The sequence below is a fragment of the Rhodobacter sp. JA431 genome (assembly GCF_900217725.1).
GTDB classification, from domain to species: domain Bacteria; phylum Pseudomonadota; class Alphaproteobacteria; order Rhodobacterales; family Rhodobacteraceae; genus Rhodobacter; species Rhodobacter aestuarii.
Map to the genome: position 1 here is coordinate 1 of NZ_OBMP01000008.1, position 112151 is coordinate 112151.

Consider the following 112151-nt stretch of genomic DNA (forward strand, 5'->3'; position numbering starts at 1 on the left):
CCGGAAGGCACTGAAATGGTGATGCCGGGCGACAACCTGAAGTTCGAAGTCGAACTGATTGCGCCGATCGCGATGGAAGAAAAACTGCGCTTCGCCATCCGTGAAGGCGGCCGTACCGTCGGCGCCGGCGTCGTCTCGAAAATCATCGAATAATCTTTCCCATCGGGAAAGAAGAAAGGGCCGCCTTCGGGCGGCCCTTTTGCTTTTGCGTACCTTCCACAAGCCGGGCTTGGCAAAACAAAAAGCCCGCCTCATTCCTGAGGCGGGCTTTTGAATTCAGAGCGTAACGGCGCTTAGACGGCGCGTTTGAGGCTTTCTTCCAAGTAGATCTCGCGCAGGCGCTTGGCCACGCGGCCCACTTTGCCATCCGCCACGGCGACGCCATCCACTTCCACCACCGGCATCACAAAGGCCGAGGCAGAGGTGAAGAACGCTTCATCGGCTTCTTGCGCTTCGGCGATGGTGAAGGGACGCTCTTCGATTTCCATCTGCGCTTCCGCCGCATAGGTCAGCAGCGAGGCGCGGGTGATGCCGTGCAAGATATCGGTAGACAGTTGCCGGGTGATGATCTTGTTGCCTTTGACGATATAGACGTTGTTGGACGACCCTTCGGTCACCGCGCCATCTTCCACAAACCACGCATCGTTCTTGCCCGCGGCTTCGGCGGCCATTTTCGCCATCGACGGGTAAAGCAGTTGCACGGTTTTGATATCGCGGCGATGCCAGCGCAAATCGGGCAACGAGATCACTTTGATCCCGACCTCGGCTTTCGGGTCATTGGCGAGGTTCGGCTTGGCTTGGGTGTAAAGCACCACAGTCGGCGGCGTGCCTTCCGGCGGGTAGTGGAAATCCCGGTCGCCCGCATTGCCACGGCTGACTTGAAGATAGACCAGCCCTTCGTCGATATTGTTGCGTGCCACCAATTCGTGGTGGATGGCGAGCCATTCTTCGCGGGTCAGCGCACAGGTCATTTCCAGCTCGCGCATCGAGCGCTCCAGCCGGGTCATGAGGCCTTCAAATTCCAAGATCTTGCCGCCCAGAACCGAGGTCACTTCATAAACCGCGTCGCCCATCACGAACCCACGGTCGAAGATCGAAATCTTCGCCTCTTCCTCCGGCATATACTCGCCATTCAGGTAAACGATCCGGCTCATCGCGCTCTCCTTTTAGCCCCAAAGTTCGGCTTCGGGGGGGTAAACCATGCCGTCCGCATATTTCAGCGGGCTTTCGCGGTCTTGCGCCAGCAAAAGCGGCCCGTCAAGGTCGGTATAGGCCGCGCCTTGCGCCACCAGCGTCGCAGGGGCCATCGCAAGGCTTGAGCCCACCATGCAGCCGACCATCACGCCGTAGCCCTCAGCCAGTGCCTGCTGGCGCAACGCGAACGCTTCGGTCAGGCCGCCGGTCTTGTCTAGCTTGATGTTCACAAGATCGTATTTGCCTTTCAGACCGGGCAAGCTTTTGCGGTCATGGCAGCTTTCATCGGCACAGACCGGCACCGGGCGATTGAGGCCCAAAAGCGCCTCGTCTTCGCTTGCGGGCAGCGGTTGTTCCACCATCGCCACACCAAGGCGCAAAAGATGCGGCGCCAGATCCGAATAGACCTCGGCGCTCCAGCCCTCGTTCGCATCGACGACGATCTTGGCCTTGGGCGCGCCCGCGCGCACCGCTTCCAGGCGCGGCATATCATCGGGCGTGCCGAGTTTGATTTTGAGAATCGGACGATGCGCATTTTTCGCGGCAGAGGCTTGCATCGCGGCCGGTTCGGCAAGCGAAAGCGTGTAGCAGGTGACTTCCGGCCCCGGCGCGGTCAGCCCCGCCAGCTCCCAAACCCGTTTGCCTGCGGCTTTCGCCTCCAGATCCCAAAGCGCGCAATCCACCGCGTTGCGTGCAGCCCCCGGCGGCAGCGCATATTGCAAATCTTCGCGCGAGATATTGGCGGGCAGCCCCTCAATCTGCGCGGTCACGCTTTCAAGGCTTTCGCCATAGCGCGCATAAGGCACGCATTCGCCCCAACCTGCCACAGCACCGCGAAGCACACGCACTGTCAGCACCTTGGCCTCGGTGCGGCTACCGCGGGAAATGGTGAAAACTTCGGCCAGCCGGAATGTATCCGCCGTTACGGAGATCATGCCCTGCCCTTTCTTTTATTCGTCATCGGCGTGCCAAAGCCTTGGCCTTGGCACGCGGTGCAGGGTTTCAGATCGCGGCGAGCGCGTCCACCAGCTTTGCGGCCCCAAAGCGGAACGGGTCGGTGGTGGGCAGGCCCATCTCTGCCTCGACCTTGGCGATATAGGCCCGCGCTTCAGCTTCGGGCATGTTTTGCGTGTTGATCGAGATCCCAACCACTTGGCAGGCCGGGTTGCCCACCTTGGCAATTTGCAGCGCCAGATCGCGCAGCGCATCCAGCACCGGCAGGCTGTAGCCCGGCAGGCCACGCATATGCGCACGGGTAGGTTCATGGCACAGCACCAGCGCATCGGGCTGACCGCCGTGAATGAGCGCCATCGTCACCCCGGAATAGCTAACGTGGAAGAGGCTGCCTTGCCCTTCGATCAGATCCCAGTGATCCGCGTCATTGTCAGGCGTCAGCCATTCGATCGAGCCCGCCATGAAATCGGCCACCACCGCATCAAGCGGCACGCCATCGCCGGTGATCAAGATACCGGTCTGACCGGTGGCGCGAAAATCGGCGTTCATACCGCGCTCGCGCATCTCACGCTCCATGCAAAGCGCGGTATACATTTTGCCGACCGAGCAATCGGTCCCCACGGCCAGAAGCCGCTTGCCGCTGCGCTTCACGCCATTGGCGATCGGGTAATCCACTTCGGGCACGCGCACATCATGCAAAGACCGACCGCAAGCTTCGGCAACGGCCACCAGATCGGGCTCGTCACGCAGAAGGTTGTGCAGGCCAGAAGCCAGGTCAAAACCTTCTTCCAGCGCCGCGACCAATTCCTTTTTCCACGCTTGCGAGATAACCCCACCGCGGTTCGCCACGCCGATCACCAGCGTTTTGCAGCCCGCGGCCTTTGCCTCTTCCAGCGTCATATCGGGCAGGCCCAGATCGGCCTTGCAGCCCTCCATCCGGAACTGGCCTACGGCGAATTCAGGCCGCCAATCTTTGATGCCCTGCGCCACCTTAGCGGCGAGTTGGTCCGGCGCATCGCCAAGGAAAAGCAGATAGGGGGTCTCGATCAGCGACATAGGAGGCTCCGCAGGTTCGGGGAAAGGATTTCGCCGAAAATCGCGAGTTTCTCGGCAAATTTCCTTAGTATCTTGCGGCCATTTGGCGCTTTTAGATCACACTTCTTCCGGCAATTGCCGATTTGCTCGAAGATTCTTGCGCCTTTTCAAGCTGCTGCAAAATTCATCACCGTTTCGGCGCATAGTTTCTGCGACTGCAAAATAACCTTGCATATGGCCGCGCAACATTATACCGAAAACACAACAAATCACGAAACATACTTGCCGAGGGAATTCATGAGCTTCCGCGTCCAGCCCGCCGCCCCTGCCCGTCCCAACCGCTGCCAATTGTTTGGCCCCGGCTCGCGCCCGGCGATCTTTGAGAAAATGGCGGCTTCGGCAGCGGATGTGATCAACCTCGACCTTGAGGATTCGGTCGCCCCCGATGATAAGGCGCAAGCGCGCCGCAATATCATCGAAGCCTCCCACAACGTCGATTGGAACACCAAGTATCTTTCGGTGCGGATCAACGGGCTTGATACGCCCTATTGGTATCGTGACGTTGTGGAGCTTCTTGAAGAAGGTTCTGAGCGGATCGACCAGATCATGATCCCGAAAGTGGGCTGCGCGGCCGATGTTTATGCCGTGGATGCGCTGGTGAGCGCGATTGAAGCCGCCAAGGGCCGCAAGAAACGCATCAGCCTTGAGGTGATCATCGAATCAGCCGCTGGCATTGCTCATGTGGAAGAAATCGCAGCCTCCAGCCCCCGCCTGCAGGCGATGAGCCTTGGCGCGGCGGATTTTGCCGCCTCGATGGGGATGGCGACCACCGGCATCGGTGGCACGCAAGAAAACTATTACATGCTGCGCGAAGGGGCTAAATACTGGTCCGACCCGTGGCATTGGGCGCAGGCCGCGATTGTGGCCGCTTGCCGGACGCATGGCATCTTGCCCGTCGATGGCCCGTTTGGCGATTTCTCGGATGATGAAGGCTTCCGCGCGCAAGCGCTGCGCTCGGCCACTTTGGGCATGGTCGGCAAATGGGCGATCCACCCGAAACAGGTCACTTTGGCCAATGATGTCTTCACGCCGTCGGATGAAGCGGTGGCCGAAGCACGCGAAATTTTGGCCGCGATGGAGAAGGCCAAAGCCGAAGGCGCCGGGGCAACCGTTTACAAGGGCCGTTTGGTCGATATTGCTTCCATTCGGCAGGCAGAAGTTATTGTCAGACAGTCGGAAATGATTAAAGCTTGAGCGTGATGTAAACGATTCGTGACACGAATCGTTTCGAATCCCGGAGCGGCAGGGAGGGGAGGCCCGGCTGCATGAGGGAACAGGAACGCCCCGGTCCGTCGGCCGGGGCGTTTCGGTTGACACCGATTGCCGCAGGCATCCGTCAGAACCCTTCGCTTCCCCCCGCGTCAGTTGCAAATCCCCTTTCGCGCGGTCATATAAGCGCAGACTGCGTCACGGAGGGGCTGATGACCACCTATCTCGAGTTCGAAAAACCGCTCGCCGAAATTGAAGGCAAGGCGGAGGAATTGCGCGCAATGGCGCGGGCGAACCCGGGCATGGATGTCGAAAAGGAAGCCGCTGCGCTGGATAAAAAAGCGGCGCAGATGCTGACGGACCTCTACAAAGACCTCACGCCTTGGCGCAAATGCCAAGTCGCCCGGCACCCGGACCGCCCGCATTGCCGCGATTATATCGACGCGCTCTTCACCGAATACACGCCGCTTGCGGGCGACCGGAACTTTGCCGATGACCATGCGGTGATGGGCGGGCTTGCGCGCTTTGACGACCGCCCGGTGATGGTGATCGGCCATGAGAAGGGCCACGACACCGCGAGCCGCATCACCCACAACTTTGGCATGGCGCGGCCCGAGGGCTACCGCAAAGCGATCCGCTTGATGGATATGGCCGATCGGTTCAATCTGCCCGTCATCACGCTCGTTGACACCCCCGGTGCCTATCCGGGCAAAGGCGCGGAAGAGCGCGGCCAAGCCGAAGCGATTGCACGCTCAACCGAGCAATGCCTCAAGCTCGGCGTGCCGCTGATTTCGGTGATCATTGGCGAAGGCGGTTCTGGTGGCGCGGTGGCTTTTGCCACGGCGAACCGGATCGCGATGCTCGAACATTCGGTCTATTCGGTGATCTCGCCCGAGGGCTGCGCCTCGATCTTGTGGAAAGACGCCGAAAAAATGCGTGAAGCAGCCGAAGCGCTGCGGCTCACCGCGCAAGACCTCAAAAAATTGGGTGTGATTGACCGGATCATTCCGGAACCGAAAGGTGGCGCGCAACGTGACCGTCTGGCCACCATCACCGCAGTTGGCCATGAAATCGGCAAGATGCTGGACGAGCTTTCGGGCAAGAAACGTGCAGGCCTGATTTCGGACCGCCGCAAGAAATTCATCGAAATGGGCTCGAAAGGGTTGGCGGCCTAAACCGCCCTCCCCGACCTCAAGCGACTTTGAATCCCGCCTCGGCCATCAAACGGTCCGAGGCGGTTTCAATTTCAGCCTCGATCTTTTTCATGTAATCGCCGATCTGAAGCCCCGGCTCGATCTCGGGCAGAAACTCCACAATCGCCACACCCGGCTTGCGCAAAATGCCGTGGCGCGGCCAAAACACGCCCACATTGGTCGCCGCAGGCACGCAGGTCAGGCCAAGGTCGGTGTAAAGCGCGCCCGCACCAATTTTATAGGGCTTCTTCGCCCCCGCCGCGACGCGGGTGCCTTGCGCGAAAATCACCAACTGCCCGCCCGCGAAACGCGCATTTTTCGCTTGTGCCAGCATCGCCTTGATCGCCGCGCCGCGCTTGCCCCGATCCACCGGGATGCAGCCAATCAGGTAAGCATACCAGCCGACAAACGGGGTCCAGACCAGCTCCTTTTTCATGATGAACTTGCCACGCGGAATGGCAGCGTAAATCATCAGAATATCCAGAAAGCTCTGGTGTTTGGCGGCAATCAACACATCGCCTTTCGGGATCGGACCACGGACTTCGGTTTTCAGCCCCACGGCCCAGCCCGCCGACCAGCAGACCCATTTGCAATAGCCCCGGCACACATGAATGGCGGCGCGGCGTCCACCGATCAGCGCATAGGGCAGCCCGCCCACCGCAAAGACGGCAAGCATCACATACATCTGCACGATGAAGAAGATGGAGCGGAGGTATTGCACGACGATCATCAGCGAATTCCCTTGAGCATGCGCAAAGCGGCGGCGCGGGTGGCACCGTAGGCCACTACCGCGGCCAGCACCGGAAGCGCAAGCGGCCAAAGCCAGCCGGTGCCGGTAAAGCCCAGCCCGGTCAAAAAGCCGCCAGCGGCATCGGCCGCAGGCAAAAGCGCCACCGCGCCCATGCCAAGCCCCGTGCCCAAAGCCGCGCCAACAAAGCCACGTTGCGTAAAGCGGCGCACGAAGGCGCGGGCAATAAAGGCATCCTGCGCCCCCACCAAGCGGAGGGTGCGAATCACCTGCCCGTTCGCGGCCAAAGCGGCCTGCGCGGCGAGCGTGATCATCCCCGCCATCGCGCCGCCAATCAGCACGAGCGACAACCAACCAAGCCAGCGCAGCTTATCGGCCGCAGCCACCAACGGGCGGCGCCAACGGGTGTGATCATCCAACACGGCGCCCGGGGCTTCTGCCGCAAGCCGCAACCGCAGCCCCTCGACATCAATGCCTTGCGCCGTTTCGACCAATTCCACCAATTGCGGCAGTGGCAAATCCTCGACCGGAAGATCGGGGCCAAACCACGGGTCCAAAAGATCGCGCATCTCGTCATCTTCCAAGGGGCGATAGCTTTTCACCCCCGGCGTCGTGGCCAGCGCATCCAATACGGCGCGCGTCTGCACCTCCATCTGCTCGGGCGGGGCCGAGATGCGGATGGTGGCAGAGCGCGCCAAAGCATCGGCCCAACGGTCCGCCAGACGCCCAGATGCCAAGGAAAGCGCCAGCGCAAAGACAGCCAAAAACGCCATCGCAGCAGCGGTCAGAACCGTCAGATTGGCCGTAAAGCCTGTGGGCGGCACCACCCGATCGGCCGAGGACAATTCACGAGAAAACGGGTTCAACCGCATCACAAATCCGCCCCAGCCAGTTGCAACCGCCGATTGGCAATGCGCAAAACCCGAGCGGAAACCTGCGCCTTCGCCTGCCGGATCAGGTTCAGATCGTGTGTGGCGATCACCACCGTTTTGCCCATTTTGTTCAGCTCAACCAAAAGGTTAAGCAGCCGCAAAGACATTTCCCAATCAAGGTTGCCGGTGGGTTCATCGGCGACGATCACCTCGGGCGACATGATGATGGCACGCGCAAGTGCCGCGCGCTGGCGTTCCCCGCCCGAAAGCTGCGGCGGCAGCGCGTTCATCTGCGCCTTCAGCCCAACCCACGACAGAAGCTCCACCAATTCGCGCCCATCAATCGGCTTGCCTGCAACGGTGAGCGGCAGCGCCACATTTTCCGCAACCGAGAGGTGATCAAGGAACTGACAATCTTGGTGCACGACCCCAATGCGCTGGCGCATCTGGGCAATGTCATCGCGGCTCATGGTGCGCGCATCTTGGCCGTAAAGCCCAAGAAAACCAGACGATGGCAGGAGTTCTGCATAGCAAAGTTTTAGGAAGGTGGTTTTGCCCGCGCCCGAAGGCCCGGTCAGAAAATGGAACGACCCCGGCACGAGTTTGAGCGACATCTCTGCCAGCAACTCGGTTCCGCCATATCCTACAGCGACATCTTGCAGCTCGATCACTGCCGGCCCCTTCTTGTGGCACCTGTTGCCAGATGCGTGCAAATATACGCAAACGCTTGGAGTTTTTCACCGGGCTTGCTACAACATATATATAGAAAAGGCCAGAATGGCCAAGGCAGGACGAGGCTAGGAACGCATGCGGCTCATCTGTCCGAGATGCGGTGCACAATATGAGGTAGATGACTCCGTCATCCCTGAAGCCGGGCGCGATGTGCAGTGCTCTGGTTGTGGTCAGACGTGGTTCCAGCCCAGTGCAAAAATGATTGCTGCCGAAGAGGCTCGACGCGAGGACGCGCAGGGCGCCCCCGAAGGCTGGGACGTGGCTGAAGAACCGGTTCCCCAGCCCGTTATCGAGGCGCCGCCAGAGCCCGCACCAAGCGCAGTTCCAGAACCCGCGCCAAGCCCGGAACCGTCCCCGCCTGAGCCTGTGCCCGAGGAAGCCTCGATCTTTGAGGCTGCCGAAAGCCCCGAAGAAGAGGAAGACGCGGTCGACTGGAGCGAGCCGTTCGACATGGAAGAAGATGTCGAACCTGAGCCCTCCGAATTGCCGCCAGTGACCACACCCGTCATTCCGCGAGCGCCAACGCCCGAAGTTCAGGCAGAGGCTGAGGAAAACATCGGGGAAGATTCGGCAGAGGCAGCGATTGCAGCGCTGATGCAAGCGGAGCAGGCCCCGCAAGAAGAGCCAATCGCAGAGGTGACCGCTGCGCCAGAGCCGCCCCCTGCGCCCGAGGAAGACTATCTCGAACCGGACGCTTCAGAACCGCTCCTCAGCGCCGAGCGCAGCGAGGTTGGGCCTGCGCCACGCGTGGGTGTCGTGCCACGTCGCGCGCTGGACGAGAACCTTCTAGCGATCTTGCGCGAAGAGGCCGAGCGCGAAGCCGCGGCGCGTCAGGCGGAGGGCCAAAGCCTCGAAACGCAAGAAGAAATGAACCTTGCACCACGTGCAGAAAAGCCTGCCGCACAGCCCGCGCGCACGGCCGACGTGATGCCCCGGCGCGTGGCCCCGACGACGCCTGCGCCCAAACCAAAGCCGAAATTTGAGCCGGTGGTCGAAATGCCGAAACCACCGCCGCGACCCACAGCGCCTGCGGCGCGTCAGACGCTCGATTTCAGCGATCTGTCGAGCGCGGACTCTGACGAGGAAGAACGCGCCGCCGATCTGACGGAAGGCCCGGTGCAAGAACCCGGTGCCCGCGCCGCCAAGCGCCTCCCCGATATTGACGAGATCAATTCTACTTTACGCGCCAGCGCGGATCGCACTGGCGACCTCGCCGCCAAAGGCACCCCGCAGATGCGCGCCGAAACCCGCTCCGGTTTCCGAACCGGGTTCTTGTCGGTGGTCATTGTGGTCGCCGCACTGGTTGCGCTTTATATCTTTGCACCGCGTATTGGGGCGGCCGTTCCCGCACTTTTGCCCGTACTCGAAACCTATGTCGCCATGGCCGATACCGCGCGGCTGTTGTTGGACGGGCTCTTGCGGATGCTGATCGTGAAACTGCAAGCTGCTGGGGGCTAAGCCTCCGCCCCTCAATCATTATCTCGCTAACGCCTGCGGCGTGTCTTAACGCGGCCCGAAAGTGTCGAGCAGGCGGCGCAGGTAATCGCGCTCGGCTTCGGGGCGCTGACGTTCCGCAGTGCGACGACGAATTTCATCCAGCAAATCGCGCGCCCGGCGATACACATCTTCGCCCTGCAACAGGTTACTATCCGAGCCAATCCGGCTGCCTTCGCCCACCGCCCGTCCAAGCGGGTCACGCGGCAATTCACGCGTGCCTTGACCGCCCATCGGGTCACCGCCGCGCTGCTCGCCCAGATTGCCTTCCCCGCGCGATCGTTCGCCGCGCTCCTCCGCAAAGGCCTCGCCCAACCGCCGCATACCTTCGCGCAAGGCTTCAATCGCGTCGGCCTGCCCATCCAGCGCGCGGCCCAGTTGGCCATCGCGCAAGGCCTCTTCGGCCTCTTCCATCGCGCGGCCTGCTTCATCCAGCGCTTGCCGCCCCGCCTCCGCCGCGTCGCCGCCAAGGCGCGGCATCAGACCTTTTTGCCGCTCCAACTCACGACGAAGCGCGCGTTGACGCGCCGCCAAATCTTCCCCTGCCTCGTCACCCGGTTGCGCCTCGCCGTTTGGCGACATGTCTTGCCCGCCTTGACCACCCTGCCCCGCCTCAGGCGGGCGCTGCATTTGCCGGAAGGCCTCGTCTGACAGGTCTTGCTGTTCGCGCAGCGTCTCGCCCAAGTCCTTCATCGTCTGCCCACCGGGCATATCGCCTGCCCCACCTTGGCCTTGGGTAACGCGCATGTTCTCCATCATCCGCGCCAGTTGATCGAGAAGTTCTTGCGCCTCGGCCATCCGGCCTTCCTCCATCAGTTTTTGGATCTCATCCATCAACTGTTGGATCTGGTCGCCGGTGATCTGCTGGCTTGGCTGTTGCTGGCCAAATTGCGGCCCTTCGTCTTGCTGGCTACGTTCCGCCAACATTTGCAGGTAGCGATCCGTCGCCTCTTTCAACTCCTGCATCAGCTTGTCGATTTCGTCTTTCGAGGCGCCATTGCGGATCGCCTCGCTCAGCCGTTCTTGGGCCTGCTGCATCGCCGCCAAAGCATCCGCCAAGCCACCATCTTCCAGGAGCTCCGCCATATCCCACAAGAGCTTGGCCACAGCATCGCGCGCCTCTGGCGTGAGCGAGGCCGCTTCGATCTGCTCCACCACGCCTTGCAGAATTTCCACCATTTCCGGTGCCGGGAACAGATCGTCTGAACGGTTGAGCACGGCGCGCAACACTTGGGCAGAGCGCACCGCATTCTCGCGCGACCACAACAAATCGCGGCGCAATTCAATCAGCGCGGCGGCGCGCGGGTCAAAGAACCGCCGCCCCGGCAGTTCAAACGACTGTTCGCCGCTGCTGCCCATCTGGCCGCGCCCATCTTCGACCTCTAGCGTCAGTTTGACGGGCAGGTTCGCCCAAGGATGCTCCGACACATCCTCGATCAGCATTTCAGAGAAATCGGCGCGCGAGCCGCTGATCGGTAGCGGCAGGTCAAACACCAAATCATCGCGTGGCTCGGGGTCTATCGCGAGCCCGTAGCGGCGATCCATCGCGCCCAGATCGAGGCTGATCCGCGCCTGCCCGTGCACGACGCCATAATCGTCAAAGGCATGGAAAGGTTGCGCCATCTTGCCATCGGCCCGGCGCTCGGCAAGCGCGGGCAATTCCACCTCCGGCGCGTTATCCGAGAGAACGATCACCTGAAAGAGCCGCCCCATCGGCCCACCAACATCAATCACCCCCGAACGTTCGGCGATAAAGTCATGGCTTTGCACAGCCGGGTTTTCGTCCCTTTCCGGCGTGGCAGCAGGGCTCGACACGGTCTCCGAAAATGGCACCGATCCGGGCGGACCATAAAAGCGAAACGCGAGTTTCGTGCCCTCGGGCAAATAAAGGTCGTCGCCCTCAAACCCGTTGAGATAAAGCCCGGGGCGGCCTGTGTAGCGTGGCGGCTCGGCCCAGCCTTCCCATGTGGGACCCATCGCAGCAATCGCCGCACCGGGGCCGCCAAGGCGCTGCTGAGGCGAGAAGATGCCCGCCGGATTGCCAAAAACGAGCGCCATCACCAACGCCGTGAGTGCCGAAAGCCGCAAGGCAAAGGGGTCGCGGGGCGAAAGGTCTGGGTCTGGCGTTGGCGCGCGCGCGGCAGCGGCAGCCGCGGCCATGCGGCCCCGGTGCGCCGCCCAAAGCGCACGGCTTGCCGGATCGGCCGCGCCAAGCGCCAAATCATCGGTCAATGCAGCCAGCGGGCGACCGGGCAGCGTGGCATCAAGCCGTGCCACGGCCTCATCCCGGCTTGGCCAACGAAATCCGCGTAACCCCGGCGCACCCAATACAATCAGCACAAAGATCACCACACCCGTGGCAATCGCCAAATCATCGGGTGTCAGATACCGCAGCGCACCAAAAGACAGCGCCGCAAAAGCGAAGGCCAAGAAGGTCAGCACCGGCCAGAAGGCGCGCGCCAACCGCTCCAACACCAAACCGACCCGTGTCCACAAAAGCGGACGGGCCAGCGGGGCGAGCGGGTCGCCCGGAAGGGGCGGCGGCTTCGTCATGCAACCTTTCCGGGCCCTGCGGTTAGATTAGAGCCACACCGGAATGCTATCGCGGGCGAGCATTTCCTCAAAGCTCGGTCTTTGCCGAATGACCGCAAAGTGATCCCCTTCGACCAAAACTTCGGGAATCAGCGGGCGGGAATTGTATTCCGACGCCATCACCGCGCCATAAGCGCCCGCCGAACGGAAGGCGACCAAGTCCCCCTCGCCCATCGGCGTCAGGTTACGGCCTTTGGCAAAGGTATCGCCCGTTTCGCAAACGGGGCCCACAACATCAAAGGCGGCGGGTTCGGTGCCCGGTTCCGCCTCGATCACCGGCACAATGTCATGATGCGCGCCATACATCGAAGGGCGCACCAAATCATTCATCGCGGCATCAAGGATCAGGAAGTTCCGCCCCTCCCCTTCTTTGACATAAATGACCGACGAGACCATCAGCCCCGCATTGCCCGAAATCAGCCGCCCCGGCTCGATCTCGATCTCGCAGCCCAAATCGCCAAGAACGCGTTTGATCATCGCACCATATTCGACGGGCAACGGCGGCGCTTCGTTTGAGCGGGTATAGGGAATGCCCAAGCCACCGCCCAGATCAAGGCGGCGAATGTCATGCCCATCTTCGCGCAAAGCAAGGGTCAGTTCTCGCACTTTGGTGAAGGCGGCTTCAAAAGGCTCCAACTCGGTCAGCTGGCTGCCGATATGCACATCGACGCCCACCACCGCGATGCCCGGCAGTTTTGCCGCTTCGGAATAAACCGCGCGAGCCTTGGCAATCGGAATGCCGAATTTGTTTTCCGATTTGCCGGTGGCGATTTTTTCATGCGTTTTCGCATCAACATCGGGGTTCACGCGCAAAGCGATCGGCGCGACCACGCCCAAAGCGCTTGCCACCTCGGAAATCGCGCGCAGTTCCGGCTCGCTTTCGACGTTGAACTGACGAATGCCGCCCGTCAGCGCAAGCGTGATTTCTTCGCGGGTTTTGCCAACGCCGGAAAAGACGATCCGCTCGCCCGGCACGCCAGCAGCTTTGGCACGGCGATATTCGCCGCCCGAAACCACATCCATCCCCGCGCCCAGATTGCCGAGCAGTTTCAACACCGCGAGGTTGGAGTTCGATTTGATCGCGAAGCACACCAGATGGTCGGTGCACTCAAGCGCGGCATCAAACAGTTGGAAATGCCGCGTCAGCGTGGCGGCGGAATAGACATAGAAAGGCGTGCCCACGGCGGCGGCAATCTCGGGGATTGCCACATCTTCGGCATGCAGCACGCCATCTTTGTATAGAAAATGATCCATCGCGCCCTCGGTTCTGTTTCGCGCTTCCTAGCGCTTCACAGCCTGCAAGGAAAGCGGCGCGGAAGGTGGAGGGCCAGAATCCGACAGATCAAAATCCAGCGGCGATACCAAGCCAACCGATCTTGGTGCCGACATAGCCGCCGCCCGAACTGTTCACGCCGACCCGCACAGGCCCCACCCCGGTAGAGGCCGAGGTGGTCACCTCGCCCGAAGGGTCGGCATAAACATTGGCGCGCGGGCTCGAACAGGCACCGAGCGCCAGCACCATAAGCCCAATCAGCCCCGCGCCCTTCACAGGCTGCCCGTCACGCCAAAGCTGACCTCGCCCGAAACCGGGGAAACGGGGGCTTCGGTCACGGCACTTGGCGGCTGCGGCGGGCCGCCCACACCGCAGGCGGCCAAACTGGCCAAGGCAAGGCTCAGCAAAATCAGACGCATCTTTCCCTCCGGCCTCAGCCCAGAAGTTCCTTCCAGCGGGCCACTTGCGCGCGCACTTGGTCGGGCGCGGTGCCGCCATAAGATTGGCGCGAGGCGACCGAGTTGTGAACCCCAAGCACGTCATAAACGCTATCATTAAGCGCCGGATGCACCGATTGCATGTCTTCGAGCGTCAAATCGGGCAAATCACAGCCTTTGCCTTCGGCCATTGCCACCAGCGTGCCGGTCACGTGGTGGGCATCGCGGAACGGCAGCCCCGCTTCGCGCACCAGCCAATCGGCCAAATCGGTCGCGGTGGAAAAGCCATTTGCGGCGGCGGCTTCCAGCTTATCGGTGTTCACCGTCAGATCGGCGATCATGCCCGTCATCGCGGCAAGCGCCAGCATCAGCGTATCGGCAGCATCAAAGACCTGCTCTTTGTCTTCTTGCATGTCTTTGGAATAGGCGAGCGGCAGGCCCTTCATCACGGTGAACAGCGCCACCGTCGCCCCCATGATGCGCCCGATTTTCGCGCGGATCAGTTCGGCGGCATCAGGGTTGCGCTTTTGCGGCATGATCGACGAGCCCGTCGACCATTTGTCCGACATCGCCACGAAACGGAATTGGGCCGAGGACCAGATCACCAATTCTTCCGCCAAACGGCTCAGGTGCACGGCGCAGATCGCCGAGGCCGAAAGGAATTCGAGCGCGAAATCACGGTCTGACACCGCATCAAGGCTGTTCGCGGTCGGGCGATCAAAGCCCAAAGCCTCTGCCGTCATATGACGGTCAATGGCAAAACCGGTGCCTGCAAGCGCCGCAGAGCCCAAGGGGCATTCGTTCATCCGCTTGCGCGCATCTTCAAAACGCGATCGGTCACGGGCGAACATTTCGACATAAGCCATCATGTGATGGCCCCATGTCACCGGCTGCGCGGTTTGCAGGTGCGTAAAGCCCGGCATCACCCAATCGGCGCCTTGTTCGGCCTGCGCGACCATGACCTTCATCAACGCCGTCAGCGAGGCAATCGCCGCATCAGCCTGATCACGCACCCAAAGCCGGAAATCGGTCGCCACTTGGTCATTGCGCGAGCGCGCCGTGTGTAGCCGCCCAGCTGGTTCGCCGATAATCTCTTTCAGCCGCGCCTCCACATTCATGTGAATATCTTCCAGCGCGGTCGAAAACGGGAAATCGCCGCCCTCGATCTCTGACAAGACCGTGAGCAGGCCTTCCCCGATCGCTTCAGCGTCTTTATTGCTGAGGATGCCCGTCGCCGCCAACATGGCCGCATGGGCCCGGCTGCCGCGAATATCCTGCGCGTAAAGTCGCTTGTCGAACGAGATCGAGGCGTTGATCGCCTCCATGATCGCGTCCGGGCCAGCGGCAAAGCGCCCGCCCCACATGGCGTTGGAGGATTTCGTGTCGTCGGTCATCGTCTGGCCCTTTGTCGGAGGCAACATGCTGCGGTTGATCGTCCTTTATACGGCACTGGCGCTTTGCGCAAATGGCGCGGCTGCCGCAGACTTGGCCAGCCTGCGCGAGGGCGAGATGAAAAAGGTGGTTGTGTTCAGCCAAAGGCTCGCCCCACCCGAGATCCCATTTGTGAATGAATTGGGCGAAAGCCGCACCTTGGCGGATTACCGCGGCAAGGTGGTGCTGTTGAACCTTTGGGCGACATGGTGTGCGCCGTGCCGCAAAGAAATGCCCGATCTCGAGGCTTTGGCAGCCGCCGAGTCGGGCGATGATTTTGAGGTTTTGACGGTGGCGGCCAGTTCGCGCGACACACAGCGCAAAGTGGCGAGCTTTTTTGAGCGCGCCGAGGTCACGCACCTGCCCCGCTTCATCGACGAGACAGAACGGCTCAGCCGCGCGCTTGGCCTGCCCGGCCTGCCAGCGACACTGTTGATCGACCGCGAAGGGCAGATTGTGGCGCAATTGCTGGGGCCGGCCGATTGGTCCAGCCCCGAAGCGAAAGCGATGATCAACGCTTTGCGGAGCGAATAGGGGCGAAGCGACTAAGCTTCGCGCACCGCGCGTTACGGCTCGCTGCGCAAGAACAGGTTCATCGCCGAACCAATTTCTTCCGACAGGCGCATGATCGATTCGAGACGTTTTTTGATGTCATCGTGGAAGATGTCGAGTTGGTCGATCGTCGAGGAAAGCCCCCCGCTGGTTTCACGCATCCGCCCGCACTCAACGCGACCCAAAACCCGAATCGTATCAAGACCCAGCATCTGACGGCGAATCTCGGCACTCGAACGGCTTAGCCCCTCGGCATGGCCCACAGCCTGCTCCATCGCATCGCGCGTGGACCGACGGGTATCCATTTCAAGCTGACGCAGCATCGCGCGCTCTTGATCCCAGTCGATCCCTTCAACCGGATCCGCATCTGCGAAGTTCTCGTTCATCTCGGCAAGAACCCGGTTCGACCCCATCAGGAACAAGGCGCGCGCCGCCTGACGCGAGACCCGATCGCAGAGGTTGTCACGCCCCGCCACGAAGCTACGAAGGCGTTCGGAAATCACCATCGAAGACGCTTTGTAATTTTCCGAAATTGCCGAAACAGGCCCGCCCGAGGGCTCCAACCGCGAGGCAACAATGCGCATGTTGTTCGGAATAGATTGCAATGCTTCGAAGCTGCGCAAGAGTTTCATCTGTTCTTGCGTCACGCGTTCGAGCGATTTGTTCATGTCGATCAGGCGCGTGGTGCGCGGGTCCGCCGGGCGGCCCAGCTTTTTGTCGCGCGCCGCAAGTTCTTGCCCCAAGGCAAAAGCCATGTAGCTGGTATAGCTCGAAAAACCCTCATCCGCCGCGACTTTGCGCAGCAAATCTGCGCTCACTTCCGGATCGAGGTTTTCTGCCCGCTCGCGCGTCGAGATGCGGGTGTAGGTATCGCGGATACGATCAAACAGCGGGGTCGAAGGCTTGAGCCGCACCGAAAGAAACCCGTCTTCAACCGGCATCAGCACCGCAAAGACCCAGTAATGCTCTCCGTCACGGGTGCGGTTCTTCACATAGGCGCCCATCGGGTGGCCCGCGCCCAAGGCGCTCCACAAAATACGAAACACACCGCGCGGCGTATCGGGGTGGCGCACAATTTTGTGCGGCGCGCCCAAAAGCTTCTCCCACGAAAAGCCAGAGACGCGATGAAACACTTGGTTGCCTGCGCGAATGATGCCGCGGCTATCTGTCCGCGAATAGAAGAGTTCATCAAACCCAAAGTGGGTTTCACCTTCTTGCACGCGGGAAAGGTCGGTCTGCTCGGTCATGATCATCCTGAAGGCAAATAGGTCACGCGGGAAACACGGGGTGTGCGCCCTCTGTTTACCCTGACAGCGTTACCGAGCGGTTTACCCGCCCCGGAAATGCGACCTGTTCGCTAAAATCTTCATGATTAACCAAACATGACAAAGCTGGCCGAGCTTAATCTGTTCTTAGCCCAAATTGCCGATCCTGTGTCGGACCTGCAAGGAGTGGATAATGCCTAAGCGCCCAGTTTCGCTGCGAGACCCGATTGCGACCGCCGATAGCAATCCGCTGGCTTTCGCTGTTTCCCAACGGGACCGCGAAACCCTTTCTATGGTTGCCCGCGCGATCGAGCGGCGCGATGTGGTGCTCGCCTTCCAACCCGTGGTGCAGACCTCGCGCCCAGACAAACCGGCCTTCTACGAAGGGCTGATCCGGGTGCTGGATGACACGGGGCGCGTGATTCCCGCCAAGGATTTCATCGAAACCATCGAAACCACCGAACTGGGCCGGAAGATCGACTGTCTCACCTTGGAAATGGGGCTGATGTCGCTGGCCGAAGATCATGAACTGCGGCTTTCGGTGAACATGTCGGCGCGCTCGATCGGCTGGCCGGAATGGACGAAAACCCTGCAGCGTGGTTTGGCCGCCGACGAGACTGTGGCAGAGCGGCTGATTCTAGAAATCACCGAAAGCTCGGCCATGGCGATGCCGGAACTTGTTTCGGTCTTCATGCAAGACATGCAGTTGAAGGGCGTTTCCTTTGCGCTGGATGATTTCGGCGCGGGCTACACCTCGTTTCGCTACCTGCGCGAGTTCTACTTCGACATTCTCAAGATTGATGGCCAATTCATCACCGGCATTGCCCGCAATCGCGACAATCAGGTGCTGACGCAGGCGCTCATGTCGATTGCGCAGCATTTTGAGATGTTCACCGTTGCCGAAGCGGTCGAAAGCGCCGAAGATGCGGCATGGCTCGCCCATGCAGGGATCGATTGCATGCAGGGCTATTACTTCGGCGCGCCAACGATCATGCCGCCGTGGAAAGCCCCGGCGACAAAGCAGGCGCAAGGTTAAGCGCCGGCGGAAGTAGCTTTCGCCGCGCGCAATAAAATTGCGCGATCGAGCAAAAATATTCCCAAATCTGCTTGACCTGACCTTTCCTTCGGGCATGCTGCACAGCGGCAATGGGCGCAGAGCGCCCGTAATCCTGTGAGGAGGGGAATTTTCATGACCAATGTCGTCATCGTGTCGGCGGCGCGTACCGCCGTGGGCAGCTTCAACGGCGCTTTCGCCAATACGCCGGCGCATGATCTGGGCGCTGCGGTGATCGAAGCGGTGGTCGCACGCGCCGGAATCGACAAAGCCGAGGTGTCGGAAACGATTCTGGGCCAAGTGCTTTCGGCCGGTCAGGGGCAAAACCCGGCACGCCAAGCGCATATCAAAGCGGGCCTGCCGATCGAATCGGCCGCTTGGGGCATCAACCAAGTCTGTGGCTCGGGCCTGCGCACCGTCGCGCTTGGCGCGCAGCACATCATGCTCGGCGACGCCAATATCGTGATCGCGGGCGGGCAAGAGAACATGTCGCTTAGCCCCCATGTCGCGCATCTGCGCGCGGGCACGAAAATGGGCGACATGAAGATGATCGATTCGATGATCAAAGACGGCTTGTGGGATGCGTTTAACGGCTACCACATGGGCCAAACCGCCGAGAACGTGGCCGCCCAATGGGAAATCACCCGTGAGATGCAGGACGAATTCGCACTGGCCTCGCAAAACAAAGCGGAAGCCGCTCAAAAAGCTGGCAAATTTGTCGATGAAATCGCACCCTTCACGGTGAAAACCCGCAAAGGCGATATCGTCGTCGATGCCGATGAATACATCCGCCACGGCGCCACCATCGAATCGATGCAAAAACTCCGCCCCGCCTTCATCAAAGAAGGCACCGTCACCGCGGGCAATGCCTCGGGCATCAACGATGGCGCCGCGATGGTGCTTTTGATGACCGAAGAAGAAGCCGCCAAACGCGGCCTGACCCCGATGGCGCGGATTGCCTCTTACGCCACCGCCGGGCTTGACCCGTCGATCATGGGCTGTGGCCCGATCCCGTCGTCGCGCAAGGCGCTGGAAAAAGCCGGTTGGAACGCCGCTGATCTTGACCTGATCGAAGCGAACGAAGCCTTTGCCGCGCAGGCCTGCGCCGTCAACAAAGACATGGGCTGGGATACGTCGAAGGTGAACGTCAACGGCGGCGCCATCGCCATCGGTCACCCGATCGGCGCTTCGGGCTGCCGGATCCTGAACACGCTTGTCTTTGAGATGAAACGTTCGGGTGCTAAAAAGGGCTTGGCCACTTTGTGCATCGGCGGCGGCATGGGCGTTGCCATGTGTCTTGAAGGGCTCTGATTTCGCCCCTGCGACATCTTTTTTTCTGCAAATGCGAAAAACAGGCGCGCAACATTGTTGCGCGCTTTGTTTATTTTCGGTAACAGCATTTCAACGGGAGATTTTGATTAGGAGGAATCATGTCCAGGGTTGCACTTGTCACCGGTGGCACGCGGGGGATTGGCGCTGCGATTTCGATGGCGCTGAAAGAGGCGGGCTACACCGTCGTGGCCAACTACGCTGGCAATGACGAGGCCGCGCGCGAGTTTTCGCATGTCACCGGCATCAAGACCTACAAATGGTCGGTGGCCGATTACACCGCTTGCGAAGATGGCATCCGCCAGATCGAAGAAGAGGTCGGCCCGATTGACGTGCTTGTGAACAATGCGGGCATCACCCGCGATGCGCCGTTCCACAAAATGAGCCGCGAGCAATGGGACCAAGTGATCGGCACCAACCTGAGCGGCATTTTCAACATGACCCACCCGCTGTGGCCGGGCATGCGCGAGCGTAAATTTGGCCGGATCATCAACATCTCGTCGATCAACGGGCAAAAAGGTCAGTTCGGTCAGGTGAACTATTCGGCGGCGAAAGCGGGCGACATCGGCTTCACCAAAGCGCTGGCGCAAGAAGGTGCGCGCTCAGGCATCACCGTGAACGCGATCTGCCCGGGCTATATCGCCACGGAAATGGTGATGGCTGTGCCGGAAAAGGTCCGCGAATCGATCATCTCGACGATCCCGGTGGGCCGTCTGGGTGAGCCGGATGAAATCGCGCGTACCGTGGTCTTCTTGGCCTCGGATCAAGCGGGCTTCATCACCGGCGCGACGATGACGGTGAACGGCGGCCAATATCTGACCTGATCGGAATTGCCCTTGGCAAATCATGCAGAGGTCCGCATTTTGCGGGCCTCTTTGCATGTGAGGGCAGATGTCGCGCAATCAGGCCAGTTTGATCGGCTTTTCCGCTGTGGCGCTTTGGGCGCTTTTGGCGCTGTTCACCGTGGGTTCGGCCCCGGTGCCTCCATTGCAGCTCAATGCGATCTGCTTTGCTCTTGGCGGGGCAATTGGCGTGGTCTGGGTCGGTGCAACTGATGGCTTTGGCGTGCTGCGGCGTATTTCGTGGAAGGTCTATGCTTTCGGCACGGTCGGGCTCTTTGGCTATCACTTCCTCTATTTCTCGGCGCTGCGCCTTGCGCCCCCGGCTGAGGCGAGCCTGATTGCCTATCTTTGGCCGCTCTTGATCGTGGTCTTTTCTGGCCTGTTGCCCGGGGAACGGTTGCGCGCCTTGCATGTGATCGGCGCGGTTGTCTCGTTCGCCGGTGCGGCACTGATTGTGGCGCGGGGCGGCATCTCTGCCTCAAGCGCGGCACTGCCGGGTTACGGCATCGCGCTGCTTTGCGCGCTGACATGGTCGAGCTATTCGCTGATTTCGCGTCGTTTGGGCGCGGTGCCCACAGCGGCGGTCGCCGTTTACTGTTTGGCCACGGCGGTGCTGTCAGGCTTTGCCCATCTGGCCTTTGAAACCACCGTTTGGCCGGAAACCACACTTGGCTGGGGGTCTGTTATCGCGCTCGGCCTCGGCCCGGTTGGGCTTGCCTTCTACACATGGGATATTGGCGTGAAGCGCGGCGATATTCAGATGCTGGGCACCACCTCTTATGCGGCCCCGCTTCTGTCCACCCTGATCATGATCGCGGCAAAAAAAGCGGCGGCAAGCCCGGTATTGGTGCTTGCCGCCGCGATGATTGCCGCTGGCGCTTTTCTGGCTGCTTTGGGAAGCCGTAAGCGCTAGAGCCCGTTCAGATCGGTGGTCACACCGCTGTGGCTTCAAGCCGGGCGATCTCCTCCTTGAGACGCAATTTCTGCTTCTTCATCTCGGAAATCTGCAGATCGTCGAAACTAGGCGTTCGCAACGCCACTTCGACCTCCTCCGACAGAGCCTCATGTTTCTTGCGAAGTTCAGCGATATGTGAACCCACGGACATGGCGATCTCCTCTTTTGTCTCGGTAAGAGAATTGCACCACGATTCTGACGAATTGTCACGTCCTTGTCGTGATCACAGGCAATATTGTGCGATCAAGGTGTCGAATTTATTGCTGCGGGCTCAAGGCACCAGCGGCAGGGGCGCCCCATGGCGCAAAACAGCCTGCGCGGCTTCGGTCAAATCTTCCACATCTGCGCCATGTGCCGCTTTTGCATGCAGCACGAAGGGCGCCAATAAGCGCAGCGGCCCCTTGCCAAGCTTTCGCGCAGAAACCACGACTCGCCCCGCCGGGCGGCCCGCGCGTGGAGCAATCGGCAAAACCGAGATCGACCCGCCACCTTGCGACAGCGCGGCCAGCATATCCGCCAGCCGGTCGGCGTTCTGAATCAGCGTCAGCCAACCGCCCGGATGCAGCCGTTTGTAGCCCGCGCGCACCCAATCGGCCAAAGGCGTGGCCTCGCGCTGCGCGCGCTCGCGCCCCGCATCGGCGGCCGCGGTGCCTGATTGCGGCGCGAAATAGGGTGGGTTCGCAATAACGTGATCAAAGCTCATGCCCCGCAAGGGGCCCGGCATATGCGCCAAATCGCCCTCAAACACCTCCAACGCGATCCCGTTTGCCGTCGCATTGCGCCGCGCCAGATCGGCGTATTCCGGTTGCAACTCCAACCCGACTTGGCGCAACCCCGTAATGCGCTGCCCAAGGCACAGGCTCGCCACCCCCGCCCCACAGCCCAATTCGAGCACGCTTTGCCCCGGCGCAGCGCCACAAGCCGCCGCCAAAAGCACCGGGTCCATCGCCGCGCGGTAGCCGTTGCGTGGTTGCGCCACCAACAACCGCCCATCAAGGAAACGGTCCTGCGTGCACTCCTCAGCCGCGAACATCATTCATCCAGCAGATCATTGTCGCGCAAAACGGCTTGCGCCATAAACAAATCTGCATCCGCCACCATCAACCTGCGCGGCAAAATGCCGAGGCTGCCATCAAGAATGCTCATGTGGACGTCCAGTTCAAAGACCGTTATATCCTCGCCCTCAAGAAGGGCCGTCGCCATGGCGATTTTCACTGGATCTGTGGTGCGCAGAAGCTCTTTCATGCAGTCGACTTAAGGGCACCACGCGCCCCTTGTCGAGCCGTAGTATTGGGAAGGAAGACCGATGAGCCTCGACAGCAAGGCCACCAAGCCGCATGATCGCCTTGCGCAGGCGCTTTCAGAGGACATGGCGGCGGTGAATGCCCTCATTCGTGAACGGATGAGCTCGGAACACGCCCCGCGCATTCCCGAAGTGACCGCCCACCTGATCGAGGCAGGCGGCAAACGTCTGCGCCCGATGCTGACTTTGGCCGCCGCGCGGGTGATGGGCTATGAGGGCCCCTACCATGTGCATCTGGCCGCGACGGTCGAATTCATCCACACGGCAACGCTTCTGCATGACGATGTGGTTGATGAAAGCGGCCAACGCCGGGGCCGCCCGACCGCGAACCTGCTGTGGGATAACAAATCCTCGGTTCTGGTCGGCGACTATCTCTTTGCCCGCTCATTCCAGTTGATGACCGAAACCGGCAAAATGCGGGTTTTGGAAATTCTTGCCAATGCCTCGGCGGTGATCGCCGAGGGGGAAGTGCTGCAACTGACCGCCGCGCAAAACTTGGCCACCACCGAAGATATCTATCTGCGCGTCATTCGCGGCAAAACGGCAGCCCTTTTCTCTGCCGCGACCGAAGTTGGCGGCGTGATCGCCGAAGCCGGTGCCGAAGAGGTGAAAGCGCTTTATGATTATGGTGATGCGCTTGGGATCGCCTTCCAGATGGTCGATGATCTTCTCGATTACGGTGGTTCGGCGGCGGAAACTGGCAAAAACGTCGGGGACGATTTCCGCGAGCGTAAGCTGACCATGCCGGTGATCAAAGCCATCGCGCAAGCGACCGAAGAGGAACATGCCTTCTGGAAGCGCGTCATCGAAAAGGGCGACCAGCGCGAGGGTGATCTCGACCACGCGATGGAGCTGATGCGCAAATACGGCACGCTTGAAGCGACCCGGAAAGACGCGATCGGCTGGACCGATACCGCCCGCGCCGCGCTTGCCAAACTGCCCGCGCACCCGCTGCGCGACATGCTGGACGACCTCGCCGATTACGTCGTCGCGCGGGTCCGTTAAGGGGCCTCTGGTTTTAACAGCACAAAGGTGGGGGTGCGCAGCTCCTCCACCAATGTCCAGCCACCTTCATTGATGGCGGAAAGCATCTGTGCCCGAGTGACCTTGTTGCTCGGGCAGAGCGGCACCAGCAAATGGTCTGCATGGCTTAACCCGGGTGCCCCACCATAATACCAAGGTGCCGCCCCTTTGACGGGAGCTATGGGGCCATAGAGCCAGAGCGCGGTGAACAGATCGGCAGAAAGAATCGACTGCCCTGCATACCCCGCCGCTACAAGCTCCGACACTTCTTGCTCAAAAAGCGCGTTGAAGGATGCCATCTCGCAATCTGGCAAAATCTCTCCGTTCAGCACCGCGTCCTTTTGCGGCTTTTCACCCTCAACCGCCCCTTTGCCGAGTTCGGCAAAACGTTCAAAGGGCTGCCCCGCTCCATCCATCCGCACCGTCTGCTTCGCAGCATAGAGCCGCGGGCTGAGGATCTGCACATCGTCGTCGTGGGGGCGCGCAGAAAGTAGAGGCACCCGCCCCTCGGCTTCGGAAAATACATGCCGAACCGGGCTAATCACCAGATTGATCGCCGAACCCGCACCCAAAATTAGCGCGCCCGCGCCTGCCACCAAAACCGCATCGCGCAGCCGCCAGCCAAGACCGTTGGTCATCATTCCGTCCGGCCGCAAGGCCAGCGCGACAAGGCCAAGGAACACCAGCCATTGCGGATCATTGCCAAAGTTTTGGTAGGTGACATAGGCGAAGGCTGGGGTCAAAAGCAGCAATAGCAGCCCCGCCGACATCTCTCCCGCCTGCCGCAAAAAGATCACTGTCGCGAGCAACAGGAGTGTTCCGGCAATATGCGCCGGCGCCCCCAAAATTTCGCCGAAACTATCGCCCGGTGCCGAGCGGATTTCTGACCCCGCGACAAGGATCAGATCCTTCGCATAGGCGAGCCAAAACGGAACCCCAAGGATCAGAGTCAATACGACGACCACGGCCAGCCCCGCCAGCACTGCCACCCCGAGCGCCTTGAAATCACGCCGCACCAAAAGCGCAACGACAATCACCGGCGCAAAGGCCAAGAAGTAGGTCACTTTGATCAGCGCCATACCGGACAGCATCAACCCGATCAGCCCCCCATCAAGCCAGGGGCGGCGACGGACATCCAAGGGTTCGAGCATCGCCAAGGGCAGCGCAATGTAAGCCAGCGCCCAAGCCCAACGGTTATAATGCATCGAAAGCGAAGTACCGGTGCGCGCCTCGCCATGCACCAGCGCAAGGCAAAGCCCCAAAACATAGGCCACGAAAAGCCATGCCAGCGCACCGGGAAACCGCGACTGACCTGCCCGCAAGGCGGGGTAGAAGAGCAGCGCGGCCACCAGCGCCTGTCCTGCCATGAAAGCATGACCAAAGCCCAAGCCTGCCTTCACGAAAATCGCAATCGGCCAAAGCCCGCCAATGCCGAGAGGGGTCAAAAAATCCAGATGCGGCAACTGCCCATGTTCGCCCATACGCAGCACCAAATCGGCCAGATGCAGCGCGTCGCCCTCATGCTGGGCCAACCGCAACGCCCCGGCCCAAAACGGCGCCAGCGCCTGCACGAGACCATAGATCAGCGCCACAATCGCCAACGGCCAAAATGCCGTCGCCTGCCCCCTGCCCGTCATCTTTGCCTCTCCGCATCTTTTCCCATTTTTGGCCACAATAGCGGGCCAGTGTAACACTGTGAATCCCGTTGAGGTGCGAAGAGCAATCCCGATGAACATGATCGCCCAAAATGTGCTGGCCCCGCCAACACCCCGCTCGCTTGCCGAGACGGGGCTGTCGACCGTGCTGATGCGCGACATTCTGCTAAAAACCATGTTCCGAACGAATATGGATTCTGTCTCGGGGCTTTCAAAGCTGATCGCGCTACCGCTGACGCTGACCCAAGAACTGATCGACATGGGCCGCAGCCAACGGCTGATCGAGGCGATGGGTACGCTGCACGCCAATTCCGGCGGGGAGATGGGCTATCAACTCACCGATGGCGGCAAAGCGCGCGCCCTCGATGCGCTCAGCCAGTCTGAATATTACGGCGCGATGCCGATCCCGCTGGATGATTACGCCGCGCAAATGAAGCGCCAATCTATCCGCAACATCCAGCTGACCCGCCCGCAGTTGACGGGCGCGATGGGGCATCTGGTTCTGCCGCCGGACCTCATCAACCAATTGGGGCCCGCGGTGTCTTCGGGCCGCTCGATCCTGATGTATGGCCCACCGGGCAACGGGAAATCCTCGATCTCGAACGGGATTCGCGACGCGATTGGCGACCGGATTTATATTCCCCGTGCGGTGGAATATGCGGGCCAAGTGATCACGGTTTTCGACCCGATCGTGCACACCGCCGCGCCCGATACGCAAGATGATCCAAACAGCCTGCGTAAAACCGGCAATAAGTTTGACCAGCGCTATGTCTATTGCGACCGCCCGACGGTGATCACCGGGGGGGAGTTGTCGCTGGACATGCTTGACCTCACCTACAACCCCACCGCACGCACCTATACCGCGCCGTTGCAGATGAAATCGTCGGGCGGGGTGTTCATCGTGGACGACCTTGGCCGCCAAGCCGAACCGCCGCAAAAGCTCGTCAACCGCTGGATCGTGCCGCTAGAAGAAAGCCGCGATATTTTGGCCCTGCAATCGGGCGAAAAGTTCGAGGTGCCATTCGACACGCTGGTGATTTTCTCCACCAACTTCCACCCGAACCAAATCTTCGACAAAGCGGCACTGCGGCGGATCTTCTTCAAGATCAAGATCGACGGGCCGAGCCAATCGGACTACCTGAAGATCTTCTCGATCATGGCGAAAAAGCGCGGCATGCCGCTCAATGAAAAGGCGCTCGTACATTTGCTGAAGGTGAAATATCCCACCATCGACAATGTCTATGCGAACTATCAACCGATCTTCCTGATCGACCAGATGATCGCGATTTGTGAGTTTGAGGGCATTCCCTATCAGATGACGCCCGAACTGATTGATCGCGCTTGGGCGAACATGTTCGTGCGCGAGGAAGAAATTCAGCACTAAGCGGGCTCACGCCTCCGAGGTCGCGTCCAAATCGCACTCGGGTAGGCCAAGCTCCAGCACCACGGGCATCTGGCTGCGGGACACCGGGACTTGCGTGCCGTCTCGCAACACCAATGTGCATTTACCGCGCTCTCTCCGCACCGCCGTCATGGCTTTGCGGGCGACCCAATGCGAGCGGTGCACCTGCAGCCCTTCTATGCCCTCAGTCTCTGCAATCGCATCCGCAAGACGCAAAAGAAGGCTGGTCTTTCCCGCCTCGGTCACCACATCCACGTAATGGTCGTTGACCTCCAGCCGCAAAAGCGGGGCCCGCAACTCTGGCTCCAGCCGCTCGAAAATCCGCGCTTTGATGGGGCGTGGCTTTGCGACCAACACGGGCGCGGGCGGCGGCGTGGGTTTCGTCTCTATTGATGAAATCACCGGGGTCGGATGGGAGGACAGAATGTGCCGAAAGGTTGAAATCACCAAAGAGACCACGAAGGCGTATCCAAAAAGGGCAAACAGGTTGGGGATCATTTGCGTCGTCTCGGACAAAGCCACCGCCAACCATTTGTAGCCAGGAGCCAGCAAACAGGCGGCAAAAAACGCGATCAGGGGCGCTTCGGGCCAAAAGCTGCGAAAACCCATATATTCGCGCACCAAGACCCGTAAAGCCGCGCCACATAAGATCGACAGACCGATGACCACCGGCCAGAACAAGAAGAGATTGAGCAAGCCCAAATGGCCAGACCCAAAAGGCGCGCCGATCACACCGATGATCGAAAGCATCGCCCAGACGACGGGCACGATGGGCAGAAACACCGCCCGCTTATAGGCCTTTAGAAACTTGATCATGGAAAAACGCTTCGGGAAGCCTCCGCGCCGCTAGAAAAATGCCTCTATAAACTAAACGCTTACGTCCGACAAAACAATGCGGCGGAGAGGCTGCCAAAACGGCAGCCTCCTATGACAAAGGTTTACGCCGTCAGACCTTCGGGCTCGGGAAGGCCATGTGCGCGGCAGCAAGCCGTCAGCGTATTTGCCAGGAGGCAAGCAATCGTCATAGGCCCAACGCCGCCCGGAACCGGGGTGATGGCGCCCGCCACTTCGGCCGCAGAGCCATATTCTACGTCGCCTACGAGCTTTTTCTTGCCGTCACGCTCAATGCGGTTGATGCCCACATCAATCACCGTCGCGCCCGGTTTCACCCAATCGCCGGGGATCATTTCGGGCCGCCCAACCGCCGCCACCAGAATATCTGCGCCCCGGCAAACTGCGGCTAAGTCCTTGGTGCGGCTGTGCGCAATGGTCACAGTGCAGCTATCAGCCAAAAGCAGTTGCGCCATCGGTTTCCCGACGATGTTCGAGCGCCCCACGACAACAGCGTTCAGCCCCGAAAGGCTGCCATGATGGTCGCGCAGCATCATCAAGCAGCCAAGCGGTGTGCAGGGCACCATCGACTTTTGCCCGGTGCCCAAAAGCCCGACATTCGAGATATGGAACCCGTCCACATCCTTCGCTGGGTTGATCGAATTGATCACCAAATCGCTATCCAAATGCCCCGGCAGCGGCAGTTGCACCAAAATCCCATGCACCGCCGGATCGGCATTGAGCTTGGCAATCAGCGCCAGCAGGTCTTCTTCTGAGGTGTCCGCAGGCAGCTTGTGCTCATAGGAGTTCATGCCGACCTCAACGGTCTGCTTGCCCTTGTTGCGCACATAAACTTCGCTTGCCGGATCTTCGCCCACCAGCACCACAGCAAGGCCCGGCGTCAACCCGTTGACCTCTTTCAGCCGCGTCACATGCGTGGCCACTTGCGCGCGCACATTGGCCGCAAAGGCCTTGCCGTCGATCACTTTCGCCGTCATCGCTTTCTCCCTCAGACTGCGGCCGCAAAGGCGGCTTGGTAATGTTCCATCTGCAAGCGCGTGGCCCGGACCGCATTCTTCATCAGAATCGAGACCGTCACCGGGCCCACGCCGCCCGGCACCGGGGTGATCCAGCCCGCCACCTCGGCACAGCTGTCAAAATCGGCGTCGCCTACGGTGCGCCCGTCCACCCGATTGATGCCAATATCAATCAGCGCCGCGCCGGGTTTGAGCATATCGCCATGCACCAGCCCGGGCTTGCCCACCGCCACAAAAACCGCATCCGCCGCGCGCGAATGCACCGCAACTTGGCGCGTCATATGATGGCACACCGTGACCGTCGCCCCGAGCCCCATCATCAAAAACGCAATCGGCTTGCCGACAATCTCGGAATGCCCAATCACGCAGACATTGAGCCCTTCCATTTGCAAAGGCAGAGATTTCAAAATCTCCACCGCCGCCACCGCCGTGCAGGGGCCGAGCTCAAGGTCGTTATAGACGATATTGCCGATCGAGGCCGGGTGCATCCCTTCCACATCTTTAAGGGGATGCACCGCCTTTTGCAGCGCCTTGACCGGGATATGCGCGGGCAAGGGGCGCTGGATGATGATGCCATTGATCCGTGGATCGGCATTCAATCCCGCCAGCACACCATGCAATTGTTCTAGGCTGATCGAGGCCGGATAGTTGCGCGCCTCAAAGCCCACGCCCGCCGCTTCGGCGCGCTTTTGCTGGTTGCGCACATAAAGTTCGGCAGCCGCCACATCACCAACGGAAATGGACACAAGCCGGGGCGCCCATCCGGCGGCGCTGAGCGCCTGTGCCTCGGCGCGCGTTTGCGCAAGCGTCTGTTCTGCGAAAGACTTCCCGTCGATGATCGTGGCGTTCAATCCGCCTCTCCCTTGCCTAATACGGCTTCTTCGCGGGCAATGGACCATTCGACCATCATCCGCCAGATCGCCTCGACCAATGCGGGGTCTAACCCGCGCGCCTCGGCCGCTGCTTTCGCATTGGCCACCACTTCCTCCACCCGCGCGGTGATCCGCGCAGGCATGCCCTCGCCGGGCTTGAGTTGGGCAGCACGGTCGATAAACCGCGCACGATCGGCAAGAAGGGCCACGAGACGGAGGTCGAGCGCGTCAATTTCGGCACGCAGTTCGGCCATCGAAGGAATTTCGGAGGGCTCTCTCATCGGCAATATTTCCGCTGTTGTACCCTGCCCCTATCGCACCTTGACCGCTTCTTCTCAACCCCGGCTCGATTATCCCCTGTCTTGCAGCCACCCCAAACGGCTGATCTGCCCTGAACAGACCTGCCGAACTGACCGCAGATTAGCGAAGGCGCGCGGGGCGGGTGGCGTGATTGCGACCCTTTGGCGCTGACTCACGCACTCTCGGGTCGCACCAGAACAAAGAACATCCGCATCAGCGGCATCACCACCGAACCATCGGAAGCGCAGGGGTACGCGTCGGCCAAGGCCGCATCATAGGCACGTTCGAAGGCTGTGACCTCTAGCTCGGTCAACTCCTGCAAGAACGGCTGCATCGCCGTGTTTTGGGTGAAGCGGCGCACCGGATGGGCGACCGGTTCGGCAGGCAAGCAGCAATAATAAGAGCTTCGCCACAGGTTCAGTTGCCCTAAGGGGGACAGCATCTTCCAATAATGCTCAGGCGTTAGGATTGTTGCGGTAAGGGTTTCGGGCGCGAAGCGGGTCGGAAACATCCGCGCCGCCAATTCGCGCAACAGCACATGCGAGGACGCATGGCACTGCATCGGCATTTGCACCGCCAAACTGCCCCCCGGCGCGAGCATATTGAAAAGCCGCGGCAAAAGCACCGCGTGATCTGGCACATGATGCAAAGCGGTGCTCGAAAAAATAAGAGCCGGAGGTTTCCCCGGCTCCCATTCAGAAAGATCCACCAAGTCGCAGCGCTTATAAACGCCTGTCGCGGTGGCCTTTTTCAAAAGCGGCTTGGCGCTTTCAATCCCCACCAGCTTACGGGTTTTGAACCTTTCAGAAAGCGCGACGCCCGCCTCTCCGGCCCCGCAGCCAAAATCGACCACAGCGCCTTCGGGCAAGGGCCCAACCTGCGCGAGCAAATCGCATGCTGCGCGCAGGTTCAATTCAGCAAACCTGTCGCAAGGCTTTTGCCCTCGCATGTCTGCCTTCTTGCTGGCCATTTTTACACGTTTGGCTCGGGCGTGGGTTTGGAGGCTGGCTTGGTGCGCGGCATTGCCGTCACCGTGGGCAGGCTGCCCGTGGGCGTGGCATCGTCGTCATCGGCATCCAGCGCCTCGCCCGCCATCACTTTGCGAATTTCGTCACCGGTCAGGGTTTCGTATTCCAAGAGACCTTGGGCCAAACGCTCCCATTCCTCGCGGTTTTCTTCAATGATCCGCCGCGCATCTTGGTAGCCTTGCTCAATCAGGCCGCGCACCTCGTCTTCGATCAATTCTTTCGTCTTGGTCGAAACCGAGAAGCCGCCGGTGTTGCCCTGATAGCCTTCGTGGGCTTCGGAATAGTCGATATTGCCGACTTTGTCCGACATGCCCCAGCGCATCACCATCGCCCGCGCAATCGCCGAAGCTTGCTGAATATCGCCCGCCGGGCCGTTCGAGACATGCTCTTCGCCCCATTTCAGAATCTCGGCCGCTTTGCCCGCCATGGTCATGGCGATCTTCTGCTTGGCTTCGTCCTTATGGTAGTTGAGCTTGTCCATCTCCGGCAGGCTCACCACCATGCCGAGCGCCTGACCGCGCGGGATGATCGTTGCCTTGTAGACCGGGTCGCATTTGGGCAGCTTGAGGCCAACCACCGCGTGACCAGCTTCGTGATAGGCGGTCATTTCCTTTTGTTCGGGCGTCAGCACCATCGAGCGGCGCTCGACCCCCATCATCACCTTGTCTTTGGCGTTTTCAAAATCTTCCATCGTCACAAAACGACGGCCCACCCGCGCCGCCATCAGCGCCGCTTCGTTGACAAGGTTGGCAAGGTCCGCGCCCGAGAAGCCCGGCGTGCCGCGCGCGATCACGCGCAGATCGACATCGGGGCCAGCGGGTACTTTGCGCGCATGCACCGACAGAATTTTTTCACGGCCTTTGATATCGGGGTTCGGCACGTGGATCTGACGGTCGAAACGACCGGGGCGCAAAAGCGCCGGGTCCAGCACGTCTTTGCGGTTCGTGGCCGCAATGATGATGATGCCTTCGTTGGCCTCAAACCCGTCCATCTCAACCAGCAACTGGTTCAGCGTCTGTTCACGCTCGTCATTGCCACCGCCGATGCCAACCCCACGGGCGCGGCCCACAGCGTCGATCTCGTCGATGAACAGAATGCAGGGCGCGTTTTTCTTGGCTTGGTCGAACATGTCACGCACGCGGCTGGCGCCCACGCCGACGAACATTTCCACAAAGTCAGACCCCGAGATGGTGAAGAAGGGCACGCCCGCCTCGCCCGCGATGGCGCGCGCAAGCAGCGTTTTACCCGTGCCGGGCGGGCCAACCAGCAGCGCGCCTTTCGGGATTTTGCCGCCCAGACGGCTGAACTTCTGCGGGTTACGCAGGAATTCGACGATTTCCTCAAGCTCTTCCTTGGCCTCGTCGATGCCCGCGACATCGTCAAATGTCACACGGCCATGCTTTTCTGTCAAAAGCTTCGCCTTGGACTTGCCAAAGCCCATCGCACCGCCTTTGCCGCCGCCTTGCATGCGGTTCATGAAGAAGATCCAAAGCCCGATCATCACCAAGAAGGGCAGCCAGACGCCCAAGATCGACATCAGACCCGATTGCTCTTGCTTCACCACATCGACCGACACGCCTTTGGCGATCAGATGCTCCGCAATTTCGTCGGATTCCGGCTTCACCGTGGCGAAGTTTTCCCCGTCTGAATCCTGATAGCGCACGTCTTCGCCATCGAGCTGAACCGACTTCACCTCGCCCTTATCGACGGCGGCGATGAACTCGGAATAGGACACTTGCTTGGAATTGAGCGGCCCTTGGCCGTTACCGAGCAGGTTAAACAGCACGAGGATGAGCACGAAAAGCAGGGCCCAGAAAGCGAGGTTACGCGCGTTGCCCAAGAGAGACCTCCAAAGAAAGACAGGGCACCGCCCGGGGGGCGATGCCGTTCCATGAGAAAATAGGGATTGCGCGCGCAGGTTCAACGCCTGATTAGCGCATTCGCGAAACTGCCGCGGACAATATGGGCAGAATATCCGTTTGCGCGCCCCGCCAAGGGGGCGGAGACCAGCGTTTCACCGCGCCAAACGGCTGGGGAGGCCAAAAGTGTTGGCCGAGGCAAACCGCTGTCGCGCCAAGTTTTGATCTGCTTCAGACCCTCTGCGCCCAAAGCGGCAATCTCAAGCCCGTCTTCCAAGGGCCCGTCAAACCTCCATCGGTCCCAGTCTTGGCCAACCGGCACACGCAGACCAGCTACCGCCTTCGCCTCGCGGGTAAAGCGGATCGTGTCATCGCTCACAGTGATACGGCATCCATGTAGCGTGCAATCGCGCCGGGTCCGCCAACTCATCAAGAAATCGAGCACCTTGGCCGCGCGCGGCGGATAGTCTGCGCCCGAAATCCACATCAGAGCGGCATTCACCAAGCGGCGGCTGGTCTCGGCATCGAAGAGGTTACGAAACGCCCAAGCATCGACCAGCACATCGCCCGCCGCTTCTTGCACATGTTCCTCGGCCAAGCGGCGCAGCGAAAAGCCAACCGCCTGCTCGGCCATCGCCAAATGGCCTACAACCGCGTTGAGTTTGGCGACCGAAATGCCAAGCGGGCGCAGCTCCCGAAGCGCTTGGCGCGCCTTCACCCGGTCATAGCGGTCGTTTTGATTGCTCGGGTCTTCGACCCAGCCGATGCCTTGCCGTTCCAAATAGCGGCGCAGATCGGCCCGGCTTTGCAGCAAAAACGGGCGCAACCAGAGCATCCCCTCGGCCTCAAAGCTTTCGCGCATTCCCGAAAGCCCCTCAAGCCCCGCTTCCCGCGAAAGCCGCATCAAAAAGGTTTCGGCCTGATCATCGGCCGTATGCCCCAGCGCCACCGCGCCAAGCCCACGCCGCCGCGCCCAAGCGCCGATCAGCCGCAAGCGCGCCCGGCGCGCAGCATCCATCAGGTTCCCTTGCGCCTGCGTGCCTTCCCATTTGAGCGTGGTGTGGGGAATGCCTTGCGCGGCGCAAAATTGGGCCACGAATTCGGCTTCTGCCGCGGCTTCGGGGCGCAAACCGTGGTTCACAGTGACCGCCTCGACATCGTGCAGTTGCGCCAAAAGCCACAGCGTTGCCATAGAATCAGAACCGCCAGAAACAGCGACACCGACCTTAGGCATTTGTAGATGTGGCCTCAGCGCCAGGGCCGCATCGGCCGCCCAAAGCAAAACGCCATCTTCCGGAGAGACGTTTCCCGCCTCAAGCGCGGCCCGCATAGCGGTCGGGTCGCGCCGTCCGATTGGCGGTGTCACGGGCACCCAAGCGCAGCCTTCGCCGCACCCACTTGCGCCGCCGCCCCCGAACTGGGGAACCGCGCGGGCACTTCAACCAGCGTGGCACAGGCTTCGCTCTGCTGCCCCAAAGCGCCAAGCGCCTTGCCAAGTTCAAGCAGGTTATCCGCCGCGCGCGGGCCTTCGGGCGCCGCTGAAAATGCATCAAGCCAAGCGCGGGCGGCATTGGGCACATCGCCCGCCTTGTTCAACGCGTCGCCGCGCAGATAAGCCGCATCATCCGTCAGGGGGCCACCCGGATAGGTTTCGGCAAAGGTCTTAAAGAGGTCCGCAGCGGCACGAAAGTCACCTTGATCGAGCACCGCCTTGGCCCGATCAAAGTCTGCTTGTTCGTTCATTGCCAAAGCGCCAGAGCCAGACCCCACAGCACTGGGTGCGGGCGCGGTGATCGCCGCAGGCGCGGCCCCGCCCAAAGGCTGGGCCTGTCCAACGGCGCTGATATCGCAGCCCGGCTCCATCTCACAAATCCGGAATTCCAGATCACCAACCCGGTTCGTGCCGTCTTTCACCACCTGCTCAACCCGGTTGGAGAGCGCCTCGGTGCGGGCGGTGAGGCGGGTCAGCTCCGCCTCCATCGCATCCATCCGTTGCAGCGCCGAAGCGCCGCCCGCAGCTTGCAGACCTTGCGCGCCAGAGGCCACAAGCTCGCCGCGCAGGCTTTGGATTTGCGCCGAAAGCTGGCCAAGCTCCGCGCGGATATCGGCCAGCGTTTCGGCCTTGGCGGGCACGGACAGCGCCAGCGCAAGGGCCGCCCCTATCGCCACCCGCTTTGCCGCTTGTCTCATGCCCAATGCCATTGCCTTAGCTCCCCGCGCCGATCGAGATCACAGTAACCGCGCGGCGGTTCTTGTAGTAGCATTCCTCGGTCGAGCAGACCGCGAGCGGACGTTCCTTGCCATAGGAAACCGTGCGCAACCGCGTTGCCGCAACCCCTTGCGATATCAGATATTCTTGCACTGCGCTGGCGCGGCGCGCACCAAGGGCAAGGTTATATTCCCGGGTGCCTTGTTCGTCGGCATGGCCTTCAATGATCGCGGCATAATTCGGGTGCGCATTGAGCCATTGCGCTTGGCCCGCAAGCGTGGTGCGGGCGCCATCGCTGAGCGTCGATTGGTCGACAAGGAAGTTGACCGTGTCGCCCACCGTGGCCGAGAAATAAGCGGGCGAGTTCGGGTCATTCAGCGCGCCTTGCGAGATGCCGCCTTCACCAAAAGCCCCACCGGGGTCGTTGACCCCGCCCATGCCTTGAGGATTGTTACACGCGGCCAGCGCGACCAGCGCAAGGCCCAGCGCCGCTTTAGTCAGAAGTTGCATGTTCTACCGCCTTTTGTTGACGTGCCGTTTGCAGGCACAATATCAGCTTTGTTTCGAGTTGTGAATCAGGGCAAAAGCGGGCCCCAAGTCGGGTCAGAGGCGCCGCCAACGCCCTCGATGGCTTTCAGGTTCCGGCCCGAAATATCCACGGTGTAAAGTTTGGCCCCGCCAGAAGCGCCGGGGCTTTCGCGGGTGAACATGATCACGCGGCCATTGGGCGACCATGTCGGCCCCTCATCCAAGAAAGACGCCGTAAGCAACCGCTCTTCCGAACCATCGGTGCGCATCACCCCAATGAAGAAGCGCCCGCCCGCTTGTTTAGTGAAAGCGATCAAATCCCCACGCGGCGACCAAACCGGGGTTCCATAGCGCCCTTCGCCAAAAGAAATGCGTACCGGTTCGCCCCCGCCCACCGGCATCACGTAGATCTGCTGCGTGCCAGAACGGTCACTTTCAAACACGATGCGCGCGCCATCGGGGCTAAAGGATGGTGCAGTTTCAATCGCGGGCGAGTTCGTCAGCCGCTGCGCGCCGCCGCCATTCACAGACATCTGAAAGAGATCGGTATTGCCGTTCTGCTCTAGCGAATAGACGATCGAATTGCCATCGGGCGAAAACCGCGGCGCAAAGGTCATAGTGCCGGGCACTTCCGGCAAAAGCTGGCCCGAAGCACTGCCCACATCCATCATCTTGATCCGCGGGAAGCCCGTTTCAAAGGTTGTGTAGAGGATACGATCCCCTTGCGGCGAAAAGCGCGGCGCCAATACGATGGTCGAGCTGTCGGTCAGGTAGGTCACATTCGCGCCGTCATAATCCATCACGGCCAAGCGCTTTTGCCGTTGGTCTTTCGGGCCGGATTCAGAAACAAACACCACCCGGCTATCAAAATAGCCGCTTTCGCCGGTGATCCGTGCGTAAATCACATCGGCCACTTTATGCGCGAGCCGCCGCCAGCTTTGGGGGCTTGCCGCAAGTTGCTGGCCATCGCCCAGTTGCGCGCCGGAATAGATGTCAAACAGGCGGAATTTCACCACCACCTTGCCGCCCGACATGCCCACGGCGCCAACAATCAGCGCTTGCGCATTGATCGCTTGCCAATCGGCATAGCTCACCGGCGTGTCAAAAACGCCAAAGCGCTGGATATGCGCGGCTTCGGGAATTTCGCGGAAAAGCCCGGTGCCGGAAAGGTCATCGGCAATCACGCGAGTGATGTCATGGGTCAGCCCACCTGCGCCTTCATCTACGAAGCTCGGCAGCGCATAAGGCAGCGGTTCAATCACGCCCTCGTCAATTTCGATATGCAGCGGGCCTTGCTGCGCTGCCGCCAAGCCTGCCGTCATCATCAGCGCCGCCATTGCGGCCATTATCCAACGCACCATCTTCCCCACCTCGTCGTCGGGCTTTGCCCTTATCTAACCTGTTCTTGCTCAGGCTGTGTATCACAAGCGCCTGACCGCGCCCTTAGCCTTACTTCATCCGCATTTTCGACGGATCAAACACAATCTCGATCTGCTGCCACCAGCCGTATTTCTCAGCCGGAAGCGGGAAGCCATCCGAACCGCAGCGAATGATCGCGCGCCGCGCCGCTTCATAGGCTTGATTGGCCGCCGCTTCCGAGTCGCCTTCATAGCCGACCATACGAATCGAGCCGATGATCGGGCGCGCATTTTGTTCCATATCCACCCGCACCGTGACCGAGGTGCGCAGAGCTTCGGAAGATAGCGCGCCGACGTTCCAGCATTGCTTCACATCCACCACCAGCGCCTCTTTCTCACCCGCCGTGACAGGCGGCCCATTCGCGGCAATCCCAAGCCCGCCGGGGCTATCTTCGGCCCCGCGGTCATCGCCCATAGCCTCGGCCAGCGCATCGGCGACGGCATCAGCGGGCACCGCAGGCGCAGGCCGAGCCGGTTGCGCGGGCCGCGCCGTTTGCACCGGGGCCGGGCGCGGCGCGGGCGGTTTGGCACGCGGGCGCGGCGACGTGCGCGGAGCAGAGGTCGTGGCGCGTTCTTCGGTTTCCGTCGCCTCGGTCACAATCTCGGTCGTCGCCTCGGGCGGCGCAGCTTCTTCGGTTGGCTCTTCTTGCACCGCTTCGGGTTCGGCCTCCGGGTCAGGCCGGGTTTCCGCGACCGCCGTGGGCGAAACCCGTGCATCCGGCTCCGGCGCTTCCGAAGGTGTTGGCGCGACGCGGCTTGCCGGTTTCGGGCGGGGCCGGGGCGAAAACTCCGGTGCTTCGGTATCTTGCGGCTCTTCGACCGGCGGCATCATCGAGGGCGGCACTTCCGTCACCTCGGTCGGCGGCGTGGGGTCTGTGAGGTCCGTCATATCCGGCATCGGCTCGGCCTCGGGGGCCGGCGGCGGCTCGGGCGTGGGCGGCGTTTCGGGCGCAGCCTCCGGGCTTGGCACTTCGGGCGCAGGTTCGGCCACGGCAGGTTCTTCGGGTTGTGCGGGCGCGGCCTCACCGGGCTTCGGCGCTGCGGCTTGCAGCGCGGCAAACTCAGCCTCAGAAATCATTCCGGCAGGTTTAATTTCAACAGGTTCGGTGGGCTTTGGCTTAAACAAAGACGTGCCAATGATCGCCCAGACGATCACCGCGATATGCAGCGCCGCCGAGACCCCCGTGCCGATCCTTTCCGCCCGATCCATGCGCATGATGCGCCTCAGTTCCCCGCCGCAGCGTTGCCCGTCAAACTCGGCCCGCCCGGGTCGGTGACAAGAATGATATCGTTGAAGCCGCCCGCATTGAGCGCCCCCATCACCTGCACGACGCGCGCATAGTCAATGCCACCATCGGCGCGCAGATAGACCTTGGTGCTGTCGCGCTCTGCCGCAATCGCCCGCAGCCGATCCACCAATTCCTCTTCCGGCACATCGCTGTTCATCAACGAAACCGTGCCATCGAGTTGCAGCGACACGGCAAGCGGTTCTTCTTGCTCGGTCGGCACGGCTTTGGCAGCGGTTTTCGGCAGTTCCAGCGGCACACCCACCGTCATCATCGGCGCAGCCACCATAAAGATGATCAGCAGCACCAACATCACATCGACCATCGGCGTAACGTTGATCTCGGCCATCACCGAATGCTTGCCACGCCCGCCCCGGCGACGCCGCCCAGCGCCCCCGTGCTTTTTCATGACACCCGCGCCCATGGCTCAGGCGTCCAACTGGCGCGAAAGAATGGTCGAGAATTCGTCGGCGAAGGCCTCATAGCCCGAGGTGATCTTGTCGGCATCGGACGAAAATTTGTTATAGGCCACCACCGCCGGAATAGCGGCCACGAGGCCGATGGCCGTGGCGACAAGCGCCTCCGAAATCCCCGGCGCAACGACCGCGAGCGAGGTGTTTTGCGAAATCGCGATCTGCTCAAAGGCGACCTTGATCCCCCAAACGGTCCCGAAAAGCCCGATAAACGGCGCGGTGGAGCCAACAGTCGCAAGGAAGGACAGCCCGCCATTCAGCGCCTCGCCCTCTTTCGCAATCGCCACATCCATCGAGCGTTCAATGCGGGCCTGCGCACCGGTGATCAGCTCGCCATCATGGCGGTGGCTGCGGCGCCATTCCAACATGCCCGCGGCAAAGATGCGCTGGCTCGCCCCTTCGGGCGCGGGGCCGATTTGGTCAAAGAGTTCATCCAAAGGCTCGCCCGACCAAAAGGCGCGGTCAAAAGCCTCGGCCTCGGCGCGCGCGGCACGGAAGGAGATGTATTTGCGGATCATGATCGACCACGACCAGAAGCTGGCAAAGGTCAGAACGATCATCACAAGTTTAACGGTCAGCGAGGCGCGCAGAAAAAGCGCAAGCAAAGAGAAATCCATCTCTTGCGCCATCGCAAGGGTTTGCTGGTCCATGGGTCACTGCTCTCATACGGGCCACGTTGTCGGGCCTCATTAGCAGTGATTCTACCGGATATTGAGGGCAGACGCTATAACAACTCCGTCATTTTGCGCCGCGAAGCCTCAGTTTCGGGGGCTTAATGCAGTGGCGGAGCGATTTTCCGCCGCACATCGGCAGGAAGCCGCGCAGCCGCGCCCGCCTCGGTGAGGCAAACAAGCGTAACGGTGGCGGCAAAAAGCTTCTCGCCCGCGCGCCAAACGGCTTGCTCCACGACGATCCGCGCCCCGGTTTCAGCCACCAACTCGGTGCTGACGGTCAGATCATCATCGAATTTTGCGGGCTTGAGGTAATCTGCCTCCACCCGGCGCACCGCAAACACCAGCCCATGGTCGCGCTTCATCGCCACTTGATCAACGCCCAGCGCGCGGACCCATTCGCTGCGCCCCCGCTCGATGAACTTCAGATAATTCGCGTAATAGACAATGCCCGCAAGATCGGTGTCTTCGTAATAGACCCGGATTGGAAAGCTATGCGTCATACCTGTGCCCCTCCGGCAGCGACACGCGCGGCCAACCGCAAGGCGTGACTGGCATCATTCGCCACGGCAGGCATTACCGGGTCATAGGCCGCGCGGATCACGGCGGCCACATCGGGGCGCACCACGGCCACGCCTTGCGCTTGGGCCAGCGGCGCATGGCCTGCAAAGGCCTTGTCGCCCCATGTCAGGATCATCTGCACCGCCAAATTCAGCGCAATCGTATCTGCGGGCACTTCATCCAGCGCTGCATCCATACGGATGAAACAAAAACAGGCGCGGATTGCCCCCTCTTTATCAAAGCGGAAGGTGCGATATTGGTTCGCCCCTGCATCATCGAGCCGCGCGACCACATCTTGCAGCCCGTCGATCATTTGATCGAGATTGGGCACCTCCAGCAACTCTTGCCAATCCCGGAAGAAAAAGATCATCAGGTTCGCGCCGATTTCCATATCGGTCTCGGCCATCCGGGCGCCTGCCATTGCCACCACCGCTTCGGTCGCCCCCTTGACCACCGTTAGCGTCGCGGCATCGACGCCAAAGACAATTGGCACGATCGGGCGGCCCCAGCGTGCGAAACGGTAGCTTCCATCCGCCCCGGTGAACAGCGCCGCAATTTCATCCGGCCCCGGCATTTCCATTGCTTCGCGCATCGCATCCCCCCTTTGCTGCATAGCAGCGTAAGCCATTGCCGAGGCAAGATCAATTCAGGGCAAAGTGAGCTAGACCGCCATCGCCGCCTGCACCGCCCGCTGCCAGCGCGCATATTTGGCGTTGCGCTCGCCCCGCGGCATTTGCGGGGTGAAGCGCGTCTCAAGCGCCCAGCTTTCGGCAAATTGGGCAGGTGGCGGGCAAATGCCAGCCTGAAGCCCTGCCAGATAAGCTGCGCCCAAAGCTGTGGTTTCGGTCACCACGGGGCGATCCACCGGCGCGCCCAAAATATCGGCCAAAAACTGCATCGTCCAATCGCTGGCCACCATGCCCCCATCGACACGTAGCACTCCTTCCGCCGCCGTGCCCCAATCGGCCCGCATCGCCTCCAACAAATCGCGGGTTTGCAGGCCCACGCTTTCAAGCGCCGCACGGGCAAATTCGGCGGGGCCAGAGTTACGGGTGAGCCCAAAAATCGCGCCCCGGCAATCTGGGTTCCAATAGGGCGCGCCCAGCCCGGTGAAGGCGGGCACCATCACCAAGCCCTGCGCCGCCTCTGCCTGTTCGGCCAAAGGCTGGGTTTCGCTCGCTTGGGCAATGATCTTCAGCCCATCGCGCAGCCATTGCACCACCGCGCCAGCAATGAAGATAGAGCCTTCCAGCGCATAGGTCGTTTCGCCATTTAGTCTGTAAGCAATGGTGGTAAGCAACCGATTTTGTGAGGCCACCCGCTCGCCCCCGGTGTTCAACAGCGCAAAGCACCCCGTGCCATAGGTGGATTTGAGCATCCCCGGCGTGAAGCAAGCCTGCCCCACAGTCGCGGCCTGCTGATCGCCCGCAACGCCGAGGATTGGGATTTCTGCACCGAAAAGCGCGGCATCTGTTGCGCCAAACTCATCAGCGCAGTCTTTCACCTCGGGCAAGAGACACATCGGGATATTGAGGAGCGCGCAAATCTCGCTGTCCCACGCATTTGCGCCAATATCGTAGAGCAGCGTGCGCGCGGCATTCGTGGCATCGGTCACATGGCGCTTGCCACCGGTCAGCCGCCAAATCAGGAAGCTGTCGATTGTTCCAAAGGCGAGTTCCCCACGCAAAGCCCGGTCCCGCGCGCCGGGCACATTGTCCAAAAGCCACGCCACTTTGGTGGCGGAGAAATAGGGGTCGAGCAGCAGACCGGTTTTATCGGTGATGCGCGGCTCATGCCCGCTCGCACGCAAATTGGCGCAGGTTTCCGCGGTACGGCGGTCTTGCCAGACGATGGCATTGTGGATGGCTTCGCCCGTGGCGCGATCCCAAACCACCGTGGTTTCGCGCTGATTGGTGATGCCAAGAGCCGCAATATCACGCGCCGCAAGCCCCGCCTTGGCCAACGCGCCCCGCACCGTCGACAGAACGCTTTGCCAGATCACCTCCGGGTCATGCTCCACCCAACCGGGGGCGGGGTAGATCTGCGCGAATTCCTCTTGTGCGACAGCCTGAACGCGCAGGCCCTCGTCAAAGATAATCGCGCGGGTCGAGGTCGTGCCTTGGTCAATCGCCAAAATATGCGTCATCGCCGCCCCTTAAATTTGTTGCTGCATCCATTCATCAAGCGCGGCAATCTCTTCTGCCGTCATCCGAAGCCCCAGTTTCGTGCGCCGCCAAACAACATCTTCTGCCGTTCGCGCCCATTCGCGCGCCATCAGCCAGCGCAGCTCCACCTCAGTCAGGCCCGCACCAAAATCGCGGCCAAGGTCGGGGGCACGGTTTGCCTCGCCCAGCACCTCAAACACTTCGGTGCCGTAAGCATGGGCCATCCGCAACGCCCGCGCCTCGCCCAAGAAACGATAGCGGACCCGGATCCGTTCGGTCAGCGCGCGGGCCCCATAGCCAAAATCGCCCCCGGGCAGCGGAGCCCCCGCCGTCCAAGCGGACTGAGCTTTCGGGAAGTAGGTGACAAGCTTATCCACCGCCGCTTGCGCCAAATGCCGATAGGTGGTGATTTTGCCGCCATAGATAGTGAGGAGCGGCGCGCCTTCGGCCTCCAGCTGCAGCACATAATCGCGCGTGGCAGCGGTGGCCGAAGCCGTGCCATCATCATAAAGCGGGCGCACCCCAGCAAAAGACCACACCACATCCTCAGCCGAGATCGGCGTTTCGAGGTAGTGATTGGCGAAGTTGATCAGATACTCCCGCTCGGCTTCCGTGCAATACGCCGTTTCCGGCGGGGTCGTCTGCGCGGCCTCCGTGGTGCCGATCAGGGTGAAATCCTGCTCAAACGGCAAAAGGAAGATGATCCGCCCATCTGGCCCTTGCAAAAACAGCGCGCGATCATGGGCGAACAGCTTTTTGGTGACGATATGCGCGCCCCGCACCAAACGCACATGCGCCGCGCCTTGGTGGGCAAGCGGGCCGTGCGTGACCGCATCCACCCAAGGGCCAGCGGCATTCACCAGCGCTTTGGCATGATGGACCGCTTGGCCCTTGGGCCCCTCGGTCGTGACCTCCCAATGATCGCCTTGCCGTTTGGCTGCCACCACTTTGGTGCGGGTCAGCACCTGCGCCCCACGCGCTGCCGCATCGCGGGCATTGAGAACCACCAACCGGGCATCATCGACCCAAGCATCGGAATATTCCCAGCCTTTGTGAAACTGCGGTTTCAGTCCCCAGCTTTCATGCTTGCGGCTCGCCTTGCCCTTGAGCAGATCCAACCGCTCGGTACGGGGCAGATCATGTTTGCCGCCCATATGGTCATAAAGAAATAGCCCCAGCCGGATCAGCCATGCTGGGCGCCGGCCCCGCCACCACGGCGCAACCCGACCCAACCATTTGCTGACAGGCGAGCCCTTTTCAAACCGCATCGCCGGGTCATAAGGCAGCACAAAGCGCATCGGCCAAGCGATATGCGGCATCGCTTTCAAAAGCAGTTCCCGTTCGGCCAATGCCTCCCGCACCAGTTTGAAATCCAGATATTCCAGATAGCGCAGCCCGCCATGAAACAGCTTGGAGGAGGCCGAAGACGTGCCCTGCGCCAAATCGCCTTGCTCGGCCAGTGTAACGCTCAGCCCCCGCCCCGCCGCGTCGCGGGCAATACCGCATCCGTTCACCCCGCCGCCGATCACAAAAAGATCGGTCATTTCCGGCTCACCCATGCCCCTGCTCCTTCTTTGGCTTGGATCATCGTCTTTTTGCCCACAATGGCAAGGCACTGTGGCCCCCTTCGCGCTTGCCCGCCCTGTAGCGCACGCCTATAACGCGCCCATGACCGGGCTTTGCTTCATACATCGAATTACCGGCCCGGCGCTCTGACGCGTCAGGGTTGCCGGGAGTATGCAAGACCAAGCCCCGGGCGCACAAAGCGCCCCCTCCAGCCTGAATGGATATGAGATGAGCGCCGACACGCCCGAAAATACCGTCGATTACCGCGACACCGTCTTTCTGCCCGAAACCGAATTTCCGATGCGCGCGAACCTGCCTTCGCGCGAGCCGGACTGGCTCGACCGTTGGGCGAAGATCGGCATCTACGACCGCCTGCGCGAAAAAGCGGGCCGTCCCTCTTTCGTGCTGCACGATGGCCCTCCCTATGCCAACGGCCATTTGCACATCGGCCACGCGTTGAACAAAATCCTCAAAGACTTCATCGTGCGCTCGCAGCAGATGATGGGCAAAGACAGCCGCTATGTGCCCGGCTGGGATTGCCACGGCCTGCCGATCGAGTGGAAAATCGAAGAACAATACCGCGCCAAAGGGCTGAACAAAGACGACGTGGATACCGTCGCCTTCCGCCAAGAGTGCCGCCGCTTTGCCGAAGGCTGGATCGACATCCAGCGCGAGGAATTCAAACGCCTTGGCATCACCGGCAAATGGGAAAAGCCCTATCTGACGATGGATTACCACTCGGAGGCGGTGATTGCGGAAGAGTTCATGAAACTGCTCATGAACGGCTCGCTCTATCAAGGCTCCAAACCCGTGATGTGGTCACCGGTGGAAAAGACCGCTCTGGCCGAGGCGGAAGTGGAATACCACGACCACACCAGCCACACGATCTGGGTGCGGTTCAAACCGCGCAACGGGCTGGATGGCGCAAAAGTGGTGATCTGGACCACCACGCCTTGGACGATCCCGCAAAACCGCGCCGTCGCCTATGGCCCGGGCATCGCTTATGGCCTTTACGAGGTCACGGGTCGCCCCGAAAACAGCACCGCGGTGATCGGCGAATACCTTGTGCTGGCGGATGCTTTGGCCGCCCAAGTGATGGCCGCGGCGAAGCTGGATGAAGCCATGTATCGCCGGTTGCGCGATGTGCCGGTTTCGGAATTTGAAGGCGTGCAACTGGCCCACCCCTATGCTGGCATCGAAGGCGGCAACGGCGAATGGGATTTCGACGTGCCGATGCTGCCGGGCGATCATGTGACCGATGATGCGGGCACGGGCTTTGTGCATACCGCGCCGAGCCACGGTGATGACGACTATCAGCTTGGCCTGAAATTCGGCCTGCCGATGACCTACAACGTCGAACCCGATGGGGCCTACCGCGCCGATCTGCCGGTCTTTGGCGGGCAAACGATCATCCAGCCCGATGGCAAAGAAGGCCCGGCCAACGTTTCCAACATCAAGGCGCTGCACGGCCAAGGCGCGCTTTTGGCCAAGGGCAAGCTCAAACACTCCTACCCGCATTCGTGGCGTTCCAAAGCGCCGCTGATCTTCCGCAACACGCCGCAATGGTTTGCCGCCATCGACGTGAAGCTGGAAGACGGGATGGATACCTATGGCGACACGATCCGCCAACGCGCGCTCAAATCCATCGACGAACTGGTCCAATGGACCCCGGTCACCGGGCGCAACCGACTTTATTCGATGATCGAATCGCGCCCCGACTGGGTGCTGAGCCGCCAACGCGCTTGGGGTGTGCCGCTCACCTGCTTCACCAAAGTCGGCGCGAAACCGACCGATGCAGACTTCCTGCTGCGCAATGCCGAGGTGAATGCCCGCATCTCTGCCGCCTTTGAGGCCGAAGGCGCGGACGTTTGGTATACTGAAGGCTTCAAGGAAAAGATGCTCGACGGCATCGTTGATCCGGCAGACTACACCCAAGTTTTTGACGTGCTCGACGTGTGGTTCGATTCTGGTTCGACCCACGCCTTTGTGTTGCGCGACCGCGAAGATGGCACCGCCGACGGCATTGCGGACCTTTACTTGGAAGGCACCGACCAACACCGCGGCTGGTTCCATTCCTCGATGCTGCAAGCCTGCGCGACCAAGGGCCGTGCGCCCTACCGGGGCGTGCTGACCCACGGTTTCACGCTGGATGAAAAGGGCATGAAAATGTCCAAATCGCTCGGCAACACCGTCGCGCCCGCCGATGTGATCGGCCAATATGGTGCCGACATCTTGCGGCTTTGGGTGGCGCAATCGGATTACACGGTCGATCTGCGGATCGGCAAAGAGATCCTAAAAGGCACCGCCGACAGCTACCGCCGCCTGCGTAACACGCTGCGCTTCATGCTGGGCGCGCTTGCGGGTTACAGCGAGGCGGAAGCTGTCGCCCCGGAAGAAATGCCGGAGTTGGAGCGTTGGGTGCTGCACCGCTTGGCGGAATTGGATGAAGCCGTGCGCAAAGGCTACACGGCCTACGACTTCCAAGGCGTGTTCCAAACGCTTTTCACCTTCTGCACGGTGGAGCTTTCGGCCTTCTATTTCGACATCCGCAAAGACGCGCTTTATTGCGACGGGGCCGACAGCCTGCGCCGCCGCGCGGCGCGCACGGTGCTGGATCTGCTGTTCCATCGCCTGACGAAATGGCTCGCGCCGATGCTGCCTTTCACGATGGAAGATGTCTGGCTGAGCCGCTTCCCCGGAGAGACGAACTCGGTCCATCTGGAAGACTTCGCCGAAACGCCCGCAGCATGGCTCGCGCCGGAACTGGCCACGAAATGGGACGGCATCCGCCGCGCCCGGCGTGCCGTGACCGCCGCATTGGAAGTGCAGCGCACCGCCAAGGTGATTGGCGCCAGCCTTGAAGCCGCGCCGGTGGTGCATGTGGAAGATGCCACGCTGGAAGCGGCGCTGAAATCGGTCGATTTCGCCGATATCTGCATCACCTCGGATCTGTCGCTCACCACCGATGCGGCCCCGTCCGAAGCCTTCCGCCTGCCCGAAGTGCCGGGCATTGCGGTGGTCTTTGAAACGGCTGAGGGCGAGAAATGCGAACGCTGCTGGAAGATCCTGCCCGATGTCGGCAGCCACGCGCATCCGCATACCTGCAAGCGCTGCAATGATGTACTGGGCTAAGTTGCCTACAAGTCCATAAGAAAGGGCGCCTTCGGGCGCCCTTTTTTTTGCCTATCGCGATCAGCTTAAGCTGTTTTCCGCTCTGGGATGATCTGCTGCAAAATCCCCACCACCAGCAGATAAACCGAGGTGATGGCCAGCCCCCAATGCGCCCAGTTGCCCTCGTCAAAATCGACCCAAGCGGCGCGGGCGGCAAAGATCGTCCACAAAAGCGCTACCGTCAGCGACAGCGGCCGCCAACGCACCGTGCGCACCGGATGGATGAATTTGAGCGGCAAGAACATCGCTAGGGTCAGTGCCAGCACAACGCCCAACGTCACCCAATAGCCGGGGCTGAGCGCAAAGAGCACCAGCACCACCATGTTCCAGCACCCCGGAAAGCCCGAAAAGGAACAATCCTTCATCTTCATCCGCGTATCGGCGAAATAGACGACGCTGGCATAGGTTATGACGATGATCGCCAACCACCCCGTCCAGCCCGGCAACAGGCCAGATTTGAAAAGCGCATAGGCCGGAATGAAGACATAGGTCAGGTAGTCGATGATCAGATCCATCAACACCCCGTCATAGGTGGGGCAGTTGGTCTTTACATCGTAGCGACGCGCCAAGGGGCCATCGATGCCGTCAACGACGAGCGCGACCACCAGCCACAAAAACATCAGCGACCATTTCTCTTCCACGGCAGCGAGCATCGCGAGCATGGAGAGCACAGCGCCGGTGGCGGTGAACAAATGGACCGAAAGAGCTTTAAGACGTATATCCATGGGCTTCTCCTGCCGTAAACCTGCCAAGGATGCAACCCGAGCGGCCCGCAAAGCCTATGCGTGCTTTTGCCCCTAGCGCATTTCCCCCAAGAGTGCCTGCAAACGCAGCGCCCCGACTGCATCCGAACCAACTTCTGAAGCGGGTTGAGCCGCCCCATGGAAAGCGGCGAAGAGCGATTCCGCCATAGACGGGGCGCTCACGGGGGCAGATTGCGCGGCCGTCGTGGGCGCCTCTTCAACCGCCGCGACAGCCTCGCCCCCCTCCGACGCGGAAAAGGCCCGAAACAGCGCCTCCATCTCCGCCCCACTCGGTGCCGTGACAAGGTTTTCAAAGGCCTCGGCGCGTGCCGCATTGGCAGGCGCAGGCGCCGAAACCTGCGGCGTGGTGGACAGATTTGGGGGGATAAGACCCGAAAGATGGGGGAGGTCCATCGGGGGCTCCTTCAGCGGGGTGTTCTGCGCGCAACTTGCACGGCACGCGTGAACAGCCGCTTACCGAAAGGCCCCATCACACAGGTGATCTCGTTCGGATTTTAATGGTAAAGGCGGCCGGGCCGAGGCAATGCCCCGGCCCGGTCTTGGCTCAGGAAATGTCTTTAAGAAGCGACATGAACTGGTTCGCCAGATCCCGATCAACGGTGACGCTGCCAGTCTCTTCCTGCGAGGACAAAGCCGCAAAGAGCGACTCATAAAGCGATTGCGCCGTGCTTTCGGTGCTGCTGCTCGTTCCCTCAGCGCTTTCCCCCGGCGGTGGCCCCGGAGGCGGTTCGGGCGGCATGCCCCCCCGTTCGCCACTGGCCCCGGCCCCGCCGGACCGCGACGCGGCTTCTGCCGTGTCAACTTCGGTCTGGCTCAACAAGCCATCGCCATCGGTGTCGATGCTGGTGAATTGCTCTGAGAGCAGATCAGCGACCGGGCTTGCGGCGATTTCTTCAGCCGACAAAAGCCCATCACCATCGGTATCATCATTCTCGGCCAAAGCTTCAAAGAGCGAGGTGATATCAGACGTGCTCTCTTCTCCCGGAGGCGGGCCAGAGGGCGGCGGACCACCGGGGCCGCCCGGTCCCCCCGGGCCACCGGGGCCGCCCGGTCCCCCCGGGCCACCGGGACCGCCGCGGTCACTCGACTCGCTGGTGCTTCCCGAGAGGCTTGCGGCTTCTGCCGTATCGACCTCGGTCTGGCTCAGCAGGCCATCCCCGTCGGTATCAATGCTCGAGAATTGGTCCGACAGCAAATCCGCCACCGGGCTTGCGGAGATTTCTTCGGCCGACAAGAGCCCGTCTCCATCCGCATCATCATTCGCGGCCAGCGCCTCAAACAAAGACTGCGCATCGACGCCCCCGGAGGAGGAAGCGGGCTGTGGCGGAGGGGGCGGCGGCGGGCGCGACCCCTCTGTTTTTTGCGCCGAAGCGGAGCCGCTTGCGGCGCTGGTCGTCGCACTTTGCTGAAGCGCAGCAAGCGCGGAACTGCCCGAATAGGCGGACAACGAAGTAAGCGAAGAAACGTTCATCACATGATCCTTTCTGGATGACGACGTGCCTGAAGCCTCGTCTCATGTGATGAACGGTTCCTTGCCCGAGGCCTCCAGCCCCCGTAAACCTAGGTTTGTAAAGCGCTGGATTTTATCGGGTTATGGCTCAAGCCCGCGGATGAGCAGCCTCATAGACCTCCATCAGGCGCGCCGCATCGACAGCCGTGTAGACCTGAGTGGTCGCAAGGCTCGCGTGGCCCAAAAGCTCTTGAATCGCGCGCAAATCGCCGCCTGCCGACAACAAATGCGTGGCAAAGCTGTGGCGCAGCGCGTGCGGCGTGGCGGAAGCAGGCAGGCCCAGCGCGGCGCGGGCGCGTTCCATCGACTTCGCCACAATGCGCGCGCTTAAGGGACCACCGCGCAAACCGCGAAACACCTCTTCCCACGGCGCGGGGACAAAGGGGCACAGCCGCAGATATTCATTCATCGCGTCGCGCGCAGCGGGCAGCACGGGCACAAGGCGCTCTTTGTCACCCTTGCCGCGAATCCGCAGAACGTCGGGCAGCGGCACATCTTCGCCTTTCAGGCTCAGCGCCTCAGAAATCCGCAGCCCACAGCCGTAAAGCAAAGTCATCACTGCCGCATCGCGCGCAGCGACCCACGGCTCGGCGGCTTGCAATTCCACCTGCTCGATCACCGCTTGGGCGGCATCTTCGGCCAAGGGGCGCGGCAGCTTGCGTTGATATTTCGGGGCGCGGGTGGCAAGCACGTGGGTCGTATCAAAGCCCTCGCGTTCCCCAAGCCAGCGCATGAAGCTTTTCACCGCCGAAAGCGCACGGGCCAGCGAGCGGCCCGAAAGCCCCCGGTTCCGCTCATAGGCCATCCAAGCGCGCATGTCCGAAGGCGTCAGCGCACCAAGCCGTTCCATGCCGAGGCTTTCGCCATAATGCAGATGCAAGAAGCCCAAAAAGCCACTCACATCGTTGCGATAGGCGGTCAGCGTATGCGGTGAAGCGCCCTTGAGCGCGCGCATGTGATCAAGCCAGCGGCCCAAGGCCATGCCAGCGGCGGGAGAAAAACCAAAAGCCATGGGACCAGCGCCTTATGCGAGCCAGCGCCGCATCGCGCGCTCGAACACGCCCGCAAAGAAGGCCAGAAGATCGGTACCTTGCGAGGGTTTGAACTGATGCGGGTCTTCGGCGCCCATCACCAGCATGCCGGGCAAGCGGCCTTCGCCAAGATCAAGGCGCATCAGCGCTTCGGAACGGACCCAAGTCGAGGCTTCGCCATAGATCGTTTCCGATTGCGGCATGGTCTGACGCAGCACCACCGGGCGCACCTGCCCGCTTTTGCCCGCGCGCATATATTCATGCACAAAGCCCGGTTCAGCGACGCAAAGCACATCGCCCAAACGGCGCAGCGCGGCATCTTCGCCATCTTGCGTGGTCTCAAGCACCAGCTTGACGCTATCGACGCGCAAAATATCGGCGACTTCGGTGCCGAGGTTTTTCAGGAAGCTTTCAAACTCGGTCGGGTCGAGCATCCGCAGCACGGCGCGGTGGATTTGGTTCGTCCCGGCAAGATTTTCATAGGCGGCGGCAATCACCGAGCGGTGGGTATCTTCCAGCCGATCAAGCCGGCGTTCCAGCCGCTCCATCGCCACGCCACGCAAATCGACGATATTGGCGCCCATCGCGCGCTCGTTCGCCGAGATCAGGGCGCGCATCAGGTCGTGATCTTCCAAGATCACATCGGGGTCGTTGATGATCTTTGTCCGGAGTTCGGATGCAAATGCGGTGTCGCTCATGCTCGCCTCTTGGTCAGCGGGTTACCGGAGAAATTGACACAGATTCTAGTTAATTGCAGGTTAAATTTCTCTCAAAAGTGGTAAAGGCCCGCTGAATCCAGCGGGCCTTGTGCAAAATGCAACGGTTCTCAGACGATTTTCTGGCCGGTTTTCGCCCAGTCTTTCATGAACTGATCCAAGCCCTTGTCCGTCAGCGGGTGGTTCGCCATCGCTTTGATCACGGCCGGCGGGGCGGTGATCACGTCCGCGCCGATGCGCGCCACATCGGTGATGTGGTTGACCGAACGGATCGAGGCGGCAAGGATTTCCGTCTCGAAATTGTAGTTGTCGTAGATGGTGCGGATGTCTTCAATCAGCTGCACGCCATCAAGGTTGATGTCGTCAAGCCGCCCGATGAAGGGGCTGATGAAGGTCGCGCCAGCCTTCGCGGCCAAGATCGCTTGCGCCGCCGAGAAACACAGAGTGACGTTGACCATATGGCCCTCGGATGCGAAAGCCTTGCACGCGGTCAGACCGTCCCAGGTCAGCGGCACTTTGATGGCGATGTTGGAGGCGATCTTGGCGAGTTTCATCCCCTCGGCGATCATGTCCTTCGCCTCGGTGGCCACAACCTCGGCCGAAACCGGGCCAGAGACCATGTCGCAGATTTCCTTCGTCACTTCGAGAATATCACGGCCCGATTTCAAGATCAGCGACGGGTTGGTGGTGACACCATCGACCATGCCAAGGTCATTGAGTTCCTTGATTGCCGGAACATCTGCGGTATCGACGAAGAATTTCATTAGGGGCCTCCTGCACTCTCTCCTGCGCGGATTTAGCGCAAACGGCGCCCAAAGGCGAGAGAGGATCGTCACACCATACCGCGTGAAAAGGGGCGCGCATGGCTGAGATTGGCTATTTTGCGCAAGGCGCGCGGGTTTCGGTGCTGACAACCGAACCCATTGGAAAACCGCTTGATTATTTGGCACCCGAGGGCGGCTGCTTTCCCGGCGCTTTTGTCGAGGTGCCGCTGGGGCCGCGCCGCGTGGTGGGTGTGGTCTGGGGGCCGGGGGATGGCCGCTTTGAGGCCGCCAAGCTGCGCCCGGTGGCACGCGTGCTCGAAGTGCCGCCGATGCGGGAAGAATTGCAGCACTTCCTGATCCGCATGGCGGATTACACGATGACCTCTTTGCCCGGTGTGTTGCGGCTCGCCACCCGCACACCGGGGCTGTTTGAGGCCCCCGGCGCGCGCAAAGTCTACCGGCTGGGCAATGCAACCCCCGACCGGTTGACCGAGGCACGCGAAAAGGTGCTCGCCGTGCTGCGCGATCATGGCGGGGCGGGGTTTTATCAAACTGAGCTTGCCCAACTTGCCGGCGTGACGCCGCAAGTGGTCAAGGGTTTGGTCGCGCAAGGTGCGGTAGTGGAGGCCGAACAGCCGCGCGATCTGCCCTACCCCAAGCTTGACCCGCATCTGCCGGGCAAGGCGCTTTCCGATGACCAAGCCGCCGCCGCCTCGGCCCTGCGGTCTGGTATAGGCCAATTTGGCGTCACGCTTTTGAAGGGCGTGACAGGCTCGGGCAAGACAGAGGTTTATCTCGAAGCGGTGGCCGAATGTTTGGCCAAGGGGCAACAGGCTTTGGTGCTTTTGCCCGAAATCGCGCTGACTTCGGAATTTCTGTCGCGGGTGGAGGCGCGCTTTGGCGCGAAGCCCGGCGAATGGCATTCGGGCGCAACGCAGGCAGAGCGGCGCAGGCTTTGGCATATGGTGGCGCAAGGCGGCGCGCAGATGGTGGTGGGCGCACGCTCTGCATTATTTCTGCCCTATCAAAACCTTGGGCTGATCGTCGTCGATGAGGAGCATGACACCTCTTACAAGCAGGAGGAGGGTGCGCTTTATAATGCGCGCGATATGGCGGTGTTGCGGGCGTCTTTGGCGGGCAGCCAAGTGGTCTTGGCCTCGGCCACCCCAAGCCTTGAAAGCTGGGCCAATGCAGATGCGGGCAAATACCGCCGCGTTGATCTGCAAAGCCGATTTGGGGCCTCGGACCTGCCCGAGATGCGCACCATCGACATGCGCGAAGAACGCATTGAGCCGGTGCATTGGATCTCGCCCAGCCTCGTCGGCGCGGTGCTTGGCGCGCTTTCGCGTGGTGAACAAGCGATGCTGTTCCTCAATCGGCGCGGCTATGCGCCCGTTACCATTTGCCGGGCCTGCGGGCACCAAATCGGCTGTGACCATTGCGATGCCCGCATGGTCGAACACCGCTTCCAAAAGCGGCTTGTCTGCCACCAATGCGGCGAAACGAAACCCATCCCCACAGCTTGCCCGTCTTGCGGGGTGGAGGGCAAATTGGCCCCTGTCGGCCCCGGCGTCGAGCGGCTTGCCGAAGAGGTGAAAGAACGCTTTCCGACCGCGCGGCTTGCGGTTCTGTCTTCTGACCTCTTTGGCTCAGCGCGCGCGCTAAAAGAAGCTGTCGAGAATATCGCGGCGGGCGAGGCCGATATCATCATCGGCACGCAGATCGTGGCAAAGGGGCATAACTTCCCCCTGCTTACACTGGTCGGTGTGATTGATGCCGATCTTGGCCTGCAAGGCTCGGACCTGCGCGCGGCAGAGCGCACCTTCCAACTGATGCGCCAAGTCGCGGGCCGCGCGGGCCGGGCAGAAAAGCCGGGCACGGCGCTGCTGCAAACCTTCCAGCCAGAGCACCCGGTGATCCGCGCCATTTTGGGCGGCGACGAAGAGGCGTTTTGGCGCGCCGAAGCGGCGGGCCGCAGGGCGGTGGGCGTGCCGCCCTATGGGCGCATGGCCGGGATCATTCTTTCTGGCCCGGAGATTGAGCCGCTTTTTGAATTGGGCAATGCGCTCGCGCGCAATGACGCTGCGCTGCGCCGGATCGGCGCACAGGTCTTTGGCCCAGCCCCCGCCCCCATCGCGCGGGTGCGGGGCCGCCACCGCGTGCGGCTCTTGATCAAGGCGGAAAAGACCGCCCCCCTGCAGCAAGCGATCCGCGCTTGGTTGCGTGGCATAAAGATGCCCAATGGGGTGAAGCTTGCGATCGACATTGACCCGCAAAGCTTCCTTTAGGTTGACCCGTCGCCGCATTCGCGCCATTGCAGCCAAAACCTTCGGAGCCAGACATGACCACCTTCACCGCCTTCGCCGTTTTGCCCGAGCGCGCGCCTGCCGAGGATCTGGCAGAGCATCTCGAAAGCCTTGATCCCGGCCCCTATGGCGTGGGTGTGTTCGAAATTGAGGATGGCTCCGGCAATTTTGAGGTGGGTGCCTATTTCTTGGAACGCCCGAATGAGGTGGTGCTGGAGCTTTTGGCGGCCGCCTATGGCAGCACCGGCTTTACCGTTTCCGAACTGCCCGAAACCGATTGGGTCGCCCATGTGCGCCGTGAATTGGCCCCGGTCGTGGCCGGGCGCTTTTTTGTGCATGGCAGCCACGATGCCGACAAAGTTCCCGCAACCTCCATCCCGCTTTTGATTGATGCGGCGATGGCCTTTGGCACCGGCCACCATGGCACCACGCTTGGCTGCCTGAGCGCGCTAGATCGGCTGGAGCGTGACGGGCTGCGCGCCAAGAACGTGGCCGATATTGGCTGCGGCACAGCCGTTTTGGGCATGGCGGCTGCGAAACTTTGGCCCGAAACCGTTCTGGCCTCTGACATTGACCCGGTCGCGGTGGAAACCGCACGCGCCAACGTTGTGAGCAATGGTCTTGAAGGCCGGGTGGTCTGCCTAGAGGCCGCAGGCTTTGCCCACCCCGAGCTGCAAGACGCTGCGCCCTTCGATCTGATCTTCGCCAATATCCTCAAGGCACCGCTGATTTCGCTCGCCCCCGATATGGGCCGCTTTTGCGCCGAATCGGGGCATGTGATCTTGTCGGGCATCTTGCATGAACAGGCCGATGAAGTGATCGCCGCCTACGAAGCGCAGAGCTTTACCCTCGTTTCGCGCGACGAATTTGGCGACTGGACGACATTGGTTCTCAAGCGGAACTAATCGCCAACAGGATCGCTCGCCAAAAGCCTAAACACGGCCCATAATCATTAAGAGGTTGTTAGTCATATTGTTCGGCTAACGCGCACCTTGTGGATTGTGGAGCATGGTCATGAGTGACGCTGGAAGAAACACCTTCGAGCGCCGTCTGGCGCGTATAGATACTATTCATGCCGAAGGCGGCGCCTTCGAGGCAGAGGGCACCTTGGGGCGGCAATGGTATGACAGCCATCGCCGCAAGCAGCGCAAAGCCTTACCGTTTCGCGCTATTGCGATGCTGTTCATCGGCGCGTTGTTGTTCAAAGGCGCGCTTTTGGCAGAGATCGGCCCTGAGCGGTATAACGGCCGCGTCAGCGCTTTGGCGAATGGTTCTACAGTGGAACAGGTGGGGGCTTGGGCCCTGCAAGCAGATGCACCAACGCAGTGGATCGCCGGGCAATTGCGCGCAGCTCTTTACTAAGCGCATCGCGCCCCCAGGACCCGCAACATGCAAAAGGCCGCGCATTTGCGCGGCCTTTGTTTTGGCTCAGCGCCCGATCCGATCAAGGTCGAACCGGGTCAGCCCGATATCACTCAGTTCGCGATCCGTGAACCGCGCAAGGGTGCGGCGGGTGACACGCGCATCGCGCCACAGCGTCACCGCTTCGACAACCCGGGTAAAAAGACCCGCCCGATCGGCCCGGGCGGAAAGGCGATAGCTGTCGATAACGGACATGTCGCGTTCCCTTCACAAACTGCGAAAACATTGGGCAAAGCGCCCGTTTCTTCGCGTCTAGACTTGGGTTTTTGGAAAGGCAAGAGCCTCCATATCAGCGCCGACATGCAAATTTTGCATGGCTTTTCATGTGGTTAATGCGCAATTTGCATAGCACTACAAAATGCGCGATCTCTTCGTCATTTTGACTTCCCGTTCCGCGCGCGGAATGTCGCTTTTGGATCATTTGCACAGGCGGATCGGCACTGGCGGCAAGGTGTCGCGGGGGGAATTGCGCTTTGCGATGTTCTTCTTTTGTGCTAGCCGTGGATAAAATGCCACACATAAGGGCGAGCAGATGCGGGTGATGGGAATTGATCCGGGGTTACGCAACCTCGGCTGGGGCGTGATTGAGATGGATGGCCCCCGGCTGCGCCACATCGCCAATGGCACGATTCACTCTGCAGGCGATGATCTCGCAAAACGCTTGGTGGCGCTTTATGATGGGCTGTCCAACGTGATTGCGACCCACACCCCAGAGGCCGCTGCGGTGGAGCAAACCTTCGTCAACAAAGATGCCGTCGCCACGCTGAAACTCGGTCAAGCACGCGGGATTGCGCTTTTGGTGCCCGCGCAGGCGGGGCTTACAGTGGGCGAATACGCACCCAATGCGGTCAAGAAAACCGTGGTCGGCGTGGGCCATGCCGAAAAGGGGCAGGTGCAGCATATGGTACGCCATCAACTGCCCGGCGTGGTGTTTGACAGCCCCGATGCGGCGGATGCTTTGGCGATTGCCATTTGCCACGCGCATCACCTGCAATCGGCGCAGCGCACCCATGCCGCGCTTTTGGGGCGCGGGGCGCTGGAAATTACCGCAGGCCAAGCGCGGGTGCGGAGGGCACGGTCATGATCGGGCGGATTGCGGGCGTCATCTTGCATCGTGGCATGGATGAGGTGCTGATTGACGTGCGCGGGGTGGGGTACATCGTGCATGTCTCCTCGCGCACCGCCTCTACCCTGCCCCCGGTCGGCGAGGCATGCGCGCTTTATACCGAGCTTGTGGTGCGCGAAGACCTGTTGCAGCTGTTTGGCTTCCCGACGCTGATCGAGAAAGAATGGCACAAGCTGCTTATCTCGGTGCAAGGGATCGGCGCAAAAGCGGCGCTCGCCATTTTGGGCACGCTTGGGCCCGATGGCGTATCGCGCGCGCTGGCTTTGGGCGATTGGAACGCGATCAAGGCCGCGCCGGGGGTAGGCCCCAAACTCGCCCAACGGGTGGTGATGGAGCTTAAAGACAAGGCCCCCACCGTGATGGCGATGGGCGGCGCGCTGACGGTGGACACCGCGCCCTCAGACGAGGTGATTGAGGCAAAACCGAAAACGCCCAAACGCGCCCCGGCGCCTGCGGCCACGCCCAAGAGCAACTTCACCGCAGAGGCGCTTTCGGCGCTGACCAACCTTGGCTATTCGCCTTCAGATGCCGCGGCGGCTGTGGCGAAAGCCTCAGAACAGCCCGAAGCGACCGATACCGCGAAGCTGATCCGCACCGCGCTGCGCCTCCTTGCGCCCAAAGACTAGCCTTTTCCTCTTGGCCCCATACCGAGGCGCGCGGGGCAGCACCCCGCTTGCCTCCTCCGCCTCCTCGCGCGACAGTAAAGCATGACAGACCCAGATCCGACCCTCCGCCCCGACCGTCTGCCCGAAGATGCAGACCGCGCCCTGCGCCCACAGGTGCTGGAGGAGTTCATTGGCCAAGCCGAGGCACGGGCGAACCTGCGTGTATTCATTGAAAGCGCAAAGATGCGCGGCCAAGCGATGGATCACACACTGTTTCACGGCCCGCCCGGCTTGGGCAAAACCACGCTCGCGCAGATCATGGCGCGCGAATTGGGCGTGAACTTCAAAATGACCTCCGGCCCGGTGCTCGCTAAAGCGGGCGATCTGGCGGCGATCTTGACCAACCTTGAATCGCGCGATGTGCTGTTCATCGACGAAATTCACCGGATGAACCCGGCGGTGGAAGAAGTGCTCTACCCCGCAATGGAGGATTTCGAGCTGGATCTGGTGATCGGCGAAGGCCCCGCCGCGCGCACGGTGCGCATTGAGTTGCAGCCCTTCACGCTCGTTGGCGCGACCACGCGCCTTGGCCTGCTGACCACGCCCTTGCGTGACCGGTTTGGCATTCCGACCCGGCTGCAGTTTTACACCGAAGATGAGTTAGATTTGATCGTAAGTCGTGGCGCGCGGATGCTCGGCATTCCCGCCGATGCCGATGGCACGCGCGAAATTGCCAAGCGCGCGCGCGGCACCCCGCGCATTGCCGGGCGGCTGTTGCGCCGTGTGGTGGATTTTGCGCTGGTAGAGGGCGACGGGCGGCTGACGCGCGACTTGGCCGATGGCGCGCTCACCCGGCTTGGGGTCGATCACCTTGGCCTTGATGGGGCCGACCGGCGCTATATGCGACTGATGGCAGACCATTACGGTGGGGGCCCGGTCGGGGTGGAAACGCTGTCTGCTGCGCTGTCTGAAAGCCGCGATGCGATCGAAGAGGTGATCGAGCCTTACCTTTTGCAACAGGGGCTCGTGCAGCGCACCCCGCGCGGGCGGATGCTTGCGCAACGCGCATGGCGTCATTTAGGGCTTGCCGCCCCACAAGCGCCCGCATCCGTGCAAGCTTCGGTCCAGAATGATCTCTTTGAGGGGGAGTGACTGGACGGCCCGCTGCTTCGGCGTATCATTTAACGCATGAACACCCTGCCGCCCCCCCGCTTTGCCGTGACCGAAGACGAGATTGAGCGTGTTGTCGCGCTCTTTTACAAACGCGTGCGTGCGCATCCGGAGCTTGCGCCGATCTTTGCCGCGCATGTGGAAGACTGGCCGCATCATGAAGCCAAGATCGCGCGGTTTTGGAAAGGCTCGATCCTGCATGCCAAAGGCTATGAGGGCAGCCCGATGATCGCGCATCGCCGCGCGGGCGATGTGGAAGGCGGGCACTTTCCGCTTTGGCTCGCCACCTTTGATGCGGTGCTGCAAGAAACCCTCACCCCCGAGGCTGCAACGGCGTGGTCTGCCCTTGCGCATCGAATTGGCAAGGGCCTGCGGATGGGGGTGGAAGACGTCGGACAAGCGCCCAACGCCGTTCCAAAGCTGCGCTAAATCATTCGTCTTTCGACTTGGAAAACACGCCCGAAAGCGCGCGGCCCGTCAAGCTGCGCACCTTGGGCCGGGGCAGCGCGGCGAAGGGCATCGGGCGACACACTTCCATAGCCGCAATGCCAACGCGCGCCGTGAGCGCACCATTGACCACCCCCTCGCCAAAGCGGCGGGAGAGTTTGGCGGCGACATGCCCACCGGCGACCGTATCAATCAGGTCATCGCCTGCCGCGACAGCGCCCGTGGCAACCAGATGCGTCATCACCGTGCGCGCTAGCCGAATGGCGCCGAGCGCGCCCGCGCGGCCGCCATAAATCTCCGCCACACGGCGGATCATGCGAATATTCGCAATCAGCGCGGTCGCCACATCAGCGAGCGCGAGCGGCACAATCGCGGTGATCGTGCCGACGGTGCGCGCAGCAGCCTCCACCTCCAGCCGGGCGGCGGCATCCAAGGGGCCCATCAACTCGGTTTCCGCCATCAAAATCAACGTGCCCGTATCAAGCTGTTCCGGCCCGCGCTCTTTGAGCTTGGATAGCGCCCATTGCAGGTCTTCGCGCCCGGCATAAAGCTTTTGCAGCCGCTTCACGACACTGCGCGCGCCCTCTAAGCGGTCATTTTGCACCGCCTCGGCCACCTCATGCTGGATCTTGTCAAGCCGTCCCAGCCGCGCAAAGGCCGCGACCTCGCGCATCGTGACCAAAAAGGCCGCAAACAGAAAGACCCCCAACAGCACCGTTGCCACCCAACCCAAAATCGGGTTCGCGGCAAACAGGCCATCGACAAATTGCCAAGCGGCAATGGTGATCAAAAAGCCCAAAAGCGCGGTGGTCGCCTGCCAGAAAAAGCGGGTAATTTTTGACCGAGGTCGCGCCGCCAAGCGCGCCGCAATTTGCATCGCGCGGCCCTGCGGCATCTCTTGTGCTGCAGGCACATCCACCACCGGTGGCGCCTCCGCCGGCGAGGCGGGCGGGGCGTCGAGTTCAATCATAATGGGGCGCTTCATAGCTTATCCCCAAGCAAGAAGTCGGCAGCACGATCCAGCCGGATATGCGGCGGCCCTTCACCGGGGCGCAGCACCACCGGCGCGGGGGCAAAGTTCATCAGGCCAAAATCGGCATCCAGCCAGCTTTCCGCCCCTTCGCGCGCCGGGGCCAAAAGCTGTGCCGGATCAGCGGGCAGATCGCCCGGATAAAGCGCAACCGAGCGGCCATCGGCCAAGCGGCCCCGCACGGCGGGCAGTTCCTCCCCCTCATGCGGGATCATATCTTCGGAGGTGGTGCGCAGGCTCGCCAAAGACATGGCCGTGGTTTGCGCGCCCGCAAAATCGGCCCGGTCTTTGGCTTCACGCAGCAAAGCCTCGGTGATTGCGGTCAGTTTGGCATGTTGGGCGTGGTGCAAATGGTCGGCCTTGGTCGCGGCAAAGAGGATTTTCTCGACCCGTTTCACCCCCATCAGCGTAAGCAAGAAGCCCGGCACACCGGGGCGGAAAGCGCCAAGGATGTTGGCCATCGACTGACGCAAATCTTCCAAAGCCGCGGGCCCGGCATGGATTGCGCCGAGCACATCAACCAGCACCACCTGCCGGTCGATCCGGGCGAAATGGTCTTGGAAGAAGGGTTTGATCACCTCGCGCTTATAGGCATCAAAGCGGCGGGCAAATTCGCGGCCAATCGAATCGCGCGGATATTTAGCGGGCGGCACCGGGGCAAAGGTCAGCACAGGTGAACCCGCCATTTCACCGGGCAGCAAGAACCGCCCCGGCGAACAATCCGAAAAGCCCGCCTCGCGCGACGCATGCAGATGCGCGGTGAACGCCTCGGCAATCACACGGGCATTGGGTTCGGTGAAGGGGGCATAAAGATCGGCCTCATCCAGCGCGGCGAGAAATTCATCCGCCCCCGGGCGGCCCGGCAAACGATCCAGCACCCCAGTGGACCATTCGTCGAAGCTTTGCTCAATCAGGCCAAGGTCCAAAAGCCATTCACCCGGATAATCGACAATATCCAGATGCACGGTGCGCAGGCCCCGCAAGCCCCCCAGCAACCCGCCAGAGGCGACGCGAAAGCTCAGCCGCAACTCTGACACCGCACGCGTACCCTCGGGCCAATGCGGGGTGGGGCCTGTCAGATCGGCCAGATGATCCTCGTAATCAAAGCGCGGCACGGTATCGTCGGGCTGCGGCTTCAGGTAGGCGGCGCGAATACGGTCTGCGCCGGTCATCGCTGGCATCCGCCCCCGGTCGAGCAGGTTCGCCACCAAAGAGGTGATGAAAACAGTTTTGCCCGCCCGTGAAAGGCCGGTCACGCCCAGCCGGATCACCGGCTCGAACAGGGCTTCGGAAACCGAAGAGCCAATCCCTTCGATACTGCGGCCGATGTCATCGGCAATCTCTGTGATACCCACTGCGCTGCCTTTCCTGTTTTGTCACAAGATAGGAGCGGTGCGACACATTTCACAGGTGCGAAAGCGGCGCAGGCGGCAAACAGGGGCTTCACCATTGCGTTGCGGGGCCGTGCGCGCTATCGCGCCTTCTATGCCCAGATATGCGCTTAAGATCGAATATGATGGTGGCCCCTTTGCCGGTTGGCAAAGGCAGGCAGATCAACCCTCGGTGCAAGGGGCGATTGAGGCGGCACTGGCCCGGCTTGAACCCGGCGTGCATACCATTGCGGCTGCGGGCCGCACCGATGCCGGGGTCCATGCCACGGGCCAAGTGGCCCATGCCGATCTGACCAAGAATTGGGAGCCGTTTCGGCTCTGTGAGGCGCTGAATTATCACCTCAAGCCGCACCCGGTCGCGATTGTCGCCTGTGCGCGCGTCGATGAGGATTTCCACGCCCGTTTTTCTGCAAACGAAAGGCGTTATCTGTTCCGCCTTGTGTCGCGCCGTGCGCCGATGGTGCTGGAACGTGGCACAGTTTGGCAGGTGCAAAATGTGCTTAATGGCGATGCGATGCGCGAGGCTGCCGCGTATCTGATTGGCCATCATGATTTCACCACCTTCCGCGCCACGATGTGCCAAGCGAAATCGCCCGTCAAAACGCTGGATGAGATCACGCTCGAAGAGGTGGGAATCCCGCATGGGACCGAGTTTCGGTTCACCTTGCGCGCGCGCAGCTTTTTGCACAATCAGGTGCGGTCTATCGTCGGCACGCTTGAGCGAGTGGGCGCAGGCAGTTGGGCGCCAGAAGATGTTGCCAAAGCGCTTGCGGCAAAGGATCGCAGCGCTTGTGGCCCGGTATCCCCACCGCATGGGCTTTACCTCACGGGCGTGGGCTATCCACAAGATCCGTTTTGCTGATCACTCGGCCGGGATATTGCGTGCCAGCGCGCGCCGCGCTTCGACCACCTGACATTGCAGTGCTTCTTCGGGCAGGCTTTGCGGAGCATATTCCGGCACCGCCCACGCGACAGTCGCAATCACATCCACCTCGGAACCACGGTCGATAGCACTACGCAAATCACGCAGCGCGGCGGCGGTTTCAAGTTCCGACAGATGATGCTCACGCACCCAGATGATCTTGGGATGCGCGGTCGCGCGCGCCCCTTTGCAAAGCATCAGCTCTTCATGCAGCTTTTCCCCCGGACGCAAACCGGTGGTGACAATTTCAATATCCCCATCCGGGTTGGCCGCGTCACGCACCGTATACCCCGATGCCTTGATCATCTTGCGCGCCAGATCCCCGATTCGCACCGGCTTACCCATATCGAGCATGAACACCTCGCCACCCTCGGCGAGCGAGCCAGCCAGAAGCACCAGTTTCGATGCTTCCTGAATGGTCATGAAATAGCGGGTCACGCGTTCATCCGTGAGCGTCACCGGGCCACCACGGGCGATTTGCTCCCGAAACAGCGGCACAACAGAGCCGGAAGAGCCAAGCACATTGCCAAAGCGCACAATCGAGAAAACGGTTTTGCTGGGGCGCGCAGCAAGATCCTGCACTACCAATTCCGCAAAGCGCTTGGAGGCCCCCATCAAATTGCCGGGCCGCACCGCTTTGTCGGAAGACACCAGAACAAATCGCATCACCCCCGCGTCACGCGCGGCGCGGGCCAAAACCGCCGTGCCCAGCGTGTTATTGGAAAGACCAACGCGGGCATTCATCTCCACCAGCGGTACATGTTTGTACGCGGCAGCGTGCAAAACCACATCAATCGCCTGCGTCTCAAGCACCTGTTTTACATGGACCGCATCAGTGATGGACCCGAGCACGGGCACCACCTCCACCCCGAGCGGCTCCGCCAAAACGCGCATCTCAGCCTCGGCCTTGTAAAGTGCCAGTTCAGACAGTTCGAACAGCACCAACATCGCCGGGCGGCAGGCAATCACTTGGCGGCACAGCTCAAGCCCAATCGAACCACCAGCGCCTGAAATCAGCACGTTACGCCCGAAATAGGCGGCAAAGCCTTCGGGAAGCTCTTCGGTCAACGGATCGCGGCTCAGGAGCGAGGCATTGCCCACAGGCTTCAGCAAATCGCTCAATTCCGCGCCCCCATGAAGCTGGGCAAAAGCGGGCAAGCTTTGCACCTGCACCCCAAGCTTTTCGAGCCGCTGAGTCATGAATGTCTGCTTGTCGGGAGAGAGCGAGGGCATCGCCAAAATCACCCGGTCGATTTTGTGGCTTGCCACCGCTTTGGGCAATTGCGCGCCAGAGACAACGGGGAGGCTGTTGAGCGTCATACCGCCCAGCGCGGCGTTATCGTCAATGAAAGCACAGACCACGAAATCGGCGCTTTTGCGAAGTTCCTGCGCCAAGGCCATGCCGGTGCGCCCAGCGCCATAAATCGCCACACGCGTAAACTTCGGCGAACGCAGATAAATTTGCGTCAGCACGCCCGTCAGCACGATCCGGCTGAAATAGACGGAAACGAAGCAAATCAAGGCAAAGACAACAGGCAGCCCCGGCGGCAGAGCAAACTGCCCCAGTTGCGCCTGCACCATGGCCACACCCATCAAAATCGCGGCCAAAGCCGCCGTGCGGGCAACCGCGCCCCCTTCGTATTCACGCAGGCGGATTTTGCTTAGACCGAGGCACATCGACAGCACGCCACCGGCAAGCATCGGCAAGGGCAGTTGCACGAGGCTGTCTTGCAGCAAGACCAGCGGCATCAGCCGCGAATCATGCAACAGCAGCATCGCAGCGAGGTAAGAGCCCATGACCAACCAAAGGTCCAACGCCAGCAAGATTAGGGACTTCTGGCCACGGCTCAAAGACATGATGGATTTGACGACCAACGCGGTCCAACTCCTCAGAGGATCATCGCAGCCAAGACTAGGCGAACGACCCTAAGATTCCCTTTCCAGCATTAAGCTAATTTGTCCTATCGGACGCTTAGCGAAACACGTGCCGGATCGTGCGCCCAATCAGCATCAGATCAAATGCGACCGAGGCATGTCGCGCATAGATGCCATCAAGCCGGGCTTTGGCCGGGATGCAGCGGCTACAATAGACCCGGTCGGTATCTTCGGCGCTTTCACAACGCGACAGCAGCCATTCCTCGTGCCGATGGTAATGGATCGAGGCAAGACCGGTCACGCCGGGGCGATTGCGCAGCACATCCGCGTAGATATCGGGAAACCGCTCGACATATTCCCGCAACGGCGGGCGCGGACCGACAAAGCTAATATCGCCCTTCAGAATATTCCAAATTTGCGGCAATTCATCGAGCCGGAAGCGCCGAAGCACCCGCCCTGCGGGGGTGATCCGGCAGGCCTTATTGCCCCCCGAAACACCCGCATCTTCGGCCACCACCGTCATGGTGCGGAACTTCCACAACCGAAAAGGTGTTTGCGCGCCGCGCATCCGCTCGGCCGCGTAAAAGATCGGGCGGCCCTGTGTCAGCAAAAGGACGACGGCTATCACGAGGCAAAGCGAACCCAGCAACGGCAGCAAAAGCAACGCGAAGGCGATATCGAACAGGCGTTTTCGCAAAGTCATGCGCCAAGATCCTCCAGACCCCGAAGGTCATTGATAATGGCATCCGCCGTGGTGGGGTGATCCGGCACGAGGCCCAGCGCCTGCGCACGCTCGAGTGCCAGTTCCACGCGTTCAATTGCCCCGTCCGGGGCGGCGCGGGGCGTCCATTCCAAGCCTGCTGCCTCGGCCAAAGCCTCCATCCCCACCGGCCCAACCAGCGCAAGGTTTAGGCAGGGCGGCACGGGCTGCCCCGCCGCCACAAGCCGTACAAGGTGCCCAAGCGCACCTGCCAAAGCTTGTGGACCGATATAGCTGCGCAGGGGGCCATGCCCCGCCGGAAAGATATCAATCTGCCGCGGCTCCAAAGTGGGCGCCGCCCCCAAAAGAGCATCCGCCCCGGCGACATTTCCAATGCGCAGAACCGTGACGCCAGACGCACCGAGAAGCGCGCGCTCCATGGCCGCTTTCGCCGCGCCATAGGGGGCGATCGGCATCATTTGGCTTTCTTCCGCGCAAGGTTCGGCCCCTGCGCGGCCATAGACAGCGGCGGAAGATGCCACCAGAATCGGCTTGCCTTTGGCTGCGGCCACCGCCGCCAGCGCCAAATCTGTGTTGCGGGCCAGTTGCGCCGCATCGCCGCGCACAACGCCTGCAAGGTTCAGCACCACATCGGCCTGCGCGATAGCCGACAGATAGGCCTCCGGTTCGGACAGCGGGTCAAAGATCAGGTCGCTTTCCGCAACGGCCCTTCCCGCGCGTGCCTGCCACAGCAGCTGCGGCGCCTCATTCGCGCCCCCAGCCCAAGCGTGGCGCAACAAACGCCCCAAACGGCCAGACCCGCCCACAATTAGTAGGCGCGGCAATGCGGAAGATGCGGAAAGGTTCGGTGACGACATGCGGCGGAGAATCCGCGCAAATGCTGAAATCTAGGTTAAGCAAATCCTTCCAGAAGCCACTGCGCCCCTTTTGGCACCGATACAATCGGCGCTCTGGACCTTTGCCCCATGCGGTGCTTAGCATCCGCCGACGCAAAGGAGAGGCAGATGGCATTCGGCACCAATATTCGCACCTATTTCGAAGGCACTTGGCACGAGGGCGACGTGGCCGTTATGCGCGCCGCTGACCACGGGATTTGGCAGGGCTCTTCGGTTTTTGACGGCGCGCGGCTATTTGACGGGTTGGTGCCCGACCTTGATCTGCATTGCGCGCGGGTGAACCGCTCCGCCGAGGCGCTGATGATCACGCCAACCGTCGACGCTGCGGAAATGGTCGAAATCGCGCGCGAGGGGCTGCGCAAATACGCCCCCGATGCGGCGGTTTACGTGCGCCCGATGTATTGGGCGGTGGATGGCTCTGAATTGGGCGTGGCGCCGCAAAGCAATTCGACCCGCTTTGCGCTCTGCCTTGAAGAAGTTGCGATGCCTGCGGCCGATAAATCGACCACAGTCACCACAACGCAGTTCCGCCGCCCCGTTTTGGCCAATAACGTCTGTAACGCGAAGGCAGGCTGCCTTTACCCGAACAACGCGCGGATGCTTGTCGAGGCGCAGCGCAAGGGCTTTGGCAATGCGCTCGCCTGTGATGCGATGGGCAATCTGGCGGAAAGTGCCACGGCCAACGTGTTCTTGGTCCGCGATGGTGTCGCCTTCACGCCGATTGCCAATGGCACCTTCTTGGCGGGCATCACGCGGGCGCGCCACATTGCCAATATGCGCGCCGCCGGGATGGAAGTGCATGAAGCGGTGCTAACGCTGGATGACGTGCGCAAAGCCGATGAGGTGTTCTTGTCGGGTAACTTTGCCAAAGTCACCCCGGTCACCGCCTTTGACGATGTGCAATATGGCGACAACCCGGTGACGAAACGCATCCGCGAACTTTATTGGGATTGGGCGGTGTCTCAGCCGCTCTAGGCGCGCCAACGGAGCCATTGCCAAAACGCAGCGGGGAGGTGAACATGGCGGGACACTCGGAGGAGCGAATGCGCAAGTTTCTCGTCGTACTCGACCAAACCCGCGAATGCCTAAATGCGATGCGCTATGCCGCCATGCGCGCATCGCACACCCATGGCGGGGTGATCATTCTTTCGGTGATCCCGCCAGAAGAGTTCCAGCACTGGATCGGCGTGGCCGATATCATGCGGGCCGAAGCGCGCGAAGCGATTGAGGCGCATTTCGAGGTTTTCGCAAAATGGATGCGCGACAAGCAGGGCGTGAACCCGCAGCTTGTGATCCGTGAAGGCGATCCGGTGACCGAGATTTTGGCACAGGTGCAAGAAGACCCGGAAATTGGCGTCTTGGTGCTAGGGGCTGGCACCGAAAAAGCAGGCCCCGGCCCACTGGTGACGCAGATGAGCCGCAATTCTGGTAGCCTACCGATTCCGGTGACGATTGTGCCGGGCGATATGTCCAAAGAACGGCTCGAATCCATCACCTAAGCCCGGCTTCGGGCGCATATCCCCATTTATGGAGAGAGTTCCCCTGTCCTTATCGGACGGGAAAGGCGTGTTTTTCCCTGCGCAAATTTCGCACAAAACGTGGATTGTGTTACGCGATTAAGTCCATTTAAGCGCATTAAGTTCGGCGCTACATCAAGGTCATCAAACACGCCGCTGCGGGCGACCAGACAGGACAAAGACCATGACCGAACTTCTTAACTCCCTCGGCTTCGGCTCCACCCAAGCCATTGACATTGCTTCTCTTCTACTGCGCGTTTCGCTGGGCGGGCTGTTCCTCGCCCACGCGTGGCTGAAAGTGTTCGTCTTCACGCCCAAAGGCGCGGCGGGTTTCTTCCAATCGCTCGGCCTGCCCGGCTTTTTCGCCTATCTGACAATCGCCGCTGAAGTGTTGGGCGGTGTCGCGCTGATCATCGGGCTGTGGACGAGCTTGGCCGCGCTGCTCCTGATCCCGGTCATCGCCGGTGCGGGTTGGTTTGCGCACCGGCAAAACGGCTTTTGGTTCAACAACACGAACGGCGGTTGGGAATACCCCGCGTTTTGGAGCCTCGCGCTTCTGGTTCAAGCCCTTCTGGGCGGTGGCGCCCTCGCGGTGAGCGGGCTGTAAACAGCCCGCCCCTACAATACAATTCGACCCACGGCCCCCTGCAGCTTTACCGGCTGCGCGGGGCCGAAATTTTGCGATTGTCGATGGCCGCGTGACCCGCACTTGCCAAACGGAGAACCCGGCGCGGCAAAGCTTCGCCCGCCTTTTCCAACTCGATCGCCAGAGTCACAACGCGGCGCCCCCAGATCGCGGTCCACCGTTGCGCAGAGATCGGCTCGGAACGCTTTGCAATCAACTCCAAATCCGCCGCCAAGCGCGCCTCTGTGCGCCCGATCAGTGCCGGACCGGGGCGCGGCAAGGCCACATAGCAGACCACAATTGCCAGCGTCCCCACCGTCATCGCGATGGCCGATTGAATCACATCCGGCGTCAGCGCGGGTGCCGCGCCCGCCTGACTGGCGAGCATGAAACACATATTATAATCAAGCGCATAGATCGCTGTACGCGGATAAGCACGGGCAATCGCGCCAACGGCGATGAACGGCAAGATCGTGATAACAAGATCAAGCCAGCCGGTCAGATGCGGCTGCAAACCAATCCGATAAGCCGCGCCCGTCACCGCGCCGATCACGACACCCACCGCCATTTTCGGCGCAATCAGCTTGGGTTGCGGCAAAGACCCCATCACCAGCGCAAAAATCGCCATCGAAAAGGCGGTCAGCTCCATCGCAAAGCCCCCCACCAAGATCTGCATCGCAGAGCCCGCAAAACTCGCCAGCGCCGCAACAACAGCCCCGCGAAGCGCCAGAGTCGGGTTTGCTGGCGGCGCAAGGCGCGGCAGATCACGCCCCGAAGGCGCCGTTGATTGAAGTTCATCGATGGCCGCCCCAAGAGCCGCCAGTGACCGCGACAAGCGCGGCAAGGGGCCGGTTTCGGGCAAAGGGCCAGTGCCGGGTTCATCGGACAAGAGGCGCTGCGCCGCTTCACGGGTGGGGAAGTTGCGCGCGGCTTCCGTTGCGGCTTCCAAAAGGGCCAGCCCCGCCGCCAAAATCGCATCCAGCGCCGCCATGCGCCGATACCCTTCGCGCGAGCCTGCCGCAACAAGGCGCGCTTTCGTCTCAAGCTCGGCCCCCAAATGAATCACCTCGGCCACGACCTCATCCTTGCGGGTCGTGGGCACGCGGGTATCAAGCAGCAAGCGCGCGACTTCGGGAAACCGCTGCGCGAGCGCAGCCCCCTCGGCCCGAAAGCCGGCACTATCGGCCTTGGGCGTGAACAGCCCCACGATGAGCGCCACACTCACCCCGCCAATGAAGGTGCAGGCGAGCCGGTCCATCGCCAGATCAAAACCACCCGACGGGTCAAGAAGCGCCGGGATCACCACAACACCAATGGTAAGCGCCGTCATCATTGGTAGATAGTTGCGCACGCCTTGCCAAAGGTGGGTCAGAGCCCCGCCCAGCGCCAAAAGCGCCGCCATCACCACTGCCGTCACCCAAGGCGTGGGCGAAAGGGTCAGCAACACCAAGCCAATGCCGCCGCCAATCAGCGTGCCCAAAAGCCGCCAAAGCGCGCGTTCAAACACCACGCCGCGCCACGGCTGCGCCACCACCCAAACGGGCATCGACGCCCAAAAGGCGTGTTCAATTCCAAGGGCCGTGGCCACGGCAAAGGCCGTCCAGGCTGCGAGACCAAGACGCAAGGCTTGGCCGAGTTGGGTTCGTGTCATTTGTTCTTGCCTTAATTGACCCGGCAACCCGGTGCCGGGGGTTCGTCCATAGCTGGCTCAGGTCTTATTGCCCTGCGCCTCGATGTTCTTGTCGATGCGCTCCAAAAGCCGCAGCGCGCTGGCAACCTCGGTCTCCGGAACGCCTGCGAAAATGGTGTTGCGCAACGCATCAAGCTGGCCTGCGAGCGCGTGCAGGAATGCATGCCCCGCGACGGTGACGGAAACGAGCTTGGCACGCCGATCCACCGGATCTTCGGCGCGTTCGACAAACCCACGCGCCACAAGCGTATCAAGCACCCGCACCAGCGTCGGCCCTTCGATATCCAGATGCTCAGCGAGTTCCTTTTGCCGATAGGGGCGCGCCTCACGGGCCAAAAAACGCAGCGGCAAGGTCGAGGCCGTGCTAAGCCCATGCGCCGCAAAAACCGTGTCCATCACGCGCCGATACCGCCGCGAGACGGTGATGAGCTGATGCCCAAGGTCTTCACGCTTGCTCATTTTTGGCATTGCGACTCTCCGATTTCGATAGGTTTGCTAGCTAATTCGCACTGTGCATCTTGGCAAGTCAGTGCCTCGACAGCTTTCATAGCACACCGCAAAAGCACCGCTGATGTGGCAATAAAGCCATTGTATTTTGGTTCCACCCCATTGTGTGCAATTGCGCACAACAAGAGGCTAAAAGGACCAAATGGAATTTATTAGCCAAGCTACCTAATTTCGCTTCAACGGTTCGCCGCACGAAACGGTGCCGCAGTTGCACGAAAGGGGTTCAACATGTCCAACGAAAGCTTTGACTACATTATTGTCGGCGCCGGTTCAGCCGGTTGCGTGATCGCCTACAACATCCTGAGCCGTGGCCGCGGTAGCGTCTTGCTGCTCGAAGCGGGCGGCAGCGATTTCAACCTCTTCATTCGTGCGCCCGGCGGCATGTCCCGCGTGATCCCGACGAAATCTTGGCCCTATATGGCCGAGCCGGAAGCCCCCACCAAGAACCGCCCGATGGATGTGCTGCAAGGCCGGGTGCTGGGCGGCGGTTCGTCGATCAATGGCATGGTCTATGTGCGCGGCCACAAAGAAGATTACGACGCTTGGGAGCGGGATTTTGGCGCCACCGGCTGGAACGGCGACGAAATGCTGCGCTATTTCAAAAAAGCCGAAAACAACGAAGCCATGGCGAACGATTACCATGGCAATGCCGGCCCGCTGCATGTCAGCGAAAACCGCTATCGCCACCCGCTGAGCGAAGCTTTTGTCCGCGCGGGTCAACAAGCGGGCTACCCCTACATCGTCGATCACAACGGCGCGCAATCGGAAGGCGTTGGGTTTTACCAAACCACCACGCATAAAGGCATGCGCGCCTCGACCGCGCAAACCTATCTGCGCCGCATCCGCAAAGATAAAAACCTGAAGCTGCAACTCAACGCGATGGTGCAGCGGGTCGAGATTGAAGACGGGCGCGCCACCGGTGTCACCTACAAGGTGCATGGCAAAACCGTCACCGCCAACGCCCGCAATGAGGTGATTGTGACGGCGGGCGCGATTGGCTCGGCCAAAGTTCTGCAACTTTCCGGCCTTGGCCCGGCAGAGGTGCTGCGCCGTGCGGGCGTTCCGCAAAAAGCCGAGCTTCCGGTGGGCCGCAACTTCCATGACCACCTGCATATGTCGGTCAATGCCGCGATCAAGGACCCGATCTCGCTTTATGGCCAAGACAAAGGGCTCAAAGCGCTGCGCCACGGGATTGAGTGGACCTTCCTGCGCTCGGGCGTGCTGACCTCGCCCATTTTGGAAGCCTTTGCCTTTATTGACAGCACCGGTGCGGGGCGGCCCGATGTGCAGTTCCACTTCCTCCCCGTGCTCGACACTTGGGATGACCCGGACCTGAACCAAAAAGGCCGCGACCATGGCATCACGATCAAAACGGGGCACCTGCAGCCGAAATCGCGTGGCGAGGTCGAAATTCGCTCCGCCGACCCTGAAGATCTGCCGCGGATCCGTGCCGCCTATCTGGAAGACCCGCGCGACGTGGAAGGACAGATCCGGGCCACGCAATTAGCGCTGAAGTTCTTTGAACAGCCCGCGCTGAAAGACCAAGTGACCGAATTGTTCAACCCGGCGGTATCGTCGGCTGACTTTGAAGGGCTTGAGGCTTGGGTACGGCGCACAACGCGGACGGTTTACCACCCGGTGGGCACCTGCCGCATTGGCCAAGACCCGGCCACCTCTGTCGTGGACCCCGAACTGCGGGTGCATGGCATCAAAGGGCTGCGCGTCGCGGATAGTTCCACCTTCCCACATATCCCCTCGGGCAACACCAACGCCCCCACCATCGCGCTTGCCGAAAAGGCCAGCGACCTGATTTGCGGCCTGCCCAATACGGCAGCCATCGCCGCTGAATAAGACCGGAGACTAAGACTATGGCACAACAAGACATCCTTCCCGAAGTGCGCGCCTTTTTGGCGCGCCAGCAGGGGCATTTCATCAACGGCAAAGCGGTTGAAGGCAAAGGCGCGCGGATTGAGATTAAGAACCCCGCGAATGGCGAGGTGATTGGCTCCGTGGCGCAAGCCACGCCGGAAGAGGTGGAAGAAGCGATCGCCACCGCCGATGCCGCCTTCCGCGGATCCTGGGCAGAGACGGCCCCTGCCGAGCGCGAGCGGATTCTTTATCGCTTCGCTGATCTGATTGAAGAACATGGCGAGGAAATCGCCCAGTTGGAAACGCTGCAATCGGGTAAACTGCTTGCGCTTTCACGGATGATCGAAGTCGGTTGGGCGGCGCAATTCCTGCGCTACTATGCGGGCTGGGCGACGAAAATCTCGGGTGAGACGATCCAACCCTCGGTCCCGGCGGCTGGCAAAGAGCGTTACACCGCAATGACCCTGCGCCAACCCTTGGGCGTGGTCTTTGGCATCATCCCGTGGAACTTCCCCGTGATGATCCCGGTCTGGAAGTTCGGCGCGGCGCTTGCCACCGGCAACACGGCCCTGCTCAAATCCGCCTCCCCCACGCCGTTTTCGCTGCTGCGTGTGGCAGAGCTTGGCAAGGAAGCGGGCCTACCCGATGGCGTTTTGAACGTGATCAACGGCCCCGGTCGTTTGGGCGACATCATCATCCCCGACAAACGGATTGCGAAAGTCTCGCTCACGGGTTCGGTCAACACCGGCAATATCGTGGCGCTGGAATCGATGAAGGCGAACCTCAAACACGTCACGCTGGAACTGGGCGGCAAGAACGCCGCGGGCTTCCTGCCGGATATGAAGGTTGAAGAAATCGTCGATGGTATGATCGAGGCGGGCTTCATGCACACCGGGCAAATCTGTGCCTCGGCGGAGCGTTTCTTGGTGCATCGCAGCCAGATTGATGCCGTGGCCGAGGCAATCCGTGCGCGGCTTGAAACCATGCAGCCGGGCGACCCGTTGGACCTTGAGGCAGGCATCGGCCCCGTTGCCACCGAAGCGCAGTTCCAAAAATGTCTCGACGCCTTTGAAACGGCACGGGCCGAAGGCGATGAAATCGTCACCGGGGGCACCGCCTTCGACCGCCCCGGTTTCTACGTGAAACCGACGATCATCCGCCCGAAAACGCTGCAAAGCACCTCGTGGCGCGAAGAGGTCTTTGGCCCGGTGGGCACGCTGGTCGCCTATGACGATGAAGAGGAACTCGTGCGCGAGATGAACGACACGCCCTATGGGCTGACCGCCTCGGTCTGGACCCATGATCTGGCGACCGCGCTGCGGCTGGTGCCGCAAGTCGAAGCGGGCACGGTTTGGGTGAACATGCACACGATTGTGGACCCTTCAGTTCCCTTTGGTGGCGCCAAAGGTTCGGGCATTGGCCGCGAATACGGCTCTGCCTTCATCGAGAACTACACCGAACTGAAATCGGTCATGATCCGGTATTGATCCGGCTCCCCCCCAAGGCTGGGTCGAACGGGCGGCGGTGGTGCAAACCACCGCCGTCTTTTTATCTGCACGAGGCCTCCCATGCGGAAACCACTCCCTTGCACACCCACTGAAAAAGGCGCCCGAACCACTCGGGCGCCTTGATGTTTGGTCGATTGGGTCGCGCCGAAACGCAACCCGATGTCATGGCCTTAGGCGGTTGTCGCTTTCGCTTTACGGCGCCCGAAGAGCGCATCCACCAGCCGGAAGAAGAGCGGCACGAAGAAGATCGCGAGCCCCGTCCCCGACAAAGTCCCGAAGAAGGTGGTGTAGCCAATCGCCTCGCGCGCCCCGGCACCCGCACCGGTCGACAAGATCAGCGGCACGACCCCCAAGCTGAAGGCGAGCGAGGTCATCAAGATCGGACGGAACCGCAGTTTCGCGGCCTCGACCGCCGCTTGCAGCCCGGTTTCGCCAAGGCTCCGCATCCGTTCACGGGCAAATTCCACGATCATGATCCCGTTCTTACCCGTCAGGCCCACCACGGTGAGCAGACCCACTTGGAAGTAGACACCATTCGCCTGCCCGCCAAGCCACGCACCAATCAGGCCCCCGATGATCCCCACCGGCATTGCCACGATCACCGCAATCGGGATCACCCAGCTTTCATAAAGCGCGGCCAAGCACAGGAACACAGTGGCCAGCGACAGCGCGTAAAGCAGCATCGCACCATTGCCCGCTTCTTTCTCCTCAAGCGAGAGCCCCGACCATTGCAGCGAGAACCCGGGCGGCAGTTGCGCGGCCAAACGCTCCATTTCCTCAAGCGCAGCACCAGAGGAAACCCCCGCCGCAGGCGAACCTTGGATCTCCATCGCGGGAAGCGCATCGTAGCGCACGATTTGCTGCGGGCCGAAGACCCATTTCTCATCGGCAAAAGTCGAAAGCGAAACGAAATCCCCATTCGCATTCGGCACACGCCAAAGCGCGAAATCGGCAGGGGTCGAGCGTGCCCAGGGTTCCCCCTGCACATAGACCCGTTTCACCCGGCCCTCGTTCAAGAAGTCGTTCACATAGGAAGACGACCAGACCGTATTGAGGAAATCGCCCACATCCGCCGCGGTCAGGCCAACGGCACCGGCTTTCGCCCAGTCGATATCGAGCCGGAACTGGGCCGCATCTTCCACCCCGTTGGGGCGCACGCCTTGCAACAGATCGCTTTGCGATGCCATGCCCAAAAGCTGGTTGCGCGCGGCGAGCAGTTCTTCATGCGTTTGCCCGGTGCGGGCCTGCAAGAAGGCGGTGAACCCGTTCGAGTTGCCCAGTTCCAAAACCGGCGGCGGCACGATCGGGATCACGATCGCTTCTTTGATGCCACCCATCAGCGGCCCAAAGGCACGGCCAGCGATTGCCTCCGCCCCGTTTTGCGGGCCGACACGCTCAGACCAGTCTTTGAGCTTGATGAACATCATCGCCATGTTTTGGCCTTGCCCCGCGAAGGAGAAGCCAACGACCGAGAAGACGGATTCGACGTTTTCCGCCTCTGCGTTTTGGTAATAGGCCTCGACCTGACGCACGACTTTTTTGGTTTCCGCCGCCGTCGTCCCCGAAGGCGTTTGCACCAGCGTCATCAGCACGCCTTGGTCTTCATCGGGCAGGAACGAGGTTGGCGTGCGTTCGTAAAGCGCAATCATCCCCGCCACCAGCGCGGCATAGACGATGAGCCCTTTGACCGGGTTCGACACGACCCATTTCACGATCCCGCCGTACCCCCCAGTGATGCGGGTGAAGCGGCGCTCAAACCGGTCGCCAAACCAATTTGCAAAGCCGCCCTTGGCCTCAGAATGGGGCTTCAGCAGTGTCGCACACAGCGCAGGCGTGAAAACAAGCGCCACAATGACCGAAAGCGCCATGGCAGAGACGATGGTGACCGAGAACTGCTTATAAATCTCCCCGGTCGAACCGCCAAAGAACGCCATTGGCACGAACACGGCAGAAAGCACCATGGCAATACCGACAAGCGCGCCCGAGATTTCGCCCATAGACTTACGCGTCGCCTCACGCGGGGAAAGGTGTTCTTCCCCCATGATCCGCTCGACGTTTTCCACCACAACGATGGCGTCATCGACCAAGAGCCCGATGGCAAGCACCATGGCCAGCATGGTGAGCGTGTTGATCGAGAAGCCAAAGGCCGCCATCACGCCAAAGGTCCCCAAAAGCACCACCGGCACCGCCAAGGTCGGGATCAGCGTCGCCCGCACATTGTGCAAGAAGAGCAGCATCACCAAAACCACCAACACGATGGCCTCAAAGAGGGTTTTCACCACCTCTTCAATCGAAAGCGTCACGAAAGGCGTGGTGTCATAGGGGATGACGTAATCCATGCCCGAAGGCAAAAATGGCGCCAATTCCGCCATCCGCGCTTTCACCAGCTTGGCCGTATCAAGCGCGTTCGCGCCAGAAGCCAACTGGATCGCCATACCGGCCGAGGGCGCACCATTGTGGAACGCCTCAATCTCATACATCTCGGCGCCCAGTTCCACCCGCGCCACATCGCGCAGCAAAACAAGCCCGCCATCGGTATCGGCCCGCAGCACGATCCGCTCGAAATCCGCCGGGGTTTGCAGCAGCGATTGTGCGGTGATGGTGGCGTTAAGCAATTGCCCCTCGGGCGCAGGAAGCGCCCCAAAAGAGCCCGCCGAGATTTGCGCGTTTTGCCCCTGAACAGCGGCAATCACCGTTGCAGGCGCCATGTCATAGGCTTTGAGCTTGCGCGGATCGAGCCAGATACGCATCGCATGTTCAGAGCCAAAGACCCGCACCGAGCCCACGCCTTTAAGCCGCGAGAAGCTCTCGACCATCGACGAGGTCATATAGTCGGCCAGCTCCACGCCAGAGCGCGAATGGTCCGGTGAAATCAGCGAGACAACCATCAAGAAGCCGGTGGTGGATTTTGCCACCGTCACCCCTTGGCGCGTCACCGATTGCGGCAGGCTGGCCTCCGCTTGGGCCAGTTTGTTTTGCACCTGCACCTGCGCAATGTCTGGGTCAGTGCCCAATTCAAAGGTCAGCGTGATCGTGGCGCGACCGGTTGAGGTGGTGTCCGAGCGGATGTAGCGCAGCCCATCAAGGCCGGTCATCTGCTTTTCGATCACCTGCACCACGGTGTCGGTGACAGTTTCCGCCGAAGCGCCGGGATAGGTGGCCGAGATCACAACCGCCGGGGAGGCGATGGAAGGATATTGCGACACAGGCAGCCGCAAGATCGACAAAGCACCGATGCCCATGATGACAAGGGCAATAACCCAAGCGAAAATGGGCCGATCAATAAAGAACCGAGACATCAATGCGCCTCCGCTTCCGGAGCGGCCCCTTCAGGCGCGCCCTGCGGGGCACCACCCGGCGCACCTGCGGGCACTACTTGCACCGGAGCGCCAACACCGGTTTTTTGGAAGCCCGAGGTGATCACTTGCGCGCCGCTCTCAAGCCCGCCGGTGATGATCCATTCATTGCCCGAAGGTGCGGCCACTTCGACACTGTGCTGGGCAACGTGACCATCCTCTACCGTCCAAACATAAGCATCGCCCGAACGGTCGCGCATCACCGCGTTTTGCGGCAGCTTAAACGCGCCTTTGGCCTGCGCTTGCGGCAGGTCCACCTCCACATACATGCCGGGCAGCAGCACATGATCCGGGTTCGGGAAGGTCATGCGAAGGGTCACCATACCCGTGGTCGGCTCCACCCGCGGCTCTGCCGCCTCAAGACGCCCCTTTTGCGGGAAGATCGACCCATCGGCCAAGATCAGAGTGGCCTCACCCGTGGCACGCATCTCCCGACCTTCGGGGGTCGATGTCATGCGCAGAATGTCGGTCGCTGATTGCGTCACATCGACATAAACCGGGTCCAGCGCACGGATCGTGGTGAGCGCGGTCGATTGCTGGGCCGCAACCAGCGCACCGGTGGTGGCTTGCGTCAGACCGATCACACCCGAAATCGGCGCGCGGATCGTCGTGCGATCCAGCTCGATATTCGCACTCATCAATTGCGCCTGCGCCGCTTGCAACGCGGCATCGGCCGATTGGCGGCTGGCCACGGCGCTATCGCGGTTTTGTTCAGACCCGGCACGGTTGGTGAAAAGTTCAACCGCGCGCTTTTCTTCCAGAACCGCCAAGTCGCGGGCCGCTTCGGCCTGCGCAACGGCGGCTTCGGCGGCTGCTACGGCGGCGCGATAGCTGTCATCTTCGATTTTATAGAGCGGTTGGCCACGGGTGACTGAGGCGCCCTCATCAAACAGACGGTCGCGCAGAATGCCCGACACCTGCGGCCGCACCTCTGCCTCGGTCGAGGCTTTGATACGCCCCGGCAAGCGGGCATCAAGGGTCAAATCTTGGGCCTCGGCGGTGATCACCGTGACGGGCGCAGGGCCACGGCCCTGTTGTTGCGCCAAAAGGGCGTTGGGCAAAAGCGCAAGCGCAAACCCAAGGGGAAGGATCAAGGAGGATCTGTGGAAGGACATGGGGAACCTGAAACGCTGTGGGAGGGTCGGTTGAGGAAGAGGGTCAGTTCGGCGCGCCTGCGGCGGCGACACTGAGGGTGATATAATGGGCGGCGCGCTGCGCCTGTGCTTGGGCAAGGCCCTGCTGTGCAGAGAGATAGGTCCGCTCGGCATCAAGGACAGTCATGAAATCGCCTTGCCCCAGAGAATAGTTGGTGCGCGACAATTCCAGCGTCTCTGAACTGGTATCGACCAGATGGCGCTGCGCGGCGATATTGCGGCCATCGCGGGTATAGGCGGCCAGCGCCGTTTCGACCTCATCAATGGCGTTGAGCACGGCGGCTTCCCACGCGAGTTTCGCTTCAAGCGCCCGCGCCTCAGCCCCGCGCAAATTGGCGCGGTTGGCACCGCCGGTGAAGATCGGCAGATCAAGCGCGGGGCCCAGCGTCCACGGCGTGATTGAGGTGGTATCATGCACGCGGGTCGGCGTGATTGCCCCCGTCAATGTAACCGACGGGAAGAAGGCCGCTTTCGCCACGCCAATATCATAGACCGAGGCGGCATAGAGCCGCTCGGCCATCTGCACATCAGGGCGCACGCGCAACACATCGGCGGGCACGCCGACAGAGGCGCGATAACGCGGCACCGGTTGCGGCGCGCCACGTTGGAGCGACGGCCGCAAGCTTGAAACAGTTTGCGCGGTCAGGCTCGCCAATTGCACCAAGGCTTGGTCGAAGCCGGTTTCAAAGGCGGGCAATTGCGCCTCCCCTTCAGCCACCAATTGCTCGGCTTGCAAAAGTTCCAAACGGCCCGCGGCGCCGCTGTCCACCTGCGCACGAGTCAATTCAAGGCTGCGCTTGCGGCTTTCAATCGAGCGGCGCGTCAGGGCAATGGAAGCTTGCTGGAACCGAAGTTCCGCGTAAGCCTGCGCAATCGCCTGCTGCATGGTAAGGCGCGCGACATCGGCGCTGAGATAAGCCGCATCCAGCCGCGCCGCTGCGGCTTTGCGGTTGGCGCGGTTCGCTCCAAACAGATCGAGCATCCAACTGCTGCCTAGCCCAACCGTGCTTGTGTTGGACATGCCCGCACCTTGCGGGTTGCCGTGCGTGGCACTCGCAGAGCCCGCCAGTTGTGGCAGGTCCGACGCCCGTGCCAAACCCGCATTAGCGCGGGCTTCGTCAATTGCGGCGACCGCTTGCAGCACATCCAGGTTGCGCGCCGCCCCCGCTGCAATCAGCGCATCAAGTTGGCTATCGCGGAACGCGCGCCACCAGCCCTCGGCCCGGTCGGCCCGCGCGGGCGCATTGGCATCAAACCGCCCCGGTGCAACGGCCAAAGGTGCATCATATTGCACCTGCGCACAGCCCGCGAGCGCCGCACTGGCGCCCGCCAGAAACACCCGCCGCGACACGACCGCACCGCGCTTTTCCCATACCACCCGCTGCATGCCGATTCCTTTGCCTGCTATTTTAGCCCCCTTTACATACATACGCGTTTGTTTGTAAAGGGGGCTCACGCCAGCAAGGCCATCGTCAGACTTGACCCATGCTAAAACTGACGAAACAACAGGCAAATTAGGCGCCGGAGGTGATGTGAGACGCAGCAAAGCAGACGCGGAACAAACGCGCTTGGGGATTCTCGACGCTGCCGAACGGTTGTTTTGTGCGCGTGGCATCGCCCAAACGACGCTTGAGCAAGTGGCCCGCGAAGCCGGCGCCACACGCGGGGCGATCTATTGGCATTTCAAAGATAAAACCGATGTGCTCAAAGCGATTTATGAGCGTTACAAACCCCCGCAACTGCTGCGCCTAGAAACGGCTGCAAACGAACCGACCTCGGGTGACCCGCTCGATATTATCGAAGCGACGGGCTTTGAATTTCTGCAAATGATCGAGACCAACGAGCGCCAGCAAAGGCTGCATCTGATCTTGCAATCCGGCACACCGGGGGACGACACAGCCCCATGGCGTGAAACGATCAACGGAAATATCTACGAGATGCTGCGCACCTTGATGCAACGCGCCAGCGACGCAGGCCAGCTTTCCCCAGATATCAGCGCCGAAGAAGCCGCCATTTCGCAAATGGTGATGGTCAATGGCTTGATCGGTGAATGGCAACGCTCGGGCCGGGCATTTTCCCTCACACAAGTCGGCAACAAATTGCTGCGCCACCTGACATCCTCACTGCGCGCAAACTGAGGGGTAAGGTGGTGTGAGGCTGCGCGTATTTGCCAATCCGCTTCAGGAGGTCGGTGTTTTCCCTGAGGAATACGTTGAGCCTCTGATTGCTGCGCTTTAATTCACTCTCTCTTCGTCCTGTTGCCCCCCTGTCGCAAAGAACATTTCTCTGCCGACGAATTCGATAAGCTTTACGCACTCTGTCGCCTCCGCGGTCTCGGTTTCGTCCAAGCGAGGTGCTCGCCATATGCCCGGCGAGCCGCACGTTCAACCGGGGGATTGACCCGCGAGGAGGGGACGAGCGCTGGCCGCGGCTCGCGGGCGGTTTCAGGGCATGGGTGGTTCGTGATCGGACAGACATTCTGCGTGCTCGCGCAGCACCTCGAGAATGCGGCAATTTGCGATCCGGTCGGCCCTGCATTCGCCGATCATCCGCTGCAACTCCGCCCTCAGCGCCTCGAGCCGGGCGATGCGCGCCTCGACCTCGCGCAGCTGCTTGCGGGCGACCGCATCCACCTGAGCGCAAGACCGCTCGGGGCTGTCGGAGAGTGCCAGCAGGTCGCGGATCGCCTGCAACGGAAAGCCGAGTTGCCGAGCGTGGCGGATGAAGGCGAGCCGGTCAAGCTCGGGCGCGCCATAGCGGCGCTGACCGCCGTCGCTGCGCCCGGGCTCGGGCATCAGGCCGATCTGTTCGTAATAGCGGATCGTTTGCACCTTGGTGCCGGTGCGCTTTGCGAGGGTTCCGATCGACAGCATGGGCCTGTCTCCTGCGATGCTGGGCCGCGGTGCCTTGCGCCCCGGCGCGGGGACGAAAAACCCGCGACACGGGTTGAACCTACAGTTGCTGTAGGTCGTATATCTGATTGCGATCGAAGACTCACCACGGAGAACGGGCATGACGACGGCGGGCGCGGGGCAACGCGAATGGCACGTGACGGGGATGGATTGCGGCTCTTGCGCGGCCAAGGTGCGCGGCGCGGTGGAGCGGCTGCCCGGCGTCTCGGAGGTGGATGTGGCGCCGATGGCCGAGCGGCTGCGGCTCAGGCTCGACGAGGCCCTGACCGCGCCCGATAGCATCGAGAAAGCGGTGCGCGCGGTCGGTTTCGGCATCGCCCCCAAGGGCTCGCCGCCCGAGCGGCGAAAGGGGGCCTTCGTGCTGCCCGAGGGCGCGTTTGCGGCTGCGGCTGTGCCCCCCGAACCCGCGCCCGAGCCCGAACCGCAAGCCCCCGCCGCACCGGCCAAACCGGCGCCGCGCAGGTGGTGGCACAGCGCCAAGGGCCGTCTTGTCCTTGGCACCGGCGCCCTGCTGGCCCTGGCCTTGGCGGCGCGCCTCGTTCTGCCCGCCGAGATCGCGCCCTGGGCCTTCGGGCTTGCAACCCTTGTCGGCATCGCCCCGGTGGCGCGGCGCGCTCTCATGCTGGCCCGCGCGCGCATGCCCTTCACCATCGAGATGCTGATGACCATCGCCACCTCCGGCGCGCTCCTGATCGGCGCACCAGAGGAAGCCGCGGTGGTGGTGTTCCTGTTCGCTTTGGGCGAGTTGCTCGAGGGCGTCTCGGCGGACAAGGCGCGCGACAGCATCCGCGCGCTCGCAAGCCTCGTGCCGAAGACCGCGCGGCTCGAGACGGGCGGGCAGATCCGCGAGGTTGCCGCCGAAACATTGCAGATCGGCCAGATTGTGCAGGTCCGCCCCGGCGATCATCTGCCCTGCGACGGCGTGGTGATCGAGGGCATCTCGGGGGTCGATGAAAGCCCGGTGACCGGCGAGAGCCTCCCCAGCCTGAAAGAGCCCGGCGCGGCGGTGTTCGCCGGTTCGATCAACGGCGAGGCGCTGTTGCGCCTGCGCGTCACCAAGGCGGCGGCCGACAACACCATCGCCCGCATCATCCGCCTTGTGACCGAGGCCGAGAGCGCCCGCGCCCCCACCGAGCGGTTCATCGACCGGTTCAGCCGGCTCTATATGCCCGCCGTGGTCGGGGTCGCGGCGCTGGTCGCGCTGGTCCCGCCGCTGGCGTTCGGCCAGGGCTGGAGCGACTGGGTCTACCGCGCGCTTGCGCTCTTGCTGATCGGCTGCCCCTGCGCGCTGGTGATTTCGGTGCCCGCCGCGATCAGCGCGGCGCTGTCGCTGGGCGCGCGCCACGGGCTGTTGCTCAAGGGCGGCAAGGTGATCGAGGCGGCGGCGCGCGTCACCCATGTCGCCTTCGACAAGACCGGTACGCTGACAGAGGGCGCACCGCGGGTGACCGATCTGGTCGCGCTTGGCGGTGACGAGGCTCAGTTGCTGGCGCTTGCCGCCGGGGTCGAGAGCGGCGCGAGCCATCCGCTGGCAAAGGCGATCTGCGCCGAGGCGGAGCGGCGCGGCATCGCCGCCGCCCCCGCCACCGGGGCCCGCGCCCTGCCCGGCAAAGGCGCCGAGGCCGTGATCGAGGGCACCCTCGTCTGCCTTGGCTCGGCGCGTCTTGCCGCGGAGCGCGGCGCGCTGACCGAGGCGCTGGCGACCCGGGTGGCGAGGCTCGAGGCCGAGGGCAAGACGGTGGTGATCTTGCTGCGGGCGGGCGCGGCGCAGGGTCTTGTGGCGCTGCGCGATGAGCCGCGCGCCGATGCGGCGCTGGGGCTGGCGCAGTTGCACGCGCTGGGCCTCTCCACCTTGATGCTGACCGGCGACAATGCCCGCACCGCGCAAGCCATCGCGGCGGAGCTTGGCGCAGAACTTGGCCTCGCGCATCGCGCGCAGCTTCTGCCCGAGGACAAGCTCACGGCGATCCGCGCGCTTGCGACGGCCGGGCGGGTGATGATGATCGGCGACGGGATCAACGATGCCCCCGCGCTGGCGGCGGCGGATGTCGGCGTGGCGATGGGGTCGGGCACCGATGTCGCGCTCGAGACCGCCGATGCGGCGCTGTTGCGCAACCGCGTCGGCGATGTGGCGGGCTTGGTACGCCTTGCCCGGGCCACGATGACGAATATCCGGCAAAACATCGCCATCGCGCTTGGTCTCAAGGCGGTGTTTCTGCTCACCACGGTGTTCGGCATCACCGGGCTTTGGGTCGCGGTTCTGGCTGACACCGGCGCCACCGTGCTGGTGACAATGAACGCGCTGCGGCTTTTGCTGTTCCGCCCGGGCGCACCGACGCAACGCCCCTGAACGGACCGCGGCGGCCTCATCGCCGCGGTCCGGGCGGGCAAGGGTCAGGCGGCAAGGGCGAGACGCGCGCGGCGCGACCGGGTTTGTCGGAGCATCGCGGCGCCTGTCACCCGCGCACGGCGAATTCGGTCACCATGCCCGAGGCCAGATGCCCCATGTGGTGACAATGCAGCATCTAGGGCGCGGCCTCGCCGCATCAAGCGCAAAACCTTCACCAGAGCTGTCATTCACGCGTTGGGCAACGAAGGTCCGGGTTTCAACGGTCCCGTCGCAGCAGGTCAAGATCGCGCGCCCGAAACCACTACGGGATCCGGCCGAGGCGCTCGCGCGGGGGGGGGGGGGCAAGGCCGCGCGTCAGCGCCCGCAATTCGCGCCGGGTCAGGCCGGGCAGGGCTTGCGGGCCAAACACCGCCTCGACCGGCACCCGACCGTGTAGCGCGGGGCAGTTCGGGGCAGGCGCGGCCGATCTCGGCGCAGGTCTCGGGGCCAAGCGAGGCGGCGACGATCGGCCCGGGCCAGAGGCTCTCCACCACCGCACCCTCGGCCACAAGCAGTTTGCCTTGCCGTGCCAAAGTCCGCCACGACAACAGATGGTTGCCCGCCGAGATCCGCAGCAGCTGGCCGCATCTGAATGCCAAAGCGGAGGCCGCCGAATGAGCCGCAATCCGATCACCGCAAAGATCAGCGAAACCGCCACCGCCCAGGTACAGCGCGAACTGGCCTTTGCCAAGCTGCACTCGCCCTTTGACCTGCTGCTCAAAGTGCGCGCGGCCATCTTGCAGCGTTGCGCCGAGCAACACGGGCGAACCCTCGCCGTGCTCGAGAAAGCACTGGAAGGCGGTGCGGCATGAGCGGGAAGTGGCGCTGCCGGTTATTTTGGGGCAATCCCTACACATCCCCGCCCCATAATATGCCGCGCATAGCCCTGTCTGTGCTGTGCGATCTACCTTATCCGATCCCGGATGAGATCGTGCGGATGTCGGCCCCGGGAACCAAATACGCGCCGGGCACTGGCTGGACCATCGGCTGGGAGTGTATCGAGCAGCGCCCAGTTCGCCGATGGAGCACCGAGGCCAAGGGGCGGGTCAGACACCAAAACCTACGCCGCCGGATCGAGAAACGGTTTCCGCTCTTTGCGGAAATGTTCATCGCGGACGAGCTGGCGCGCCGTCCCCAGTATTTCAGAGGTGAAGCATGACCCTCGCCATTGGCATTGCCCTTATCACGATTGGCGCCCTCGGGCTCGCCTTCATCTTCCACTTCGCCGAAGCCGCCAAAGAAGAGGAAACCAACGGCCTCGGCCTCGCCATCGCCGCCACGATCCTGCCGATCCTCTACGCCTCAAGCGCGATCATATGCGTTGGCGTGGCGCTGGCGTTCAACCTGATCTGAGGGTGGCGCGCTATGGCTAACAAACAGATCCCCTTTTCTGCGCCAATGGTGCGGGCGCTGCTTGAGGGGCACAAGACGCAGACGCGGCGCCTTCTTAGGCCACAGCCATCGAAACCATGGGGCTCGGCTTGCATGGACGGGCCACGCTGGTGGACCTGCGACAGCCTCACCCTCGAGGTGATCGAAGAATGGCGGCTGCCTTGGTCGAAGGGCGACCGCCTCTATGTGCGCGAGGCGTGGCGGACAATGGACGGCTTAGATCCTCTCAGCGGCAAACAGATTGCCGAGAAATGCGCCGAGGCTGGCTATCGTCGGGCGTGGGCGCCGATCCAGTATGAAGCTGACGGCGGTCGCGACAACTGGATTAGGGAGCCGCATGGCTGGGGCACAGAGCCGGGCCGCTATCGTCACGCTCGGTTCATGCCCCGCTGGGCCTCACGCCTCACCCTGATCGTGACCGATGTGCGGGTGCAACAGCTGCAGGAGATCAGCGAGGCGGATGCTATGGCAGAGGGCGGCACTTCTGAAAACGGTGAAGTCCCTTTCGGAGAGGGTTACGCCGATGCGTATTGGTTCAATCACGGGCAAAATCACGGAAACAGCTTCGACACGCCGCGCGAAAGTTTCCGCGACCTCTGGAACAGCTTGCACGGCCGCGACGCATGGGGTGCCAACCCGTTGGTGGTGGCAATCAGCTTTGACGTGATCCGGGCGAATATCGACAGCGTGGGCTCTCGCAATGGGTAAACACGATCCCCACTTTACCCCCCGACTGATGCCAGCCCCGGAGGTCGCGCACTATTTGGGCGTGTCCGAATCCATGCTGCGGCAGCTCGATCTGCCCCGGCGCATGCTGGGCGCGAAACGCCTTTACGATCGCTTTGATCTTGACGCCTATGCTTCCTCCTTGCCCATTGAAGGCGAGAGCGAGGGGGAATCGGCATGCGATCACCTGTTTGGGGTGTCCAGTTGAAGGGGATCAGGCGCCAGCGTCGTGGTGACCGCGTGGTGAAATATCATCGCGCCACGGGCATCCGCTTGCCGGATTTGCCCGAAACGCACCCGGATTTTGTGGCCGCATGGGCAACAGCCGAGGCGAGCCTGAAAGACCCAATCGCCATTGCGCGCCGAAAAGGCCAGCCGCGCCGTTGCCGAGCTGTCAAAGCTCTATCAATCCATCTTGCGCCGCGACTTTGATGCGATTGAAACCGCTTACGGTACCGCCCCCCTCAAAGGGCTCAAGCCGCGCCATATCGAGGCGGACCTCGACAAGCTCAACGCCGATGCCGCCAACAAGCGCCTAAAAGCATGGCGGCGCGTGCTTGGCGGGCCAAGCGCCGGGGCGAGATCGAAGTCGACCCATCACTTGGCGTCAAGCGCTCCAAGCCGAAAACAGATGGCTATCCAGCGTGGACCCATGCCGAGGTCGCAGCCTTTCGCGCGCACTGGCCCATCGGAACAGTGGCCCGCGCCTGCTTTGAACTCGTTTGCTGGACCGGCGCGCGCACCAAAGACGCGGTAACCCTTGGCCCGCGCAATATCGACCACGATGGCGTGCTGACATATCGGCAGACAAAAACCGGCAACCCGGCACTTGTGCCATGGTCCAGCCCGCTGCCACCCTATGCGATTGGCTGGGCCGATGAGCGCGAAACCGTCAAGGCCGCACTCTCTTGCCTCGCCGGGGGCTTTACCTTTCTTGAAGCGCAAGGCCGAGTGCGATCGGTCAAAGGGCTGGGCAATGTGATCCGCGATGCCGCAGCGGCTGCCGGCATCGAGAAGTCAGCGCACGGCCTGCGCAAATACCGGCTCACCGCCATCGCGGAATCGGGCTGGCAGGCGTATGCGATCATGGCGTGGGGCGGCCACCAGACGCTTGCAGAGGCCGAGCATTAAACGCGCTCAGCGGACCGATAACGCCTTGTGATGGGGCAGGGACAAACGGGGAACGTTGTGTCACCCGCACGCCTTGATACAAAAACGGCGAAAAACTGAGCATTTTCAATGCCATTTTGCCGCTCTGGTAGGCCCGGAGGGACTCGAACCCCCAACCAAGGCGTTATGAGCGCCCTGCTCTAACCATTGAGCTACAGGCCCCCAGAGTGCGCAAAGGCTTACGGATGGCAGCCGCCTCGGTCAAGACGACATGCACGCCAAAATCCGTCAAAACGCCTCAGCCCGCGATCAGGCTTTGCTGGGCGGTTGCGGGCGGCGGGTGGGGGGCTCGGTTTGCGGCGCACCCGACCAGACGACCGGATATTCCAGCCAGCGCTGCACAAAGTTCCACGAATGCGAAAACCCGTCATGCGGCAAGGTGCAGGCGGAGCAATCCTTGCGCTTCACGCCATTGGCGCTGTCGAGCACCTTATAGGGGCCGGGGCATTCATAGGCGATGAGCGGGCAGTAGCAAAACAGGCAGTTGAACTCGCGCTGCACGCCCTCGTGGCACGGCAAAAAGGGGCAATTGGTATTGGTGAAGCCTTTGAACCCTTCGTTCGTCGTGCTGTCTTTGGGTTGCATGATTTGGCCCTCTCTCCCGCTTGGCGGCTTTATGAAGGGCGCGGCCTGCGCAGGTCAAGCTTTGCGCTACGGGCTGCGCGCAATTGCGCGTGGTGGGGCGCGCCAAGGCTGTTAGGATGGCGCCGAAACGGAAGGACCCTGCCATGACATCTTTGCGCTATCGCACCCTGCTTTTGGGCGGAACCGGCACGATTGGCCGCGCCACAGCACAGGCTTTGCTTGAAGCCGGGCACGGGGTTACGGCGCTGGTGCGGCCGGGGACTGACCCTGCGCTTTTACCCGGCTGCACGCTGGTCGAAGGCGATGTGACCGCGCCGGATACGGTGGAAAACCTGCTCAAAGCCCAGCCCCATGCCGCGATTGTGTCCTGCCTTGCGAGCCGTAGCGGCGCGCCCGAAGATGCTTGGGAGATTGACCACCGCGCGCATTCTTTGGCGTTGGAGGCGGCGTTGGAGACGCGGGTGCAGCGCTTCGTGCTGTTGTCGGCCATTTGTGTGCAAAAACCGCATCTCGCGTTTCAAAAAGCCAAGATCGCCTTTGAATCGCAGCTGCGCGCCTCGCCGCTCATCTGGTCAATCGTGCGGCCCACGGCGTTTTTCAAATCGCTTTCCGGCCAAGTGCCGCGGGTGCAAGGGGGCAAGCCGTTTTTGGTGTTTGGCGATGGCACCCGCACCGCCTGTAAGCCGATTTCGGATGCCGATCTGGGGCGGTTCATCGCCTCTTGCCTGACCGATGCGGATAAAGAGCGTAAGATCCTGCCGATTGGTGGCCCCGGCCCGGCGATCACCCCGCTGGATCAAGCGGCAATGCTCGAACGGCTCACCGGCGCGCCCGTCAAAATCAAGCATGTGCCGTTCGCGTTGATGGATGTCATCGTCGGTGTGCTGGGGGCGCTCGGTAAAGTTGCCCCCAAGTTCAAAGCCAAAGCAGAATTGGCCAAAATCGGGCGCTATTATGCGACTGAGAGCATGTTGTTGTGGAACCCGCAAACCGGGCGCTACGACCCCGAGGCCACACCCGAATATGGCACCGACCGGTTGGAGGACCATTACGCCGCGATGTTGCGCGGCGAGGTGGGCGATGATCGCGGCGCGCATGCAATCTTTTGACTTCACGCATTGGTGCGCGGAAGTGACGTGACAGCTTGCCGCACCGTGCTACCTTCGCAAAACCGCCCCTCCATTGGGGCGGTACGCAGCGGAGGACCCTATGCAACGACGCCAATTCCTGATGACGTCCTGCCTTGCCGCCCTGTTCGGGGGCGTGCGTTTGGCGCAGGCCGAGGAAAGCTTTCCCGTCAGCTATAGTGATGCGGAATGGCAAGAGCGGTTGAGCCCGGATCAATATGCGATTTTGCGCAAGCATGGGACGGAATACCCCTTCACCAGCCCGCTCTTGAAAGAGCATCGCAAGGGAGTTTTTGCCTGTGCGGGCTGCGAACAGGAGCTGTTTTCTTCGGACACGAAATATGAAAGCGGCACTGGCTGGCCAAGCTTTTGGCAACCGATTGCCGCCGGGGCTGTGGGCGAAACGGTGGACCGCAGCATGGGGATGGTCCGGACCGAGGTGCATTGCGCGCGCTGTGGCGGGCATTTGGGTCATGTGTTCAACGATGGCCCTCGGCCTACGGGATTGCGCTATTGCATGAACGGGGTGGCGATGACCTTTCAACCCGCTGAGGCCTAAGTCATGACGCTGGCCTTGCTCGCTTATCTTGGGGGCGTTCTAACCATTCTGAGCCCCTGCATTTTGCCGGTTTTGCCGTTTGTCTTTGCCCGCGCCGGGCTTTCCTTCTGGCGCGGCCCTGCGCCGATGCTGGCGGGGATGGCCTTGGCTTTCGCGGCGGTGGCAACGCTCGCCGCCGTGGGCGGTGGTTGGGCCGTGGCGGCAAACCAATGGGGCCGTTGGATTGCACTTGCACTCTTGGCCGCCTTTGGGCTGATGCTGCTTCTTCCGGGGCTGTCGGATCGGCTCTCGCGCCCCGTGGTTGCGCTTGGCAACCGTCTTTCCACGCAGGCAGAGGCGCAACCCTCGATTGGTGGCTCTGTGCTTTTGGGCATTGCGACCGGGCTTTTGTGGGCGCCTTGCGCGGGGCCAATTTTGGGGCTGATCCTTACAGGGGCGGCGCTGAATGGTGCTAGCCTTGGCACCACCGCGCTGCTTTTGGCCTATGCGCTGGGTGCGGCGACCGCGCTGGGGGTGGCGGCTTTTGCAGGCGGGCGGCTCTTTGCGACTTTGAAGCGCAGCCTTGGCTTTGGCGAAGGGCTGCGCCGGGTGCTGGGCGTCGCCGTTTTGGCAGGCGTGGCAGCGATTGCGCTTGGCCTTGATACGGGCATTTTGACGAAACTCTCCACCGCCTCCACCAATCGGCTGGAAGCGGGCTTGATCGAGAAACTTGGACCGCAGGAAACCGCCTCTGTCGTGATGCCGGAAGCGGGCGGCGCAATGATGATGCAGGGCGGTCCGGCGATGATGGCAGGCGGGGCGGCGATGACTGGCCCTGCGATGACGGGGCCCGGTATGACGGGCAACCCAGCATTGATGATGGCCGCCGATCCGGCCATGGTCGGCACGGGCGCAGCCGCTTTGCCGATTGAAGGGCAAATGCCTCCGCTTGAGGGCGCGGTGCAATGGCTGAACTCCGAGCCGCTCACGGCAGAAGACTTGCGCGGCAAGGTCGTGCTGATCGACTTCTGGACCTATTCCTGCATCAACTGCCTGCGCGCGATCCCCTATGTCAAAGCCTGGGCCGAGACTTATGGCCCGCAGGGGCTCGTGGTGATTGGCGTTCATGCGCCGGAATTCGCCTTTGAGAAAGACCCGCGCAATGTCACCCGCGCAGCCAATGACCTTGGCATCACCTACCCTGTCGCGCTTGACAATGACTATGCAATTTGGCGCGCCTTCCAAAACCGCTTTTGGCCCGCGCATTACTTTGTAGATGCCGAGGGGCGCATTCGTCACCACCACTTTGGTGAGGGTGGCTATGAAGAATCAGAGCAGGTGATCCAGCAGCTTCTGGCCGAAGCGGGTCTAAGCAAAGTTGCCCCGCCACCAACCGAGGTGACCGGGAGCGGGGTATCCGCCGCAGCAAATATGGCTGAGGTTCTCTCGCCCGAGACCTATTTGGGCCATGCCCGCGCCGCCAATAACTTCAATGCTGAAGGCTTGGTGGCTGAGGAGGCGCATGACTACGTTGCGGCCACCGACCTTCGGCTGAATGAATGGAGCTTTGATGGTCGTTGGACCGTGGGGGAAGAGGCCGCGCGGTTGGCGGGCCCAGAGGGTGCGATCAACTTCCGCTTCCATGCGCGAGATGTGCATTTGGTGCTTTCGCCCGGCGTTGCGGCAAAGCCCGTGCCCTTCACCGTCACCATTGACGGCCAGCCCCCCGGTGCAGACGCGGGGCTAGATGTCGATGCCGAAGGGCGCGGCACTGTCACCACAGACCGGCTTTATCAGCTTTACCGCGCCAAAGGGGCGGTGGGCGAGCACCTGTTCGAAATCCGCTTTGACCACCCCGGTGTCGAAGCTTTTGCCTTCACCTTCGGATAAAGGAGTGCGTGATGAAACGCCCGATCCTCGCCCTTGCTTTGATCCTGTCGCTTGGCCAGCCGGTGCTGGCAAAAGAGGGGGTAGCAATCCCCGCCCCCACCGCCAGTATTGCTGAAGCCGGGCCGCAAACCGCTGTTTTCGCAGGTGGATGCTTTTGGGGTGTGCAGGGCGTTTTTCAACACACCAAGGGGGTGATTTCCGCCACCTCAGGCTATGCGGGTGGAGCGGCGGGCACCGCCAATTACAAACAGGTCAGCCGGGGCACCACCGCCCATGCCGAGGCGGTGCAGGTGGTCTATGACCCCGCGCAGGTCAGCTATGGCGATTTGTTGCAAATCTTCTTTTCCGTTGCCCATGACCCAACGCAGTTGAACCGCCAAGGGCCGGATTGGGGCACGCAATATCGCTCTGCCCTGTTCCCGATGACCGAGGAACAAGAACAACTGGCAAAAGACTATATCGGCCAGCTCAATCGCGCCCGCGTTTATGACGCGGCGATTGTGACCAAGCTCGAAGGTGCGCAGCCGTTTTACCCAGCCGAGGGCTATCATCAAAACTTCCTCGCCCGAAACCCGATGCACCCTTACATCGTGCAAGAAGACCTACCCAAGATTGAGGCACTCAAACGTCTGTTCCCGCAAGAGTTTCAGGCCACGCCAGTGCTTTTGTATCTGACCAACTAAGCGGGGTCGAATTGCGTGGCGGGTTTGACTATGGTCAACCTCGTTCCTGTCGGTTCATGCGAGTAAGGGCCGAAAGACAGACCGAGAGGACCGATGGAACCCGCCGCCAAGACCGATGCTGCCCAATGCCCCTTCGCACACCGCCGCCCGGTCAAGCCGCCGCCACGCCCCGAAAAAGTGGGTGTGCGCGATTTCTTCCGGTTGGTGCGGCAAGACATTCTGGCGGTGCAACCAAAGCGGCTGTTTCATGCGTGGATGGCAGAGTTCCGCTCGCCCTTCTTCACCTCTTATCTGTGCAATGATCCCGACCTTGTGGATTTGGTGCTGACCCGGCGGCCCAATGATTTTCCCAAATCTTTGCGGTTGTTTGAGGGACTGACACCGCTTTTGGGGCATTCGATCTTCATCACCAATGGGCCGGAATGGGAACGCCAGCGCCGGATCATTGACCCCGCTTTTGATGGGGGCCGCACCAAAGAGGTGCTGCCCGCAATGTGGGATGCGGCGGTGTCTTGCGTGGAGCGGCTGCGCCCGCTGGCCGATGGTCGCCCGGTCGATGTGGAAGGCCAAGCGAGCCATGTGGCTTTGGACGTGATCTTCCGCACCATGTTCTCGATCCCGGTGGAACATGCCACCGCGAATGCGGTCTTTGATGCCTTCCGCGCGCACCAAGCCTCGCGCCCGATGGTGAACACGGGCACCCTGTTCAGCCTGCCGCGCTGGTTGCCGAAACTGCGCTTTGGCGCGACCAACCGCACCGCCAAGCAAATCCGGGGTTTCATTTCGAGCCTTGTGGATACGCGGGCCGCAGAGATTGCCGCAGGCACCGCACCCGATGATTTGGCGACGCGGATCATGACAACGCCCGACCCGGAAGATGGCAAATGCTTCACGCCGGGCGAGATGGTCGATCAGGTCGGGATCTTCTTGCTCGCAGGGCATGAAACGGGGGCCGCGGCGCTCGCTTGGTCGCTTTACCTGATGGCGCTTTATCCCGAATGGCAGGAGCAACTTGCCGCCGAGGCGCAAGAGGTGATCGACCCTGAAAAAATCTATGCCTCTTCCGTCTCGCGCCTGAAGCTAAGCCGCGCGGTATTCCGGGAATCGATGCGGCTTTACCCGCCGGTGCCGATGTATCTGCGCGAAACCGTGCAAGAAGAAGAATTCCGGGGCCGCAAGGTTGAGAAAGGCTCGCTCGTCGTGGTCAGCCCGTGGCACCTGCACCGCCATGAACGGATTTGGAAGAACCCGGATGATTTCGACCCGACGCGGTGGGACACGCCCGAGGGGCGCGAAAGCTCGCGGCTCTCTTACATCCCGTTCTCGGCGGGGCCGCGGGTCTGCCCCGGCGCGGGCTTTGCAATGGCGGAAGGGCCGCTGCTGCTGGGCATGATATTGCGCAACTACAAGGTGCATATGATCGAGGGGCGCGAGCCGATGCCGGTCGCGCAGCTGACCGTGCGGGGCCGCGATGGGATATGGCTGGGCCTCACCCCGCGGGAAGCCCCCGAGGTTGCCGCAAAGACAAACGAAAAAGCCCCGATGGCTGAGCCGGTTTAACCCGGCTCAGATCGCCTCATCGAAGAAGAGGAAATCGTCACCCGACCCGGAACTGGCGGGCGGGCTGTCGAAATCATCGAACAAGGTCACCTCATCATCGCTGGTGCCCGTTGGCGTGCCGATGATCGTTTCCGGATCGACCCCGATCGTGCCGAGCCAAGTATCAAGCACATTGCGTTCGATTTCGATCGACAGAATATCACGCAGATGCGCGATCAGCGCGACCTCGTCTTTGGTCAGGATAAACTTGCGGGTGCGCGGCTCACGCGAAATAGCCATCGCCACCTCATCCACCAATTGGCGCAATTCTTTTTGATGGTCTTCCATCGCCTTCACGCCCGCAGCAATGCCGCCCGATAGCTGCGATTGGTTTGCATTGATCGCATCTCGCGCATCCGCCAAGGCGGAGCGCAGCTTTTCAAGCCCCTGCGTGACTTCCAATTCCAGCCCGCCACGGATTTTCTGCGTTTCTTGTGCTTGCTGATCCAGCATCTCGGCCACGGTGCTTGCCGATTTGCGCATCGCATCCAGATCACGATGCATATGCACAACGCAGGTGCTGCTTTGCTCGACAAGATCACGCAATTGATGCGCGATCACTTTGAGCGGCAAGCCATCCTGCCCAAGGCTTGAACAGGCGATCACCGCATTGATGCCAATCAGGTTCATCCGTGCTTCAAGCGCGCCGATTTCCTGCACCAAGCCTTGCACCCGCTCGACGCCAGCGCTGAGCCGCAGAGCATCATCGCCAAGGTCTTGTTGCAGGGCCGAAACATCGGCCAGAACGGTCTCGATTTGGGTGAAAGATCGCAAAAGCTCCACCACCCCGGTTCGCCCGGGGCTGAACAGATCATCGACTTCCGCCAAGAAGGTGGTGGTCTGGTTGGTGGCGAGCCGAAGCTGACGTTCCAGCAAGGAAACCTGCGGCGCGTGGCGCTCGGTCGCGTCAAACATCTGCCGTTGCACCAGCGCCAAAAGCGCCGCTTGCAAGCCAAGCCCCGGCGCGCGGTCACAGACCGCCTCAAACATTTCTTCGATATGCTCAAGCCGCTGCCGCATCGCATCGCCCGATTGCAGCGCAAAAACGGATTTGGACACGGCATCGCGGATCGTCAGCGCTCCGCGCGATAGCTTACCGCCCTGTGTGGTCAATGCGCCGATATGGTCTTCCAACTGACCAAGCCCGGTAAAGATGTCACCCAAAACCACGGCGGCACGTTCGTCCAATTGCCGGCCCAAATCGGCGGAACGCCCGCGCGCCACCTCGACCGCCTCATCCAGATGCGCCAGGGCATCGTTGATTTCCACCAACTTGCCAAAGGCTTGTTGCACCAATTCGGCGGCATCGCGGGTAAAGACTGTCATCGAGTCTTTCACATCGACCATCGGCGCCACGGTCACGCGCGCATTTAACGCGACAATGTTCATGGTGCGGATCGTGCGCGACAATTGCGCCACGGCCGAATGCATGGTGCGCGCTGTTTCCAGCGTGTTCGAAAGCGGCGTGCGCGCCTCCTGTACGCTTGCCAAAAGCGCATGCAGCATCGTTTCAAAACGGCGGATCGTGGCGGCCAGCCCCTGCACTTCGCCCGCAGAGGCAAGCTCAGAAATAGCACCGATGGGCCGTTCCACGGTTTCAAAACGGTCACAGACCGACATGAGTGCGCTGCCAGTGGTCAAGAAATGCGCCTCGGTGCGTTCGCGCACCTCACGCACCTTTTCACGCCCGGTTTCGGCGGTCCGGCAGAGGGAGGATTTGGCTGAGGTCATGCGGCTCCATCCCGGTGTTTCGGGCGCGTGGCCCCCGTGAAACTGGTGATTTGGGCGGGAATAGCCCCCAGCGGCAATTGCCGCTCGGCTCCGCCCATTTCAAAGGCTTCACGCGGCATGCCGTAGACGACGCAGGTTGCCTCATCTTGGGCAATCGTGCGGGCACCGTTTTGATACATCTCCAGCATCCCCGCAGCGCCATCCGAGCCCATGCCAGTGAGGATGATCCCAAGCGCATTGGCCCCCGCTTGCTGCGCGGTGGAACGGAACAGCACGTCGACCGAAGGGCGGTGGCGGGTGACATAAGGCCCATCCAGAAGGCTCACCTGATAGCCGCGCCCGACGCGCCGCAACACCATATGGCGGTTGCCCGGTGCGATCAGCGCCAGCCCGGGGGCGACGGTATCGCCCGTTTCGGCCTCCTTCACGGTGATTTGGCACAGCCCATCAAGGCGGCGCGCAAAGGCCCCGGTAAAGGCTTCGGGCATATGCTGCACAATCACGATACCCGGCGCATCCGCTGGCAAGGCGGTCAGCACCTCGCGCAGAGCCTCGGTGCCACCGGTAGAGGCACCAATCGCGATGAGCGGGGCGGTTTGCGGCACAGCCACCGGTTCGCGATAGGGCAAGATCACATCGGCGGTGAATTTCTCTCCGGGGCTTAGCGCATCGGGGCGCATCTTGCGGCCCTTGCGTGCGGCCACAGCGGCGCGCAAGGCATCGCCCAGACGGATCGCCGCTTCGCGCCGCGCCTCGGGGCTGTCAAAGCGCGGCTTTGCCAGAACCTCGGCGGCACCGCTTTCAAGCGCCTTGATCATCGCCTGCGAGCCGCTTTCGGTATGGCTCGAGCAGACCACGACGGGCAGCGGACGCTGCGACATGATTTTGCGCAGGAAGGTCAGCCCATCCATTTTCGGCAATTCAAGATCCAGCAGCATCACGTCAGGCAGCGTGTCGCGCATCATTTTCGCGGCTTCATAAGGGTCGGCGGCGGCGCCCATCAGGCTCAGCCCCGGATCTTCGCGCACGATCGAGGCGAAGGCCGAACGGATCGCGGCGGAATCATCAACAATCAGAACATTTAACGGCGCTGCGCTCATGGGTCAGATCCTGTTGTAAACGGCGGGTGCAATCTGTTTAAGCGCGGGATGACGCACGACCATCGATTCCGAATGGCCAACGAACAGGCTGCCGGTTGGGGCAAGATGGTGGACAAGCCGATCAATCAACGCGGCCTGATCTTCCGGCGTGAAATAGATCAGGACGTTGCGCAGAAAGATCACATCGACATCGCTGTCGATCGGAAAGCTCTCATCCATCAGGTTGAGCCGGGTAAAGTTCACACGGGCCCGCAACTCGGGCACCACCCGAAAGGCTTTCGCATAGTCGCCCGTGCCTTGCAGGAAATAGCGATTACGCTCGGCCGGTGTAAGCGGGCGAAGCTGGTCTTCGGGATAGATCGCGAGGCGCGCGGTCTCAAGCACCCGGTTGTTGATATCCGTGCCAAGGATCACCCAATCAAAGGGTGACACCCGCGCCTGTTCGGCGAGCACCATCGCCAGCGTATAAGCCTCAGCCCCGGTGGACGCTGCGGCACTCCACGCTTTGAAGCGGTTGCGCCCGGTTTCGCGGAAACGCGGAATGCAAACCTCTTGCAAGATATCGAAATGCTCGGATTCACGAAAGAAATCCGTCTTGTTGGTCGTCACCGCATCAAAAATGTGGTGACGTTCCGAGTCGAAGGATTTCGTTTCATAAAGCCACTTCAGGTAGCCGTCGAAATCCTTCAGACCAAGCGCAACGATGCGTTTGTGAAACCGCCCGGAGATCATAACCCGTTTTGCCGACGACAGGTTCACACCGATCTCGTCACGAATAAAATCGGTGAACTGCGTGAACAGGTCAGGGCCTTGGTTTCGGGCGGTGTTGGGCATCATGCAGCCTTTGCGCCTTGGGCCTGATCTAGGGTTTCGGCATCGAACATGCCGTCCAGATCAAGCATAGCCACCAGTTTTCCATCCCGTCGGCCCAGCCCGGCCACGAAGCGGCTGACACCGTCGGCCATGCCGGTTTCGGGCAGCGGGTCTTGCTTCGGGCCATCAAGTTCGGTCACTTCGAGCACGCGTTCGGTCTTGAGCGCGATCCCAAGAGGGCCCCGCGGCGTATCGAGCCGCAAGACCACCAGCCGGGTGGCCGCATCATCGGGCTTGGGCGCAAGGCCCAAGAGCCGCCGCAGGTCAACCACGGCCACCCCGGTGCCGCGCACATCGATCACACCCAGAAGATGGGTGGGCCAATGCGGCACCTTGAGGAAAGGCGCCAGATCGAGGATCTCTTGGACCCGCGCAACCGGCAGGGCAAAGAGATCACTGTCAATCTGTAGCGTGAGGACCTGAGGACCAATCATGCCACGCGGCCCCGCTTCGCACCACCAGAGCTGAGGAAGCTGGCGTCGAGGTCGTCTTCCGAACTATCAAGCTGGAAGTCGAAGCCACCGCCGTTCGATTGCGCAGCCGGTTTCGGCGCAGACCGGACCGGGGCCGGGGCTTTGCGCGCGGGCGCGGCTTTGCTGGGGGTGCGGCGCGAGCCGGTTTCGCTGTCGCTCAGGCGGAAGAAGCCAATCGCCGCTTGCAGTTGGTCGGCCTGACCCGAAAGCTCTTCGGCAGTGGACGACATTTGCTCGGCGGCCGAGGTGTTTTGCTGAGTCACCTGATCCAGCTGCTGGATCGCGGTATTGACCTGCGAGGCACCGGCGGCTTGTTCGCTTGAGGCACGCGAGATGTTCTCGACCAGTTTCGAGGTGCGCTCGATATCGGGCACGAGGCCGGCCAGCATATCGCCCGCTTCTTGCGCCGCACGCACGGTGTTGCTCGACAGCGAGGAAATTTCGCCAGCCGCCGCTTGCGAGCGTTCGGCAAGCTTACGCACTTCCGAGGCAACAACCGCGAAACCACGGCCATGTTCGCCAGCACGGGCCGCCTCGACCGCAGCGTTCAGCGCCAGAAGGTCGGTTTGACGGGCGATTTCCTGCACCACCATGATCTTTTCGGCGATGGTTTGCATCGCATCGACGGCACGGGTCACCGCGCTGCCCGACAGACGCGCATCTTCAGCAGATTTCCGCGCCATCGCCTCGGTTTCACCCGCGTTTTGGGCGTTTTGCTTGATCGAGGCGGCCATCTCTTCCATCGAAGAAGAGGCTTCTTCGGTCGCGGTCGCTTGTTCCGTGGCGCCGTGGTTGAGTTCTTGCGCCGTCGAGGAAAGCTGCTCGGCCCCGGTGGCCACATCGCGCGAGGCGGTCGAGACATCGTTCACGATAACACGCAGACGCTCCACCATATCATTGAGCGCGATCGAGAGATCACCGATCTCGTCACGCGAGGTCACGTCCATGGTGTGGCGCAGATCGCCTTTGGCCACATCTTCGGCCAGACCGACGGCTGCACCAAGCGCTTTGCGCAGACGCGCGCCGAACATCAGTACCAGCGTCAACGCGAGCAAGATTGCCCCCAAGGCGACGCCGCCAATCAAAAGCGCGATCATGTCCGAACGGGCGAGGCCAACTTCGGTGAGCACATCTGCTTCATGCTGTTGAAAAGCTTCTAGCTTCTCCACCAATTCGGTGAAGGGTGCAACGGCTTCGAGATAGGCGCCAACAGCCTCATTCTGACCTTCGCTGTTGCGAGCACGGGCAACGGCCTCAAGCCGGGAGAATGCGGCCTCTGCCGTCACTTTCGCGGCGACGGCTTCTTCAAGCATCACTTCTTCATCGGCGGAATGCTCGGTCGAGAGATAGGATTCCCATTCCTGCGCGCTCGTTTGGCGCATCGTCGCCAGTTCTTCTTGCGCTTCGGTCCAGCTGATCTTGCCATCGGCAGCTCGGCGCAACACACGGGGCGCCTCGACGACATAGGCGGCATCGACTTGGCGCAGGTGCATCAACGGCATAACGCTGTTGTCATGCACCGAATGCAGGGCTTTCGCCCCTTGGGTGTCCCCCCAGATCCCGATCGCGGCAATCCCCACCATAGCGGAGATGGTCACCATCTGGAGCAGGAACATTTTCGCGGCAACGCTTTGCAAGCGCCCGCGCGAGGTCTTGGTTTTGGCAGTCATCTATGGATGTCCTTCCTAGGTTCAGCGCTGCGGGCGCAGTGCGATTTGAAGATCGCCGGCAGGTCCGGCAAAATAACGAATTCCCCGTCGCGCTGGCCGATGCCGCGCACGATTTCTGTTGGCCAACGACTGCCTACGGGCGGCGCGGCATCGACGCTTTCAAGATCAAGAGCCGAGACATCGAGCACCTTGTCGGCCAAAATGGCGACGGTGGTAGCCCCGCCTTCCAGTTCGACATCCAGCACCACCATTCGGGTGTCATGCGTCGTTTCTTCGGCCTCCATGCCAAAGATCGCGCGCAGATCGGCGAGCGGCACCACGGCGCCGCGCACATTGATCAAGCCAGACACGAAAGACCCGGCATTTGGCACGCGCGTGACGGGCACGGGCTCAAGGATTTCATGCAGGTTCGAGGCGGCCACAGCGAGCATCTCTTTGCCCAAGCGCATCGTTACCACGTCGATCTGATTGCCGTTCATGCTGCACTCTCCCGGCGAATATGCTCTTCGGCCTCGCGCCCAAGCGCCACGATCTGGCCCACATCCAGCACCAACGCGACGCGGCCATCGCCCAAGATCGTCGCACCAGAGAAGCCGCGCAGATGTGCGTGCAATTGGCTGAGTTGCTTGATCACGGTTTGCGTGTTGGAGACGATCCGGTCGACCACGAGGCCGATCCGGTGCCCACCGGCCTGAACGATCACCACTTTCGGGTGCAGGCTCAGCGGTGCATCGACATGGAAGAGTTCGCGCAGCCGCAAGAACGGCACCAGCGCGCCGCGGATATTCAGGAACGCGGCAGAGCCGTTTTCTTGCGCTTGGGCCAGCGGCAGTTCCACGCATTCTTCCACCGCCGCAAGCGGGATCGTGTAATGCTCGCCGCCCACTTCGATCAGCAACCCGTCGATAATGGCGAGCGTAAGCGGCAGGCGCAGGGTCACGGTGGTGCCGTGGCCCGGTTCGGAATCGAGCTCAATCTGGCCGCGCAATTGTTCAATCGTGCGGCGCACCACATCCATGCCGACGCCCCGCCCCGAAACCTCGGTCACAGCAGCGGCGGTGGAGAAGCCCGGCTCAAAGATCAGGTTGTACAGATCGCGCTCCGACAGTTGCGCATCGGGGCTGATCAGACCGTTGGCCTCGGCGCGGGCGCGGATTTTGCCCGGATCAAGGCCACGGCCATCATCGGTTAGCGTGATCAGCACCTCGGCGCCCGCATAGGCCGCCGAAAGCCGCACCGTACCGCCCTCGGGCTTGCCGGCAGCGCGGCGTGCCTCTGCACTTTCCAGACCGTGATCGGCCGAGTTGCGCAGCAGGTGCACAAGCGGATCGGCGATCAGGTCAATCATCGTTTTGTCGAGTTCGGTTTCTTCGCCCGACACTTCAAAATGAATGGGCTTTTCAAGCATCGCCGAAAGGTCGCGCACCAAACGGCGGAACCGCCCGGTGATCGAGCCAATCGGCACCATTCGCATCGACATGGTCGCGCTGCGCAGGCCCGCAGCGAGGCGCTCGATATCTTCAGCAACGGCCAAAAGCGCGGGGTCGCGGCTTTGCGCGGCCAAGGCTTGCAAGCGCGCCTCGACAATGACCAATTCGCCAACGCGATCCATCAACTCATCAAGCCGTTCCGTCGCCACGCGCATCGTTTCGCCAGCAGCGGGGGCAGCCTTTGCAGGAGCGCCAGCGGCCGGAGTGCTTGGCCCCGTCTCGGGGGTTGCCGTGCCTTTCGCCTCAACCGGGGCCGAGGGCGCGGCGGGGGCGGCATGGCCACCCTCCAAGGTCAGTTCCAGATCATCGCCATGGAACATGAACACATCTTCGATCGCCTCGCGCAGCACGGGCGTTTCAAAAGCAACGCGCCAGCCAACAAGGAAATCGAGCGGGTCCAGCGTTTCGAGCGGGGCGATCCGGTCTGTGATCGCCTGCACCTGCGCGGGCGCGAGTTCACGCAACTCATCCAGCAGCATGCTCGGGTCATGGCCCAGCTTCACCACATCTGGCGGCAGGCGGAAGCGCAGAGCCTCGGCCACCGGCGCGGCATTTTCTGGCGCAGCCTCGGCCTGCGCTGCGGGGGCAGCGCCCTCCCCGCCCGGCATCGCGCGGGCCAGAGTTTCGAGCACGGCTTGCGCGGCAGCAGATTCCGAATCGGGATCGGAGATCATCGGCAAAACCCGGTCACAAGCCGCAAGGGCGGCCGCCACAATCGCCGGGCTCAGCGCCACATCGCCTTGCCGAACACGGTCAAAAGCGGTTTCAAACTCATGCAAAAAGGCGCTCATCGCCGTGTAGCCGAACATCGCCCCGGAGCCTTTGAGCGTATGCAGGCTGCGGAACGCGGCATTCACCATCTCGGAATCATCCGGGGATGTTTCGAGCGCAAGCAGGTCGCGCTCAAGCGCGGCCACCAGTTCGGTGGCTTCCTGCAGAAAGATCTGACCAGCCTCGTCGATCATGCGCGCACGACCTTGCGAACAACATCAAGCAGCTTTTCTTGATCGAAGGGTTTGGTCAGCCAGCCGGTCGCGCCTGCGGCACGGGCTGCGGCCTTCAGGTCATCGCGCGATTCGGTAGAAAGGAAGACCACCGGCACGCCAACCGCACCCGGCGTGGCGCGGAATTTCTTGATGAAGCCAAGCCCGTCAAGGCGCGGCATATTTTGGTCGGTGAAGACGGCATCGACCTTGGTCGCCGCAAGCTTCTGCAGCGCATCTTCGCCATCCACCGCTTCCATCACGGAAAACCCTGCGCTGCGCAGGGTCATCATCATCATTTGCCGGACCGAGGGGCTGTCATCGATGGTCATAATGGTTTTTGTCATGGGTCTTCCTCAGGCTGCGGTCAGGCCGGACCAAGTTCCGTTTTCAAGACGCGGGCGGGTATCGACGGCCTCCAGAAAGCCAAACCCCTCCAGCGCGCGGGCCAGCGCGCCCCCTTCAGGGCAAGAGATTTCGAGCCGCTTTCCGAGGCTGCGTGCGGAAAGATGCGCCGAGAAAAGCAATTGAACCAATGCCAAGGAGGCATCGTTCAAGGCCCCGGTTTCGATCCGGGGGGCACTGGTCTCGGCCAGCAAACGCTGCAATTCACCGTGCAGCACGGGAAGGTCGGCAAGGGAGTAGTCGGATGAAAGGTCCATCGGGTGCGCATCTCCGAAGTTGTGCGCATCACGCTACGTTGATCGGCTTACCGAAACGCTAAATTGGAGCCTGAAATATAGAATTGTCGGAAGGGGGTTAACGAAGCCTTGCCCCTCAGCTGAGCAGATCAGCGCAGGCGCTGAACCAGAAGCCGGACCTCTTCGCGCTCGGCCTCGGTTTCGCCTTGATAGTCCTCAAGCACGCCCTGCATCCAAACCTCACGACCCGAGAAGCGGTAAACCCCATCTTCCTCAAGCCTTTTTACCAGCCGCGACATCGTCTCGCGCTGCACACCGATCAAATCGGCAAGGTCAGACCGGGTCATCGGCAGTTGCATATGCATCTCTTCGCCCTCGGGGGCACCATGCCGTGCCATCAGCCAAGCGAGAAGCTTCGAAAGACGTTCTTTGTTTGAGGTGGTTGCTGCCGCAATGATTCGCGCATGCGAGCGGTCAATCTCTGCCACTGCGCGCACCATGAGCCGCTCAAGAATCGCAGGATGGTGACGGATCAGGCGTTCGGCGCTCATGCGTGCGACGGTGCAAACCCGCGAGGGCATCAATGCGCGCGCCTCGGTTTGGTGTTCGCCTTGGCCAAGGAAAGACCGAAACCCGATGATCTCGCCGGGATAGGCCAGCCGCATCAGTGTCGAAGACCCATCGGCATTGTGGCTGCGCAGTGCAAACAGACCTTTGGAGACGCAAAACACGCCTCGGTTCGGCGCGCCCTGTTCAAAGAGCACCTCACCTTGGGCGATTTCGCGGCGCGAGAACCCACCTGTCAGTTGCGACACCGACCCAAGCCCCACGGGATGCCAGAGGCTCTTTTCGTAAAAAATGCACCGTCCGCAAGGATGATGGGGCGGATCGAACACGTCAGCCATGGGCGCAGGCCTTTCGAAAACCTCTTAAATCTTCATACCGCTATCGGCAGGTGCGTGCGAGTGCGGCACATGGTATCACCTCCTAAAGAGGCATTTAAGATGTGAGCGCTGTCACTGACAGAGGCGAAAAGCGCCTCGATATCGGCGCGATACTGGCCAAACGGAGCATGAAATGACCGATGAAACCGCCAATGCTCCGGAAATGACCCTGCCCCCGAAGCCGCCCGCACGGCAGGGAAAGGTGTCGCTTTGGCAGTATTTGAAGCTGTTTCAGCGGGACATTCTTTCGGCCCAGCCCGCGCATCTTTACCGCGCTTGGATGGCGGAAATGCGCACGCCGTTCTTCCGCTCGTTCCTGTGCAACGAGCCTGACTTGGTGCACCGCGTCTTGCGCGGCTCGGCGCATGATTTCCCCAAATCGGAACGTATCCGCATGGGGCTGAAGCCGCTCTTGCGTGACAGTGTTTTCATCACCAATGGCGCGATGTGGGAACACCAGCGCCGCATCATTGACCCCGCGTTCGAGGGTGGGCGACTGCGCGAGGTCTTCCCTGCAATGTGGCACAGCGGGGTTGCGGCGGTGGAGCGCCTACGGGGCCTGACCGACGGCGCACCACATGACATTGAAGCCGAAACCAGCCATGTGGCGATGGATGTGATCTTCCGCACCATGTTCTCGATGCCGATCGAACATGAGATTGCCCAAGCCGCGTTTGAGGGGTTCCGGGCGCACCAAGCGGCGCATCCTGTGGCGAACCTTGCGGCGATTTTGCCGTTCCCGAAATGGTTCCCCTCGGTCCATTCCAAGAAAACAGTGGAAACGGCAAAGGCGATCCGGGCGTTGATTGGACAATTGGCGGAAATGCGCGCGGTAGAGATTGCGGCGGGCACCGCGCCCGATGATCTGGCGACGAAAATCATGACCACGCCAGACCCGCAAACCGGGAAGGTGTTCGATACTGGCGAGATGGTCGATCAGGTGGCGATCTTCTTCTTGGCCGGGCATGAAACCTCCGCCGCTGCGCTAGCGTGGTCGCTTTACCTGCTTGCCACGCATCCTGAATGGCAAGAAAAGCTCGCCGCCGAGGCGACAGAGGTTTTGGGCGATGACACGCCCTATTTCTCGATCCTGAGCAAACTCAAACTCTCCCGTGCGGTGTTCCGCGAGGCAATGCGCCTTTACCCGCCGGTGCCGATGTTCGTGCGCGAAGCCGCCTGCCCGATGCATTTCAGGGGGCGCAAGGTAAAGAAGGGCGCGCAAATCATTGTCAGCCCGTGGCACCTTCACCGCCACGAGCGTATTTGGGACAATCCCGATGCCTTTGATCCGGGTCGTTGGGAGACCGAGAACGGCAAAACCGGCCTGCGCGATGCGTATGTGCCGTTCTCCGAAGGGCCGCGCGTGTGCCCCGGTGCGGCCTTTGCCATGGCGGAGGGGCCGCTTTTGCTTTCTATGTTCTTGCGTGCCTTCCGGTTTGAGCCGGTTGCGGGCGAAGTGCCGATGCCTGTTGCGCATCTCACCGTGCGCTCGGATCACGGGATCAAGTTGAAGCTAACGCCGCGGGCGTAAGGCTCAGACCGTAATCGTCAGCACCCGGTCAGCCATTGCCGCATCGGGCGCGCGGTGGCTGACAAAGATGATCCCGGCTTCGGGCAGAAGCTGGCGCAGCCCCAAAAGCGTGCCATGCGCGGTGGCGGCGTCCAACCCCTCGGTCGGCTCATCCAGCATCAGCACCTGTGGGCGGCGTAGCGCGGCGCGCGCAAGCGCCAGCCGTTTGGCTTGCCCGCCCGAAAGCCCCGAGCCTTGCGGACCAAGAAGGGTTTGAAGCCCTTCGCGGGCATGCAGCACACCGGCCAAATGCACCGCTTCCAGCGCCTGCCACATCCGCTCATCATCCTGCGCGCGTTCTTCCGGCAGCGCGAGAGCAAGGTTTTCCGCAATCGTGCCGCCGATCAGCGCGGAGCGCTGCGGCACGAGCGTGAGCCGTTCCCGCAGCCGCGCTTCGGACCAATCGCCGAGCGGCGCGCCGGAAAGAAGGATCTCGCCCGAACTGGGGGCAATCAGGCCAGAGAGCGTGGCGAGCAACGTGGATTTCCCCGCGCCCGACGGCCCTGTGACCAAAAGCGTTTCACCTGCGGCCAGCGTGAAAGAGAGCGGGCCAAAACTGGCACGTTCTGCACCGGGGCGGCGATGCACCAACGCTTTGGCTTCCAGCACCGGGGCGCCGCTGCGCGGTGCGGGCGCGGTTTGGGTTGTCGCGCGCGCGGGCGTATCGACCAGTGCCAAGACCCGGCCAGCCGCGCCTTGCATCCGGCCCCATTCAGCCAAGCCACGGCGCAGGGTGGTGAGCGTTTCGGCCAGCGCCAGCGCGACAAAGAAGCCAATCGCGCTTTCCGCAGGCGAGATGATCCCGGCTTCCGCCGCGCGTCCGCCCAAGAAGATTGCGGCCGTTGCGGCAAGCCCGGCGGTGAGCGCAAGCGCCGCGCCGGACCACAGGTCAATATCGTCCAGACGTTGGCGGGCAGCTTCTTCGGCGCGCACAGCCTCCAAAGCGGCATCGGTTTGCCGCTCCAGCGCACCGGCCACGGCCAAATCGGCCCGGTTACGCATCAGGTCCAGACTTTGGGCGCGGATCTGTTGCAGACTCGCCTCGGCTGCGGTGGCAGGCGCATGGGCGCGCAGGGCTGCCAAGGTCAGGATCGAAATGCCACCCAGCGAATAGATCGCCATCACCGCAATGGCTGTCGCAGGGGTCACAAGGAACCAAAGCGCCACAAAGGCCACGGCTTGGGTCGCACAAGCGGCAAAGAACGGAAGCACAAGGCGCAGCATCAGCCCGTCTAGCGCATCAATATCGGCGGTGAGGCGGTTCAGCGCCTCGGCCCCGCGCAGCCGCGCTTGCACCTCATGCGGCAGCCGCGTGATCCCGGAATGCACCGCGCCGCGCAGGCGGGCCAAGGCGCGCAAGGTGGCGTCGTGGCTCAGCATCCGCTCGCCATAGCGCGCCGCCGCACGCCCAAGCGCAAGGAAGCGCACCCCTGCCGAGGGGCGGAAAAAGTCAAAGGCAATGCCGATCCCGCCAATGCCCGCCGCTGCCGCGGCGGTCACGAACCAGCCCGAGAGACCCAAAAGCGCCGCGCCCATGATCAGCACGAGGATCGACAAGATCAGCCCACGCAAAAACGCTTGGCGTTCGTTTTCAGAGATCAGCCGGGCGACCAGAAGAAGCGATTTCATTGCAGCCCCCCCGCTTCAAGCGTGATGACCCGATCACAAGCGGCCAGAACGGCGGGGTCATGGCTGGAAATCAAAAGCGCCGCGCCTTTGGCTTTGAGCCCCATCAGACCCGCCATCACCGCTTGGGCGGTGTCGGCGTCCAAATCGGCCGTGGGTTCATCGGCCAAGATCATCGCCGCTTGCGCATGGTGGGCGCGCGCCAGCATCAGCCGTCGCGCCTCCCCCCCCGAGACACCGCCACCAATGTCGCCCAAGGGCGTCGCGAGGCCTTCGGGCAAGGCGGCAATAATGTCTTCCGCCTGCGCGGCTTTCAGCGCCGCATTTAAATCGCCCTCGCGCCCCAAAGTGATGGCCTCGGCCAGCGGCGCGGCGATGAATTGTGGCGCTTGCGGCAGCCAGCCCATCGCGGCGCGAATGTCATCGGCATTGGCGTCGTTCAATTCTGTCTCGCCCCACAAGATGGTGCCCTCATCGGGCCGGATCAGCCCGGCAAGCGCCGCCAAAAGCGTGGTTTTGCCTGCGCCCGAGGGGCCAGAAAGTGCGACGGCCTCACCCGGCGCAATGGCGCCATCGGCAAAGCGAATGGGCGCGGCATTGGGGGCAGGCCGCAAGGCGAGCCCGGCCCAACGCAGCGTGGCTGGCGGCAGGGGCTTTTCGGGCGTGCCATAGCCCAAAAGCGTGCCTTCGCGGGCGAGCGTTTCTTTCGCCGCAGCCAGATCTGTTGCGACGGCAAGCGCCGAAGCGCGGTCATGCCACGCGGCAGACAAATCACGCATCGGCTGAAACACGGTGGGTGCGATCATCAAGAGGAAGATCCCGGCCTCAGGGCTGAGCGGCGCACCCCATGACCCCCAAGGGATTTCACCCAATAGGTTGAAGCCCACGTAGATGGCGACCAACGCCACGCCGAGCGCGGAGAAAAGCTCCAGCACAGTGGAGGAAAGGAAGGCGACGGCCAGCACTTTCATGGTGCGGGCGCGCAGCCGCTCAAACACATTGGCCAAGTCATTGCCGGCCCGCGTTTCTGCTCCGATCAAGCGTAGGTCGGTGACAGCGGCAATCCGGTCCACCAAAGCGCCATTGAGCGTGCCCATCTGCGCCATTTGCTTTTCCGAAGCTTCCTGTGCAGCAATGCCGACCAGCGCCATGAAAATGGGAATGAGCGGCAGTGCGATCAGGAAAATCAGCACCGCAATCCAGCTAAAGGGCAGGGTCATCAAAATCAGCGCCAAAGGCACGATGCGCGAGCGCATCTCGGCGGGCGTGTAGCGCGCGGCGAACGGGCCCAGCAGGGCAAGCTTTTCGCCTGCAAGCGAGGCAAGTTCGGCAGGAGTGAGGCCAGAGGCGCGGGCATCAAGCCGCGCGGCGGCCGAAATCAGTGCTTGCCGCTCGGTCGAGACAAGCCGTGTTGCGCCCCGACTGGCCAGCGCTTGTGCCGCAGCATCGAGCGCGGCGCGCAGCCCCATGAGTGCCATGAAACCAAGCGCTGCCTCCCAGATCGGCAGCAACACCGGGGGGGCGAGAAGCCCGCCAATCGCCAAGGCGACGAGCGCGGATTGGGCGGCCCAAAGCAATTCAGAAACAGCGGCCAGAAGCCCGGCAAGGCGCAAACGACCCGCGACCGGGGCGATGAGTCTGGCCAGTTCGGCCTTCGCGGTAGAGGTGGATTTATCGCGTTTCTTCATTAGGAGTGGTGATCAATCAAAGTGGCACGGGCGTATTGGCAGCTTCCCGGCGCGTCCTGCCTAGCACTCTCGTCGAGATTTCACCAGTCGCTCGGTTGACGAGGGCGATCACAAAGGGCAATGCGGCGCCATGACACATGGAATCGACATCCAAAGCATCAGCCTGACCCGCGAAGGGGCAGAGGTTTTTCGCGATTTCAGCTTGCAGTTGCGCGAGCGGCGCATCGGTATTGTGGGGCGCAATGGGGCGGGGAAATCATCGCTGATCCGCCTGATTTCAGGATTGGTTGCGCCGCAATCGGGCACAGTGACGGTTGAAGGCGTAGATGTCTTTAAAGACCGCGCCGGGGCGCTCGACACGGTGGGACTGCTGTTTCAAAACCCCGATCACCAGATCATCTTTCCTGCTGTGATCGAAGAGATTGCCTTTGGTCTGGAGCAACAAGGCCTCAGCCGGGCCGAGGCACGGGCCCGCGCCCGCAGTGTTTTGGCCCATCATGGCCGCGCCGATTGGGAAGACCGTCTGAGCCACGCGCTTTCACAAGGGCAACGGCAGCTTCTGTGCCTGATGGCGGTTTTGGCGATGGAGCCGCGCTGGATTTTGTTCGACGAGCCCTTTGCCAGCCTTGATATGCCGACGGGGCTCGCGATTGAGGCGCGGATCAAAGCACTCAAGCAAAACGTCGTCATTGTCACCCATGACCCGTCGCGGGTCGAAGGGTTTGACCGGATCTTGTGGCTTGAGGCGGGCAAGATAGCTGCAGATGGCTCCCCCGATGAGGTGCTGCCTCGCTACCGCGCGGCGATGGAAGAATTGGCGCGGAGCATGGCATGCTAAGCTTGGCCCTGCCCAAGCGCAGCTGGGCGCATAAACTGCCCGCAAGCGTCAAATTTGGCGTGTTGGCCGTGCTGATGGTGGGGCTCATGCAATTTGGCACGCTGACGGGGCAGCTTATTGGCCTTGCCCTCGCGGCGGGGCTGACGTTGTCCTTGGGGCTCGCCGCCGGCAAAATCGCGCTGCAGGCTTTGCGCCCTGTGCTGTGGATCGTTGCGGTGATCGTGATTTGGCACTTTTGGCAACGCGAGTTTAGCCAAGGCGCCGTTTTCGGCATCCGGGTTGTGGCGATGGTAGGCCTTGCCAATTTTGTCACGCTGACAACGCCGCTGCCGGAAATTATTGCCCTTGTCGAACGGCTCGCGCAGCCGATCCGGCACTTTGGCCTATCGCCGCGCTTGCCTGCGCTGGCCGTTGGGTTGGTGCTGCGCTTCATACCTGAACTACGTGCCCGTTATGCGGCGATGACCGATGCATGGCGTGCCCGGTCCCCGCGCCGCCCGCGCACAAAACTCGTCGCCCCGCTCGCATTCTCGCTGCTTGACGATGCGGATCATTTGGCCGAAGCCCTGCGCGCGCGGGGCGGGATTGCCCCTTTGCCGACAAGGAGAGACCGGCATGGAACGTAATCTGACCCTTATCACCGTCTTTGCCGCGCTGATCGTGGTTCTGGGCCTTGTCCCGGCCATTCCGCTTGGCTTTGGCGTCCCGATCACGCTGCAATCGCTGGGCGTCATGCTCGCGGGCGCGGTGCTGGGTAGCTGGCGCGGTGCGCTGGCGGTGCTTTTGGTGCAAGGCCTTGTGGCGCTTGGCCTGCCTGTGCTGGCGGGTGGCCGTGGCGGTCTTGGCATTTTTGTTGGCCCGACCGCAGGCTTCTTGATTGGCTGGCTGCCCGCAGCCTTTGTGACGGGCTTTATCGTGGAGCGCATCCGCGCGCTGCCAGTTGCGCTTGCGGCTGGGATCGGCTCGGTTCTTGGCGGGATCGGCGTGCTCTATGCGCTCGGCATCGTCGGCTTTTGGCTTTTCAAAAATGCCGGAATGGGGCCGGAAGACACTCCGATGAGCCTTTGGACCGCGACGCTGATCATGGCGCCCTTTATCCCCGGCGACCTTGTGAAAGCGGTTTTGGCCGGGATGATCGCGCGTACCATCGCCCGCTATCGCCCCTCGGCGCTGATTGCCCGCGCCTAAGGCTGCAGCTGCGGCAATCTGACGATATCTGCCCCGAAATCGCGCAAATCACTGATTTGTGGCTGAGTTTCGGGGCATTTTCCTCTGCGGCATAAAGCGGTGTCACGAAAGTTTCGTCACGCTGCAACGGAACCGTCTTCCCCGGGGTTCATGGCCTAGATGTGCCATCACCCCGGGGGGCCTACATGTTCGATACATCACGTCAACTGCCGCGCAGACGCTTCCGCACACTCTTTTTGTCCGACCTCCATCTGGGAGCGCGCGGGTGCCGCGCAGACGATATTCTTGAGTTTCTGAAAACTGTAGAAGCCGATACAATTTACTTGGTCGGCGATATTCTTGATATCTGGCACCCCGGCAAAGTGCATTGGGGCGCCAAACAGGATGCGATCTGGGAAGATTTGACCCGCCGCCACACCGAGGGCGCCCGTGTGGTCTATTTGCCGGGCAACCATGATGCGGCTTTGCGACCGGGCGGCGGTGGGCGGCTAGATCGTTTTGAATGCGCTGATAGCCTGACCCATATCGCCGCTGATGGTGCCCGCTACCTTGTGTTGCATGGTGACCAATGCGATGCGCGGATCTTCCGCTTCCACCTAATGACCCGGATCGGCTCGCGTGCCGATGCCGCCTTACGTGCTGTCGATGCATGGTTGCGCCATCTGCGCCCGTCGATGGAGCGGGGCGTTTTTGAACTGCTAATCTCGGGTGTGAACCAGTTGATGATGGTCGGCAACGGGTTTGAGCAGCGTTTGGCCGCGCTCGCAAAAGCGGGCAACCACGATGGCGTGGTGTGCGGCCACTTCCACAAGGCGGCACTGCGCGAAAGCGAAGGCATCACTTACGCCAATTGCGGCGATTGGGTCGATAGCCGCACCGCGCTGGTGGAGACCTTTGATGGCTCTTTGCAACTGATTGAATGGCAGGCCGCCCCCGAAGCCGTGCCCACATCCGGCCCGATGGCCGAAGGGATTACCCAATGATTTTTGCCTACCTCGCCCTTGGCTTTGCTGTTTTGGCCTTGGGGCTGCATCTCGCTTCGGCTGTCTTGACGATGCTACGTTACCGCAAGCCCTCGCCGCGCAATGTGCCGGCTGATGCGCCGCTCATCACCTTATTGCGCCCGGTTTGCGGGCTGGACAATCATGATGAGGAAACGCTCGGCTCAACCTTTCATCTAAGCTATCCGAACTTGGAGATCATCTTCTGCGCGGCGCGGGAAGAAGACCCGGCGGTGGCGCTTTTGCAAAAGCTGATCGCGCAGCACCCGCAGGTGAATGCACGCGTGATGGTGGGCGAAGACCGGATCACCGCGAACCCGAAGCTCAACAACCTTGAAAAGGGGTGGCAGGCGGCACGGGGTGACTTTGTCGCGATGACAGATTCTAACCTGCTTTTGCCGACCGATTACATCGAACAGCTTTTGGCCGCCTTCCGCCCCGACACCGGGCTGGTGACCTCTCCCCCGATTGGCGTGCGCGGCGAGGGCATGGCGGCGGCGCTGGAATGTGCCTTCCTCAATGGGTTCCAAGGGCGTTGGCAACTGGCGGCGGATAGCGTGGGACTTGGCTATGCGCAGGGGAAAACGCTGATGTGGCGCCGCGACGTGCTGGAACGCGCGGGCGGGTTGGTGAGCCTTGGGCGCGATTTGGCGGAAGATGTCGCCTCCACCAAGCGCGTGCGCGATCAAGGGTTGAAGGTGCGCCTGACCCGGCAAGCTTTCACCCAACCGATTGGGCCGCGTAGTTTTGGTGCAGTTTGGGCGCGGCAATTGCGTTGGGCCCGGGTGCGGCGCGATGGGTTTGTCGGGCTCTTTGCGGCTGAAATTCTGCTTGGACCGTTTGTGCCTTTGGCGGCGCTGGTGCCTCTGTTTGGCTGGGCGACCCTTCCCACCGCGCTGCCGTTCCTTGGCCTTTGGTATGGGGCGGAACTGGCGATGATGCGCTTTGCCGGTTGGCCCTCCAAACGCGAGGACATCACCGCAATGGTCCTTCGCGATCTGCTTTTGGCACCGCTTTGGCTGCAAACTTGGCGCAGTCGCGGGTTTGAATGGCGCGGCAGCGCGATGGCGCCGGGCGTCGTATCGGAGGTGAAGGTATGAAAGGTCTAAGCTGCATCATTCCCGCCTATAACGAGGCGCCCCGGATTGAGGCCGTGCTGAACTCGGTGATCGACCATCCGCTGATCGACGAGGTGATCGTGGTCGACGATGGTTCGCGCGATGGCACGGCAGAGATCGCCGCCCGCGTGCCCGGTATTCGGCTAATCCGCTTGCCGCAAAACCGGGGCAAAAGCTGGGCCGTGGCCGAAGGAGTGGCCGCAGCAGAGCATGAGTTGATCTTGCTTCTTGATAGTGACCTTCTTGGGCTTGCACCGGAATCGCTTGCTTCGCTGATTTTTCCGGTGCGGGACGGTCGCGCCGATGTGACGATTTCCCTTCGCGGCAACGCGCCGCTTTTGTGGCGGTTGATCGGGCTCGATTACATCTCGGGGGAACGTGTGCTGCCCAAAGCACTGATCGGCGCACCCGAGGCGCTGCGGGCATTGCCGCGTTTTGGGCTGGAAATGCACTTGAACCGGCGCATGATTGCGGCGCGCGCGCGGATCATGGTGGTGGAATGGCCCAAGGTCGCCAGCCCTTGGAAAGGCTCGAAGCGCGGCGCTTGGGAAGGTATCAAGGCCGATGCCAAGATGCTCGCCGATATGTTCCGCACGGTGCCGCTGCACAGCGCGATGGCGCAGATCTGGGCGATGATCGGGCTGCGCGCCCCGACGCTTTACTGATCGCGGGCGGGCGCATCCGGTAGCCCGCCGAACTCGACCA

General features: G+C 61.7%; 109 protein-coding genes, 1 tRNA gene and 2 pseudogenes (1 of these 112 running past the window's edge). 46 read left to right on the top strand and 66 right to left on the bottom strand.

Going from position 1 to position 112151, the window contains the following annotated elements; translation table 11 throughout:
* A pseudogene (tuf, locus tag CRO18_RS14715) lies at positions 1-153 on the top strand (elongation factor Tu); the annotation flags it as partial.
* Positions 154-293: 140 nt separating this feature from the next.
* Here tuf and CRO18_RS14720 read toward each other — a convergent pair.
* The 3 genes from CRO18_RS14720 to dgcN form a co-directional block, all read right to left on the bottom strand.
* Positions 294-1154 carry a D-amino-acid transaminase gene (locus CRO18_RS14720; protein WP_097082704.1) on the bottom strand — a complete coding sequence of 287 codons (861 nt, stop codon included), beginning with the start codon at positions 1152-1154 and terminating at the stop codon, positions 294-296.
* 12 nt (positions 1155-1166) lie between these two features.
* Positions 1167-2129: an N-acetyl-D-Glu racemase DgcA gene (gene dgcA / locus CRO18_RS14725; RefSeq protein WP_097082705.1), complete on the bottom strand. Its 963-nt coding sequence runs from the start codon at positions 2127-2129 to the stop codon at positions 1167-1169.
* 67 nt (positions 2130-2196) lie between these two features.
* A complete protein-coding gene (dgcN, locus tag CRO18_RS14730) occupies positions 2197-3198 on the bottom strand; it encodes an N-acetyltransferase DgcN (protein ID WP_097082798.1) in 1002 nt (333 codons plus the stop codon).
* A gap of 282 nt (positions 3199-3480) precedes the next feature.
* Here dgcN and CRO18_RS14735 point away from each other — a divergent pair, with 282 nt between their 5' ends.
* Both CRO18_RS14735 and CRO18_RS14740 read left to right on the top strand, forming a co-directional pair.
* Complete coding sequence (locus tag CRO18_RS14735; protein ID WP_097082799.1) at positions 3481-4437, top strand: L-malyl-CoA/beta-methylmalyl-CoA lyase; 957 nt, start codon at positions 3481-3483, stop codon at positions 4435-4437.
* Between the two features lie 227 nt (positions 4438-4664).
* On the top strand, positions 4665-5627 hold the full coding sequence (locus CRO18_RS14740) for an acetyl-CoA carboxylase carboxyltransferase subunit alpha (RefSeq protein ID WP_076486208.1): 963 nt from the start codon (positions 4665-4667) through the stop codon (positions 5625-5627).
* Positions 5628-5643: 16 nt separating this feature from the next.
* Here CRO18_RS14740 and CRO18_RS14745 read toward each other — a convergent pair whose 3' ends face one another.
* From CRO18_RS14745 to CRO18_RS14755, 3 genes are read right to left on the bottom strand one after another with little or no spacing between them, the layout of a single operon-like run.
* A complete protein-coding gene (locus CRO18_RS14745; RefSeq protein WP_097082706.1) occupies positions 5644-6375 on the bottom strand; it encodes a 1-acyl-sn-glycerol-3-phosphate acyltransferase in 732 nt (243 codons plus the stop codon).
* Positions 6375-7265, bottom strand: coding sequence for an ABC transporter permease (locus CRO18_RS14750; RefSeq protein WP_097082707.1), 891 nt, complete (start codon positions 7263-7265; stop codon positions 6375-6377). Before CRO18_RS14750 ends, CRO18_RS14745 begins: the two co-directional genes overlap by 1 nt.
* Positions 7265-7936: a cell division ATP-binding protein FtsE gene (locus CRO18_RS14755; protein ID WP_076486205.1), complete on the bottom strand. Its 672-nt coding sequence runs from the start codon at positions 7934-7936 to the stop codon at positions 7265-7267. The genes CRO18_RS14750 and CRO18_RS14755 overlap by 1 nt, the downstream gene beginning before the upstream one ends.
* 136 nt (positions 7937-8072) lie before the next feature.
* Between CRO18_RS14755 and CRO18_RS19175 the strand changes: the two are divergent.
* Positions 8073-8168, top strand: a pseudogene (locus tag CRO18_RS19175) (zinc-ribbon domain-containing protein); the annotation flags it as partial.
* Positions 8169-8195: 27 nt separating this feature from the next.
* The gene (locus tag CRO18_RS14760; RefSeq protein WP_170952695.1) at positions 8196-9455 is read left to right on the top strand and encodes a hypothetical protein; all 1260 of its coding nucleotides are present in this window, start codon (positions 8196-8198) and stop codon (positions 9453-9455) included.
* Between the two features lie 45 nt (positions 9456-9500).
* Here CRO18_RS14760 and CRO18_RS14765 read toward each other — a convergent pair whose 3' ends face one another.
* The 5 genes from CRO18_RS14765 to argH all read right to left on the bottom strand — a co-directional run bounded on the left by CRO18_RS14765 (position 9501) and on the right by argH (position 15187).
* Positions 9501-12044 (bottom strand): DUF4175 domain-containing protein, encoded by a 2544-nt coding sequence (locus CRO18_RS14765; RefSeq protein WP_097082709.1) that lies wholly within the window; start codon positions 12042-12044, stop codon positions 9501-9503.
* A gap of 27 nt (positions 12045-12071) precedes the next feature.
* Positions 12072-13337 carry a diaminopimelate decarboxylase gene (gene lysA / locus CRO18_RS14770; RefSeq protein WP_097082710.1) on the bottom strand — a complete coding sequence of 422 codons (1266 nt, stop codon included), beginning with the start codon at positions 13335-13337 and terminating at the stop codon, positions 12072-12074.
* Positions 13338-13425: 88 nt separating this feature from the next.
* Positions 13426-13632, bottom strand: a complete 207-nt coding sequence (locus CRO18_RS14775; RefSeq protein WP_097082711.1) for a hypothetical protein — start codon at positions 13630-13632, stop codon at positions 13426-13428.
* Positions 13629-13775: a hypothetical protein gene (locus CRO18_RS18895; RefSeq protein WP_170952698.1), complete on the bottom strand. Its 147-nt coding sequence runs from the start codon at positions 13773-13775 to the stop codon at positions 13629-13631. Before CRO18_RS18895 ends, CRO18_RS14775 begins: the two co-directional genes overlap by 4 nt.
* Before the next feature lie 14 nt (positions 13776-13789).
* The gene (argH, locus tag CRO18_RS14780; RefSeq protein WP_097082712.1) at positions 13790-15187 is read right to left on the bottom strand and encodes an argininosuccinate lyase; all 1398 of its coding nucleotides are present in this window, start codon (positions 15185-15187) and stop codon (positions 13790-13792) included.
* Here argH and CRO18_RS14785 point away from each other — a divergent pair.
* Positions 15174-15758: a TlpA disulfide reductase family protein gene (locus CRO18_RS14785; protein WP_245826592.1), complete on the top strand. Its 585-nt coding sequence runs from the start codon at positions 15174-15176 to the stop codon at positions 15756-15758. The two genes, argH and CRO18_RS14785, sit on opposite strands and share 14 nt — an antisense overlap.
* A gap of 32 nt (positions 15759-15790) precedes the next feature.
* Here CRO18_RS14785 and CRO18_RS14790 read toward each other — a convergent pair whose 3' ends face one another.
* The gene (locus CRO18_RS14790) at positions 15791-17023 is read right to left on the bottom strand and encodes a PAS domain-containing protein (RefSeq protein WP_097082713.1); all 1233 of its coding nucleotides are present in this window, start codon (positions 17021-17023) and stop codon (positions 15791-15793) included.
* 211 nt (positions 17024-17234) lie between these two features.
* Here CRO18_RS14790 and CRO18_RS14795 point away from each other — a divergent pair, with 211 nt between their 5' ends.
* The 4 genes from CRO18_RS14795 (at position 17235) to CRO18_RS14810 (ending at position 21179) form a co-directional block, all read left to right on the top strand.
* Positions 17235-18077 carry an EAL domain-containing protein gene (locus tag CRO18_RS14795; RefSeq protein WP_076486198.1) on the top strand — a complete coding sequence of 281 codons (843 nt, stop codon included), beginning with the start codon at positions 17235-17237 and terminating at the stop codon, positions 18075-18077.
* Between the two features lie 153 nt (positions 18078-18230).
* A complete protein-coding gene (locus tag CRO18_RS14800; protein WP_076486197.1) occupies positions 18231-19406 on the top strand; it encodes an acetyl-CoA C-acetyltransferase in 1176 nt (391 codons plus the stop codon).
* A 119-nt stretch (positions 19407-19525) separates the two neighbouring features.
* On the top strand, positions 19526-20248 hold the full coding sequence (locus tag CRO18_RS14805) for a beta-ketoacyl-ACP reductase (RefSeq protein ID WP_076486196.1): 723 nt from the start codon (positions 19526-19528) through the stop codon (positions 20246-20248).
* Positions 20249-20315: 67 nt separating this feature from the next.
* On the top strand, positions 20316-21179 hold the full coding sequence (locus tag CRO18_RS14810; protein ID WP_097082714.1) for a DMT family transporter: 864 nt from the start codon (positions 20316-20318) through the stop codon (positions 21177-21179).
* Positions 21180-21198: 19 nt separating this feature from the next.
* On the opposite strand, the gene CRO18_RS14815 is transcribed toward CRO18_RS14810, so the two are convergent.
* The 3 genes from CRO18_RS14815 to CRO18_RS14825 form a co-directional block, all read right to left on the bottom strand.
* A complete protein-coding gene (locus CRO18_RS14815) occupies positions 21199-21372 on the bottom strand; it encodes a YdcH family protein (protein ID WP_076486194.1) in 174 nt (57 codons plus the stop codon).
* A gap of 120 nt (positions 21373-21492) precedes the next feature.
* Entirely contained in the window at positions 21493-22254 is a 762-nt protein-coding gene (locus CRO18_RS14820) for a tRNA1(Val) (adenine(37)-N6)-methyltransferase (protein ID WP_097082715.1), read from the bottom strand.
* Positions 22254-22466: a DUF2007 domain-containing protein gene (locus CRO18_RS14825; protein WP_076486192.1), complete on the bottom strand. Its 213-nt coding sequence runs from the start codon at positions 22464-22466 to the stop codon at positions 22254-22256. Before CRO18_RS14825 ends, CRO18_RS14820 begins: the two co-directional genes overlap by 1 nt.
* Before the next feature lie 61 nt (positions 22467-22527).
* On the opposite strand from CRO18_RS14825, the gene CRO18_RS14830 reads away from it, so the two are divergent.
* On the top strand, positions 22528-23529 hold the full coding sequence (locus CRO18_RS14830) for a polyprenyl synthetase family protein (RefSeq protein WP_097082716.1): 1002 nt from the start codon (positions 22528-22530) through the stop codon (positions 23527-23529).
* Here the strand turns inward: CRO18_RS14830 and CRO18_RS14835 are convergent.
* The gene (locus CRO18_RS14835; protein WP_097082717.1) at positions 23526-25184 is read right to left on the bottom strand and encodes a hypothetical protein; all 1659 of its coding nucleotides are present in this window, start codon (positions 25182-25184) and stop codon (positions 23526-23528) included. The genes CRO18_RS14830 and CRO18_RS14835 overlap by 4 nt on opposite strands.
* A 91-nt stretch (positions 25185-25275) precedes the next feature.
* Here CRO18_RS14835 and CRO18_RS14840 point away from each other — a divergent pair, with 91 nt between their 5' ends.
* On the top strand, positions 25276-26586 hold the full coding sequence (locus tag CRO18_RS14840; protein ID WP_097082718.1) for an ATPase: 1311 nt from the start codon (positions 25276-25278) through the stop codon (positions 26584-26586).
* A gap of 6 nt (positions 26587-26592) precedes the next feature.
* Here the strand turns inward: CRO18_RS14840 and CRO18_RS14845 are convergent, their stop codons facing one another.
* From CRO18_RS14845 to glpD, 17 genes are all read right to left on the bottom strand, one after another.
* Positions 26593-27420: a LytTR family transcriptional regulator DNA-binding domain-containing protein gene (locus tag CRO18_RS14845; RefSeq protein WP_097082719.1), complete on the bottom strand. Its 828-nt coding sequence runs from the start codon at positions 27418-27420 to the stop codon at positions 26593-26595.
* Positions 27421-27542: 122 nt separating this feature from the next.
* On the bottom strand, positions 27543-28433 hold the full coding sequence (gene folD / locus CRO18_RS14850; protein WP_097082720.1) for a bifunctional methylenetetrahydrofolate dehydrogenase/methenyltetrahydrofolate cyclohydrolase FolD: 891 nt from the start codon (positions 28431-28433) through the stop codon (positions 27543-27545).
* 11 nt (positions 28434-28444) lie between these two features.
* Positions 28445-29323 (bottom strand): bifunctional 5,10-methylenetetrahydrofolate dehydrogenase/5,10-methenyltetrahydrofolate cyclohydrolase, encoded by an 879-nt coding sequence (locus tag CRO18_RS14855; RefSeq protein ID WP_249276078.1) that lies wholly within the window; start codon positions 29321-29323, stop codon positions 28445-28447.
* Positions 29320-29625 carry a chorismate mutase gene (locus tag CRO18_RS14860; RefSeq protein ID WP_097082722.1) on the bottom strand — a complete coding sequence of 102 codons (306 nt, stop codon included), beginning with the start codon at positions 29623-29625 and terminating at the stop codon, positions 29320-29322. The genes CRO18_RS14855 and CRO18_RS14860 overlap by 4 nt, the downstream gene beginning before the upstream one ends.
* Positions 29626-29816: 191 nt before the next feature.
* Complete coding sequence (locus tag CRO18_RS14865; RefSeq protein ID WP_170952699.1) at positions 29817-30557, bottom strand: methyltransferase domain-containing protein; 741 nt, start codon at positions 30555-30557, stop codon at positions 29817-29819.
* Positions 30558-30616: 59 nt separating this feature from the next.
* A complete protein-coding gene (ftsH, locus tag CRO18_RS14870) occupies positions 30617-32512 on the bottom strand; it encodes an ATP-dependent zinc metalloprotease FtsH (protein ID WP_076486184.1) in 1896 nt (631 codons plus the stop codon).
* A gap of 80 nt (positions 32513-32592) precedes the next feature.
* Positions 32593-33897: a tRNA lysidine(34) synthetase TilS gene (tilS, locus tag CRO18_RS14875; protein WP_249276079.1), complete on the bottom strand. Its 1305-nt coding sequence runs from the start codon at positions 33895-33897 to the stop codon at positions 32593-32595.
* Positions 33894-34733, bottom strand: a complete 840-nt coding sequence (gene ybgF, locus CRO18_RS14880) for a tol-pal system protein YbgF (protein ID WP_249276080.1) — start codon at positions 34731-34733, stop codon at positions 33894-33896. The genes tilS and ybgF overlap by 4 nt, the downstream gene beginning before the upstream one ends.
* Positions 34734-34737: 4 nt before the next feature.
* Entirely contained in the window at positions 34738-35250 is a 513-nt protein-coding gene (gene pal / locus CRO18_RS14885; protein WP_076486183.1) for a peptidoglycan-associated lipoprotein Pal, read from the bottom strand.
* A gap of 65 nt (positions 35251-35315) precedes the next feature.
* Complete coding sequence (gene tolB / locus CRO18_RS14890; RefSeq protein ID WP_097082724.1) at positions 35316-36629, bottom strand: Tol-Pal system beta propeller repeat protein TolB; 1314 nt, start codon at positions 36627-36629, stop codon at positions 35316-35318.
* A gap of 88 nt (positions 36630-36717) precedes the next feature.
* Positions 36718-37902 carry a hypothetical protein gene (locus CRO18_RS14895; RefSeq protein WP_249276081.1) on the bottom strand — a complete coding sequence of 395 codons (1185 nt, stop codon included), beginning with the start codon at positions 37900-37902 and terminating at the stop codon, positions 36718-36720.
* A gap of 8 nt (positions 37903-37910) precedes the next feature.
* Positions 37911-38396 carry an ExbD/TolR family protein gene (locus CRO18_RS14900; RefSeq protein ID WP_076486181.1) on the bottom strand — a complete coding sequence of 162 codons (486 nt, stop codon included), beginning with the start codon at positions 38394-38396 and terminating at the stop codon, positions 37911-37913.
* A gap of 3 nt (positions 38397-38399) precedes the next feature.
* Complete coding sequence (gene tolQ, locus CRO18_RS14905; protein ID WP_076486180.1) at positions 38400-39095, bottom strand: protein TolQ; 696 nt, start codon at positions 39093-39095, stop codon at positions 38400-38402.
* Between the two features lie 122 nt (positions 39096-39217).
* Positions 39218-39619: a tol-pal system-associated acyl-CoA thioesterase gene (ybgC, locus tag CRO18_RS14910; protein WP_097082725.1), complete on the bottom strand. Its 402-nt coding sequence runs from the start codon at positions 39617-39619 to the stop codon at positions 39218-39220.
* Positions 39616-40269 carry a hypothetical protein gene (locus tag CRO18_RS14915; RefSeq protein ID WP_249276082.1) on the bottom strand — a complete coding sequence of 218 codons (654 nt, stop codon included), beginning with the start codon at positions 40267-40269 and terminating at the stop codon, positions 39616-39618. Before CRO18_RS14915 ends, ybgC begins: the two co-directional genes overlap by 4 nt.
* Positions 40270-40338: 69 nt before the next feature.
* Complete coding sequence (glpK, locus tag CRO18_RS14920) at positions 40339-41823, bottom strand: glycerol kinase GlpK (RefSeq protein ID WP_097082726.1); 1485 nt, start codon at positions 41821-41823, stop codon at positions 40339-40341.
* Positions 41824-41832: 9 nt separating this feature from the next.
* A complete protein-coding gene (gene glpD / locus CRO18_RS14925; protein ID WP_097082727.1) occupies positions 41833-43401 on the bottom strand; it encodes a glycerol-3-phosphate dehydrogenase in 1569 nt (522 codons plus the stop codon).
* 235 nt (positions 43402-43636) lie between these two features.
* On the opposite strand from glpD, the gene ileS reads away from it, so the two are divergent.
* Positions 43637-46540, top strand: a complete 2904-nt coding sequence (gene ileS, locus CRO18_RS14930) for an isoleucine--tRNA ligase (RefSeq protein WP_097082804.1) — start codon at positions 43637-43639, stop codon at positions 46538-46540.
* A 65-nt stretch (positions 46541-46605) separates the two neighbouring features.
* Here ileS and CRO18_RS14935 read toward each other — a convergent pair whose 3' ends face one another.
* The 6 genes from CRO18_RS14935 to fsa form a co-directional block, all read right to left on the bottom strand.
* A complete protein-coding gene (locus CRO18_RS14935; protein ID WP_076486176.1) occupies positions 46606-47304 on the bottom strand; it encodes a phosphatidylcholine/phosphatidylserine synthase in 699 nt (232 codons plus the stop codon).
* Between the two features lie 72 nt (positions 47305-47376).
* Positions 47377-47736, bottom strand: coding sequence for a hypothetical protein (locus CRO18_RS14940; protein WP_097082728.1), 360 nt, complete (start codon positions 47734-47736; stop codon positions 47377-47379).
* Positions 47737-47887: 151 nt separating this feature from the next.
* Entirely contained in the window at positions 47888-48814 is a 927-nt protein-coding gene (locus CRO18_RS18660; RefSeq protein ID WP_143128656.1) for a hypothetical protein, read from the bottom strand.
* A 127-nt stretch (positions 48815-48941) separates the two neighbouring features.
* Positions 48942-49865 (bottom strand): tyrosine recombinase XerC, encoded by a 924-nt coding sequence (locus tag CRO18_RS14955; RefSeq protein ID WP_076486173.1) that lies wholly within the window; start codon positions 49863-49865, stop codon positions 48942-48944.
* Positions 49866-49877: 12 nt separating this feature from the next.
* Positions 49878-50582: a DUF484 family protein gene (locus CRO18_RS14960; RefSeq protein ID WP_076486172.1), complete on the bottom strand. Its 705-nt coding sequence runs from the start codon at positions 50580-50582 to the stop codon at positions 49878-49880.
* 128 nt (positions 50583-50710) lie between these two features.
* The gene (gene fsa / locus CRO18_RS14965; protein ID WP_097082731.1) at positions 50711-51364 is read right to left on the bottom strand and encodes a fructose-6-phosphate aldolase; all 654 of its coding nucleotides are present in this window, start codon (positions 51362-51364) and stop codon (positions 50711-50713) included.
* Positions 51365-51462: 98 nt separating this feature from the next.
* On the opposite strand from fsa, the gene CRO18_RS14970 reads away from it, so the two are divergent.
* The 3 genes from CRO18_RS14970 (at position 51463) to CRO18_RS14980 (ending at position 55032) form a co-directional block, all read left to right on the top strand.
* Positions 51463-53652: a primosomal protein N' gene (locus tag CRO18_RS14970; protein ID WP_097082732.1), complete on the top strand. Its 2190-nt coding sequence runs from the start codon at positions 51463-51465 to the stop codon at positions 53650-53652.
* Between the two features lie 53 nt (positions 53653-53705).
* The gene (locus tag CRO18_RS14975) at positions 53706-54575 is read left to right on the top strand and encodes a 50S ribosomal protein L11 methyltransferase (protein WP_097082733.1); all 870 of its coding nucleotides are present in this window, start codon (positions 53706-53708) and stop codon (positions 54573-54575) included.
* A 109-nt stretch (positions 54576-54684) separates the two neighbouring features.
* Positions 54685-55032 carry a hypothetical protein gene (locus CRO18_RS14980; RefSeq protein WP_097082734.1) on the top strand — a complete coding sequence of 116 codons (348 nt, stop codon included), beginning with the start codon at positions 54685-54687 and terminating at the stop codon, positions 55030-55032.
* A gap of 66 nt (positions 55033-55098) precedes the next feature.
* Here the strand turns inward: CRO18_RS14980 and CRO18_RS14985 are convergent, their stop codons facing one another.
* A complete protein-coding gene (locus tag CRO18_RS14985) occupies positions 55099-55287 on the bottom strand; it encodes a DUF1127 domain-containing protein (RefSeq protein ID WP_076486167.1) in 189 nt (62 codons plus the stop codon).
* Positions 55288-55624: 337 nt separating this feature from the next.
* On the opposite strand from CRO18_RS14985, the gene ruvC reads away from it, so the two are divergent.
* From ruvC to CRO18_RS15005, 4 genes are all read left to right on the top strand, one after another.
* Positions 55625-56176: a crossover junction endodeoxyribonuclease RuvC gene (ruvC, locus tag CRO18_RS14990; protein WP_097082735.1), complete on the top strand. Its 552-nt coding sequence runs from the start codon at positions 55625-55627 to the stop codon at positions 56174-56176.
* Entirely contained in the window at positions 56173-56844 is a 672-nt protein-coding gene (gene ruvA, locus CRO18_RS14995; RefSeq protein WP_097082736.1) for a Holliday junction branch migration protein RuvA, read from the top strand. The genes ruvC and ruvA overlap by 4 nt, the downstream gene beginning before the upstream one ends.
* 81 nt (positions 56845-56925) lie before the next feature.
* On the top strand, positions 56926-57975 hold the full coding sequence (gene ruvB / locus CRO18_RS15000; protein WP_097082737.1) for a Holliday junction branch migration DNA helicase RuvB: 1050 nt from the start codon (positions 56926-56928) through the stop codon (positions 57973-57975).
* 36 nt (positions 57976-58011) lie between these two features.
* Positions 58012-58422, top strand: coding sequence for a group III truncated hemoglobin (locus CRO18_RS15005; RefSeq protein ID WP_076486162.1), 411 nt, complete (start codon positions 58012-58014; stop codon positions 58420-58422).
* Position 58423: 1 nt separating this feature from the next.
* On the opposite strand, the gene CRO18_RS15010 is transcribed toward CRO18_RS15005, so the two are convergent.
* On the bottom strand, positions 58424-59425 hold the full coding sequence (locus CRO18_RS15010; RefSeq protein WP_097082738.1) for a YcjF family protein: 1002 nt from the start codon (positions 59423-59425) through the stop codon (positions 58424-58426).
* Entirely contained in the window at positions 59422-60825 is a 1404-nt protein-coding gene (locus CRO18_RS15015) for a YcjX family protein (protein ID WP_097082739.1), read from the bottom strand. The genes CRO18_RS15010 and CRO18_RS15015 overlap by 4 nt, the downstream gene beginning before the upstream one ends.
* A gap of 130 nt (positions 60826-60955) precedes the next feature.
* On the opposite strand from CRO18_RS15015, the gene truA reads away from it, so the two are divergent.
* A complete protein-coding gene (gene truA / locus CRO18_RS15020; protein WP_097082740.1) occupies positions 60956-61723 on the top strand; it encodes a tRNA pseudouridine(38-40) synthase TruA in 768 nt (255 codons plus the stop codon).
* Here truA and CRO18_RS15025 read toward each other — a convergent pair whose 3' ends face one another.
* From CRO18_RS15025 to CRO18_RS15035, 3 genes are all read right to left on the bottom strand, one after another.
* Positions 61724-63640, bottom strand: a complete 1917-nt coding sequence (locus CRO18_RS15025) for a nucleoside-diphosphate sugar epimerase/dehydratase (RefSeq protein WP_097082741.1) — start codon at positions 63638-63640, stop codon at positions 61724-61726.
* 115 nt (positions 63641-63755) lie between these two features.
* Entirely contained in the window at positions 63756-64361 is a 606-nt protein-coding gene (locus tag CRO18_RS15030) for a sugar transferase (RefSeq protein WP_097082742.1), read from the bottom strand.
* On the bottom strand, positions 64358-65203 hold the full coding sequence (locus CRO18_RS15035; protein ID WP_170952700.1) for an NAD(P)-dependent oxidoreductase: 846 nt from the start codon (positions 65201-65203) through the stop codon (positions 64358-64360). Before CRO18_RS15035 ends, CRO18_RS15030 begins: the two co-directional genes overlap by 4 nt.
* A gap of 180 nt (positions 65204-65383) precedes the next feature.
* On the opposite strand from CRO18_RS15035, the gene CRO18_RS15040 reads away from it, so the two are divergent.
* The 3 genes from CRO18_RS15040 to CRO18_RS15050 all read left to right on the top strand — a co-directional run bounded on the left by CRO18_RS15040 (position 65384) and on the right by CRO18_RS15050 (position 67399).
* Complete coding sequence (locus CRO18_RS15040; RefSeq protein WP_097082744.1) at positions 65384-66250, top strand: branched-chain amino acid aminotransferase; 867 nt, start codon at positions 65384-65386, stop codon at positions 66248-66250.
* A gap of 68 nt (positions 66251-66318) precedes the next feature.
* Positions 66319-66774 carry a universal stress protein gene (locus tag CRO18_RS15045; protein ID WP_097082745.1) on the top strand — a complete coding sequence of 152 codons (456 nt, stop codon included), beginning with the start codon at positions 66319-66321 and terminating at the stop codon, positions 66772-66774.
* Positions 66775-66976: 202 nt separating this feature from the next.
* Positions 66977-67399 (top strand): DoxX family protein, encoded by a 423-nt coding sequence (locus tag CRO18_RS15050; RefSeq protein WP_097082746.1) that lies wholly within the window; start codon positions 66977-66979, stop codon positions 67397-67399.
* Between the two features lie 46 nt (positions 67400-67445).
* Here the strand turns inward: CRO18_RS15050 and CRO18_RS15055 are convergent, their stop codons facing one another.
* Positions 67446-69068 carry an FUSC family protein gene (locus CRO18_RS15055; protein ID WP_097082747.1) on the bottom strand — a complete coding sequence of 541 codons (1623 nt, stop codon included), beginning with the start codon at positions 69066-69068 and terminating at the stop codon, positions 67446-67448.
* Between the two features lie 57 nt (positions 69069-69125).
* Positions 69126-69566 carry a MarR family winged helix-turn-helix transcriptional regulator gene (locus CRO18_RS15060; RefSeq protein WP_170952701.1) on the bottom strand — a complete coding sequence of 147 codons (441 nt, stop codon included), beginning with the start codon at positions 69564-69566 and terminating at the stop codon, positions 69126-69128.
* A 276-nt stretch (positions 69567-69842) separates the two neighbouring features.
* Here CRO18_RS15060 and CRO18_RS15065 point away from each other — a divergent pair, with 276 nt between their 5' ends.
* Positions 69843-71465: a GMC family oxidoreductase gene (locus CRO18_RS15065; protein WP_097082748.1), complete on the top strand. Its 1623-nt coding sequence runs from the start codon at positions 69843-69845 to the stop codon at positions 71463-71465.
* A 17-nt stretch (positions 71466-71482) separates the two neighbouring features.
* Entirely contained in the window at positions 71483-72970 is a 1488-nt protein-coding gene (locus CRO18_RS15070) for an aldehyde dehydrogenase family protein (RefSeq protein ID WP_097082749.1), read from the top strand.
* Positions 72971-73161: 191 nt separating this feature from the next.
* Here CRO18_RS15070 and CRO18_RS15075 read toward each other — a convergent pair whose 3' ends face one another.
* From CRO18_RS15075 to CRO18_RS15085, 3 genes are read right to left on the bottom strand one after another with little or no spacing between them, the layout of a single operon-like run.
* Positions 73162-76290, bottom strand: a complete 3129-nt coding sequence (locus tag CRO18_RS15075) for an efflux RND transporter permease subunit (RefSeq protein WP_076486149.1) — start codon at positions 76288-76290, stop codon at positions 73162-73164.
* Positions 76290-77462, bottom strand: a complete 1173-nt coding sequence (locus CRO18_RS15080) for an efflux RND transporter periplasmic adaptor subunit (protein WP_097082750.1) — start codon at positions 77460-77462, stop codon at positions 76290-76292. The genes CRO18_RS15075 and CRO18_RS15080 overlap by 1 nt, the downstream gene beginning before the upstream one ends.
* A gap of 43 nt (positions 77463-77505) precedes the next feature.
* Complete coding sequence (locus tag CRO18_RS15085; protein WP_097082751.1) at positions 77506-78888, bottom strand: efflux transporter outer membrane subunit; 1383 nt, start codon at positions 78886-78888, stop codon at positions 77506-77508.
* Positions 78889-79033: 145 nt separating this feature from the next.
* On the opposite strand from CRO18_RS15085, the gene CRO18_RS15090 reads away from it, so the two are divergent.
* Positions 79034-79639, top strand: coding sequence for a TetR family transcriptional regulator (locus CRO18_RS15090; RefSeq protein WP_170952702.1), 606 nt, complete (start codon positions 79034-79036; stop codon positions 79637-79639).
* 306 nt (positions 79640-79945) lie between these two features.
* Here CRO18_RS15090 and CRO18_RS15095 read toward each other — a convergent pair whose 3' ends face one another.
* On the bottom strand, positions 79946-80374 hold the full coding sequence (locus tag CRO18_RS15095) for a helix-turn-helix domain-containing protein (protein ID WP_097082753.1): 429 nt from the start codon (positions 80372-80374) through the stop codon (positions 79946-79948).
* Between the two features lie 139 nt (positions 80375-80513).
* On the opposite strand from CRO18_RS15095, the gene CRO18_RS15100 reads away from it, so the two are divergent.
* From CRO18_RS15100 to CRO18_RS19100, 7 genes are all read left to right on the top strand, one after another.
* Complete coding sequence (locus tag CRO18_RS15100; protein WP_097082754.1) at positions 80514-82763, top strand: heavy metal translocating P-type ATPase; 2250 nt, start codon at positions 80514-80516, stop codon at positions 82761-82763.
* A 653-nt stretch (positions 82764-83416) separates the two neighbouring features.
* Positions 83417-83614, top strand: coding sequence for a hypothetical protein (locus tag CRO18_RS15105; protein ID WP_097082755.1), 198 nt, complete (start codon positions 83417-83419; stop codon positions 83612-83614).
* The gene (locus CRO18_RS15110) at positions 83611-83961 is read left to right on the top strand and encodes a hypothetical protein (protein ID WP_097082756.1); all 351 of its coding nucleotides are present in this window, start codon (positions 83611-83613) and stop codon (positions 83959-83961) included. Before CRO18_RS15105 ends, CRO18_RS15110 begins: the two co-directional genes overlap by 4 nt.
* Entirely contained in the window at positions 83958-84155 is a 198-nt protein-coding gene (locus CRO18_RS15115) for a hypothetical protein (RefSeq protein ID WP_097082757.1), read from the top strand. The genes CRO18_RS15110 and CRO18_RS15115 overlap by 4 nt, the downstream gene beginning before the upstream one ends.
* Before the next feature lie 132 nt (positions 84156-84287).
* A complete protein-coding gene (locus CRO18_RS15120; RefSeq protein WP_143128657.1) occupies positions 84288-84902 on the top strand; it encodes a hypothetical protein in 615 nt (204 codons plus the stop codon).
* Entirely contained in the window at positions 84895-85128 is a 234-nt protein-coding gene (locus CRO18_RS15125) for a helix-turn-helix domain-containing protein (RefSeq protein WP_170952703.1), read from the top strand. Before CRO18_RS15120 ends, CRO18_RS15125 begins: the two co-directional genes overlap by 8 nt.
* A gap of 335 nt (positions 85129-85463) precedes the next feature.
* Complete coding sequence (locus tag CRO18_RS19100) at positions 85464-86051, top strand: tyrosine-type recombinase/integrase (RefSeq protein ID WP_249276084.1); 588 nt, start codon at positions 85464-85466, stop codon at positions 86049-86051.
* Positions 86052-86176: 125 nt separating this feature from the next.
* Here CRO18_RS19100 and CRO18_RS15135 read toward each other — a convergent pair.
* Together CRO18_RS15135 and CRO18_RS15140 are read right to left on the bottom strand one after the other, a co-directional pair.
* A tRNA-Ile gene (locus tag CRO18_RS15135) sits at positions 86177-86252 on the bottom strand.
* A gap of 87 nt (positions 86253-86339) precedes the next feature.
* On the bottom strand, positions 86340-86675 hold the full coding sequence (locus CRO18_RS15140) for a cysteine-rich small domain-containing protein (RefSeq protein WP_076486356.1): 336 nt from the start codon (positions 86673-86675) through the stop codon (positions 86340-86342).
* A 143-nt stretch (positions 86676-86818) separates the two neighbouring features.
* Here CRO18_RS15140 and CRO18_RS15145 point away from each other — a divergent pair, with 143 nt between their 5' ends.
* From CRO18_RS15145 to CRO18_RS15165, 5 genes are all read left to right on the top strand, one after another.
* Positions 86819-87784, top strand: a complete 966-nt coding sequence (locus CRO18_RS15145) for an NAD(P)H-binding protein (protein ID WP_097082760.1) — start codon at positions 86819-86821, stop codon at positions 87782-87784.
* Between the two features lie 100 nt (positions 87785-87884).
* A complete protein-coding gene (msrB, locus tag CRO18_RS15150) occupies positions 87885-88361 on the top strand; it encodes a peptide-methionine (R)-S-oxide reductase MsrB (protein ID WP_097082761.1) in 477 nt (158 codons plus the stop codon).
* Between the two features lie 3 nt (positions 88362-88364).
* Positions 88365-90230: a cytochrome c biogenesis protein DipZ gene (locus tag CRO18_RS15155; RefSeq protein WP_097082762.1), complete on the top strand. Its 1866-nt coding sequence runs from the start codon at positions 88365-88367 to the stop codon at positions 90228-90230.
* Positions 90231-90241: 11 nt separating this feature from the next.
* The gene (gene msrA, locus CRO18_RS15160) at positions 90242-90913 is read left to right on the top strand and encodes a peptide-methionine (S)-S-oxide reductase MsrA (RefSeq protein WP_097082763.1); all 672 of its coding nucleotides are present in this window, start codon (positions 90242-90244) and stop codon (positions 90911-90913) included.
* Positions 90914-91006: 93 nt separating this feature from the next.
* On the top strand, positions 91007-92473 hold the full coding sequence (locus CRO18_RS15165; protein ID WP_097082764.1) for a cytochrome P450: 1467 nt from the start codon (positions 91007-91009) through the stop codon (positions 92471-92473).
* A 6-nt stretch (positions 92474-92479) separates the two neighbouring features.
* On the opposite strand, the gene CRO18_RS15170 is transcribed toward CRO18_RS15165, so the two are convergent.
* The 10 genes from CRO18_RS15170 to CRO18_RS15210 form a co-directional block, all read right to left on the bottom strand.
* On the bottom strand, positions 92480-94243 hold the full coding sequence (locus tag CRO18_RS15170) for a hypothetical protein (RefSeq protein WP_097082765.1): 1764 nt from the start codon (positions 94241-94243) through the stop codon (positions 92480-92482).
* Positions 94240-95343 (bottom strand): chemotaxis response regulator protein-glutamate methylesterase, encoded by a 1104-nt coding sequence (locus CRO18_RS19000; RefSeq protein WP_212710147.1) that lies wholly within the window; start codon positions 95341-95343, stop codon positions 94240-94242. The genes CRO18_RS15170 and CRO18_RS19000 overlap by 4 nt, the downstream gene beginning before the upstream one ends.
* A gap of 3 nt (positions 95344-95346) precedes the next feature.
* Positions 95347-96177: a protein-glutamate O-methyltransferase CheR gene (locus tag CRO18_RS19005; RefSeq protein WP_212710149.1), complete on the bottom strand. Its 831-nt coding sequence runs from the start codon at positions 96175-96177 to the stop codon at positions 95347-95349.
* The gene (locus CRO18_RS15180; protein WP_097082766.1) at positions 96177-96650 is read right to left on the bottom strand and encodes a chemotaxis protein CheW; all 474 of its coding nucleotides are present in this window, start codon (positions 96648-96650) and stop codon (positions 96177-96179) included. Before CRO18_RS15180 ends, CRO18_RS19005 begins: the two co-directional genes overlap by 1 nt.
* Positions 96647-98359 carry a methyl-accepting chemotaxis protein gene (locus CRO18_RS15185; protein WP_212710151.1) on the bottom strand — a complete coding sequence of 571 codons (1713 nt, stop codon included), beginning with the start codon at positions 98357-98359 and terminating at the stop codon, positions 96647-96649. The genes CRO18_RS15180 and CRO18_RS15185 overlap by 4 nt, the downstream gene beginning before the upstream one ends.
* On the bottom strand, positions 98356-98838 hold the full coding sequence (locus CRO18_RS15190; RefSeq protein ID WP_076486366.1) for a chemotaxis protein CheW: 483 nt from the start codon (positions 98836-98838) through the stop codon (positions 98356-98358). The genes CRO18_RS15185 and CRO18_RS15190 overlap by 4 nt, the downstream gene beginning before the upstream one ends.
* Positions 98835-100814 (bottom strand): chemotaxis protein CheA, encoded by a 1980-nt coding sequence (locus tag CRO18_RS15195; protein WP_097082767.1) that lies wholly within the window; start codon positions 100812-100814, stop codon positions 98835-98837. The genes CRO18_RS15190 and CRO18_RS15195 overlap by 4 nt, the downstream gene beginning before the upstream one ends.
* Positions 100811-101179: a response regulator gene (locus CRO18_RS15200; RefSeq protein WP_076486368.1), complete on the bottom strand. Its 369-nt coding sequence runs from the start codon at positions 101177-101179 to the stop codon at positions 100811-100813. The genes CRO18_RS15195 and CRO18_RS15200 overlap by 4 nt, the downstream gene beginning before the upstream one ends.
* A 9-nt stretch (positions 101180-101188) precedes the next feature.
* Positions 101189-101494, bottom strand: a complete 306-nt coding sequence (locus CRO18_RS15205; protein ID WP_097082768.1) for an STAS domain-containing protein — start codon at positions 101492-101494, stop codon at positions 101189-101191.
* Between the two features lie 128 nt (positions 101495-101622).
* Positions 101623-102378, bottom strand: coding sequence for a Crp/Fnr family transcriptional regulator (locus tag CRO18_RS15210; protein ID WP_097082769.1), 756 nt, complete (start codon positions 102376-102378; stop codon positions 101623-101625).
* Positions 102379-102550: 172 nt separating this feature from the next.
* Between CRO18_RS15210 and CRO18_RS15215 the strand changes: the two genes are divergently transcribed.
* On the top strand, positions 102551-103948 hold the full coding sequence (locus tag CRO18_RS15215; RefSeq protein WP_097082770.1) for a cytochrome P450: 1398 nt from the start codon (positions 102551-102553) through the stop codon (positions 103946-103948).
* A 3-nt stretch (positions 103949-103951) separates the two neighbouring features.
* Here the strand turns inward: CRO18_RS15215 and cydC are convergent, their stop codons facing one another.
* Positions 103952-105616: a thiol reductant ABC exporter subunit CydC gene (gene cydC / locus CRO18_RS15220; RefSeq protein ID WP_097082771.1), complete on the bottom strand. Its 1665-nt coding sequence runs from the start codon at positions 105614-105616 to the stop codon at positions 103952-103954.
* A complete protein-coding gene (locus tag CRO18_RS15225) occupies positions 105613-107301 on the bottom strand; it encodes an ABC transporter ATP-binding protein/permease (protein WP_097082772.1) in 1689 nt (562 codons plus the stop codon). Before CRO18_RS15225 ends, cydC begins: the two co-directional genes overlap by 4 nt.
* Positions 107302-107431: 130 nt before the next feature.
* On the opposite strand from CRO18_RS15225, the gene CRO18_RS15230 reads away from it, so the two are divergent.
* The 6 genes from CRO18_RS15230 (at position 107432) to CRO18_RS15255 (ending at position 112111) form a co-directional block, all read left to right on the top strand.
* Positions 107432-108139, top strand: a complete 708-nt coding sequence (locus CRO18_RS15230; protein WP_097082773.1) for an energy-coupling factor ABC transporter ATP-binding protein — start codon at positions 107432-107434, stop codon at positions 108137-108139.
* A complete protein-coding gene (locus CRO18_RS15235; RefSeq protein ID WP_097082774.1) occupies positions 108133-108765 on the top strand; it encodes an energy-coupling factor transporter transmembrane protein EcfT in 633 nt (210 codons plus the stop codon). The genes CRO18_RS15230 and CRO18_RS15235 overlap by 7 nt, the downstream gene beginning before the upstream one ends.
* Complete coding sequence (locus tag CRO18_RS15240) at positions 108755-109327, top strand: biotin transporter BioY (RefSeq protein ID WP_097082775.1); 573 nt, start codon at positions 108755-108757, stop codon at positions 109325-109327. Before CRO18_RS15235 ends, CRO18_RS15240 begins: the two co-directional genes overlap by 11 nt.
* Before the next feature lie 185 nt (positions 109328-109512).
* Complete coding sequence (locus CRO18_RS15245) at positions 109513-110310, top strand: UDP-2,3-diacylglucosamine diphosphatase (RefSeq protein ID WP_097082776.1); 798 nt, start codon at positions 109513-109515, stop codon at positions 110308-110310.
* Positions 110307-111428 carry a ceramide glucosyltransferase gene (locus CRO18_RS15250; protein ID WP_097082777.1) on the top strand — a complete coding sequence of 374 codons (1122 nt, stop codon included), beginning with the start codon at positions 110307-110309 and terminating at the stop codon, positions 111426-111428. The genes CRO18_RS15245 and CRO18_RS15250 overlap by 4 nt, the downstream gene beginning before the upstream one ends.
* On the top strand, positions 111425-112111 hold the full coding sequence (locus CRO18_RS15255; RefSeq protein WP_219907874.1) for a glycosyltransferase: 687 nt from the start codon (positions 111425-111427) through the stop codon (positions 112109-112111). Before CRO18_RS15250 ends, CRO18_RS15255 begins: the two co-directional genes overlap by 4 nt.
* Here the strand turns inward: CRO18_RS15255 and CRO18_RS15260 are convergent.
* Positions 112105-112151, bottom strand: the end of a protein-coding gene (locus CRO18_RS15260) for an ROK family transcriptional regulator (protein WP_349290225.1). It continues 1192 nt past the right edge of the window; only the last 47 of its 1239 coding nucleotides appear in the window; its start codon lies off the right edge, out of view; the stop codon is at positions 112105-112107. The genes CRO18_RS15255 and CRO18_RS15260 overlap by 7 nt on opposite strands.

Excerpts from the sequence above, each read along its gene's own strand:
- CRO18_RS14835 (WP_097082717.1), bottom strand. The coding sequence starts at position 25,184 with ATGACGGGCAGGGGGCAGGCGACGGCATTTTGGCCGTTGGCGATTGTG.
- CRO18_RS15245 (WP_097082776.1), top strand. The coding sequence starts at position 109,513 with ATGTTCGATACATCACGTCAACTGCCGCGCAGACGCTTCCGCACACTC.
- CRO18_RS15250 (WP_097082777.1), top strand. The coding sequence starts at position 110,307 with ATGATTTTTGCCTACCTCGCCCTTGGCTTTGCTGTTTTGGCCTTGGGG.
- CRO18_RS14825 (WP_076486192.1), bottom strand. The coding sequence starts at position 22,466 with ATGAAAGAGCTTCTGCGCACCACAGATCCAGTGAAAATCGCCATGGCG.
- CRO18_RS15055 (WP_097082747.1), bottom strand. The coding sequence starts at position 69,068 with ATGACACGAACCCAACTCGGCCAAGCCTTGCGTCTTGGTCTCGCAGCC.
- CRO18_RS15165 (WP_097082764.1), top strand. The coding sequence starts at position 91,007 with ATGGAACCCGCCGCCAAGACCGATGCTGCCCAATGCCCCTTCGCACAC.
- fsa (WP_097082731.1), bottom strand. The coding sequence starts at position 51,364 with ATGAAATTCTTCGTCGATACCGCAGATGTTCCGGCAATCAAGGAACTC.
- CRO18_RS15075 (WP_076486149.1), bottom strand. The coding sequence starts at position 76,290 with ATGTCTCGGTTCTTTATTGATCGGCCCATTTTCGCTTGGGTTATTGCC.
- CRO18_RS15230 (WP_097082773.1), top strand. The coding sequence starts at position 107,432 with ATGACACATGGAATCGACATCCAAAGCATCAGCCTGACCCGCGAAGGG.
- ybgC (WP_097082725.1), bottom strand. The coding sequence starts at position 39,619 with ATGACGCATAGCTTTCCAATCCGGGTCTATTACGAAGACACCGATCTT.
- ileS (WP_097082804.1), top strand. The coding sequence starts at position 43,637 with ATGAGCGCCGACACGCCCGAAAATACCGTCGATTACCGCGACACCGTC.
- CRO18_RS14810 (WP_097082714.1), top strand. The coding sequence starts at position 20,316 with ATGTCGCGCAATCAGGCCAGTTTGATCGGCTTTTCCGCTGTGGCGCTT.
- CRO18_RS15050 (WP_097082746.1), top strand. The coding sequence starts at position 66,977 with ATGACCGAACTTCTTAACTCCCTCGGCTTCGGCTCCACCCAAGCCATT.
- CRO18_RS15195 (WP_097082767.1), bottom strand. The coding sequence starts at position 100,814 with ATGATCGACGAGGCTGGTCAGATCTTTCTGCAGGAAGCCACCGAACTG.
- CRO18_RS15060 (WP_170952701.1), bottom strand. The coding sequence starts at position 69,566 with ATGAGCAAGCGTGAAGACCTTGGGCATCAGCTCATCACCGTCTCGCGG.
- CRO18_RS15215 (WP_097082770.1), top strand. The coding sequence starts at position 102,551 with ATGACCGATGAAACCGCCAATGCTCCGGAAATGACCCTGCCCCCGAAG.
- CRO18_RS15085 (WP_097082751.1), bottom strand. The coding sequence starts at position 78,888 with ATGCAGCGGGTGGTATGGGAAAAGCGCGGTGCGGTCGTGTCGCGGCGG.
- CRO18_RS14750 (WP_097082707.1), bottom strand. The coding sequence starts at position 7,265 with ATGCGGTTGAACCCGTTTTCTCGTGAATTGTCCTCGGCCGATCGGGTG.
- CRO18_RS14960 (WP_076486172.1), bottom strand. The coding sequence starts at position 50,582 with ATGAGCGACACCGCATTTGCATCCGAACTCCGGACAAAGATCATCAAC.
- CRO18_RS15010 (WP_097082738.1), bottom strand. The coding sequence starts at position 59,425 with ATGAAGCGCCCCATTATGATTGAACTCGACGCCCCGCCCGCCTCGCCG.
- CRO18_RS15040 (WP_097082744.1), top strand. The coding sequence starts at position 65,384 with ATGGCATTCGGCACCAATATTCGCACCTATTTCGAAGGCACTTGGCAC.
- CRO18_RS15110 (WP_097082756.1), top strand. The coding sequence starts at position 83,611 with ATGAGCGGGAAGTGGCGCTGCCGGTTATTTTGGGGCAATCCCTACACA.
- truA (WP_097082740.1), top strand. The coding sequence starts at position 60,956 with ATGCCCAGATATGCGCTTAAGATCGAATATGATGGTGGCCCCTTTGCC.
- folD (WP_097082720.1), bottom strand. The coding sequence starts at position 28,433 with ATGACGGCGAAAGTGATCGACGGCAAGGCCTTTGCGGCCAATGTGCGC.
- CRO18_RS15185 (WP_212710151.1), bottom strand. The coding sequence starts at position 98,359 with ATGACTGCCAAAACCAAGACCTCGCGCGGGCGCTTGCAAAGCGTTGCC.
- cydC (WP_097082771.1), bottom strand. The coding sequence starts at position 105,616 with ATGAAATCGCTTCTTCTGGTCGCCCGGCTGATCTCTGAAAACGAACGC.
- lysA (WP_097082710.1), bottom strand. The coding sequence starts at position 13,337 with ATGGATCATTTTCTATACAAAGATGGCGTGCTGCATGCCGAAGATGTG.
- CRO18_RS14805 (WP_076486196.1), top strand. The coding sequence starts at position 19,526 with ATGTCCAGGGTTGCACTTGTCACCGGTGGCACGCGGGGGATTGGCGCT.
- CRO18_RS14955 (WP_076486173.1), bottom strand. The coding sequence starts at position 49,865 with ATGGCTTTTGGTTTTTCTCCCGCCGCTGGCATGGCCTTGGGCCGCTGG.
- CRO18_RS14935 (WP_076486176.1), bottom strand. The coding sequence starts at position 47,304 with ATGGATATACGTCTTAAAGCTCTTTCGGTCCATTTGTTCACCGCCACC.
- CRO18_RS15205 (WP_097082768.1), bottom strand. The coding sequence starts at position 101,494 with ATGGACCTTTCATCCGACTACTCCCTTGCCGACCTTCCCGTGCTGCAC.
- CRO18_RS14765 (WP_097082709.1), bottom strand. The coding sequence starts at position 12,044 with ATGACGAAGCCGCCGCCCCTTCCGGGCGACCCGCTCGCCCCGCTGGCC.
- CRO18_RS15115 (WP_097082757.1), top strand. The coding sequence starts at position 83,958 with ATGACCCTCGCCATTGGCATTGCCCTTATCACGATTGGCGCCCTCGGG.
- CRO18_RS14820 (WP_097082715.1), bottom strand. The coding sequence starts at position 22,254 with ATGTTCGCGGCTGAGGAGTGCACGCAGGACCGTTTCCTTGATGGGCGG.
- ybgF (WP_249276080.1), bottom strand. The coding sequence starts at position 34,733 with ATGGCATTGGGCATGAGACAAGCGGCAAAGCGGGTGGCGATAGGGGCG.
- CRO18_RS18895 (WP_170952698.1), bottom strand. The coding sequence starts at position 13,775 with ATGCGTCTGATTTTGCTGAGCCTTGCCTTGGCCAGTTTGGCCGCCTGC.
- ruvC (WP_097082735.1), top strand. The coding sequence starts at position 55,625 with ATGCGGGTGATGGGAATTGATCCGGGGTTACGCAACCTCGGCTGGGGC.
- CRO18_RS14740 (WP_076486208.1), top strand. The coding sequence starts at position 4,665 with ATGACCACCTATCTCGAGTTCGAAAAACCGCTCGCCGAAATTGAAGGC.
- argH (WP_097082712.1), bottom strand. The coding sequence starts at position 15,187 with ATGACCGACGACACGAAATCCTCCAACGCCATGTGGGGCGGGCGCTTT.
- CRO18_RS14980 (WP_097082734.1), top strand. The coding sequence starts at position 54,685 with ATGAGTGACGCTGGAAGAAACACCTTCGAGCGCCGTCTGGCGCGTATA.
- CRO18_RS15080 (WP_097082750.1), bottom strand. The coding sequence starts at position 77,462 with ATGTCCTTCCACAGATCCTCCTTGATCCTTCCCCTTGGGTTTGCGCTT.
- CRO18_RS14735 (WP_097082799.1), top strand. The coding sequence starts at position 3,481 with ATGAGCTTCCGCGTCCAGCCCGCCGCCCCTGCCCGTCCCAACCGCTGC.
- CRO18_RS18660 (WP_143128656.1), bottom strand. The coding sequence starts at position 48,814 with ATGAACGTTTCTTCGCTTACTTCGTTGTCCGCCTATTCGGGCAGTTCC.
- ruvA (WP_097082736.1), top strand. The coding sequence starts at position 56,173 with ATGATCGGGCGGATTGCGGGCGTCATCTTGCATCGTGGCATGGATGAG.
- CRO18_RS14940 (WP_097082728.1), bottom strand. The coding sequence starts at position 47,736 with ATGGACCTCCCCCATCTTTCGGGTCTTATCCCCCCAAATCTGTCCACC.
- CRO18_RS15100 (WP_097082754.1), top strand. The coding sequence starts at position 80,514 with ATGACGACGGCGGGCGCGGGGCAACGCGAATGGCACGTGACGGGGATG.
- CRO18_RS15120 (WP_143128657.1), top strand. The coding sequence starts at position 84,288 with ATGGACGGGCCACGCTGGTGGACCTGCGACAGCCTCACCCTCGAGGTG.
- msrB (WP_097082761.1), top strand. The coding sequence starts at position 87,885 with ATGCAACGACGCCAATTCCTGATGACGTCCTGCCTTGCCGCCCTGTTC.
- CRO18_RS15125 (WP_170952703.1), top strand. The coding sequence starts at position 84,895 with ATGGGTAAACACGATCCCCACTTTACCCCCCGACTGATGCCAGCCCCG.
- CRO18_RS19005 (WP_212710149.1), bottom strand. The coding sequence starts at position 96,177 with ATGCCCAACACCGCCCGAAACCAAGGCCCTGACCTGTTCACGCAGTTC.
- CRO18_RS15235 (WP_097082774.1), top strand. The coding sequence starts at position 108,133 with ATGCTAAGCTTGGCCCTGCCCAAGCGCAGCTGGGCGCATAAACTGCCC.
- CRO18_RS15070 (WP_097082749.1), top strand. The coding sequence starts at position 71,483 with ATGGCACAACAAGACATCCTTCCCGAAGTGCGCGCCTTTTTGGCGCGC.
- CRO18_RS14790 (WP_097082713.1), bottom strand. The coding sequence starts at position 17,023 with ATGACCGAGCAGACCGACCTTTCCCGCGTGCAAGAAGGTGAAACCCAC.
- CRO18_RS15065 (WP_097082748.1), top strand. The coding sequence starts at position 69,843 with ATGTCCAACGAAAGCTTTGACTACATTATTGTCGGCGCCGGTTCAGCC.
- CRO18_RS15030 (WP_097082742.1), bottom strand. The coding sequence starts at position 64,361 with ATGACTTTGCGAAAACGCCTGTTCGATATCGCCTTCGCGTTGCTTTTG.
- dgcA (WP_097082705.1), bottom strand. The coding sequence starts at position 2,129 with ATGATCTCCGTAACGGCGGATACATTCCGGCTGGCCGAAGTTTTCACC.
- CRO18_RS14745 (WP_097082706.1), bottom strand. The coding sequence starts at position 6,375 with ATGATCGTCGTGCAATACCTCCGCTCCATCTTCTTCATCGTGCAGATG.
- tolB (WP_097082724.1), bottom strand. The coding sequence starts at position 36,629 with ATGGTGCGTTGGATAATGGCCGCAATGGCGGCGCTGATGATGACGGCA.
- CRO18_RS15155 (WP_097082762.1), top strand. The coding sequence starts at position 88,365 with ATGACGCTGGCCTTGCTCGCTTATCTTGGGGGCGTTCTAACCATTCTG.
- ruvB (WP_097082737.1), top strand. The coding sequence starts at position 56,926 with ATGACAGACCCAGATCCGACCCTCCGCCCCGACCGTCTGCCCGAAGAT.
- CRO18_RS19100 (WP_249276084.1), top strand. The coding sequence starts at position 85,464 with ATGGCGGCGCGTGCTTGGCGGGCCAAGCGCCGGGGCGAGATCGAAGTC.
- CRO18_RS14830 (WP_097082716.1), top strand. The coding sequence starts at position 22,528 with ATGAGCCTCGACAGCAAGGCCACCAAGCCGCATGATCGCCTTGCGCAG.
- CRO18_RS15005 (WP_076486162.1), top strand. The coding sequence starts at position 58,012 with ATGAACACCCTGCCGCCCCCCCGCTTTGCCGTGACCGAAGACGAGATT.
- CRO18_RS14845 (WP_097082719.1), bottom strand. The coding sequence starts at position 27,420 with ATGATCAAGTTTCTAAAGGCCTATAAGCGGGCGGTGTTTCTGCCCATC.
- CRO18_RS14985 (WP_076486167.1), bottom strand. The coding sequence starts at position 55,287 with ATGTCCGTTATCGACAGCTATCGCCTTTCCGCCCGGGCCGATCGGGCG.
- CRO18_RS15105 (WP_097082755.1), top strand. The coding sequence starts at position 83,417 with ATGAGCCGCAATCCGATCACCGCAAAGATCAGCGAAACCGCCACCGCC.
- CRO18_RS15140 (WP_076486356.1), bottom strand. The coding sequence starts at position 86,675 with ATGCAACCCAAAGACAGCACGACGAACGAAGGGTTCAAAGGCTTCACC.
- CRO18_RS15225 (WP_097082772.1), bottom strand. The coding sequence starts at position 107,301 with ATGAAGAAACGCGATAAATCCACCTCTACCGCGAAGGCCGAACTGGCC.
- CRO18_RS14795 (WP_076486198.1), top strand. The coding sequence starts at position 17,235 with ATGCCTAAGCGCCCAGTTTCGCTGCGAGACCCGATTGCGACCGCCGAT.
- CRO18_RS15180 (WP_097082766.1), bottom strand. The coding sequence starts at position 96,650 with ATGATTGGTCCTCAGGTCCTCACGCTACAGATTGACAGTGATCTCTTT.
- CRO18_RS14840 (WP_097082718.1), top strand. The coding sequence starts at position 25,276 with ATGAACATGATCGCCCAAAATGTGCTGGCCCCGCCAACACCCCGCTCG.
- CRO18_RS15170 (WP_097082765.1), bottom strand. The coding sequence starts at position 94,243 with ATGACCTCAGCCAAATCCTCCCTCTGCCGGACCGCCGAAACCGGGCGT.
- CRO18_RS15145 (WP_097082760.1), top strand. The coding sequence starts at position 86,819 with ATGACATCTTTGCGCTATCGCACCCTGCTTTTGGGCGGAACCGGCACG.
- pal (WP_076486183.1), bottom strand. The coding sequence starts at position 35,250 with ATGCAACTTCTGACTAAAGCGGCGCTGGGCCTTGCGCTGGTCGCGCTG.
- CRO18_RS14860 (WP_097082722.1), bottom strand. The coding sequence starts at position 29,625 with ATGAGAGAGCCCTCCGAAATTCCTTCGATGGCCGAACTGCGTGCCGAA.
- tolQ (WP_076486180.1), bottom strand. The coding sequence starts at position 39,095 with ATGGACCAGCAAACCCTTGCGATGGCGCAAGAGATGGATTTCTCTTTG.
- CRO18_RS14915 (WP_249276082.1), bottom strand. The coding sequence starts at position 40,269 with ATGCGCGAAGCAATGGAAATGCCGGGGCCGGATGAAATTGCGGCGCTG.
- CRO18_RS14720 (WP_097082704.1), bottom strand. The coding sequence starts at position 1,154 with ATGAGCCGGATCGTTTACCTGAATGGCGAGTATATGCCGGAGGAAGAG.
- CRO18_RS15200 (WP_076486368.1), bottom strand. The coding sequence starts at position 101,179 with ATGACAAAAACCATTATGACCATCGATGACAGCCCCTCGGTCCGGCAA.
- CRO18_RS14815 (WP_076486194.1), bottom strand. The coding sequence starts at position 21,372 with ATGTCCGTGGGTTCACATATCGCTGAACTTCGCAAGAAACATGAGGCT.
- CRO18_RS19000 (WP_212710147.1), bottom strand. The coding sequence starts at position 95,343 with ATGAGCGCAGCGCCGTTAAATGTTCTGATTGTTGATGATTCCGCCGCG.
- CRO18_RS14970 (WP_097082732.1), top strand. The coding sequence starts at position 51,463 with ATGGCTGAGATTGGCTATTTTGCGCAAGGCGCGCGGGTTTCGGTGCTG.
- CRO18_RS14760 (WP_170952695.1), top strand. The coding sequence starts at position 8,196 with ATGATTGCTGCCGAAGAGGCTCGACGCGAGGACGCGCAGGGCGCCCCC.
- CRO18_RS14800 (WP_076486197.1), top strand. The coding sequence starts at position 18,231 with ATGACCAATGTCGTCATCGTGTCGGCGGCGCGTACCGCCGTGGGCAGC.
- glpD (WP_097082727.1), bottom strand. The coding sequence starts at position 43,401 with ATGGGTGAGCCGGAAATGACCGATCTTTTTGTGATCGGCGGCGGGGTG.
- glpK (WP_097082726.1), bottom strand. The coding sequence starts at position 41,823 with ATGACGCATATTTTGGCGATTGACCAAGGCACGACCTCGACCCGCGCG.
- CRO18_RS14900 (WP_076486181.1), bottom strand. The coding sequence starts at position 38,396 with ATGGGCGCGGGTGTCATGAAAAAGCACGGGGGCGCTGGGCGGCGTCGC.
- CRO18_RS15255 (WP_219907874.1), top strand. The coding sequence starts at position 111,425 with ATGAAAGGTCTAAGCTGCATCATTCCCGCCTATAACGAGGCGCCCCGG.
- CRO18_RS15045 (WP_097082745.1), top strand. The coding sequence starts at position 66,319 with ATGCGCAAGTTTCTCGTCGTACTCGACCAAACCCGCGAATGCCTAAAT.
- msrA (WP_097082763.1), top strand. The coding sequence starts at position 90,242 with ATGAAACGCCCGATCCTCGCCCTTGCTTTGATCCTGTCGCTTGGCCAG.
- CRO18_RS14895 (WP_249276081.1), bottom strand. The coding sequence starts at position 37,902 with ATGCGCATGGATCGGGCGGAAAGGATCGGCACGGGGGTCTCGGCGGCG.
- CRO18_RS15240 (WP_097082775.1), top strand. The coding sequence starts at position 108,755 with ATGGAACGTAATCTGACCCTTATCACCGTCTTTGCCGCGCTGATCGTG.
- CRO18_RS15025 (WP_097082741.1), bottom strand. The coding sequence starts at position 63,640 with ATGTCTTTGAGCCGTGGCCAGAAGTCCCTAATCTTGCTGGCGTTGGAC.
- CRO18_RS15210 (WP_097082769.1), bottom strand. The coding sequence starts at position 102,378 with ATGGCTGACGTGTTCGATCCGCCCCATCATCCTTGCGGACGGTGCATT.
- CRO18_RS14975 (WP_097082733.1), top strand. The coding sequence starts at position 53,706 with ATGACCACCTTCACCGCCTTCGCCGTTTTGCCCGAGCGCGCGCCTGCC.
- CRO18_RS15095 (WP_097082753.1), bottom strand. The coding sequence starts at position 80,374 with ATGCTGTCGATCGGAACCCTCGCAAAGCGCACCGGCACCAAGGTGCAA.
- CRO18_RS15190 (WP_076486366.1), bottom strand. The coding sequence starts at position 98,838 with ATGAACGGCAATCAGATCGACGTGGTAACGATGCGCTTGGGCAAAGAG.